This is a genomic window from Comamonas sp. Y33R10-2, from assembly GCF_019355935.1.
Taxonomy (GTDB): Bacteria; Pseudomonadota; Gammaproteobacteria; order Burkholderiales; family Burkholderiaceae_C; genus Comamonas.
The window spans coordinates 3,616,568-3,730,191 of sequence record NZ_CP079925.1 but is presented as its reverse complement, the minus strand read 5'-3'; the positions used below and the strand labels follow the sequence as shown (position 1 = coordinate 3,730,191).

The following is a 113,624-nucleotide window of genomic DNA, read 5'->3' as shown; positions in this document are numbered from 1 at the left end:
GCTGCCAAGAACTCAGACCCAAGCGCTGCGCCAACACCTCCAGTGCAGGCATGGGCTCCTCAGCTTCAAGCAAGCGACAGCATTGCGTGATGCGCTCATCTATTTGAAGACCGATAGCAGGCTGAGAAGGTGTCGGGCTAGGCATGGTTTGAATCAGCGCAGGGCTTTAGATCAATAACAGAGAGAACTTTACGCAAAGCTTTTGCACTCTGCATCCACGTTCTTGCAGCCTTTATGTATCTGGATTCGGTTACGCTGCCGAACATTGATCTATTGATAAAAATGACACCATGACAACCGAATCCTCTGGCTGCCCCATGCATGGCGGCGAATCCATTGTGCGCGACGAGAAAGCCCAGCTCGACTTCAGCCGCGACATGAGCTACGGCGACTATCTGCATCTGGACCAGATTCTCACAGCCCAGCACCCGCTGTCGCCCGCACATGACGAGATGCTGTTCATCATCCAACACCAGACCAGCGAGCTGTGGATGAAGCTGATGCTCCACGAGGTACGCGCTGCCACAGCCGCCATCGCCAACGCTACCAGCGACACCCGGCCCGAGGCCTTCAAGATGCTGGCCCGCGTCTCTCGCATCATGGAGCAGTTGGTCAACGCGTGGAGCGTGCTCTCCACCATGACGCCGCCCGAGTACACGGCCATGCGCCCCTACCTTGCCAACTCCAGCGGGTTTCAAAGCTATCAATACCGCAGCATCGAATTTTCACTGGGCAACAAAAATGCTGCCATGCTCAAGCCCCATGAGCATCGCAGCGATTTGCTTGCACAAGTACAAGCGGCTTACGAGTCGCCCTCTTTGTATGACGTGTCACTGCAACTGCTGGCCCGCGAAGGCATTGAAGTGCCCGCCAACAAGCTGCAGCGCGACTGGACCCAGCCCTACGAGGCCTGCGAAGGCGTGAAACAGGCCTGGATTACCGTGTACCGCGACCCGCACAAATACTGGGATCTGTACCAGCTAGGCGAGAAGCTGACCGATATTGAGGACGCTTTTCGCCTATGGCGCTTTCGCCACCTGACCACGGTGGAGCGCGTCATCGGCTTTAAGCGCGGCACGGGCGGCACGGGCGGCGTAAGTTATCTCAAAAAGATGCTGGATGTGGTGTTGTTCCCCGAAATCTGGAGCTTGCGCACAGAGCTGTAAACCGCTTTGTCTTGACACTTGGCCATCATTCACTTGGCCACAGTTCATTTCGCCATCGCTAATCAGGCTGCCCCTGCTGCTCTTAAGTGACAGCATGGGCAGCCTGAACTCTTTAGGCTGTACACAAAATAGCCGCTTGCAATCGCCGGATTTTTTATGCCTTCCACGCCTTCCGAGCACAGCGCTGCTCTTGCCTCACAAGCCCAGCAGCCTGACCACCCAGCAAGCAGCGCCGCTGTCTGGGCCATGCTGCTGTGCCTGCTCACCGGCTTTGCGCTGAGTCAGGCATTTCGCACTGTCGCATCCATCATTGCCGATGGGCTGCGCAGCGACTTTGGGCTGTCCGCCCAGTCCTTAGGCTCGTTTGCCGGACTGTTTGCACTGTCCTTTGGCGTGGCGCAGTTGATCATGGGCATTGGCATGGACATTTATGGCCTGCGCCGCACGGTGCTGCTGACCTTTCCATTAGCCATCGTCGGGGCGGTGCTGTCGACCATCGCGCCCAACTATTCTTGGCTAATGCTGGGGCAGTTGCTGATTGGCATTGGCTGCTCTCCACTGTTTCTCGCCTGCACCGTGTTTATTGCTCGCCACTTTCCGGCGGAAAAATTCGCTTATATATCCGGCATTGGCCTGGGCTTAGGCGGCTTGGGGCTGCTGTTCACTGGGACCCCCATGGCTTGGCTGGTCCAGCACACGGGCTGGCGCTCTGGCTTTGCGCTGCTGGCCGCGTTAAGCGTGTTGTCGTGGCTGCTGATTTTTTTCAAGGTGCATGAGCCCAAGCTGCTCAGCGACTCACAAACCAAACCCGGTTTTGTGCAAGCGCTACAAGGCTTTGGCAGCCTGCTGCGGCTGCCGCACACCTGGGGCATTGTGCTGCTGGGCATGGTCAGCTACGCATCGTTCTTAACGGTGCGCGGCCTCTGGCTCAGCCCCATGTTGATGGATCGCTACCAGTTCTCGCTCATTACCACTGGCAATGTGGCGCTGGCCGCTTCTCTCATTTCGCTGTTTGTGCCGTCCATTTTCGGTCACTTGGATCCCGGCCCTGCCCTGCGCCGCCAGCGCATTGCACGCTTTTCGCTGCTTATGGCCGCCACCTTTGCCGGCATTGCCTTGGTTCACCATCCCATCTGGAGCGTGGCTCTGCTGATGCTCATGAGCACACTTTCGGGATACGGAACCTTGCTGTATGCCGATGTGCGCTCATCCTATCCACCCGCCACCACGGGGCGTGCACTGTCCCTTTTCACCATGGCTATGTTCTTGGGTGCCGCGCTGATGCAATGGCTATCAGGCATCGTCGCCGGCATTGCCGAGCGACAAGGCGCTGACATTTATCAAGCCGTTATGCTGATGGTGGCCGCAATGCTAGGTATGGGCGTGCTGGCTTACAAAGTGATCAAACCTTCGCCTCTGCTGCAAAGCGTAATACATTAAAAACAGTCTCTAGTCCAATAGATATATAGACCCACAGCTATTATTTAAAGAGCACCCTCATAAAGCCAGGGCACGTCCATAATCCGCCCACCCAAGGCGCGCATCGATAGATCACGGCCCCAGCGCACCAGCCCTGTGGCATGAAAGATGCGGCCGTTGCGCTGTGACCTTGCCTGCACCCGCGCATTACGCTGCCAGCGATTTAAGGCGTAGCGGCGCAAGCGCAAGCTGACATCCAGATCGTGCATAGAAAAAGCGTTTTGCAGCTCAGCTGCATCTTCAATCGCCATGCCTGCACCTTGGGCCAAATAAGGCCGCATAGGGTGGGCCGCATCGCCCAGCAAAGCTACCAAGCCTTGCGCCATCTGATCTGCTGAAGCCACAGGCTGGCGATCAGCAACTGGCCACAGCCGCCATTCGCCGCCCAAGTCCGGCACATGCTGCACCAAGTCTTGTAGATAGCTACAAGTGCCATTGAGGTGCTGCAGCAAGTCTGGCAAATTGACGAAATGATTCCAGTGCTCAAGATCGGCAGGTGGAGGTCCTTGCACAATCACCACCAGATTTTGCAGCTCACCACGGCGTACCGGGTATTGAATCGCATGCAGGTTTGGGCCAAGCCAGGCCGTCACCTCATTCGTGCGCAGCCGCTTGGGCAACTGGGCCTGATGCACCATGGCCCGATACGCCAAATGCCCAGTCACGCGCGGCGGCCCGTCGCTCAGCATCTGAGCGCGCACAGCACTTCGCACACCGTCAGCGCCAATCAGAGCATCGCCTTCAATCAGCTTGTTGGCACTGGTGCGAATGGTGACCACACCATCTTGCTCGGTGTAGCTGCTGACCGTCTGGTTAAGGTTGAGGTGTACCTCAGAAAAATTCTGAGCGGCCTGCAGCAATATTTCGTGCAGGTCAGCACGATGAATCGTGGCGTAGCTTGCGCCATAGCGCTGCACCATATCCAGGCCAAGCGGCAAGCGGCCAAGCTCCTTGCCCGTCACCGCACTGCAGGCGCGCAAGGCATTAGGCGAGGCAACGACCTGCTGCAAAGGCCGCTGCAGCCCCCAAGCCTGAAGCCTGCGCACCACATTGGGGCCAAGCTGAATACCCGCTCCGACTTCGGTAAATTCCGTGGCCCGCTCAAACAGACGAACATCCCAATCTGCCCGCGCAGCGGCAATAGCCGCCGCAAGACCACCGATACCGCCACCTGCAATCAACACCTGCTTATTCATAATTTCTGATTGTGCCGCTTCAAGAGTGCAATTACAGAGAACTTCTTTATTTGCGCTGACATAGAGCACTCACCATTGAAAAAGCCCGCCAAGGCGGGCTTTTTCATCATGCGCAATACGCAGCTTAAATCACGAACTGTTCGCGATCTTGGTCTGCAATCCACTTTGGCGGCTTGCCGCGGCCTGTCCAAGTTTGACCCGTTGCTGGGTCACGATACTTGGGGGCCACCTTAGCACCCGCATTAGCGGAAGCACGCGCACGAGCTGGAGGGAAGACATCTTCAGCAGTCAAACCATATTCAGCAATCAGGCTACGAACCTTGCCCACAGCGTCAGCGAGTTCTCGCGTACGTGCTTCGTTAATTTGCTGCTCTAGGTTTTCTCTCTGCTTAAGGAGTTCCTTGTAAGTGCTCATGATTTGCGCTTCTAGGTTGATTAAAGTGGAATCATTATAAGCGTTTGAATTTTAAATACATCAATTAAATATAAGCAATAACCACAATTAACAATTACTTGATGCATGCATCTTTAGAAATATCCCTCATCAAATATTCAACAATTCAAATGATCTTCAGCACGATTGGCAAAGCATCGCTATTGCCAAAGTTAGAGATACCGCGATCACAACAGCACAAGGATCTGTAGCACATGAAGTACCACCATGGCCTGGGCGAAGGCGATTTCGACGCTCAAAGAGAGAATTCGAGACAGAAATCTCTCTTCCTATCAAGCCCTAAGAAACTTAGAAGGGAGCGCAAACTCTCAAAAATTACTTTTAAATTTCTGAACTTGATGATCCATTTCATCAACAACCTGATGATCTTCACTTTCACGTCAAAGCAATCAAGCGACTGAAGTACACATTCACTTCCAAGTCTGAAAATCAGCGCCCTTGGGTCTGCCCAAATAAAAAATGAAAAAAAGTGCACTAAGAACTCAATCACACTTGTCTCAAGCAGCTTCAGACATCATTGAACACTGAGAAAAAGTACCCTTAAATCCGTTCTTGTTAACTTATAGGAGTTCATCAATAAAAAGCAGCAATCCTCAAAAGAAAACGGCATTGCTTCCGATAAAGATGAAAAGCACAAGTCATACAAACCCGTTTTAATCAACTGAATCGACTTAATCGCTATAAATGCGATAACATTTATTCAAAAAATGGGGAGGGATACGACCCAATCCATCAACAATCAGAAAAATATCAAGATTCAAAAAATGCCCTGAGTAGTCTGCGCACATTTAAATTCGACTAACGACAGGCCGTAAAGGCATGCTTTGCAACGACAACCTTGGTCAATTGAGCCGTCACAAAACACCGTACAGCTGCGCAAGTGATGCGATCTGCGGAAAATCCATGTCTCGCAGATAAGAAAGAAGAACATGGCACTTTACTGTATCGGTGATATTCAGGGCTGTGACGACGCCTTCGAGCAGTTGCTGCACACCGTGGATTTTTCAGCTAGCCGGGACACGCTTTACGTACTGGGTGATTTGGTTAATCGTGGCCCCAAGTCTGCCGAAGTCTTGCGCCGTTGCATGCAAGCCGGCGACTCTATGCGCGTTTTGCTGGGCAACCATGACCTGCACCTGCTTGCCGCAGCTCAAGGCCTGCGCCGCCAAAGCAAGCGAGACACGCTGGCCCAAGTACTCGATGCGCCAGACTGCAACATCCTTTTAGACTGGCTGCGCCAGCAACCTTTGAGCCGGCTGCATACCAATGCCAGCGGAGAAAACCTGCTCATGGTGCATGCAGGTGTTCTGCCTCAGTGGAGCGTGCAAGACTGCATGAGATTGAACACCGAAGTCCAAACAGTGTTGCAAAGTGCTGATTTTTCACGTTTTTTGCAGAATATGTACGGCAACTTGCCAGACCACTGGTCGCCTGAGCTACAAGGTGATGACCGTCTGCGCTGCATCGTCAACGCTTTTACCCGATTGCGTTTTTGCAGCGCCGAAGGCGTGATGGACTTTGAAAGCTCAGAGTCTGCACAGCAGACACCCGAAGGGCTCATGCCTTGGTTTAATGTGCCCGGCCGAGCCACAGCCGACACTCCCATCGCATTTGGACATTGGTCTACGCTGGGACATATCAATCAACCCAAGCTGATGGCAATGGATACTGGCTGTATCTGGGGTGGATGCCTGAGCATGATGCGTATAGGTGAGCAAATGAATGAGCGCGAGCTGATTCAGCTGCAATGCCCTCAAACACAAGTGCCGGGCGCCAAAGGCTAAAACAGCCAGCCTGCGCACCAACAAAAACGCCTGCATGATGCAGGCGTTTTTCAATGCAAACCTTGATTAAGAGGCTGCTACAGGCTCTCGCACTGCAACAGGCACAGGTGCTTTAAACAAAGCGGCAATCTTGCGCTTAGGCTTGATGGCTGCTGCCTTGACGGGCGCATTGCTATCCAAAGCAGCCGCTTCCGCAGCAGCACTTGCCTGATAAGGCTTGTCAAAGAACGGATCAGCCGATGCACGAGGCGCCATGCGTGATGGGCGGTGGGCATGGCTGGTGCGGGGGGCACTGTCAAACTCACGCTCACGGCGGGGACGAAACTCCTCAGAACTACGGCTTTGGCGTGCAGGACGGAAGTCAGCCATAGGTGCAGGCTCAACCACAATTTTTTTCTTGATGAGCTTTTCAATCTCACCCATCTGACGGCTGTCGCTGTCAGCAACCAAGGTCACAGCCAGACCCGATGCGCCAGCACGGCCGGTACGACCAATACGGTGCACATAGTCTTCGGCGTTGAAAGGTACGTCGTAGTTGAAGACGGCAGGCACATCCTTGATGTCCAGACCGCGAGCCGCCACATCGGTACAAACCAACAGATCAACTTCACCGGATTTGAAAGCTTCCAGCGCCTTCAGGCGCTCGTCTTGGCTCTTGTCGCCATGTAAAGCCGTTGCGCGCAAGCCATCGCGCTCCAAAGCGCGAGTCAGGCGTGCACAACCTAGCTTGCTGTTGGAGAAGATGAAAGCTTGGCGAATATCGCGCTCTTTCAACACCGAGCGAATCACATAACGCTTGTCGTCATCTGTCGCCTTGTAAAAGCGCTGCTCCACGGTGGAAGCCGTTTCATTGGGGCGAGCTACTTCAATCGTGATGGGGTCTTGCAAGTAGCTGCCGGCCAAACGCTTGATCTCAGGCGAGAAGGTCGCCGAGAACAGCAGCGTGGTACGCGTCTTGGGCAGGTGCGACAGAATGCGCTGCAGATCGGGCAAAAAGCCGATATCCAGCATGCGGTCGGCCTCGTCCAGCACCACATATTCCACCTGATTGAGCACCACGTTCTTGGCTTCGATGTGATCGAGCAAGCGTCCGGGCGTAGCCACCAGAACTTCGACGCCTTTTTTGAGCTCGATGGTCTGGGGCTTCATGTCCATGCCGCCAAACACCACAGTGCTGCGCAGCTTGGTGTACTTGGCGTACAGCGCAATTTGCTGGGCGACTTGGTCGGCTAGCTCACGTGTGGGCAACAACACCAGCGCACGCACAGGGTGGCGAGCTGGTGAGGCAGAAGCATTTTCATGGCGCATCAAGCGCTGCAGCAAAGGCAGCGAGAACGCTGCCGTCTTGCCTGTACCCGTCTGGGCTGCGCCCATGACGTCCTTTCCGGTCAATACGACCGGAATGGCTTGCGCCTGGATAGGAGTCATGGACTCATAGCCCATGTCGGCAACAGCGCGAGCCAGGGGCTCAGCCAAGTGAAGATTGGAGAAGGAGCTTGTCATTAAGGGCGTTATTGTCGCACTGAGTGGGTTTTTCGCGTTGGCTTTGTGTTTTTTTGACCTGCGATCTGCTTCAAGCGCTGTACTGACAGAGACGCGCAGGCCTTTCAATATCCCGTGCAATCCATCGGGATAACCCGGATTTCTGCAGGGTAACTGCGCAAAAAAGAAAGGCCTGTGACGGATCACAGACCTTTTTATGGAGCACAGAAATTTATAGTGACTGGGCCGCGAAGGTGTCACAGGCTTTAACGCTACCTGTTTTATAGCCCTGTGTGAACCAGCGCACACGCTGGGCGCTAGAGCCGTGGGTAAAACTATCAGGGCGCACCGTGCCCGTCGCCTCGCGCTGCAGTTTGTCGTCGCCAATTTGCTGCGCCGCATTCATGGCCGACTCGATATCACCTTGCTCCAGCCAGCTCTTGGCCTGCTGCGACTTGTTGGCCCAAATGCCAGCCAAGCAATCGGCTTGCAACTCAAGGCGCACTGACATGGAGTTTTGCTCACGCTCGCTCACACGGCCGCGCATGGCATCCACCTTGCCAGAAACACCCAGCAGGTTTTGCACATGGTGGCCCACCTCATGGGCAACCACATAGGCGCGGGCAAACTCACCAGGAGCGCCCAATTGGCGACTCATGGTGTTGAAAAAGTCCATGTCAAGGTAGACCTTATAGTCACCCGGGCAGTAAAACGGGCCCATCGCTGACTGGCCGGTACCGCATGCTGTGCGCGTCACGCCGGTAAACAAAACCAGCTTGGGGCTTTGATACGTGGCGCCGGCTTCACGAAAGACTTGAGTCCAGACATCTTCGGTCGAGGCCAATACTGTAGAGACAAACTTGCCCCCTTGATCATTGGCCGCAGGGTGCTGCGCAGGCGCTTGCTGCTGCACCTGGGGCGAGCCACCGCCAGAGAGCATGCCAATCGTCGTCAACGGGTTGATGCCAAAAACGCCCCAGCCAACCAGCGCCAGCACCACGGTGCCAATGCCAATGCTGCGCCCCCCAATGGGAAAGCCTCCACCGCCACGGCCACCACCGTCGCCCCGGCGATCTTCGACGTTATCTGATTCGCGGTTGCCTTCCCATTTCATGATGCTTACTCCTGTTGTGCTGTACGCGATGTACATGTTGTACCGGGCCTGCGCTTGGGTGGCGATATTAAGTGCTGCCACCGCAATTTGACGACTCCAACTTCGCTTTTCAACCAAGGCCAGCCCTTAGTCACCATTGTTGACCTTTAAAAAGTTCTTCAGCGCCCAACGGGGATTGGAGCCGCTACAGGCTGGTTACGCATCATCTGCTCTTGCACCACATCCACCATGCTCACCAGCAAAAAGGCCACGATCAGCAAGCCGACGATGGCAAGGATGATCGACATCCAGAACTTACCGGATGAAGACTTGCTAGGTGCTGCCGTCTGCTGCCGGGTCGGCACATAGCTCTGCTTGACACCGTCATCCTTCCAAGCTGGCTCAATCGAGCCATAACTCGAAGGCGACTGCGTCCAAGACGGATCTTTGCGTGGTTTTGAACGAGAGGAAGAGCCAAACATGCGTGCAAAAAAATAGATAAATATGACAAGCCATATTGTGCGCTGTGCTCATGCCCCGCCATAAGGCTTACAAATGACGTTAAAGAGGACGTTGCTAATTGCTCACACTTTGGAAGCATTTAGTTCTTTATCCATAAGCACTACAGCCATATTTCAATGAAATACGGACTCTCCCTGATGCATCACCAAGCCGGCTGAGCAGATGACAAATTCTGAAAAACACGTTCTAATAATACTCAGTCTGAGTATAAATATTCAACAACGCAATTCAGGATAGAGACAATGCCAATCAAGACTGTGGAATTCGACCAGCCCACCCTCAGCGGCAGCCACAACAACAGCGCTCAATGCAGCATCGGTCAGGCTTGGGCCAGAGTGCTGCCAGAGCAAGATCTGGAGCAGCAGCGCCAAACTGCACAGCGCATCAAAGCTTTGCTCAAGGAGCGCAACGCCGCCATGGTCGCCCACTACTACGTGGATGGAGCGCTGCAAGACTTAGCCCGTGATAGCGGTGGCTGCGTGGGCGATTCGCTGGAGATGGCACGCTTTGGCGCTGAGCACCCTGCTAAGACTTTGGTAGTTGCAGGCGTACGTTTCATGGGCGAGACGGCCAAAATTTTGAGCCCCGAAAAAACCGTACTCATGCCTGATGGTGATGCCACTTGCTCACTCGATTTGGGCTGCCCGGCAGACGAATTTAGCCAGTTTTGCGACGCCCACCCCGACCGCACCGTGGTCGTCTACGCCAACACCAGCGCCGCCGTCAAAGCACGGGCTGACTGGGTAGTTACCTCATCGGTAGGGCAAGACATCGTGGCCGAGCTTCATGCGCGCGGCGAAAAAATTCTCTGGGCACCTGATCGCCATCTAGGCGGCCATATCCAAAAACAGACCGGCGCTGACATGCTGCTGTGGCAAGGCAGCTGCGTGGTGCACGATGAATTCAAGGCTGACGAGCTGCAAGCACTGGCTGATGCCCACCCCGAAGCCGCAATCTTGGTGCACCCCGAGTCACCGGCCGCCGTCACCGCGCTGGCGAATGTGGTGGGCTCCACCACCCAGCTGATTGCCGCCGTGGGCAAGTTGCCTACCAACACCTTCATCGTCGCCACCGATCAAGGCATTCTTCACGATATGCGCCAGCGCTATCCGAGCAAGATTTTTCTGGCCGCCCCCACAGCAGGCACAGGCGGCAGCTGCAAAAGTTGCGCCTTCTGCCCCTGGATGGCGATGAACAGTTTGCAAGGCGTGGAGCAGGCTTTGTTGCACAGCAGCGGCGCTATTGAATTGGATGCCACTCTAGGGCTTGCCGCCCGCAAGCCCATACAGCGCATGCTGGACTTCGCCGCCGCCCAACGCCAGCGCGTGCAGGCCAGCGGCGATATGCAGCGCGACACCGCCCTATTCAAAAACTTCGGTCCCGCCTGAAGGAGCCGCCATGCCTCACTCCCAAACAGTCACCGACAAAGTCACTGACACTGACAGCGATGTGCTCATCATCGGCTGCGGGCTGGCCGGCATGACGCTGGCGCTCAGCCTTCCGCCCACGCTGCGCATCACACTGCTGAGCAAAGGCGCTGCCCATGAATGTGCCAGCGCCTGGGCTCAAGGCGGCATTGCCGCTGTGCTTGATGCCAGCGACAGCATAGAAGCACATGTGCAAGACACGCTCACCGCCGGTGCAGGCCTATGCGATGAAACCGCCGTGCGCCGCATTCTGGAGCAAGGCCCTGCCGCCATTGAATGGCTGCTGGGCCACGACGTGCCCTTCACCACAGAAGTCAATGGTCAATTGCACAAGTTGCACCTAACCCGCGAAGGCGGCCATAGCGCCCGGCGCATTGCACATGCGGCAGATCGCACCGGCCACGCCGTGCACCAACGTTTGCTGCAGGCCTGCAAGCTGCGCAAGCACATCACACTGCTGGAACACTGCACCGCCACCGACTTGCTACAAGACGCGCAGCAGCGCTGCATAGGCGCCGCCGTGCGCCATGCCGATGGGCGCGTGCAGCAGCTACGCGCGAGCCACACCGCTTTAGCCACAGGCGGTATGGGGCAGATTTACGCGAGCACCACCACGCCCACCTGCGCCACTGGCGACGGTATTGCCATGGCTTGGCGCGCAGGCTGCGCGGTGCGTGATTTAGAGTTCATGCAGTTCCACCCCACGGCGCTGCATATCCACGGCAAAGCGGTGGGCTTGATATCCGAAGCCCTGCGCGGCGAAGGTGCGCTGCTTTACTTGCCCAAAAAAGATGGCAATCCCGGCGAGCGCTTCATGCTGCGCCACGACCCTAGAGCCGAGCTAGCTCCGCGCGATATCGTATCTCGCGCTATTGATGCAGAAATGCGCGAGCGGCATCTGCCCTATGTGCTGCTAGACATCACCCACCAAAGTCGTGAGTGGCTGGCGCACCATTTCCCCGGTGTAATGGCCCTGTGCGCCGCACATGGCATAGACATTGCCACCCAAGCGATTCCTGTGGCGCCCTGCGCCCACTACACCTGCGGCGGCGTACAGGCCTATGTGAATGGGCGCACCAGCATGGCTGGGCTCTGGGCAATTGGCGAGGTGGCCCGCACCGGCTTGCATGGCGCCAACCGACTGGCCAGCAACTCTCTGCTGGAATGCGTGGTCATGGGCCGCGCTGCAGCGCATGCGATGGCAGCGCAGCCCTTGCCCAAGCACTGCATCATTCATAGCAGCAAACGCAATGAGCCTAAAGGCTTGAGCCCTATTACGCCATTGGAGATGCAGCAATCTCTGCAGCAGCTCATGCAACAAAACGTGGGTATTGTGCGCAGCAACCACAGCCTGATTACCGCAGCCAAGCAGCTCGTGCTTTGGAGAGCTCAGTGGCGGGCTGCAGATCACGCCGTGCGCAACCAGCTGACGCTGTGCAGCCTGATGGTGGATGCAGCATTGCAGCGCCACGTCAGCGCAGGCGCGCACTACAACTTAGATTGGCCCGCTCTTGAAGAGGCCACGGCATAAGTTCGACTTGAGTACAAAAAAGCCCGCTGTAAAAATAACGGGCTTTTTTAATGAGGCTAATGAGGCTTCAGGCCATCAGGCGCGGGGCAAGGTCACGCCCTGCTGGCCTTGATACTTGCCATTGCGGTCCTTGTAGCTGGTCTCGCACTGCTCATCACCTTGGAAGAACAGCACCTGAGCGCAGCCCTCGCCCGCATAAATTTTGGCGGGCAGCGGCGTGGTGTTGGAGAACTCCAGCGTCACATAGCCTTCCCACTCTGGCTCAAACGGCGTCACGTTGACGATGATGCCGCAGCGCGCATAAGTGCTCTTGCCCAGGCACACGGTCAGCACATCACGGGGAATGCGGAAGTACTCCACCGTGCGGGCCAGCGCAAAGCTGTTGGGCGGGATGATGCAGTAGTCACCATCCATATCGACAAAGCTTTTTTCGTCGAAGTTCTTGGGGTCGACCACGGTGCTGTGAATATTGGTGAAGACCTTGAATTCACGCGAGCAGCGGATGTCGTAGCCGTAGCTCGATGTGCCGTAGCTGATGACCTTTTTGCCGTCGACCTGGCGCACCTGGCCGGGCTCGTAGGGCTCGATCATGCCGTGCTGCTCCGCCATTTGACGGATCCATTTGTCGCTCTTGATGCTCATTGCTAATCCTGTTTCGCTTGATTTTTTGATAGCGCTATACGGCTATGCAACCAGCGCAAGAGTGCTATTTTGCTTGAGAAACAATGGTTTGCTCAATCAAGCGGTCATCTCCCAAAATGATCATGGCAAACAGCAGCTCATCGAGATTTCCCGCCTGCGCGGTCTTGCGCGCCAGCAAAGGCGTGCAAGCGGGGTTGATGACAACAAAATCGGCCTCGCAGCCCGGCTGCAAATTACCCACCATACCCGGCAAGCCCAGCGCCCGCGCTGCGCCCGCTGTGTGCTGCCACCACAGGTTTTGCGGCGACAAGCTCTGGCCCTGTTTGGCATGGCTTTCACGCCCCACCACATAAGCCGCCTGCATAGTGCGAAACGGCGAAAAGCTCATGCCGCCGCCCACATCGCTGGCCAGCCCATAGAGCATGTTTGACGCGTCGGCCTTGAGGTAATCAAAGTAGCCGCTGGACAGGAACAGATTGCTGGTCGGGCTCACGGCCACCGACGAGCGCGTATCGCGCATCAATTGGCGATCGGTCTCATCGAGCCAGATGCTGTGCGCATACACCGCCCTCTCGCGCATCAAACCAAAGTCGTCGTACACAGCCAAATAGCTGCGCGCTGCCGGGAACAGCTCTTTAACCCAGGCGATTTCGTCCAAATTCTCAGCGACATGGGATTGAATCCAGACATCTGAATACTTAGCCGCCAGCTCACCCGCACCACGTAACTGCTCGGGCGTGCTGGTGGGCGCAAAGCGCGGGGTGATGGCGTAACCCAACCTATCCACGCCATGCCAGCGCTGAATCAGGGTTTCTGTATCTATGAGGCTTTGCTCAGTCTCATCGCGCACGCCATCGGGGCTGTTGCGGTCTTGCATGACCTTGCCGGCAATCATTCGCATGCTGCGCTTTTGGGCCGAGGTCATGATGGCATCGACCGAAGCAGGGTGCGATGTGGCAAAGGCCAGCGCCGTGGTCACGCCATTGCGCAGCAGCTCATCCATGAAGAATTCGGCCACTGCATCGGCATACTCGCGGTCATGAAAACGCGACTCATGCGGAAAGGTGTAGTTCTCCAGCCAAGGCAGCAGACCCGCAGCCGGTGCGCCAATCACATCGGTTTGCGGGTAGTGGATGTGCATATCCACAAAACCCGGCGCCAGCAGCTTGCCGGGCAGCTGGATGAGTTCCGCCCCTTCGCGATGAACATATTGATCAGCCAGCGCCTGCCAGCTGCCTGCCGCCACGACGCGCTGCACGCCTGCTGCATCGGCAGCCACAGCCAGCAAAGCGTCGGAGTCATAAACCGCTTGGCCGTTATCAGCAAAGCGCAGCAAAGCACTACGGTAGATTTTCATAGGCTTGAGCTTAAGCGGCCTCGCCAAAGCGCAGTACATCGCTGTAGTTATATGAGCTATATGAATTGGCAAAAAATCGCCAAGCCAGTTCGTAAAACGGAACCTGCTGGTCCGCTCTTTACGGCCGAAAAATGATCAAAAAACGAATCTAGCCATTAATTTGCAAGGACTAAAAGCTATCATTTTTGAAGCATCTTTAGCTTTTTTGCACATTCTCCATTCTTCAATCTCGGGCGGGCGCTGCCCCAAGAATTACTGCGGCCACTTCATCTCGCCCTTAAACACCTTGGCCGACAGATTCAGCGACTCAGCGCCTGCCAATGCCGGGTATTCGCTTTGCATGGCTTGCACCAAAGCGGCGGCGTTTTCAGCCTTGGCAGACTGTTTTTTAAAGTTCTGGATATAGCTTTTGCTAAAGCGCACCGCCTCCACACCCTCAGGCACATCGCCCAGATAGTGACCGGGTACGACCTTGGTTGGGTGCAGCTGCGTGATGGTATCCAAATTGCGCACCCATGCAGCGCGCGCTGCCGGGGTCTGTGCATCAGCCATCCAAAGATGAATGCCGCTAGACACAGCCACGCCACCCAAAACCACCTTAGTGGATGGCACCCACAAATAACCCGGAGCGCCCTTCGCTGCATAGCCCTTGATGTCCACGCGCTGGCCGTCCACCGTGAAGTGCTCAGCCTTCCACGCCGTGGGGAGCACCAGCTTTTGTGGGGCGTTGTCTTTCAAAATTGGGCCCCAATAGGCCAGCTTGCCCTGCATTTGCTTTTCAATTGCATCGACCGTCTGCTGTGTTGCAACGATGGCGACATGGGGAAAGGCCGCCTGTATCGTGTCCAGCCCAAAGTAATAGTCCGGGTCAGCCCGGGTGATGAACACCATCTTCAAAGCCTTGCCGCTGCGCTTGATCTGCTCAACCAGCGCCTGTGCATCGTTGCGCTGAAACTGGGCATCAACCAGCACCACCTCTTTAGGCCCGCTAATGAGCGAGGCAGACACCGGGAACACCGACTGGCTGCCCGGGTTATAGGTCTGCACCTCAAGGGCAGCGCCCTTGGCTTGCGCCACGCTGGTACCCAGCAAGCTGGTGATGGCCATCAGGCCCGAGACGGCCAAGGTTTGACGACGGTTCATGGTGTGATCTCCTGAAAAAAGATGAATGATTTGCGCGGTAAAACCACAGCTTAGTCATTCAGACTCGATCAATAAACAGCACAATGATCAACAGTTTGTTGCACAGATCGACCAGATAACGCTATGGACCGTATTACTGCCGCCCAGGTTTTTGTCACCATCGCCCAGCGCGGCAGCCTGACGGCTGCGGCAGATGCGCTGGATATGTCACGCAGCATGGCCAGCCGCTACTTGGCTGAAATGGAGCAATGGGTCGGTACGCGCTTGTTTCATCGCAACACCCGCCGCATTGGATTGACGGCAGCAGGAGAGCGCGTGCTGGAGCAAAGCCAAGCGCTGCTAGCTCTCTCGCAGCAACTGGCTCAGCCTGCCAATGGCTCGCCCACGCAGCTCAGCGGCCAGCTTCGCGTCGCCTGCTCACAATCGCTCGCGCAAGCGGTTTTGGTTGAGATGCTGGGGCGCTTTTTAGCCTTGTACCCGCAGGCTCATATCGATCTGCAAACGACAGAGAAAACCGTCGATCTGGTGGAGGAGCGCATTGACCTGTCGATCCGCATCTCCAACGAGCTAGACCCCACACTCTTTGCCCGGCCTCTGGGGCTTTGCCGCTCCGTGGTGTGCGCAGCGCCTGCGTATCTGCAGCGCTATGGTCGGCCACTCATGGTGGCTGATCTCAGCGGGCACAACTGCCTGAGCTTTGCCTACTTTGGCCGCAGCCAGTGGCAGTTCGCACAAGCAGGTGTCAGCACCGATATTCCCGTGCGCGGCAACCTCAGCGCCAATGACAGCACGGCCCTGCTTAAAGCCACGCTGGCGGGCATTGGCATCAGTCTGCAGCCTTGGTATGCAGCGGCGCCCCATGTTGCCAGCGGTGCTCTTGAAGTGCTGCTGCCCGGGGCCTTGCCCCGGGAGCTGGGCATTCACGCGGTCTATACCTCTAAAGAGCACCAATCGCCGCTGATGCGAGCCCTGCTGGACTTTTTGGTTCAAGACTTTTCGCACAGCGACATGCGATTAGCGGAAAACACGCCAGAAAGAGCTCCGCAAAGCGCTCCAGAACAGCAACGCTGATCGCGCTCAACATCTATGGCTACCCTTAGGGCATTTTCCCAATCACACCCTCAGCCAGCCAATTCATGTCCAGAATCTGCGCATCGGTCAATGATGTTCCCGCAGGGATTCGCACAGCGCCAGCGTTGTCGCGCACCGGCTGCTTGCCTGCGGCAAAAGGCAAAAGCTGGCCCTTGGCCATTTGTTTTTCACGCATCAGCACCTCATCGCGCACAGATTGGCTGAGCTTGGGGCCAAAGCCTTCCACGCCCACCATCTCGTCTTTGACGCCACCCCAGAAGTCCTGACTCTTCCAGCTGCCGTCCAGCACCGCCTTGGCGCGCTGATCGTAATACTTGCCCCAGCGGTGGGTCACGGCCAGCAACTGCGCATCGGGCGCCACCTTGCGCATGTCGGTATGAAAGGCAATCGCCATCTTGCCGCGCTCCTGCGCGGCCTGCATCACAGCAGTGGATGCGACCTGAAACGCCACCACATCCACATCTTGGTTGAACAGCGTCATCGCCGCCTCGCGCTCGCGTGGTGGGTCAAACCAGTTGTTGAGCCAAATCACGCGCACCTGCGCCTTGGGGTTGATACTGCGCATGCCCAAAGCAAAGGCATTGATGCCCTGCAGCACTTCAGGAATGGGAAAGCCCGCCACAAAACCCGCCACGCCGGTCTTGCTCGCTCGTGCGGCGGCAATGCCCGAGAGATAGCGCCCCTCGTAATGCCGCGCATTGGCCGTGGCCACATTAGCGGTGCGCTTGTAGCCGGTGAGGTTCTCAAACTTCACATCCGGAAAGTCTTTGGCCACCTTGATCGTGGGCTCCATATAGCCAAAGCTGGTGGTAAAGATCAGTTTGTTGCCGCTGGCGGCCAAGTCGCGCAGCACGCGCTCGGCATCTGCGCCTTCGGCCACGTTATCGACGGCCGTGGTCTGCACCTGCGCCCCCAGCGCGGCCTGCATGGCTTTGCGCCCGTCTTCGTGCTGGCGCGTCCAGCCGGCATCCAGTACGGGGGTGACGTAGACAAAGGCGGCTTTGAGCGGCTGCGCGGCGGCGGCCATACCGATACTGGAAGCTAGCAGCAGCGTGGTGGTAAGCAGGGGAATGCGACGAATGGTTTTGAACATCATGATGTAACTCATAGCGTTCGGAGCTGGGAAATGGCTGCACAAAGCGGCAAGTAGTCGCGCCAAAGCACGCACCAGAGGGAAAACAGCAGGTGCCGCGCCATAAGGGCGAACAAGCGGTAGTGCAAAAGCCATGCACACCTCACGAACAGAAGCGGGGTTTGAACGTGAGGTGGTTATGCGGCGCGGCCAGCAGAGGGTGGCGCAGCGGCAGCTTGAAAGACAAATCGGATGCAGAGATCATCGCCCACGCACAGGTGGTTGATTTGTCTGCGTATTTTAGAAGTGACGCTCTTCATGGGACTACCTCGACGGGATAGCGAATGGGACAGTCTGCGCGGCAGAGCGCGCAGACACGAGCCGCTATTGTCTCGCCAATTCAGACTGTAAGTGGCGAGCTGCAACTATTTCCACAGAGAAAGCCCGTCGCTTTGCCGCAGCGCACTGCGCTTACTCAATGCAAGCCTTAGCTACGGCCAAAAAGGCGCGCACAGCCGGTGAGTTTTCCCGCTCGCGGTAGGCCAGTGCCATGTGCACCTGCTCTTTGAAGTCGCGCAGCGGCCTGAAGACAACGCCGGGCTGATTAATCAGGCGGTTTGACTCTGGCAACACCACAATTCCGTAGCCTGCTGCAGCCAAACTGGTGGCGGTCACAAAGTCATTAACGCGGTAAGCCTCACGAGCTGAGAAGCCTGCTGCGTCTGCCAAGCGGGCCAGCACATCGGCAAAGCCTTCGCTTTCATTGACAAACTGCGGCGCAATAAAGGTTTGGCCGCGCAAATCGGCGGCGCTGATGCTGTCATTGCGCGCCAGCGGGTGGTTCTCAGCCATGGCCACCATAAAAGGTTCGCTGTGCACGATCACGGCTTTTACGCCCTCAGGGTAGCGGCGGCGTGGGCGCAGCAGCCCCGCATCAATCTCGCCCAGCTGTAGCGCCTGCAATTGGCGCGGGGTTTCCATTGCCAGCACCTGCATATGCACTTGCTCATGGCCGGGCCTGAACGCGGTCAGCACCCGCGCTAGCATGCCCGAGGTAACGGCCGATGAGATATAGCCCAGCTTGACGTAACCACTCATGCCCTGCGCCGCCAGCTGACCAATTTGCTGCGCCCGCTCCATGTGGCGCAGCACGATTATGGCCTCTTCATACAGCAGCTCGCCTGCATCGGTCAGCGTGATGGGCTTGCGCTTGTTGCGCTGCAGCAGGCGCACACCGAGTTGCTGCTCTAGCTGCTGCACCTGAACGCTAACGGCGGACTGGGCCACGCCCAACTTGTCTGCAGCGCGAGAAAAATGCAGCTCTTGAGCCACGGTCACAAAGTGCTCTAGTTGCCTATAGCTAAGCATCCAATCCTTTTAATCTGAATTAATGATTAAACAATGCATTTCAACCCGTAGATCGTATCAAACAAGCCGTGTCCAATCACCCTATTCCTGATTGAAGTATCCACCCACTATGAACGCGACTACACCCCAGCAATTGATTCAGTCTGCCGCTTACGAGATCAGCACTCACCCAGAGCACCCACGCCTGCTCAAGCTCAAGCTGAACCCCGAAGCGCTGTCTGCCTATCTGGACGATGTCAAAGACATCGACGTGCAGAATCTGGAATACGTGCCGTTTATGCGCTTTCACCTGGCGCGTCGCCTGAAGGCGCATCTGGGTCAAGACTTTGCGGACACATTGGTGCGCATCCTCAAAGACCGCAAGCACGGCGGCTTTGTGCTGGGTATGGAAGGCCTGACACAAGACAACAACGAATACGTGAAGTTTGGCACTGCCATCGGCCACCTGCTGGGCCCGAGCAACCACGACTCCATGTCCAACAAGTACTACGCGCGCTTCTTGGTCAAGCACACGGACGCTAGCGATTCATACCTGCGTCAAGCCTATCGCCTGTTCACCATGCACACTGACGGCACCTTCGTGACCGAAGCCACCGACTGGTTGCTGATGATGAAGTTCGACGAGCAAAATGCCGTGGGCGGCGAGTCGCGCTTTTTGCATCTGGACGACTGGAGCGAGCTGGACCGCTTTGTGCAAGACCCGCTGGGCGCCAAGCCCCTGCTGTACAAGGCTCCCGGCTCCAAGAATGTGGAAGAGCGTGTAGAGCGCCCCGTGTTCTTCCACGGCGAGTTCGGCCTGTCCATGTCCTTCATCGACCAGTTCGTGCAACCGGCTAACGATGCAGAAGCCGAATATCTGCAAAACCTGTCCGAATCGATGGAAAATTCCCCCGGCACCCGCACTGTGGGCCTGCCCACCGGCGACTTGGTGGTGCTGAACAACTACTTCTACGTGCACGGCCGTGCTCCGTTTGAAGTCAATGAAAAGCTCCAGCGTGAACTGATGCGCCAGCGCGGCACATTTGCTCGATAAGATCTGCTCGATCAGATTTGAGCTTTTGCTGTTGATGCTGCGCCCCCGTACACGCAAAGTGTGCGGGGGCGTAGCCAGTTATTTGTCCGACATTCGCTTTCGAAGTTTTCACCATGGCACCGTCACAAGCCCCTTCTGCAACCCCCGCACCCAAGGCGCAAGCCGCCGCCTATGGCCAGCGCGCAGGGCTGCCCCGTCATCTGCAGAACATCTTGTCGCTGCCCGACTTTGAAACCGCAGCCCGCAAGCACCTGCCGCGCCCTCTTTTCGGTTATGTCTCTGGCGCGGCGGAAGACTGCGTTTCGCTGCAAGCCAACCGCGACAGTTTTCAGCAGTACGGCTTTAGCTCCAAGGTGATGGTCGATGTTTCGCAGCGCAGCCAACAGGTAGAGCTGTTTGGCCAGACTTGGGACTCACCCTTTGGCGTGGCCCCCGTGGGCATCAGCGCCATCAACGCTTACCGTGGCGATCTGGTGCTGGCACAAACGGCGGCTTCCAACCGCATTCCCGCCATCATGAGCGGCACCTCTCTTATTCCCATGGAAGACGTGGCCAAGGCCGCACCTTCCACCTGGTTCCAGGCCTATCTGCCCGGCGACACCACGCGCATTGATGGCCTGATCGACCGCATCGAAGCCGCAGGCTTTGGCACGCTGGTCATCACCGTGGACATTCCCGTCTGGGCCAACCGCGAAAACAATGTGCGCACCGGTTTTTCGATGCCGCTGCGCCCTTCGCTGCGCTTGGCTTATGACGGCATCACCCGCCCGCGCTGGATGGTGGGCACCATGCTGCGCACGCTGATCAACCACGGTATGCCGCACTTTGAAAATTCATTCGCCACACGCGGCGCGCCTTTGCTCTCAGGCACCGCCATTCGCGACACCACGGGCCGTGACCACTTGAACTGGAAGCACATTGAGCGCATTCGTCAGCGCTGGAAGGGCAACCTCGTCATCAAGGGCATCTTGAACGAGGACGACGCCGCAATGGCCGCAGACATTGGCGCGCAAGGCATCGTGGTCTCTAACCACGGCGGCCGTCAGTTGGATGGCGTCGTCGCACCACTGCAAATGCTGCCCTATGTGGTGGACCGCGTAGGCCACCGCACCGCCGTGATGATGGACAGCGGCATTCGCCGCGGCAGCGATGTGCTCAAGGCCGTAGCTTTGGGCGCACGCATGGTCTTCCTGGGCCGACCCTTTATGTACGCCGCTGCAGTGGGCGGCGCGCAAGGCGTAGACCACGCCATCACGCTGCTGCGCGATGAAGTGGACCGCAACATGGCCATGCTGGGTGCGAACTCTATGGCGGAAATCACCAAGAATTGTTTGCGCCCTGCTCAACGCTAATCAGGCGCATCAGCCTCTAAGATAAGACGCTCAAACCTTCAAAAAGGAGAGCGTCATGCCCATGTTTGTAGACCACTCGCCTGCGGGCGAGTGCATCTTCTGCAAGCTCGTCAACGGTGAGATTCCATCCGCCAAAGTCTATGAAGATGAGCTGACCATCGCCTTTATGGACATTGGTCAGGCCACGCGCGGCCATGTGCTGGTGGCCAGCAAGCGCCATGCAGTCAACCTGCTGGAGCTGACGACTGAGGAAGCCGGCGCCGTGATGCAGACGGCCCAGCGCGTGGCTGATGCGGTGAACAAGGCTTTTGATCCAGACGGCATCAACATCTTTCAGGCCAATGGCGCACCTGCGGGGCAGACGGTGTTTCACTTTCACCTGCATGTACTGCCGCGTTTTGAGGGCGATGGATTGTCTGTGGTTTGGCAGCGCCAGGAGCCGGGCTTTGCCGCGCTAGGCGAGCTGGCTGAGAAAATTCGTGCGCAACTGGCCCGCTAAGCGCGTCAATCGCAGCCACAAAAACGGCGTCCTTAGACGCCGTTTTCATTCAATTCAATAGCTGCTTGCCCGTGTCTTTCATGAGTTTCAGCACTTAAAGCATCCAAACCCATTGAAATTCAAGCGCTAGCTGCTATCAAAAGACTAGTTTGCAAACTGAGCAAAGGTCGCGTCCAGTTTGGCAATCCACTCGGCCTTTTGCGCATCGCTGACAAAGCTGGCTTCCAGGCTGTTGCGTGCTAGTTGATAGGCCTCATCCGCGCCCATGCCTGTTGCCGCAAACAGCTGGGTGTAGTTCTCGTTCACATAGCCACCAAAGTAAGCCGGGTCGTCCGAGTTGATCATGACCTTGAGGCCCGCCTTCAAAAGACGCGGCAGGTTGTGATCGGCCAAATCGTCCACCACGCAAAGCTTGAGGTTCGATAGCGGGCAAACCGTCAGCGGGATTTGCTCATTGGCCAAACGCGCCATCAACTGCTCGTCTTTTTCGGACTGCACGCCGTGGTCAATACGCTGCACGCCCAGCGTATCCAGCGCACCCCAGATATAGGCGGGCGGGCCTTCTTCTCCGGCATGGGCCACCAAGTACAGGCCAAGCTCTTTGGCGCGTGCAAACACGCGCTCAAACTTCTCGGGCGGGTTGCCTAGCTCGCTGCTATCGAGGCCCACGCCGATAAAGCGGTCGCGTAGCGGCAGTGCTTCTTGCAGCGTTTGCAGCGCACTTTCTTCGCTCAGGTGGCGCAAGAAATTCAAGATCAGCGTGGCAGAAATGCCTTGCTCAATCTGGGCATCACGGCAGGCACGATACAGGCCGTTGATAACGGTTTCCATGCCCACCCCGCGCTCGGTATGCGTTTGCGGGTCGAAGAAGATTTCCGTGTGCACCACGTTATCGGCCACAGCGCGGTCCAGATAGGCGCGCGCCATGTCGTAGAAGTCTTGCTCGTACAGCAGCACGCTGGCACCGGCGTAGTAGATGTCCAAAAAGCTTTGCAGATCCGTAAAGGCATAAGCAGCTCGCAATGCCTCCACGTTTTCATAGGCCAGCTTTACGTTGTTGCGCTGGGCCAGTGCAAAGATCAGCTCAGGCTCCAGCGAGCCTTCGATATGCATGTGCAGCTCAGCCTTGGGCATGGCGCGCAGCAGCTCTGGCAAGCGTGAAGCATCAATGGAAGGTACGGAATAATTCATCAGCAAACTCCAAAGTTGATTGCCTGCGACTTGAGAAAACGGCGGTAAGCCGAGGACATACGGTCTGCTGCGGAGTGCATTTCCGCACGCGGATCCAGCGGCAAAGCCTTTGGCAATTGCGACTCCAGCACCGGCTGGTCTTGCACAAAAATGGTGTGCTGGAAGGTTTGCAGCTGCTCGTCGCTCGATTCAAAGTCTGCCACAGCCAAGCGGAACCAGACACGGCTGGTTTCCGGGGTCACGGGGCAGATGAACAGGCCGATCTGCTCGCGCCAGCCTTGCTTGGAGCTGCCTTCTTCCGGAATCTTGGTCAACACCGCGTTGTAGGGCGCTGTCACCTCATAGGTGTATTCCACTTCTGCAGCCTGTGTGGAATGCAGATTGGACTGGGGCTGCACCGCCTTACAGCCTGTGGCCAGCACGCCTGTGGGCGTGACTTCAACCTTGTAAGCTGCCATGGCCGTGGCATCGCGGCTGCCCAGCCAGCCTTCGTGCACAAAGCCGAAGTGGGACATGTCCAGAAAGTTCTCAATGATGCGCGGGGCGCTGGCGGCCACGTCGTAGGGGCCGCAATTCACTTTGCGCAGGTGCGCATCAGACTCGGCGGCAAACGCGGGCAACTGGCTCTCGCCGGGCTCCAAACGCACCCACACCAGCCCATAGGCTTCCTGCACTTCAAAGGCCTTCACGCGCTGCGATGCGGGGGGCGTGAAGTCAGGCACCGCTGGCACTTTGACGCACTGACCGCCTGTGGCAAATTGCCAGCCGTGATAAGGGCACTCCAAGTTGCCGTTTTCCACCCGGCCCATAGACAGTCGCGCGCCGCGGTGGGGGCAGCGGTCCACAAACGCTTGGACTTCGCCTTCGGCATTGCGCCACAGCACCACGGGTTGCTCCAGCAGTTGCACGGACAAAGGCGCGCTGACGACTTCGAATGATTGGGCTACAGGGTGCCAGAGGCTACGTTCAGTCATGGGATCACTCTTCATTATTCAAATACAAAGAGCCGCCCTAGGGCGGCCCTGTCACAGCTCAAGCGAGCTTATAGAGGTAGTGCTTACTTAGCCTCACCACCTGGTACTTTACCTTCAACGCCCTTAACGTAGAAGTTCACGCCCTTAAGGAAGCCATCGTCAGCCACTGCATCAGCAGCCACTAGCACCTTGCCATCTTGACCGGTGATTGGGCCCTTCCAGATGGAGAATGTACCGTCCTTCAAGCCAGCCTTCACTTGCTCAACCTTTGTCTTGACTTCGGCAGGGATGTCGTCAGCCAAAGAAACGATGTCGATCGTGCCGTCCTTGACGCCACCCCAAGTTTGGCGGCTGCTCCACTTGCCTTCCAAGGCGTTGCGAGTGGTCTCGATGTAGTAAGGAGCCCAGTTGATGATGGCCGAGCCCAGATGAGCCTTGGGGCCGTAGGCGGTCATGTCCGAATCCCAACCAAAGGCGCGCTTGCCCTTTTCCTCAGCAGTCTTCAACACGGCTGGGGAGTCGGTGTTTTGGAACAGAATGTCAGCGCCGCCGTTGATCAGGCTGGTCGCCGCTTCAGTTTCCTTGGGTGGGCTGAACCATTCGTTGACCCAAACCACCTTGGTCTTGATGTTGGGGTTCACGGACTGAGCGCCCAGCGTGAAGCTGTTGATGTTGCGGATCACTTCAGGGATTGGCACCGAGCCGACCACGCCCAGCGTGTTGGACTTGGTCATGCCGCCCGCAATAATGCCGGCCAGATACGCACCTTCGTAGGTACGGCTGTCATAGGTGCTGACGTTGGCTGCCGTCTTGTAGCCGGTGGCGTGTTCCCACTTCACATCCGCAAATTCGGGGGCCAGCTTTTGGATCACATCCATATAGCCAAAGGTGGTGCCAAACACCAGCTTGTTGCCCTGCGAAGCCAAGTCGCGCAGCACGCGTTCAGCGTCAGCGCCTTCGGGCACGCTTTCGACATAGCTGGTCTTGATCTTGTCACCAAACTCTTTTTCCAAAGCCAGGCGCGCTTGGTCATGGGCAAAAGTCCAACCACCGTCACCCACAGGGCCGACATACGCAAAAGCGACCTTCAAAGGCTCAACTGCAGCAGGTGCAGGAGCTGCAGCAGGCGCAACAGCAGGAGCTGCTGCTTCTTCCTTTTTGCCGCAGCCCATGAGAGCAGCCGAGGCCACGGCCGTCAAAGCGGCAACTTTAATCAATGAACGCTTGTTGAAGTCAGTCATTCATGTTTCCTTGGAGAGGTTGAGGTAGTTATTGAATGCAAACGCGATGTCAAACTAACCTCATCGCGCTTTGGTCAATATATGCAAAAATTGAGCCAATTTGTAGACAGGTAGCTTTGAAACGACAGCGCAAAAGAAAGGCTCCGAGGAGCCTTGAATGGACGTCTGTCAGACGTCCTGCAAAAAATGCTTACTTGGCACCGGGCACATTGCCCTCGACACCATTCACATAGAAATTGATGCTACGCAGCCAAGCGTCATCGGCGACCTTTCCAGCCTCCAGCACTTCCTTGCCTGCGTTGTCCTTGACAGGACCAGTCCAGACGGAGAATGTGCCGTCCTTCATGCCAGCGCGGGCCTTTTCGACCTTGTCCTTGATCTCTTGAGGAACGTCGTCAGCGATCTTCTTCAGATCGATAGCGCCTTCCTTGACGCCCCACCAGAAGTTGCCAGTTTGCCACTTGCCATCCAGCTGGTCTTGCACCACTTTGGTGTAGTAAGGAGCCCAATCGATCACTGCCGATCCCAAATGGGCCTTGGGTGCAAAGCCGCTCATGTCGCCGTCTTTGCCGAAGGCGCGAACACCGCGCTCTTCAGCCGTCTTCAGCACAGCAGGGGAGTTGGTGTTTTGGTACATCACGTCAACACCGCCGTTGACCAGGCTGTTGGCAGCTTCGGATTCCTTAGGAGGTGCAAACCATTCGTTCACCCAAACCACTTTGGCCTTGATGGATGGGTCAATGCTTTGTGCACCCAGCACAAAGGCGTTGATGTTACGCACCACTTCGGGGATTGGCACCGATGCCACCACACCCACGGTCTTGGTCTTGGTCATGGCACCCGCCACGATACCGGCCAAGTAAGCACCTTCAAAGGTCTTGGTGTCGTACACGGCAGCGTTCTCAGCGGTCTTGTAGCCGGTAGCGTGCTCAAACTTCACACCGGGGTTGTCGGTCGCAACGCGCTGCACAAAGTCTTGATAGCCGAAGCTGGTCGCAAACACCAGCTTGTTGCCCTGACCGATCATGTCGCGCATTACGCGCTCAGCGTCAGCGGACTCGGGCACGCTCTCAACCATGGAGGTCTCGATCTTGTCGCCGAACTTTTCTTGAATCGCCTTGCGGCCCAGCTCGTGCTGGAAAGTCCAGCCGCCGTCGCCGATGGGGCTCACATACATGAAGCCAACCTTGAGCTTGTCAGCAGCAGGAGCGGCAGCCGCTGGCGCAGCAGCGGGGGCTACAGGAGCCTCTTCCTTCTTGCCGCAAGCTGTCAGGACAGCCATGGAAACAGCCGACAGGCCAATCATTTTGATCAGAGCGCGCTTACCGAGAGTGTTCATCGAAGTTGTCCTCATGATTTTAAAAAAAGCGAATTGCACCACATCTGGGCACCATATCTGGGCATCACGCCCCGGGATAGAAAGGTTTTCCTAGGGATGCAGGCATATTTGCGCGAATCCAAGTCGGGTTGCGCGAGATCAGCACCAGCACCACGATAGTGGCGATGTAGGGCAGCATGGACAGAATCTGGCTCGGAATCTGCACACCTGTGGCCTGTAGTTGAAACTGCAGCATGGTCACGCCGCCAAACAAATAAGCACCCAGCAAAACACGGGCAGGACGCCAAGTAGCAAAAGTCGTCAGCGCCAGCGCAATCCAGCCGCGGCCAGAGACCATGCCCTCCACCCACAGCGGTGTGTACTCGGTAGAAATGTAAGCACCCGCCAGTCCACACATGGCGCCGCCAAACATCACCGCCATCAGGCGGATACGGCGCACGGGGTAGCCCAGCGCGTGAGCGGACGAAGGCGACTCACCCACGGCGCGCAATATCAAGCCAGCGCGCGAGCGGTACAGAAACCAGACCATGGCCGCAGCCAGCAAAATCGTCAGATAGACCAAGGGGTCATGATCGAACAAAGCCGGGCCGATCAAGGGCAGATCCTTGAGGTAAGGAATGCCATCTGGAGCCAGCTCAGGCATCTTGGCCTGCACAAAATTGAGGCCCGCAAAGGCAGAAAACCCCGCCCCAAACAAACTGAGCGCCAAGCCTGTGGCGTACTGATTGGTGTTGAGCCAAATCACCAGTACACCAAAAATGCCCGCCAGCAAAGCGCCAGCGGCCATGCCAGCCGCATAACCAGCCCACTCATTGCCGGTGTAAACCACCACAATAAAACCGGCCAGCGCGGCGCAAAGCATCATGCCCTCGGCACCGAGGTTGACGATGCCCGCTTTTTCGCTAATCAACAGTCCTAAAGCAGCCAGTGCCAAAACCGTACCGGCGCTCAAAGTGGAACCTAAAAGCAGTGCATAGGATTCCATCTTCAGGCCCCTTTAACGTTGGAAATAGCGACGCTGGCTTTTTGCCCCACCCAGCGAATGCGGTAAGCCACCAAGGTATCGCAGGCCAGCAATGCAAACAGCAGCAAGCCTTGGAACACGCCAGTCAGCGCTTTTGGCAGGCCCAAGCGCGACTGCGCCAGCTCACCGCCGATATAGAACATGCTCATCAAAATGGCCGAGAAAATCATGCCTATGGGGTGCAAGCGCCCCACAAAGGCCACGATGATTGCGGCAAAGCCGTAGCCTGCAGGCACATAAGGCGTGAGCTGACCCAGAGGGCCAGCTACTTCCAGCGCGCCAGCCAAACCAGCTGTAGCGCCAGAGATTAGCAAAGCAACCCACAGCGCTTTGCGCGAGGAAAAACCGGCGTAGCGCGCAGCAGCCGGGGCCAAGCCGCCCACTTGCAGCGCAAAGCCTGCACGGGTACGGAACAAAAAGGCCCACAGCAAGCCTGCGCCCACCAGCGAGATAACAACGCCGATGTTCATGCGCATGCCCTGCACAAGGCGCGGGATCTGCGTTACGCGCTCAAAGCTCTTGCTTTGCGGGAAGTTGTAGCCCATGGGATCTTTCCAGGGCCCATAGACCAGATATCCCAACACCAGCACAGCCACATAGACCAGCATCAGGCTGACCAAAATTTCATTGGCGTTAAAGCGGTCTCGCAGCAGCGCCACAATGCCCGCCCAAGCCATGCCGCCCAAGATACCGGCCAGCATGATGGCCGGCACAATCCATGGCCCTGTGCTTTTGTCTGCCAGCAGCGCCATGCCGCCAGCGGTTACAGCGCCAATAACGAACTGGCCTTCGGCACCAATATTCCAGACATTGGAGCGAAAGCAGACCGCCAAACCCAGCGCAATCAGCAGCAGCGGCGTGGCCTTCATGGCCAGCTCGCCCAGTGCATAGCTCGATTTGATGGGCTCCCAGAAAAAGGCCTGCAACCCCTTGACCGGGTCTTTGCCTAACAGGGCAAACAGGCACACACCCACCAACACCGTGATGAGCAGGGCCAAAATGGGCGAGCCATAAGTCCAGAACTTGGAGACTTGAGGGCGTAGTTCTAGCTTAAGCATGAGTTGCTCCCTCAGCTACAGTGGGCACTTCCCAAAGACCACTCATCCATTCACCAATTTGCTGCACCGTGGCATCTGCTCTTTGCACTGAAGGGCTCAAGCGGCCCTTGGCCACTACGTGCAGGCGGTCACATATCTCAAACAACTCGTCCAACTCCTCGCTGAGCACCAGCACGGCACAGCCTTCGTCACGCAATTTCAAAATCGCACCGCGAATCTGTGCAGCAGCTCCCACATCCACCCCCCAGGTGGGCTGAGAGATGATGAGCAAACGCGGCTTGGCGTCAATTTCACGTCCCACAATGAACTTCTGCAGGTTGCCGCCAGACAGTGACTGCGCAGGCGACGCAGGCCCCCCGGCTTTAACGTTAAAGCGCGCAATGATGTTTTTGGCATGGGTCTGCAGTTGACTCATGCGAATCCAGCCGCCCTTGCCCAAAGAGTCTTTACGGGTGAGCAGCATGTTGTGCGCCAGACTCATGCTGGGCACGGCACCACGGCCCAAGCGCTCTTCAGGCACAAAGTGCAAGCCCATGCCGCGGCGGCGACCGGGGCCCATACGCCCCACGCCCTTGCCTAGCAGTTGCACCATTTCAGGCTCGGCACGCGTGTCTTCCCCCGACAGCGCGTACATCAGCTCTTTTTGGCCATTGCCAGAAACACCTGCAATACCCACGACCTCGCCGGCCTTGACCTGCAGTGCGATGTCTTGCAGATCCACGCCAAAGGCGTCTTGCGTCTTTATCGACAGAGCCTGCACGCGCAGCACGGTATCGCCCGTGTTGGCGCTGCGGCGCTCCAGCTCTGGCGGCTCCGAGCCAATCATCATGCGCGATAGCGAGGCATTTGTTTCTTCGGCCGGGTTGCACTCACCCGTCACCACGCCGCCGCGCAGCACGGTGCAAGCCGTGCACAGCGAGCGAATTTCATGCAGCTTGTGGCTGATGTAGAGAATGGAGCAGCCCTCGGCGGCCAAGCGGCGCAGCACGACAAACAGCTTTTCAACCGCATTAGGAGTGAGCACTGACGTAGGCTCATCCAAAATCAGCACGCGCGGGCGGGTCAGCAAAGCGCGGATGATCTCTACGCGCTGCATCTCGCCGACAGACAAGGTGTGAACCGGGCGATGCGCATCGACTTCCAAGCCGTAGTCACGCGCCGTGGCCTCAACTTGCTCAGTCACCTTGGCCAAAGACATGCTCTTGTCCAGGCCCAGCCACACGTTCTCAGCCACGGTCAGCGTGTCAAACAAGCTGAAATGCTGGAACACCATGGCAACGCCTAGCGCACGCGCCTCTTGCGGGTTGCGAATTTGTACTGGCTTGCCATCCACCAAAATGGCGCCTTCGTCCGGCTTGACAGCGCCATAGATGATCTTCATTAGCGTGGACTTGCCCGCGCCGTTCTCGCCCAAGATGGCGTGGATTTCGCCGGGCTTCACTTTCAACGATACCTTGTTGTTCGCAACAACAGCGGGGTATCGCTTGGTAATACCCTCCAACTGCAAGCGCAATGGGGCACTCGCAGCTGAAGATTGTGTTGGTGGGGGATTCATCGCTGGATTGTCTCTCAATTCAAATAACAAATTGACTCAAACAGGCTCTCTACGCTGACCAGTAAGGGAGTACAAGCTATTGATTTCGAAGCGTTAGCGCCACGCTTTTCACAACATCGCGCAGCCAGCGCGTGGCGGCACCCGCATGCGAACGGGCATGCCAGAGCTGGTAATACACCAGTGGCGGAAACTCCACAGGGCAAGGCAAGATGGCCAAAGGCAGGCGTTGTGTAAAGCGCTCGCAGAATAAACGGCCCGATGTCATCACAAGCAAACTTGATGCCACCATGTCCGGTATCAGGCTGAAATGCCCGCAGCGTGCAACCACTTGGCGGCTCAAGCCCATGCCTGCCAATTGCTCATCAATCACACCCAAAGCACCGGGATACGCAGGGGTGGGGGCAATATGCTCTGCCTGCAGCCACTGCGGCACATCCCAGCCGCGGCGCACTGCCGGGTGCTTGGGGCTGACGAGGCAGACCACCTCGTCCTCAAAAAGCTTGGCCATGTGCAAGCCTTCAGGCGGCTGGGGCCAGTTGCCAATCACCACATCCATCTCACCATTGGCCAATTGGCCTTCGTAGTGCGCTTCTGCCGTCAACGGCAACAAATCCACCGGGCAATTGGGAGCCTGCGCTTTCAGGGTGGCCATCAGCCGAGGCAGAAACTGCGGATCTAAATAGTCACTGGCGGCAATGCGAAACGTGCGAGTTGCAGTGCGGGGATCAAAAGGACGCGCATCGCTAAACAGACCTTCAGCCGCACGCAAAATATCTGCAGAGGGCTGAAGCATGGCCAGCCCCACATCGGTAGGTTGCATCTGCGCGCCCGAGCGCACCAGCAAAGGATCGCCCGCCAACTCACGCAAGCGGCGCAATGATGCAGACACCGCCGGCTGGTGCATGCCCAAACGCAGCGCAGCCCGTGAGACACTGCGCTCAGTCAGCACCGTGTGCAGCACCCGAATCAGGTGCAGGTCTATCTTGTCAAACAAGGTCTGGTCGCGCATGAGTCTCGGGCCTCTAAAACTTAAGCACTTACCTAAGCACTTACTCAAGTCCGGCCGCCCTATTCCTGTGTTTTCAAAAAGCAGTATCAGAGCGTAACTCAGCCAGTCATGCGGTTTCGTCAAATGAGAGACGCCAGGGTTGCGCGCTAGACACACAGTGCTCATACAAAGCACTCACACGGCAGCAGCCATTACCTCGACGCGATTTCGCCCCTTGCGCTTGGCAACATAGCAAGCCATATCGACAGACTTGAAGGCCGACTCTCCCGTGTGATAACTCGCGTCTAGTAGCAGCATGCCAATGCTGGCACTTAAGGTGTAGCGCTGGCCTTGATAGTTTCCGTCCCAATCCTGAATCGCCATGCACAGCAGCTGTGCTTGGCGCATACCTTCTTCGCGACCCACACCGGCCATGAGAATGCCAAACTCATCGCCTCCCACACGGGCGACCCAGCCATGCGGGCGCACAGTGGCTTCAATGAGCCGGGCAATATGGCCCAGTACTTCATCCCCCACCTCTCGCCCGCCTTGGCGGTTGACCTGAGAGAAATGGTCAATATCCACGTAGAGCACGACGCCATGCATCGCCGGATCTGCCGATGTAAGGCTAGCCGCCTTCGCTGCACTCAGCACACTAGAGGCATCAGAGCCGCCATGATCGCCAGTCGAGTGATATTCACCCAGCCACTCTTGCAGGTGCAAGACAAAAGCTTCACGGTTGGGCAGCCGCGTTAACGGGTCGTGCATGGCTTTCCAACGGGACTGCTCTCGCAATTGGCGCTGCGCGCTGGCATCTTCGAGCTCCCAGACGAGGTAGGGCTCATCTGACTCCTGAACTGCCGGCCCTCTATCCGTGTTCATGCTCATACGTCGCATGCTTTGCCCGTGGATTCGAACCCATATCGGGCTCAAGTCCTTACGCATCAAGCAGACTTCGCTATTAAATTTTCCATAAGTCTCTAACTCTCGGTGAACGCGCTGCGTCAAGCTGATGAAATCCGCATCTGTAGCGCACAGGTCGCGTATTGGCAGGTCCAGCATTTCTCTGGGCTGATAGCCCAAAACTCTGGCCGCCTGCAGGCCCACCCGCTGCACCTTCAGGCCATGCGTGACGATCGAGCCCACAGGCGCATAGTCCATTAGCGTTTGCAGTTGCAGCTCCAGCTGACGCTCGCGCTCGCCATGCACCTCATAGCCGCCGCCCAATGCCTGCAATGCGGTGCGCAAAGTCTGCGCTTCGCCCCAATCATGTGCAGACAGGGCCTGCCACCAGTGGGCTCCGCGAACGGATGAATCTACTTCCAGCATCAAGCCGCGATGCCCTGCCCACTCAACCGTGCGGTACAAGGCCGTCAGCGGATAAGCAATCAAGCACAACACCGCGCCGAGCACTAGCGCCGCCACCAGCAATGCCGCAGCAAGCCAGCCCATTTTGGTAAACGAAATACCGGGTGCCCAGTCCTGCACATCGCTGACTTTAAGCAGCGTCCATTGCGCCCAAGGCAAGGGCATGGCACTGATAATTTTGTTATTGCGCTGCTCGCTGACAGCGCCAGCCTGCGCGGTATTGATCCAAGCTGGCTCAAGCTCTTTGCTCAGTGCTGCAACATTTGCAGCCGCAGGTATTTGCCACTCCGCCTTGACGCTGATCGCCAAAGGCTTGAACTCACGATCGACCAGCAGTAGTTGACTGCCGGTATTGCTGGAATCGCTCTCCAGTGAAAAAAGCATAGCCAGCGGCACGGTGTAACTGCCGCCCAGCACCCCCACGAGTTTGCTTTGCGCGTTGCGCAGCGGCACCACGTTATAAAACTCCAGCTTTAAACCCGCATCACTTGGGCGCACCCACGCCTGAGTCATCGGTTTACCCGCAGCCATTGCCCGCTTAAGTACATCACGCTGCGACTCATCGAGCTGGTGCAGTGGCTTGGCTTGCTGCTTGTGCAGATTCAGCAGCAACTGCCCCTTGGCATTGGCCAGTTGAACTTGTTCAAACTGCTGCCCCCAAAACGCCTGCTGCCTGAGCATGACCTCCATCGCTTCCGGAGAATCCTGCATATGCTCTGACAACAGAGCGGCCAGGCTTTGCAAAGGCTTTTGCTGCTGCTCAACCCGAAACACCAAGGAGCGCGCCGAATACTCCAACGCTTTGGTATGCGCAGGCAGCACGCCATCCAGCACCACTTGGCGCATGGAGTAGGCCATCCATGCCGCTGTGCCCGCGCCCACTAACAGCACCGCAATCATGGCAAGCAACACCATGCTGCGCAGCATGGGGCCGGGTTTTTTGCTCAACATGCCCACATGCGCACCCAAAGCGGCCTCCTCAGGCTGCGTCTGAGCCCATGAGGATCCTGCTTGCATGAATGGAACAGTGTCTGACATGGCTTCAATATAGAGAGCCCATGCACTCAGCCTCACGAGAGGAAACCCCGGAGGCTGTCGTCCCGCACTCCTTCAACGACCTCCTATGAGGCGCAAAACCAAGCGCTATATGGCCTACAGCGTGCCCCGGGACTTACCCCAGCGCCAGCATTTTCAGCGCTCCCGGCTGGGGCAACTCAATGACGTTGCCACGTCCAGCGATCAATCCGTGCTCACGCAACTGCCTGAGCACGCGGGAGAAAGTTTCTGGGGCAATCCCTAGCTGCGCCGCAATCAGGCGCTTACGGGCGTTGAGCGTGACGCGCAGACTTGCGCCCTCAGCATGGGGATTGGTATGCGGGGTTGGATCAACTGTTGCATGGCTCAGCAACCACTGGGCGCAGCGGGCTTCAGCCCCCTGAGCTAGCCGGCTCACAGCCATCTCGGTCTGCATGCAATAGGACTTGGCCAAATCCTTGAGCAACTCTTGGGCCGCCTCAGGCAGGTTGGCTACCGATGCCTCAAAGCGAGTCAGAGGAATCACATAAAGGCGCCCTGCCGTCTGAGCCTGCATATCAATACAGGACGCTCGCCCTTGCAGGGCAAAAGCTGCATCCAGCCAAGTCGGGCCATCCACCCGCCAAAGCTGGTGGCGCATGGATAAATCCTGCTCCACGCCCAGCATGACGCTGCCGCTTTCTAAATAAAGCAGCGAATCTATGGGTTGGCGACGCTGCCTGAGCCAGGCACCGGGAGCAAAACTCTCGGGCTGCCCAAAGGTGGTGGCCACTTGCGACATGGATGGCATGGTGAACATATGCCTGAACTTTGCCGATTTTTGCTCTGCTGCGCATTGAGCCAAGTCAACAATCGAAGCAGGTCATCAAGGCAATAGACGTCACCTTTGCGTAGCAGCGGTGAAAAATTTCACTTCCATGAAAAAAGCCGCAGTCGAAACTGCGGCCTTGAGTTCTTTAAAAACAGGCGCTCAGTTCACCGCAGCGCCAGACTCATACCAAGTCTTAATCAGCTTGCGCTCCTCGCCAGACAAGGCATCTGGGTTACCAAAAGGCATTTTTCGCAGCTGAATCACCTGCTGATAAATCTGCTGAGCGTGCGACTTCACTGCTTCGGGCGAATCCATACGAATCCCCTTTTGCTGAATAGCTGCGCCATGGCACAGCACGCAATGCTGCTGAAAGACTGCATTGACCTTGGCAAAGTCATTGCCCCCTACTGGGACGGACGCGACGGGCGCGGCGGCTGTCACAGGCTGATCTGCAGCAGGCGCAGCTATAGAAGTGGTAGCAATAGAAGCCTTGATAGATGAAGCAACAGGAGGCTTTAGCCAAACAAACACAGCCATCAGGGCAATAACACCCACTACGGCGTAAGGCAAGGGGTGGCTGTTGCGACCCAGCTTGTAGCCATGGCGCATCACAAAGAATTGACGAATCGCGGCACCGGCAAACATCATCAAAATCAGCACAGCCCAGTTCATCTTGTGGCTGTACAACCAGCCATAGTGGTTCGACAACATGGCAAACAGCACGGGCAAGGTGAAGTAGGTGTTGTGCACGCTGCGCTGCTTGGCGCGCTGGCCGTGGCGTGGATCGACGGGATCACCCGCCTTTAAAGCGGCAACCACCTTGCGCTGGCCGGGAATGATCCAGAAGAACACATTCGCGCTCATTGAGGTAGCCAGCATGGCCCCCATCAGCAAGAAAGCCGCTTGACCAGGGAAAATGTGGCAAGCCAAGTAAGCGCTAATGCAGACGAGGACGAATACCAGAGCCCCCACCGTAGCATCGCCGTTCTTTTTTTGACCGAAGCAGCGGCAGATCAAGTCATACAGCAGCCAAAAGACCACTAAGAAGGCCAACGCCGAAGCAATCGCGGCAGCCGAACTCATCGCATTGGGATCACCCGGGGTTACGAGGTAGATGTTGGCATTCCACAGGTAAGAAACCGTCAGCAGCGCAAAACCAGACAACCATGTGCTGTAGCTTTCCCAATAAAACCAGTGCAGGTGATCTGGCATCTTGGGGGGCGATACGTTGAACTTGACGGGGTGGTAAAAACCGCCGCCGTGCACCGCCCATAGCTCACCGCTCACGCCTTGCTTCTTTAGATCTTCATCCAAGGGCGGCGTCAAGCTGCTGTCTAAGAACACGAAATAAAAGGAAGAGCCGACCCATGCAATGGCGGTAATGACGTGCAGCCACCTGAGAAGCAGGCCGGCCCAGTCGAGAATGTAGCTTTCCATAGCTCTACCCTTGGCAGCGAAGGGCTGCCGTGCAAGCTGCTCACCACTGCGGGCGCTCTGAGCAGAAGAAAAGGCCGCGCACCAAAAGCAAACGCTTCAAGGCACCGCTGCGACCATTCTGTCAGCACAAAGTGTATACAATTTTTTGCTATCTGACTGGAATCCAAGGCCAGCCAGTTATTTTCTTTACGCCAAAGCCAAGGGCAGACTTAACGACTGGCGTGGAGTAAAGCCACAAGGATTGCGTCGCTTATGGTGCTGCAGCGTCAACCCATGCAAACTACCTGCGCTGCAAAAGCTGAGCGGCCACCGCCACCGCAATTACCTCGGGCTCTTTGCCTGCAATGCCCGGCACGCCAATTGGGCAAGTGATGTGGGCCAACTCCTCATCGCTGAAACCACGGCTGCGCAGACGGCTACTGAAGCTCGCCCATTTAGTCTTGCTTCCAATCAGGCCCACAAAAGGCAGATCACCCCGTTCACGCTGGCGCAGCAAGCATTGCGCCACCACCTCCAGATCTTCTGCATGGCTAAAGCTCATGATCAGTACCTGAGATTGCGCAGGCAGTTGCGCCACTGCGGCCTGCACTGGGTCGGAATGCTCACATTGCACGCCAATTTGCTCTTGCTGCGGAAAGACCGCATCGCGGCTATCGACCCAAATAACCTTGTACGGCAGGCTGCGCAATATGCGAACCAAGGCATGACCTACATGGCCTGCGCCAAACAAGGCCACGCTCTGCGATGGCTCGATCAGCAAAGCGCGCACTCGCTGCATATCAACAGCATCAAACCCTTCGTAATGCAGCTCTAATGCACCACCGCAGCATTGCCCCAGACTGGGCCCCAAGGCATAGCGCTGTACATGCTCACGGGTTACTAAAGGCTCGGCTTTCCATTGCAGCAATAACTGCCGAGCCTGTGCAATGGCCTGCCACTCCAAATGCCCGCCGCCAATCGTGCCCATGACATCGTCGGCAAACACGGCCATCCAAGCACCGTCTTCGCGCGGCACAGAGCCGCGAGCGGCTTGCACCCGCACCCAGCACAGCGGCTGCTGCACTAAACAGGTCAAAATTTTCTGCTGGGTTTCACTCCACATGGCGACAGGCTTTTAGCTTCAAGAGTTAACGATATGCCTGTATTTTGAAGTGAAGTTCGCTTAAGAAAAGTCGTGCCGCTGTATGAGCAGCCTAACCTGACGCTTATGAACGCATCGCTTGCTAAGTAGACCCATATTCACAAGCAGATTGACGACTGGTTGCAGTTTTTTCACTCCGGCCTGCCCGGTATCGCCGCAGCAGCGTTGACCCTGCATCATTTACGGCTACGCTTAGCGACATGCCTGATACCCCTGAACACACCCGCAGCACTCCACCTCAGCGTCCCCTGAAATGGCTGCGCGCGGCACTCATGACCGCCGCAGCAGCCGTGCTGACGGCTTGCCAGATTGCTCCGCAAAGCCCCTCCATTGGGAAAACGCCTGCTGACAAGGCCAGCCCCAGCTACCGCAAGCAAGTGGCGCTGCATCTGTATGAGCGCAACTCCAACCGCATCTACAAAGGCATGCTGCCCCCCATGCTGTATGCGATTGGCGTGCTACAAGTTCAAATCGACGGACAGGGCCGTGTGAAAAACCTCAATTGGATGCGCAAACCCAGCCATGCCCCGGAGGTAGTGGCCGAGATTGAACGCTCCGTGCGAGCCGCAGCCCCCTTCCCCACTTCAGGGCAATCTGTGACCTACACCGATACTTGGCTGTGGGACAAATCAGGTCGCTTTCAGCTCGACACACTGACCGAAGGGCAACGCGGTGAGTGAGCGCCTGAAGTAAGCGCATTGAGTAAGCGCCTTGATCGTGCAAAGTCTTCTCTATCGCGGCCACGAGCATCAACTTTTCAAGAAAAGTCGCTCACTCAAAAATGAGTACTCAAAACTGCGCTAGAATTGAGGCTTACGGAGCGTAGCGCAGCCTGGTAGCGCATCTGCTTTGGGAGCAGAGGGTCGCGAGTTCGAATCCCGCCGCTCCGACCAAACGACAAGGGGCTAGATTGAAAAATCTAGCCCCTTTTGTCCGTCTGAACACTCGATATCTAAGAAGGGATAGCGAATGGACAACATCGACGTTTTGGTTCTCAAAGCCCTGCGCGACTGGCGAAGCGATGGGCAACGCGCCTTGCTGGCAACCGTGGTGCGCACCTGGGGCTCATCACCTCGCCCTGTAGGCTCCATGATGGCTTTGCGTGAAGACGGCCGCGCCATTGGCTCAGTATCTGGTGGCTGCATTGAAGACGACCTAATTGCTCGCCACACGCAGTCGCTCAACAAACACAAAGGCATTCCTGAAGGTCCACCGCAATTGGTGCGCTATGGCGTCAGCGCTGATGAAGCCCACCGCTTTGGCCTGCCTTGCGGCGGCACACTTGAATTGCTACTGGAGTTCAACCCCGACGCAGCCAGCCTGCAAGAGCTAGTCACCCAGCTTGAAGCCGGCTCTCTGGTCAAGCGCATCGTGAACTGCGCAACTGGCGGCGTTCAATTGCAAACGGCAAAGCAGCCCCATGCACTAGAGTTTGACGGCCTCACCCTCACCAACCATCTCGGCCCCGGCTACCGCATGCTGTTGATTGGTGCGGGCGCACTGGCCGAGTATCTGGCCACCATGGCGCTGTTCAATGGCTTCACCGTCACCGTCTGCGACCCACGCGATGAATACATGGGCAGCTGGTCTGTGCCGCAAGTCAGCAAGGTGATGGACATGCCAGATGACGCCGTCACCGCCTTCAAGCCCGATGCGCGCAGCTGCATCGTGGCCCTGACCCACGACCCAAAGTTAGATGATTTAGCCCTGCTCGAAGCCATGCGCAGCGCCGCCTTCTACGTGGGAGCCATCGGCTCACGCCGCAACAACCAAGCGCGGCGCGAGCGGATGATGGAGCACTTTGGCGAGACGCAAGCAACGCTGGCAAGACTGCGCGGCCCTATTGGCCTGTACATCGGCAGCAAGACCCCGGCCGAGATTGCAGTGAGTGTGATGGCCGAAATTTTGGCCGTTAAAAATGCCGTGGCGCTGCCTCAAGCCATGTCGGTAGAAGCGGCCAAGCACGAGCATGAGATCGCCATGAATGCGGCCAGCACACATTGCGCAACGCCTTCAATTTTGCGCACTTAAAGCACCGGCTAGGCACGCTGAAAATCCGTCAAAAAATATTGATTACATTCGGCGCAACATAAAGTGCAGCCTAAGGGCTGCACTATGCTTTTTAGAGCACGCATTCGGCGTACTATTGCCGCCTGAATGACGTCCGCCAAGAAAAAGAAATCGCCAGCGCGCAAGCGCGGCATTGCCTCCAAGATTGCAGCCTTTGGCCTCTTTCGCATCAAGCGCTTTGTGCTGTCTGCTGGGGCTTCGGCACTTGCTAGCTTTCAAATTGTCAGCTGCAGCTTCGACCCTGCCTCATCGGCTGAAAAGCTGCTCAATCAGGCGCTAGCAACGCTGCATATTCCTTCGCTGAATCTTCCCTCTGTGGATATTGCATCGCTGCAAATCCCGGCACTGAGCTCCATCAGCGATACCCTCAGCGCCTTTCGCAAAAATGGCTGGCCTAACTTCGATGGCGATGGCACAGCGAATAGCCCCCCAGGCAAGGTAGCTAGGACGGACGCCAGCACTTCTGGCGGCTCCACGAGCTTTGCCAATTGCTCGCAGTTTTTCCCCGGCGGCAAGGCTCCGACTTTGCAACTACAGCAGCGAGAACGCGAGCTGTGCTTCAGCAGTTTTGCGGTGCTGCACAACGGCGCAACCAAAACGCCGGTGTTCGTCGCACAGCGCTTGAATCGCCGCCTGCTAGAGCAAGCTCAAGGCCTCAAACGCACCGATAAGTTTTATGCCGATGCGCGCCTGCCGTTTGCTGATCGCTCGCAGCTAGACGACTACAAACACTCCGGCTACTCACGCGGACACATGGCTCCAGCGGCAGATATGAGCACACCAGAAGCGATGGCGCAAAGCTTTAGTCTGGCGAATATGGTGCCGCAAAACCAAATTCACAATGCGGGTGCATGGAGCCAAGTGGAGCAAGCCACGCGCAAATATGCGCTGCGCGCCAAGGGCGATGTCTACGTTTTCACGGGCCCCGTATTTACCCAAAATGCAGCCGCTATTGGCCCGGGCAAGGTGGCTGTGCCGGACTACATCTTCAAGCTGGTCTATGACGCCAGCACCCGCAAGAGCTGGGTGCACTGGCAGGCCAACAGCCCAGACGCACGCATGGGCTCGCCCATCAGCTACGAAGAATTTACGCGTCGCACGGGAATGCCGCTGCTATCAGGTGCGTGACTTGGGCAGGCCTTGCTAGTTTTCAAAAACAAGAGCTGCTTGTCTTTATGAATCATTGACTTCAGGCCATTAATAGCCTGAAATCTATTAAAAATATCGGTAATAAGCTCTTTATTGCATAGCAACAGGAACAAAAAACACGCTGGCACTTGCGTATCCAGCGTGTTTCTTATGGGGCAGCAAAGTGCTTATTTCACGACTGCCTCAGCCGCAGGTGCAGCGGATACAGCGGTTTGCGCCGCTGCTGCCTTGATAGCCGAGGGCAGCACCGCATCCAACCAGCTCATACGCCAGGCCAGCAGCACAGCCACCACGACCAGCGCCAGCACACACATGGTGTTGCGCAGGCCATGCGTGTCGGCGTAGGGGTCGACATAGTTGCGCTTGGCATTGCTCGGTACCTTGGCCGTTTGCGACAGGCTGCGACCCAGTCCCAAATTAATGTTCATGCGTCCATTAATCGCCCAGCCGCTGGCGTCCAGAATCGGCCCCAAGCTGCGCTGACGCAGCTTGAGCCAGGCAATCAACATGCTTGGGCCAGAGATGGCCAAAATCAGGCCCAAAAGAGCGACCGGAATCCACGGACCCAGCTCAATGAATTTGCCAAAAATTCCGACCATCACCGCGCTCAACGAGCCCAGCGCTACGCCAATGGCAGCAACAGTGCCCACATCGGTCTTGCGCGGCGCACCTGCGGCAACAGGTGCGGGGGCCAGATCTTTAGGCGCCGTGACCAACTTGCTCGCGTTGTCGCTCAAGCTAGTGTTCACCACATCGTTCTTGGCTGCAGCGTGCTTGGCAACCTGCTCCTCAATCATGCGCAAGAACTTTTTGTACGGCGATGAGAAGGCTTGCGCAATGCTGGTCGGGTTGTCGATGAGCTTGATGATGGTGGCATCCCAATCATTGCCCGCACGGTCGTAAAACACGCCGTTGCGGCCCACGAACAGAAAGTCCACATCGCCCGCGGTGAACGCGGCCACGATGATTTTCTTTTGTCCCTCGCGCTTGCATTCGCAATACGCCAGATAGGTCTTGGCCATGGCAGCCAATGCCGAATGAGCACCCGCATCGGCCACTTCCACCGTCAAATCGCAGCTGCGGCCATCAAGGAACAATGTGCCCGCCTGAAACGCAGCGCCTTCGCGGCGGTAGAAGCTGGAAAAAGAGACAAAGTTGTTGAGCAGTGGCAGTAGATCGCGCTGTAGGCGAATCAGCTTTTCCAGAGCCATGGCTTGCAAGCTATGCTCTTTTTCAGCGTCGTCATGGTCGAGCAACTGCGTCAGCGCATCTTGCAGACCGCTGCTGAGCAAGTCGTGCACTTCGGCTTCGCTGATAGAACCCAACGGCGTGGCGGGGCACTCGGCCAGCCATTGCTGGCAATGGGCCAACATGGTTTTGAGTTGATCCCATTGCTCTTCGGTCAGCGCCGTCAAGGCATCGCCAAAGACGGGCTGCACCGCCTGCTCGCGCAGAGTTTGCAGCGCCGCAACCCATGCGGGGTTGACGCCGTGCACCAAGGGCAAGATACGCTCACCCGTTACCGCGGCCAAAGGCAAGGCAGCCAGCGATTCAGAACTATTGCTCAGCACCTGCGCACCCAAGGCGGCGTAGCCCTCTTGCGTGGGATTCAGCGGCGCTTTGGCATTGGCATCAAATTCCACCAAGCGGGTGCGGGCAAAAAAGTCATCAACTTTCGCTTGCACGGCGTTCACTGCTTCAGCCGCAGCCAGCGCCAGCGCGCGCGGCTGCAGGTGGCAACCCAGCTCAGCGGCCTTGCCAAACCAGTCTTGCAGACTTTGCACATCGGCCCAAAAGGCAGCCGCCTTGGCGCGATCAATGCCAGGCACGCCATCGTGACCATCCACCGCGCCATACAGCTCTTGAATGCGGGCAATCAAAGCTGCCAGCGCTTCGTTACCTTCAGCCGTTGCAGCACTGACCACACCATCGCCATTAAAGCGCAGCGCCTGCAGCGAAGCCAGACGCTCTTGCACCTGCGCCAGCGTAATAACTTGGGCCTGCGGCTGGCCCGCCAACTCCAGCACACGCTGGGCCTCGGCCAGCAGCGTTGCGCCTTCTGCGGTGGCGTCATTGATGCTGCTCAGTTGCAGCGCGTCGCCCCCATCGGCCAACACCTGTGGGTCGCGCACACGCGCTACGGCCCACTCGCAGGCGGCAACCAGTTCGGGCGGGCGAATACGGCCGTCCTTGCTTTCGTCAATCAAATCCAGCGTTGCGCTGTCAAATTCAATTCCGCGTGTAGGGCAAGCCAGCGCCACCCAAAGCTTTTTGTCTAACTCACCGATGTGGGCAATGTCTTGACCGGTGCGTATGACGACCTGATCCACATCACCGGCACGAAAAAACTGCCACTCATAACTCTGCTGCATGAAACCATCAACTCCCGAGCAAGACTTGCCCATGTCAAAGTGCCGTGAGCCTAATGATCACTTGCACCATCCGCTATCAAAACCGTAATTTTAAAAGTCATTTGAACCCTGTAAATGGTGACATTTGTGAACTGTTGATGCATTCAGCGACCGACTAAGAAGTAGCCCATTTTTTGCATTCGCGAAGTTAAAGTATTTATTCAGATACTTTATTTGCTACACTGATTTCGCTAAAAATCTGCCCATGACACCCGCGCCCAACGTCTCTCAGTCCCGCGACAAGCTGCATTTACAGCTAGCCAGGCTGTTTCGCAACAAAATTACGACCGGCGAATGGCCGGTAGGGCAAAGCATTCCCACGGTGCAAGAGCTTGAAGCCCTGCACAACGTCTCACGCACCACCGTGCGCATGGCAGTGCATGCGCTGGTTGATGAGGGCCTGCTTGAAACCCGCAAGCGCGGCGGCACCAAAGTGATGGGCCAGCCCTACAAGCCCCCCTCTTTTTTGCTACCTACCAGTTGGCAAGAGCTGGTGGCTTTTGGCGAGCAGATTCAGCAAACCACGTTGCACAATGCGAACGATTGCGTGCCGCCCATTCCTGCCGGCTTCCCCCTGCCCGGTGAGCTGGCTTCTGCCTATGTGCACTTTTTGCGCGTACACAGCTATGGCGATGCGCGGTTTTGCCTGTCTGAGCTGTATCTGGAGCAAGAGCTTTACCCCAAGCTGCAAGAGCAGCTGGAGCGCGCCACGCTGGCGCAGGCGCTGGGCAATGACTCCGGCCAAATCGCCACGGCCCGCCAATACCTGAGCGTGGCCCCTGCCGATGAATTAATTGCCGAGCACTTGGGCGTGCCGCTGGGCACACCGCTAATGCAGGCACTGCGCTGGGCCTGCAACCCGCAGGGGCTGATCGTTTACTGGGCCAAGGTGCGCTTTATCAGCGAGTACGTGCACATGGAAATGGAATTACTCAAATGAGCGCGCCACCCACCCAACCCCATAGCGGCCGCGTGGCATGGATTACCGGCTCCACCAGCGGCATTGGCTGGGCCATTGCCAAGCAACTGGCCAGCGAAGGCGCAGCCATTGCCTTGCACGGCAGCAAGGCCGCATCTGCCAGCACCGATGCTCAACTGGCTGAACTCCACAGCATAGGTGTGCCTGCGCGCTACTACGCACTTGATCTGGCTGACGGCCAGGCCATTGCCCCGCTAGCCCGCCGCATTGCCGCCGAGCTGGGCGCGATCGACATTCTGGTCAACAACGCCGGCATGCAGCATGTGCAATCGGTGCTGCAATTTCCAGCTGAAAAGTGGAATGCCCTGATGGCCGTGAACCTGTCCGCCCCCTTTCACACCATTCAGGCCTGCGCGCCCGCCATGCTGGCACGCGGCTGGGGGCGCATCATCAATATGGCGTCTGTCAGCGGCCTGGTCGGCGTGGCCCACAAGCCCGCTTATGTGGCCAGCAAGCATGGCCTGCTGGGCCTGACCAAATCGGTGGCGCTGGAGCTAGCCACCACGCCTGTGACTTGCAACGCTATTTGCCCTGGCTGGGTGCTGACGCCTTTGGTTCAAAAGCAAATCGATAGCTTGGCGCAACGCGAAGGGTTGGATGAAGCAGCGGCCCGCGCCCAATTGTTGGGGGCAAAGCAGCCCTCCCAAGCCTTTGTGACGGCAGAGCAAGTGGCCGCACTGTGCAGCTTTCTGGCCAGCGACAACGCGGCCCAAGTGCGCGGCGCGCAGTGGAATATGGACGGGGGCTTTACCGCCGCCTAAGCCCTGTTAACTATCAAATAAATAGCTACTAGTCCTTACAAAATAAGGACTGGAGGCATATTTCATTAAATATTAGAGGAGACAACATGACTTTGAACGAAACCCACGACGCAGGCCTGCAAAGCTGGGTGACCAGCGCCAACACCGGCAAGAGCGACTTTCCCATCCAGAACCTGCCCTTTGCCGTCTTTCGCCGCAAAGCCAGCACCGAAGCCTTTCGTGGTGGCGTCGCTATTGGCGATCAGGTGCTGGACATGGCCGCAGTGCGCGACGCCAAGGCGCTAAGCAGCGATGTGCAACCCCAGATCGAAGCCGCAGCGCAAAGCCAGCTCAACACGCTGATGGGCATGACCCACGCACAGTGGTCTGCTCTGCGTCTGGCTCTGTCACGTGCTTTGCGCTCAGGCTCGGCGCAAGAAGCCGCCCTCAAAGCCTGCCTCGTGCCGCAGGCCGATGTGGAGTACGCCGTGCCCGCGCAAATCGGTGACTACACAGACTTCTACACCTCCATCTATCACGCCACCAATGTGGGCAAGCTGTTTCGCCCCACCAACCCGCTGATGGAAAACTACCAGTGGGTGCCCATTGGTTACCACGGTCGTGCGTCCAGCATCCGCATCTCCGGCGTAGATTTCAAGCGCCCCAATGGCCAGATCAAAGCCCCTGATGCGAATCCGGTGCTCAAGCCCTGCAACCGTCTGGACTATGAGCTGGAAATGGGCATCTACGCCGGCACCGCCAACCCATGGGGCGACGCCATCAGCATGGACAACGCCGAAAACCACATCTTCGGCCTGTGCCTGCTCAACGACTGGTCGGCCCGCGACATGCAGGCTTGGGAATATCAGCCGCTAGGCCCATTCCTTGCCAAGAACTTTGCCACCAGCATCTCGCCGTGGATTGTGACGCTGGAAGCGCTAGCCCCCTACCGCACAGCCTTCACTCGTCCCGAGCAAGACCCGCAGCCCCTACCCTACCTCAGCTCTGAGGCCAACTCGCAGCAAGGCGCATTGGATGTGCAGCTCACCGTCGCCATTCAGACCGAGAAAATGCGCGCCGAAGGCAAGGCTGCTGAGCAAATCACCCAGACCAGCTACCGTCACGCCTACTGGACTATGGCACAGCTGATTGCCCACCACACCGTCAACGGCTGCGACCTGCAGCCCGGCGACCTGATGGGCACAGGCACATTGTCTGGCCCCAGCATGGCTGAAGCTGGCGCGCTGCTGGAAATTACCGAAGGCGGCAAGAACCCCCTGAAACTGAGCAATGGCGAAAACCGCACCTTCTTGCTGGACGGGGACGCCGTGGTCTTTACCGGCTGGTGCGAAAAGCCCGGAGCAGCCCGCATCGGCTTTGGCGAGGTGCGCGCTACGGTGCTGCCTGCGCATAAGGCTTGATGCGCTGCACCCTCAAAATCCAGCAGCTATAAGGGTGCTCGAACTAGAGTGCATCCAAAAACGCTGAACCAATAAAAAAGGCAACGTCAAACGACGTTGCCTTTGGTATTTGTGGCGTCCCGTAGTGGATTCGAACCACTGACCTACGGTGTAGAAGACCGCTGCTCTATCCAGCTGAGCTAACGAGACACGAGTCCAAAAGTATAGCTGATCAGAGGGTCTGAACCTGAGCTCACGCCGCTTTAATGGCGCTCCTCGCATCGCATTAAGCGGTGACAGCGCAATCTAGAAGCGTTCTGTAGAGCCGTAATCACCGCCCAATTGCAGATTACTCACTTGTAACGTCATGACACAATCTCTGTCATGCCCTCCGCTTCGGACACGCCTACGCCTGCAATCACTCTTGCCGCCCAAGCACAATGAAAAGAGCCCGTGTTGAACTCCAGCCCTAGCCGGCTACCTGCGTCCATCGCCGGTGCGTTTGCCGCCGCCGCATACGCTTTGCAAAGCAATCTGCAAAATGACGAGCTGCCCGAGGAACAAGACCCCGGCCTACTGCCCCAGCTCTACGCCAGCCGCATAGGCCCACACTCACAGGTTTTTTACCTCAAGCAATTCAAACGCTTTGACGCACTGGATCGCAGCTTGCCTAGCTGGAATATGGCAGCTGCTTTTTTCACCTTGGCTTGGTGCTGCCTGCGCGGTTTGTGGCTGGAAGCTGCTCAATACGTAGCCGCCGTCGCAGCGCTTGCACTTGTTTGGTGGTTTGGCATTGGGCCCGCCCTAGCGAGCACTTTGCCGCCTGCCATGACTGCGGGGCTAGGCGCTGCGTTTTTGCTTGTCACCATGGCCGTGCCCGGTTTACTGGGCAACGGCTGGTATTGGCGCAAGGTTAGGGCGCAAACCCTGCAAGCGATTGCCGCCGCACCCAATATGGCGCAGGCCCATGCAGCGCTTAAAGCGCAAGCCTGCCCCAGTCAAAACAAAATTGCAGCCTTGCTAATGCTGGCCCTGCCCGCAGCGGCCATCGCCGGTGCGAGCCTTGCTTTGTTGCCACAGCGCACAGGATCTGGGCCGACAAAAGCACCTTTGGTGCAGGCTGAGCCTGCGGCTGCTGCTTCAGCAATAGCACTCAGCACAACCGTCACCCCTGCGCGCCCAGATGAGCCAGTTACAGGCAATAAGCCTGTAGCTGCACCTGTACCGGTACCTGCACCTGTACCCCTTCCTGAGCCCGCACCTGCGATCACTGAACCCGTTAAAGCGCAAGCAGCTTCTGTACAAGTACCAGCAAGCGATTTGATACCCGGAAAATTCTATTTGAATGTGGGCGTGTATTCCGAGCCTGTCAATGCTGAACAGGTGCTGGCCCAGTTGCAAAAATCCAAACTGCCTGCTCTTTCGCAAAAAATGACCAGCAACAAGGGGGAGGTAACCCGCCTGCGCAGCGGCCCGTTTGAAAGCCGCAAACGCGCCGAAAGAGCAGCGCGAAAGCTAAAAGCAGCCAAGATCGACGCCAGCATTTTTCAGTCTTCCGGCAAAGCTGCTGCGCCATGAGCAAGCGTGGCTTGGGATAAAAATCACTAAGAAATTACCTTCTAGTCCTTAATTTAAAAGGACATGCAGCTATTATTTTTGCAAGCTCTGCCGTTGCACCCGCTTGCATATTGAAAGCCTAGCGCCGCTTTACAGCGCCCAATGCCGCGCTATGGTGTGAGCATGAAACGTCATACCTTCACTGCGCCCACCCCCACACACTCTGCCTCTGGCTTGGCCAGCACTGCTGCCGCAAGCGTGATGGCATTGATGATGGCAGGCTGCGCCAGCAATAGCTTAGCACCTTCAGCCAGCAGCAACGGCACATCGGCTCCGCCAGTACGCCAACTGCAGGTCTGCCATGTCGAGCCGGTCAAGATGTTTATCGGGCATAACACCGTGGCATCGACGCTGGAGAATATTCGCCAAAAATCCGGCTCCTATATGGTTCGCGTGCTGCGCGAGAACCAGCCTGCCACGACTGACTTCAATCAAGAGCGACTCAACGTGATCACCAACGCAGAGGGAAAAATCACCGCCCTGCGCTGCGGTTAAGACCCGATCAACACAAGCCTTGATACGTCGCGCGATGGCTGACGTATAGAAGTACTAGCTGCGGCTTGGCGCATCGCACTAACCGTAAACCTCCGGTTAACTCGGTTGCGTTAGCCGCGCTAAGCAACTTGGCAGCTTCACATTTACAAGAACATTTCTTGCAAGTCGTTGAGGAAGTCAAATCCGCGCTCTGTAGGCACCACACGGCCCATATCGCGGCTAATCAGGCCCTTGGCTTGCGCCTCTTCCAAGCCCTTGGCGATGGATGACATGGGCAGGCCGGTGCGTTCCATGAACTCCTGCAGCGCAAAGCCGCCGCGCAGGCGTAGCGCGTTGAGCATGTACTCAAACGGCAGATCAGCGCGCTTGACTTCATTGTCCTGCGCAAGCGGCGTGCCTGCCAGCGCCATGTCCATATAGCGATTCGGATCACGAAAGCGCACCTGGCGCACGATTCGGTGCGCGAAGCTCAGTTTGCTGTGCGCGCCCGCACCAATACCCAAATAGTCGCCAAACTGCCAATAGTTGCTGTTGTGAAAGCACTGGTGGCCGGGCTTGGCATAGGCCGAGACTTCATAGCGACTCATGCCCGCCGTACCGGTGCTGGCCGTAATCAAGTCCAGCATGTCGTAAGCCGTATCGTCTTCAGGAATCACCGGCGGATACTTCGCAAAGTAAGTATTGGGCTCGATCGTCAGGTGATAAATCGACAGGTGCGGCGGCGCAAATGACAGCGCCGTATCCACGTCGCGCTGCAAATCGGCCTTGCTCTGGCCGGGCAGTGCATACATCAAGTCGATATTGAAGGTCTCGAAATTGTCAGCCGCCTCGCGCACAGCAGCCTTGGCCTGCGCCGCATCATGCACGCGCCCCACGGCCTGCAAAAAGCGGTCATCAAAGCTTTGAACACCAATCGACAAACGGTTCACACCCGCCGCGCGAAAGGCCTTGAAGCGGTCTTTCTCGAACGTGCCGGGGTTGGCCTCCATGGTGATTTCGCAGTCTGGCTCCATGCGTAGCCGTGCACGCAAACCTGCAATCAGCTTGTCAATAGACTCTGGCGAAAACAAACTGGGCGTGCCACCGCCCATGAAGACGCTGTGCACCGTGCGCCCCCAGATCAGCGGCAGCGCGCTTTCCAGGTCGGCCATCAGCGCATCGATGTAGCGATCTTCTGGCAGCGCATCGTTCTTGCTCCAGCCATGCGAGTTGAAGTCGCAGTAAGGGCACTTTTTCAGGCACCAGGGCAGGTGTACATACAGCGACAACGGCGGCAAGCTGCTCAGTTGCAGCGTACCGGGGCGCATGTAATGCTGAATATCGCGCTGGACTGCAGCTTCGGCAGTCTCAGATGATTGAGGCTGAATAGGAATCATGGGGAAATATGCTTTTCTAGCGCAAACAAAACTGACGCTGCTAAAACTAGCACGCCCCTAGCAAGAGATGCCAAACAAGGGCCGCCCCGCAGCGAGGGCATCGTCCCCCTCCCATAGCGCGCAGCGCGCCGAAAGAGGGGGAAGGCGCAAAGCGCCTAAGCAGGTGATACGGGTGATGCTGGTTTACAACCAGCATTCCTCAATCATTGCCAGCATCTTCTGCGAAGAGCGGCCACGGTGGCTATTTGCGTGCTTGGCCTCAAGCGTCATCTGGGCAAAAGTCATACCCACCTCGGGGATGAACATTACCGGATCAAAGCCAAAGCCGTTCGAGCCTTGGCGCTCAGTCGTCACCAAACCTTGCACACGGCCCACCGCAATCAAAGGCTCTGGGTCTTTGGGGTTGCGCACACCGACCAGCGTGCTGACCATGGCCGCACGGCGGTTGGCTACGCCCTGCATCTGTTCCAGCAACGCACGCACGTTGTTGTCGTCGCTTTTTTCGTAGCCGAACTGGGTGCAGTAGTACGCCGTATCCACACCGGGCAGGCCGCCAAAATGATCGATGCACATGCCGGCATCATCGGCAATGGCGGGCAGACCCGTTTTTTCAGACGCAAAGCGCGCTTTGGACAAGGCGTTTTCAACAAACGTGCCATAGGGCTCGGGCGCTTCGCCCTCAAACAGATCGCCTTGGGCAATCAGCTCTACACCCAAAGACGCAAACATGGCCTGCAACTCGACGAGCTTGCCGCGGTTGTTGGATGCCAGCACAATTTTCATGATAAAAATCCAAGCAGGTGCATACAGCACCTACACAATAAGCTATTAATTTAGTAGTGAAAACAAAGAACAGAAAAGCCCGACGCTGCGGGCTTTTACCTTCATACCTTGGTCTTTTGACGCTCTGCCGAGCGGCGTATCGCGTCGTTGATTTCAGCAATCGATCGCTCAATCGCTTCGTCATCCAGATCATCTTCGCTCTCATCGAGAGGCCCGGCGGCCTGTATCGTTGATTTGAAGTCCAGATCGTCGATCTCCAGCGTGGAGATTGAAGACGGCTCAAAATTATTAGGCGTTTCCCATACCAGTGCTAGTACGGTGACATTGTCACTACTGTCACCAGCGCGCTTGAGCGCCGAATCGACCAGCATGGGCACAAAGTGCGCCACGACCTTGCCATGCATGAGCTGGAGAATTTCCGCCGTGGACAGGCTTCCCCACAGGCCATCAGAGCACAGCATGATCTGATCGCCCTCTTCCAGTCGCTTCGTCTCACTAACATCAAAAATCGGCTTAGAAGGCGAGCCCAGGCAGGTGAACAGCACGTTGCGATTGGCCGGCGTGAGTACGCCTGAGACCTTGCGCATTTCGCTGTACGAATGGTCTCGCGTGCGCTCCACCAACTGGCCCTCTCGCACCCAGTACAGGCGCGAGTCACCGCAGTGAATCCATGTCACGCGCCCTTCTTGCAGCACCGCCGCGACCAGCGTAGTGCGCGGCGTATCCATCATTCCTTTGGCAGCGGCATATCGCAAAATCTGGCGATGAGCCAGCAGCAAAGCCTCTTCTAAAAACAGCCTCGGGTCTGCCAGCAAAGGCTTGGCCTTTTGCTGGAAATGCAGCGACACCGCCTGCAAAGCGATTTGCGCCGCAATCTCGCCATCCGGGTGTCCGCCCATGCCGTCAGCCAGCACAAACAAAGCCGCTTCTCGCGTGTAGCAGTAACCCATGCGATCTTCATTGAGCGCACGGCCTCCGCGGCGACTGAGCTGAAATACGGAAAATTTCATGGTTTGCGATTGGTGTTGTCAGCCTCCGCTGCACGCTCGGAGCCGCCTATCTTTTGCAAATTCTTCTTAGCGTCGTGGACCATATTGTCAAACTGCATACGCATGCGCTCTTGCACGCTGAGCTTGGTGTAACGGCGTTCGCCCTCACGGCTGAGCTCTTTTTGCAGGGCAAACACCGACTGCGGGCGCGAGAGCGGATCCATGGCCATGCACCACTCCACCACCTCGATCAAATTGTCCGAGTACACGCCGCGCAGCTTGTTCAAGGCCAGAGCGAGACGATCTTTATCTTGGCGCTGAGGCGCTTCATTGGGCGGAGTGCCCTGCATGCACGCATAAATGCAAGCGCCAATCGCGTAGATGTCCGTCCAGGGGCCTAGCTGCGAGTCACGCCTATACATCTCAGGTGCAGCAAAACCGGGCGTATACATGGGGCGAATGAAATTGCCTTCTTTAGACAGCACTTCACGCGCCGCGCCAAAGTCCAGCATAACTGCCCTGTCGTCAGAGGTAATAAAAATATTGGCGGGCTTGATGTCCAAGTGCAGCATCTTGTGCTGATGCACGATGCGCAGGCCGCGCAGCACCTCATCAAACAAAGAGCGAATCGTCGACTCTCTGAACACTTTATCGGCCTTCAGATCACGCGCCGTGACGATGAACTCCTGCAGGGTCGCCCCTTCAAGATAATTCATCACCATGTAAACGGTTTCGTTTTCACGGAAGAAATTAAGCACACTCACCACGGAGGCGTGCGAAATTTGGGCTAACGAGCGCCCTTCCTCAAAAAAGCTCTTGAGCCCAAGGCGATAAAGAGACAACTTCTCTGGCGCAACTACGGGCTGAAGCTCATTGGCTTCGCGGGTGGCAAGCGATGCAGGCAGGTATTCCTTGATTGCTACTTGCTGGCCCTCTGAATCCAGAGCCAAGTAAACAATGCCGAACCCCCCAGAGGAAATCCTGCGCACCACCCTATAACCGCCTATTGTGCTGCCCGGCGGTAAAGAGGCTGGCTTGGTTTTTGTAGACATTTTTTACCGGTAAACCTCAAGGATGATTCGAAACCCGGATAATCGGATAATTGCAAGCATCCATAAAAAGCCCAATGCCAGTTTACAGCATGACCGGATACGCCAGCGCACAGCACAGCGCATCCGTTGAGGGTGGTCAAGAGACCCAGTCCAACAGTCGTCTGGGCCTTGAGATCCGAGCGGTCAACAGTCGCTTTCTGGATTTATCCTTCCGCCTTCCCGACGAGCTACGCGCCCTTGAACCGGCCCTGCGTACCTTGCTCACCGCGCGTCTCAAGCGCGGCAAGGTTGAAGTGCGCGCCGCCATCGACGTATCCAGCAACCAATCCCTATCTATCCCAGCCGCAGCCCAGTTGCAGCGCTTGGTGACTTTGCAGGATTCCATACAAGCATGGCTACCCAAGGCGCGTGATTTATCCGTTGCCGATGTAGTGCGCCTTTGCAGCGGCACCAGCACAGCCTCCACAGATTGGAGTGAAGTCGCCCCCACTCTGGCAGAAAAAGCCCTCACCGATCTGCTGGCCGCCCGTGCCCGTGAAGGTGAGCGCTTGGCCACCATGCTGCTTGGCCATATCAAGCAGTTAGGTGAACTGGCTAAGTCAGCTGTTCCCCTCGTGCCTTTGCTCGTTGAGCAGCAGCGCCAGAAATTTCTGGAGCGCTGGAAAGACGCCATGGCTCTGGGTGAAGGTGCTCTCGCGCCTGAAGCCGCTCAGGATCGCGCCCTGTCTGAAGCAACGGCTTTCGCCATCCGCATCGACGTGGCCGAGGAAGTGACGCGCTTGAGCTCGCACTTAGACGAGATCGAACGTCTGCTGAAAAAAGGTGGCGAAATTGGCAAGCGCTTGGACTTCCTGATTCAGGAGCTGCACCGCGAAGCCAATACGCTGGGCTCCAAATCTGCCACGCTAGAGCTGACCCGCATCAGCGTGGACATGAAAGTACTGATCGAGCAAATGCGCGAACAAGTGCAGAACATCGAATAAGCCAGTCCAAAGCGTAACGAGCCCATACGCCGAAATTCACGACCCAAGTCACGCCCCAGCCATGCAACATCCTGGTAATCTATTTGTCGTGTCGGCCCCTAGTGGCGCCGGCAAGTCCTCTTTAGTGCGCGCGCTGCGAGAATTCGATGCGCGCGTCTATCCATCCGTCTCTCACACCACGCGTGCTCCACGCGGCCAAGAAAAGCATGGCCGCGAATACTATTTCGTTTCTGACGCTGAATTCGACGCCATGACCGCTAATAACGGCTTTGTCGAATGGGCGAATGTGCACAACCGTCGCTACGGCACGGCCAAGAAGTCACTGGAAGAACGTATTCAAGCCGGCACCGATGTGCTGCTCGAAATCGACTACCAAGGCGCACTGCAGGTCAAAAAAGCATTTCCCAATGCCATTCTGATTTTCGTTCTGCCCCCTAGCTGGGACGAGCTGCGCGCACGCTTGGAAAACCGTGGTGAAGACGCCCCCGAAGTGATTGAACTTCGTTTGACAAATGCCGAAGAGGAAATGGCGCAAGTCGCTGAATTCGACTTCGTTATAATCAACGAACTGTTTGAGAGTGCGCTCTTTGATCTGAAAGCGATCATTCATGCGCAACGCCTCAAATATGCGGCCCAGCGGCGCAATCGCGCCGAGACCTTCGAGTCGCTCAATATCCCTGAATCTAACTGACCGTTCCCGGAGTACCTGATGGCACGCATTACTGTTGAAGATAGCCTGGAGCAAATCCCTAACCGCTTCCAACTCGTTCTGGCCGCGACTTACCGCGCCCGTATGCTCAACCAAGGCCACACGCCTAAGGTTGAAACTAAGAACAAGGCTGGCGTTACCGCTCTGCGCGAAATCGCAGAAGGCAAAGTTGGCGTGGAAATGCTGAAGAAGGTTCCAGGCTAATTTATTGCATCGCAGCAATAAAAATAGACAATCAAGCACCGCTAGTCGGTGCTTTTTTGTAACTATAAAATTGCACGCTGCACTTACGGCTACATTTAAGCAATATGACAGCGGCTCAGAACTCGACGATAGCTCCGCCCACTACGGCAGCGGCCAAGCCTTTGCGCATGCCTGCTGAGCAAGCTGCGCGCGTGTCTCAAGCCGCTTTTGCTGGTTTGATGGAGCACCTCAGCTACTTAGATGCTGATAGCGCTGAGCGCGTACATCAGGCTTATCTGTACGCAGACCAAGCACATGCCGACCAATGGCGCAGCAGCGGCGATCCCTACATCACCCACCCGATTGCCGTTACAAGCATCTGCGCCAACTGGAAATTGGATGCACCGGCCTTAATGGCCGCCTTGCTCCATGACTCCATGGAAGACTGCGGCATCACCAAGCTAGATCTGAAAGATCGCTTTGGCGAAGATGTGGCCGAACTGGTGGATGGCTTGACCAAACTGGACAAACTGCAGTTCAACACCCGCGAAGAAAATCAAGCTGAGTCCTTTCGCAAGATGCTGCTGGCTATGGCCCGCGATGTGCGAGTCATCCTTATCAAGCTGGCCGACCGCACCCACAATATGCGCACGATGAGCGATATGCCGCGCAGCAAGTGGGGCCGCATTTCGTCAGAGACCATAGAGATTTACGCACCCATCGCGCATCGCTTAGGCCTGAATCAAACCTATCGCGAGCTGCAAGACCTTTCTTTCAAGCACCTGCATCCTTGGCGCTATGCCACGCTGGAAAAAGCCATTGCCCGCTCACGCACTCGCCGTCGTGATTTGGTGCAGCGCGTGCAAGATGAAGTCAACATAGCTTTTGGCGCGCAAGGCCTGCCGGTTCGATTGCTAGGTCGTGAGAGCACCTTGTACTCGCTCTACCTGCGCATGCTCAAAAACCAATTGAGCTTCGCCAAGGTCACTGACATTTACGGCTTTCGCGTCATCGTTCCCAAAATTTTGGACTGCTACACCGCCTTGGGCGTGCTGCACCAAAACTACAAACCCCTTCCGGGCCGCTTTAAAGACTACATTGCCATCGCTAAGAGCAATGGCTACCAGTCACTGCACACAACGCTGATCGGCCCTTCCAGCGTCAACATCGAGTTTCAGATCCGCACAGAAGAAATGAACATCGTGGCTGAAGCAGGTGTTGCAGCTCACTGGCTATACAAAGCACAGCAAGGAAAAGACGCTGAGCAGCTGTCAACTCAATGGCTGCAGTCGCTACTTGATATTCAGAACGAAACCCGCGACGCCAACGAGTTTTGGGATCACGTCAAAGTGGACCTCTTTCCGGATGCCGTCTACGTCTTCACGCCCAAAAGCGAGATCATGGCCATGCCGCGCGGCGCCACGGTGGTGGACTTTGCTTATGCGATTCACAGCAAGATTGGCAATCGCACCACGGCCGCTAAGATCAACGACGAAGAAGTGCCGCTGCGCACCGAGCTCAAGAGCGGCGATGTGGTGCAAATCATCACCTCTGAATCGTCAACGCCCAATCCGGCTTGGCTGAGCTTTGTGAAAACAGGCCGAGCCCGCTCCAAGATTCGCTCTTACCTTAAGAATGCAGCCCAATCCGAGGCCGGCCAGTTGGGTGAGACCTTGCTGGCTCAGGCCCTGCGCGCCGAAGGCATCAACAGCGTGCCACCGCAAGATGAGAGCAATCAAGGCGTATGGGACGAAATCTTGCGCATTACCGGCAACCGCACGCCAGCCGAGCTGATGGTCGAAATTGGCATGGGACGACGCATTGCCTCGCTGATCGCTGCGCGCATGACCGCCTTCATGACCAAGCAGGGTGTGCGCCCCGATGCCCTGCTGATTACGCAAGAGCGCTTCAACACAGATAACCGCCCTTTCCACGGCGCCCTCACCCTCAATGGTGACGAGAGCAGCTCAGTTCACTACTCACACTGCTGCCGCCCTGTGCCAGGAGATCCGATTCAGGGCTACCTCAGCGGGCAAGGCTTGTTGGTACACCACGCACACTGCAACAACGTCATCAAGCTGCGCGAAAAAGATGTGGCCCGCTTCATCTCAGTGGACTGGGCTGAAGACATCACCCGCGCCTTTGAAGCCGGCATTGTCGTCACCGTGCAAAACAACAAGGGCGTTTTGGCTCGCGTTGCCTCAGAGCTGGCAAATGCCGAAGCCGATATTGTTCGCGTTGAAATGACCGATGAAGCGGCTATGGGCACCACGGATCTGCGCTTTGTCATCTCGATACAAAACAATGTGCAGCTCGAAAATGCGCTGCGCAACTTGCGCCGCCTACACTCAGTGATTCGCGCCAGCCGCATCATTGCTTAAAATTGATAGCAAACTCTCCATATTAAAAGGCCACTGATGGCCTTTTTTTATGGGCTGAAAATTTTGTTGCATTTTGCAGCCTTGATAGCGCTCGCCAAGCCGAGCTAAAGCCCTGCTGCAGGAGACAATCTCATTCATGCATCATTTCGCTTACTCGCTCCTCAAAGCCCGCCCGCACCTATTGGCGGTCACAGTCGCTGCCACTGTATTGACAGGCTGCGCCAGTAAGCCGGAGCCTCAAGCGGCGCCTAAGCCCCCAGCGATGCAAAGCAGCGAGAGTGCAAACACCACCACAAGCGCGAACACGAACGCGAACGAAAGCGACGCACAGGCAGAAGCCTCCATTCAAGCCAGCAGCTTCGCGCACTGGAAACAAGAATTTGCCCCGCGTGCAAGCGCTGCCGGCATTTCAGATCGCACCCTGCAAAAGGCATTGGCCAGCGCCAAGCTGCAGCCCAGCATCATCAGGCTTGATCGCTCTCAGCCTGAATTCACCCGCACACCTTGGCAATACTTGGACAGCGCCGTGTCCGCACAACGCATCAAAACCGGCAAACTTAAGATGCAGGAGTACGCAACAGCTTTGCAAGCAGCAAGCCAGCGCTATGGCGTGCCAGCGCAGGTGATTGCAGCGATCTGGGGCATGGAGAGCAATTACGGCAGCAATTTTGGAAGTTTTTCTGCCATCGATGCACTGGCCACCCTTGCCTTCGATGGCCGCCGCGCAGAATGGGCGCAAAAGGAACTGATCGCAGCCCTGCGCATCATCGACAACGGCGATATTGATGCCGCCCACATGATTGGCTCATGGGCTGGCGCAATGGGCAACACGCAGTTTTTGCCATCGGTCTTTCTGCAATATGCCGTAGATGCCGATGGCGATGGCCGCCGCGATATCTGGGGCTCGATGGCAGATGTTGCCGCCTCCACTGCCAACTACCTGGCCAGCTCAGGCTGGACGGCTAGCGAGCCTTGGAGCGCAGAAGTACGCTTACCCAGCAGCTTTGATTACGCTCGCACCGAAATTTCGATTCGCCAAAACAGCAGTTCATGGGCCGCTGAAGGCGTGCAGAGCATTAACGGCCAAGCACTACCAGACATGACAGGCGCCAGCATCATTGCCCCAGCAGGCGCTCGCGGCCCAGCCTTCATGGTGGGTAAAAACTTCCGCGCCATCCTGCGCTACAACAACTCCACTAACTATGCGCTAGGCGTTAGCGTTCTGTCGTCACAACTCGCGGGCAATGGCGGCGTAGTTGCCGATTGGCCACGAGATTTGAATGCGCTGACACGCGAGCAAACCAAGTCCATGCAAACCGCCCTCACCCAGCTCGGCTTTGCCACTGGTTCTGCCGACGGCGTCATGGGCCCTGCCACCAGAGCAGGTCTGCGCCAGTACCAGCAAAGTCAAGGCCTAGTGGCTGATGGCTACCCCACACTGGAACTTCTGCAGCGCCTGCAGGCAGCCAACTGAGCTAAAAACTGATAGCAGCTACTCTTCTATATTTCTAGGCTTTATCTACAAAAGCAGCTGAAATCTATAAATAACGAGGACAAGCAGCTCACAAAATAAAAGCGCGGTTTTCATGAAGAAGCCGCGCTTTTTGCTGTTTCACTCGTTCAAGATTGATCGATGGGCTTTGGGTAGCTCACTTCCAGCACCTCTAGCATGCGCACACCGGCTGGCGTAGGCAAAGCCACCTCATCACCGACACGCGACTTAAGCAAAGCACGTGAGACAGGTGCAATCCAGCTGACCTGATTCTTGGCGCTCTCCGCCTCATCAATGCCCATGATGGTGATAGTGCGCTCCACACCCTCGTCATCCACATAAGTCACCGTTGCGCCAAAAAAGACCTGATCACTGCCCACATGCACAGCGGGATCAACCACCTCCGCGATTTCCAGCCGTTTGGTCAAAAAACGAATACGCCTATCAATCTCACGCAAACGTTTTTTGCCGTAAAGATAATCGCCATTTTCAGAACGGTCCCCATTGCTGGCCGCCCAGTGCACGATCTCCACAACTTTTGGACGCTTGTTATCAATCAGATCAAGCAGCTCTGTCTTGATCCGCAAATAGCCTTGAGGGGTGATGTAATTTTTGCCGCCAGAGGGCAACGGCGGTAAGCCACCAACGTCGTCATCCTCGTCGGCATCTGATTCTTTAGTGAAAGCCTTGCTCATAGGCTGCAATCTTCACACAGATCAGGTAACGCTCAGCGCAATGCACCAAGCAAGAGTACAAACGAAAAAGCCTCAGAACTTTTCAGTTCTGAGGCTTGTCGTTTGGTGCGGCTGGCAGGAATTGAACCCACGACCCCTTGGTTCGTAGCCAAGTACTCTATCCAACTGAGCTACAGCCGCTAAGCCATCTATTCTATTCGGATTTTTAAGCCAACCTAGTAAAAACCCGAAGTTTTCTTAAAAATACATCGATGTGGCCGGAAAAGCTAAAACTACCGAAAGCAGTATCCCAACGAAAAAGCCTCAGAACTAGAAAATTCTGAGGCTTGTCGTTTGGTGCGGCTGGCAGGAATTGAACCCACGACCCCTTGGTTCGTAGCCAAGTACTCTATCCAACTGAGCTACAGCCGCTAAGCTATCTATTCTAATATATTTTTAGAAACCGTTTTTCAAAAACATCGATCTCCACCTTCAGGAGGTCAATTAAGCGACGATTTTTTGATTACATGCCTTGCTCATATGCAAAGTGTGGGTTGCAGCACATGCTCCATACAAAAAAGCCAAGTAAAAACTGAACAGAAAAACGAAAAAATCCCAGAGCATTTCTACTCTGGGATTTAACGTTTGGTGCGGCTGGCAGGAATTGAACCCACGACCCCTTGGTTCGTAGCCAAGTACTCTATCCAACTGAGCTACAGCCGCATTTGGCGGAGAGGGTGGGACAGATGTCATACCCAACAAGAAGGCTTGTTAAAACAAGGACTTGCCGCTGTTGAAGACGCTATTGTATGCCAAAAATTGGTAGAACTTTTGGTAGAACACCAAAAATCTTAGGAATTTTGCCTACATTTATTTGAATAATTCTTATTCTCCATAAAATCATATATCTTATATAAGACATAAGATACAAGAGTAAACAAAGGTCGTTTGTTTTTTTGTTCATCAAAAAAATGAGCGAGCAGGCAAACGAAGTGCGCAAGTGTCTTGCTGCTCTTGTTTGCTAGTTACCCTACGTCGCTGACAGGAACCACACTCAAAAACGGCGATTTATTCGCCTCCCAATTGCTTACGACACAAAAATGTGTAAGCCTGTGCAAGTTATCCAGCTATAGAGGATGATTGTAGGATTATCGGTTTTTTTTATTAGGAGGCATTTTGAGATACCAGAGAGCAAGGCTTCAATATCAATTCAGCAAACTCCGTTTTATTAGAGAAGGAGTATCTTTAGAATATGGTGGAAACGTCGAGTTTGAATTATTTTCATTCTTTGAAATTTGCTACCACCTAAAAGACTGGGTCAAAAACTCTCCAGAATGCTCTTCATTCAGCGATGTAGAAAATTTTATTAAAGACACCCCAGCATTAAGGATATGTGCTGATATATGTAATCGTCTAAAGCATAAAACTCTTACAAGAAGAAGAAGTAATTCAGAAATAGGAATTTTTCAAATTACTAGCACCATCTCAGTCTCTATGCCGGAAGATAAAAGCCACAGTATGGCTCGCCTTGATAAAGCAACAATTGAAACTGAGCGAGGAGAGGAGTGTTGTTTTGCATTGGCTCAAGAATGTATGAATGAATGGAACCAATATTTCCAAAGAAATGGGGTGTAGAGCAATCACCCCACATTAGAGTTTTTTACTCTTTAGGTGGTGGTTCATGGTTCAAAAGTGAACTATTCAATGTTTCCAATACTTTTATTGGACAAGTGGTTCGCTTATGAATTTTCGTGAATTTTTGCGAACCACTCAAAAAATTCACATCTATATTTTTCTTTCTAATCTATTTAATTCATCTTTAATTAGTATTAACTTGGAAGTTGAAACCAAGTTTATTCAATATTTACAAGACTTTCAAAGAACTTAAAACTTGGTTTTAATTTTTAAAAAATTTCAACCAACTTTGAAAAACAACCAGCATTAGCAAGAGTTAAAGACAAAAAACCATCGCGATTTACGTCAGTAAATTGCAAGTGTGTATAAGAATTAGGATGTTTTTTTGATGCTTCAATGAGATTGTCAAAACAATTTAGATTGAGATTTACTTTGATATTTCATTGAGATAGTCAAAGCAATTTACTTTGAAATTTACTTTGATGTTTCATTAAAATAGTCAAAGCAATTTACCTTGAAATTTACTTTGATGTTTCATTGCAATAGTCAAAGCAATTTACTTTGATGTTTCTTTTGACATAGCCTTGATTAGTTTATAAGTTATTTCAAAAAATTTTCTATTAGAAAATTTTCTGTATCAACTCTGCGAGTTGAAGACCTCCTAAGCGGAGGTCTGGGGGGTTACTTCCACTTCCAAAGTCGTGAAAGTAACTCCCCCCCTAAACAGCCGAAAACCTTCTTTATTTCTTTTTTGTTGTGTTTTCTTCCAACGTAAAAGTAACACTTTTAATATGGTTATTTTTTTCGCTCCGCTATGGGTGCTTACGCACTGTTCGGCTATCTAAGGATAACGCCTTGTCGTTCTAAAAGATGAACAAGAACAATTTAAAGACATTTAAGCGCTTATTTATACCCAAGTTGATAATTTACCCACCTAGACAATAATTTTTCAAATTTATGGCGTTATTTGGCTTAATTTGACTACTTGCTGTTTTATTCTTATATCTGTGTATTGTGCTTGTGTATGTGCCTGCGTATTCACACATACACACGTATACGCGCGGTTTTCTCCCCTCCGCCCCTCCGGGGGACTGCTTGGTCAGCAGGACAACAGAGAGATATAAAATCTATTCGTTCATTCTTCACTCATAGTTTTATACTGCTCTGTTCAATTTTTTATTTCTTATTATTTTGTTGTTAACTAATACATTGCTTACGCTAATATTTATCTATCTTTGTATTCTGTATTATTGCCTTCAATCTCCGCACTTACGCTTGGAGATTAAAGGCAAAGTCTCCCTTACCGCAGTTAAAAAACTTTGGTGGGACTTTACCTTTTTCTGTCTTCTATGTTTGTAATTTCTTACGCCCGTATGACTGAAAGGCATTGATAACTTAATGAAGCGTATCAACTCGACAAATTCTTGGACTTCATTCCAAACTAGCGGGGTTTTGCTTTAGTCTTCCCTTATTGCTTTGCCAGTATCTCATTCTTGCAACTTAATTTAACTTATACCGAACCGTGATTTCAGACGCTTAAATATAAGATTGGCATTTATTTTTACCTAGAACAATGCTTAAAAACTTTTTGGACAATAAAAAACACGTCATCAAATTTGATAACGTGCTCTATATATTCTTGACTTTTAAAAACTGTTCTGCTAATCTTTATTTAACAGTTAGTTTTGATAGTTGCGTTATCAAACTTGCTTTATAAAGACAGTTTTCGGCTGTCTTTATTTCTTTATAGTAGCAATATTTAATTTCTTGTCAAGTTTTCAAAAATCAATAGTTATATGTTTCTTGCTGAGTTCATAGATACTTTTAAAAGTCTCTTGTGTTGCTTCTTCTAAATATTCAATTGTAAATTCATTAGAATAAATATTAGAATTTACGTTATCAAACTCGTGTCCTAAAAGTTGGCAACGCGCTTCAACATCAACGCTAAATCTTTTCATTTCATTGTTTACGAACTTGCGCAGACTATGAAAAACTAATTTTTGACGTGTAACACCTGCTGCTTTTAAATGCCTCGGAAACTTCTTTCCTACTGCATTTCCTGAGCCTTTACCATCTTTTGCTTCATACTTAAAAATCTTGTCTTCCTTGCTATCAATAAAAGGCTTAATGAAGTAATAGAACTTTTTAAAAATTGGAACTTCTCGCTGTCCTGCAAGTGTTTTACTATCACGAATGTGAATGTAATGCGTTCCGTTTTCTGATGTTTTAAATTGGTTCTTTTCTAGGCTTGTAACTTCACCGATCCGCATACCTGTGAACAATGTGATGAACAATGTATAAAAGTAATCTTTATCTTTTTCTTTTGCAACTTTCATAAAGTCGCTATTAAAGATTGCTTCTATTTCTTCACGTTCAAAGATGCCATAGCCTTCTTTAAGCCTTTGCTTCTTTGTCATCAATGCTTTGTTAGCAGCAGGGTTCTCACCTTCGTAATGCTTTTGCTGGATAGCAAACTTAAACAATGCGTGCAGATTGATAAGTTTATTATCTATGGTTCTTGTTGCATTGCCTTTTTCAGCAAGCCAATTTTGATAGCGCAATACATCGCTTTCCGTAATGTCTGCAACGTGTTGCTTACGTATGTATTGAGCAAACTCTTTTGCCACGTTGCCATAGGCAATGGCGGTTGCTGGTTTGAGTTGCTTCTTTAATTTGAAGTATTGCTCTACCAGTTCCGCAACCTTGATACCCCTAGAAGCCGTTTTAAGGGGTGTTTCTGGCGCTTGTGTGGCTGGTTGGGGTGCTTGTAGCCCCTGTAACCCTTTGAGAGTATTTAGGGCCTCTATGGCTCTTTGGTGGTCTTCGGGTGTGCCATCCGTTTTGAGGTAGCCATTTTTGAGGTCTATCTCATAGGTTCGGATGTTGGACAAATCGAAGTCTTGGCGTGGCTTGTTCATTGCTAGATTTTCTAGCAATTGATTACAAGTATTCGTGAGGTTGTAGGCGATTTGATGGGCTTTGAGCCTCACCTCGTGCCCTGCTCCGGTGCCCAAAGGAAAGAACAGGTATTTTTTGCCTAGGTGTTCCTGAAGCGCAGTAGGAACAAAGAATCTAACGTAGTGACGTTGGCGCTTAGAAAATAGAAAAGGCTTCAAGACTAATACACCTTTTGGTATACCTTCTTGAAGCCGTTTCTGCTATAAATCCTTTAAAAACAAGGACTTAGAGCGATTGGCGGAGAGGGTGGGATTCGAACCCACGGTACGTTTGCACGTACGCCTGATTTCGAGTCAGGTACATTCGACCACTCTGCCACCTCTCCTGTGTCGAAGCATCTATTCTAACCTAAAAATTTAGGCCTTCAGCAAAGTTTTACCGCCCATGTACGAAACAAGAGCTTCGGGCACGGTGATGGAGCCATCGGGGTTCTGGTTATTCTCCAGCACAGCGACTAGTGTGCGGCCCACGGCCAGGCCGGAGCCGTTCAGGGTGTGAACCAGTTCGTTCTTGCCTTGCGCGTTCTTGAAGCGGGCCTGCATGCGGCGGGACTGAAAGGCTTCGCAGTTGCTGACCGAGCTGATTTCACGGTAGGTACCTTGCGCAGGTACCCATACTTCCAAGTCATAAGTCTTGGCAGCGCCAAAGCCCATATCGCCGGTGCACAGGCTCATCACGCGGTAAGGCAAGCCCAGTTTTTGCAGCACGGCTTCGGCGTGGCCCGTCATTTCTTCCAGCGCTTCGTAGCTTTTTTCTGGGTGAACGATCTGCACCATCTCGACCTTGTCGAACTGGTGCTGACGGATCAGACCGCGCGTGTCGCGCCCGCCAGAGCCGGCTTCGGAGCGGAAGCATGGGCTGTGCGCTGTGAGCTTGATAGGCAGGCGGTCTTCAGCCAGCACTTCATCGCGCACTAGGTTTGTGAGCGGCACTTCAGCTGTCGGGATGAGGTACAGAGCAGAGGTGTCTGGCACAGGCTCAGCGTCTTGACCACCCTTGTTGGCCGCGAACAGATCGCCTTCAAACTTGGGCAGCTGGCCCGTGCCTTTGAGCGAGTCGCTGTTGACGATATAGGGCACATAGCATTCGGTATACCCGTGCTCTTCAGTCTGCAGGTCCAGCATGAACTGGGCCAGCGCGCGGTGTAGGCGGGCGATTTGGCCTTGCATGACGGTAAAGCGCGAGCCGGTGAGCTTGATGCCGGCTTCAAAGTCCAGACCCAAGGGCGCGCCCAAGTCCACGTGATCCTTGACTTCAAAGTCAAAGGTCTTGGGCGTGCCAAAGCGGCGTACTTCCACATTACCTTCTTCGTCTGCACCTACGGGCACGGACTCGTGCGGCAGGTTGGGCACGGCCACCAGCATGGCTTGCAGCTCGGTCTGGATTTGATCGAGGCGTGCAGCAGACTGCTCCAGCTCGCTCTTCATGGCGGCGACTTCAGCCTTGGCGGCTTCGGCGGCGTCTTTTTCGCCCTTGCCCATCAGCATGCCGATTTGCTTGGACAGCTGGTTGCGCTTGGACTGCAGCTCCTCCGTGCGCGTCTGGATGGACTTGCGTTCAGATTCCAGTGCCGTGAAGGCTTCCACGTTCAGGAAGGCTTGGGGGTTCTTGCGGGTCTGCAGTCGGGCGACGACCGAGTCCAGATCTTTGCGGAGAAGTTGAATGTCGAGCATAGGTTGAGATTTTAGAGCGACTGGCCACGCCCGGCTTGCGCTCAGGGGCTTGCGAGGGTTTGCTATCAAAAGCAAAGCGCCCTGTGCCAGCTATTCATAGAGTTCTGGATGAAAATCACCTCAAACCTGCAGATAGCCAGCGCAAGGCGCTATGAAATACAAAGCAATCGTGTAACGACGGCTTAGTGTCCGGTCTCGGGCGCCTTACGCACTTCGATCTCAAGGCCCGTAGCCTCGTCGATCTTCAGGCCCTTGGGCAGCGGGAATTTGATGGTCTCTTCAATACCGTCCATCTTGCGCACAGCCACAGCGCCCAGCAGTTTGATACGGGCGATGACGTCATTGACCAGCACTTCAGGAGCCGAGGCACCCGCAGTCAGGCCCACGCGGGAGGTATCAGCAAACCACTCTTCTTTAAGCTCACTGGCGTTGTCCACCATATAGGCAGGCGTACCCAGTCGGGCCGCCAATTCACGCAAGCGGTTGCTGTTAGAGCTGGTGGGGCTGCCCACAACGATCACCAAATCCACCTGTGGCGCGAGAATCTTCACGGCATCTTGGCGGTTTTGTGTGGCGTAGCAAATGTCTTGCTGCTTGGGCTCACGCACATTCGGAAAACGCGCACGAATAGCCGCCACGATGCCTGCAGCATCATCGACCGACAAAGTAGTCTGCGTCACCACGGCCAGTTTTTCAGTCTGGCGCGGAGCCACTGTGGCTACGTCCGCTTCATCTTCAACCAGATGAATGCCTTCGGACAATTGGCCCATGGTGCCTTCGACTTCTGGGTGACCTTTGTGGCCCACCATCAGAAATTCGTAGCCTTCCTTGGCCAGCTTGGCGACTTCGACGTGTACCTTGGTGACCAGCGGGCAAGTCGCATCAAAGATGGAAAAGCCGCGGCGCACCGCCTCTTGCTGCACGGCTTTGGAGACGCCATGCGCCGAGAAAATCAGCGTCGCGCCTTCAGGCACATCGTCCAGTTCTTCAATAAAGATAGCGCCTTTGGCCTTGAGGTCGTTGACCACAAAGGTGTTGTGCACGATCTCGTGGCGCACATAAATGGGCGCACCGAACTTGGTGAGCGCACGCTCAACGATTTCGATGGCGCGGTCCACACCGGCGCAAAAGCCGCGTGGTTCAGCCAGCAGAACTTCTTTGCCGCCCAGCACGTCAGAGCACTCCGATCAACTTCACTTCAAACGTCACGGGCTGGCCTGCCAGCGGGTGGTTGAAGTCAAAAAGCACGGCGCCATCTTCACGCACCTGCACCACGGCACCAGCGTAGCTGCCCAAGCCGTCAGGCGTGGGGAACTGCACCACATCGCCAGCGCTGTACTTCTCGTAAGGGTCACCCAGCTCGTTCATCAGCTTGCGGGCTACCCACTGCATCATGTCCGGGTTGCCTTCGCCAAAAGCCTCGCCAGCAGCCAGCTCAAAGGTGGTGTGCGTGCCTTCAGTCAGGCCGATCAGCTTGTCTTCCATGGCAGGAGACAGCTCACCCGCACCCAGCGACAGCGTCGCAGGCTTTTCGTTGAAGGTGTTGATCACATCGCCCGCAGGACCGGCCAGGCGGTAATGCAGCGTGAGAAAAGAGCCTGCCTGCACAACGGGCAGGTCCGAGGCAGCGACGGTGGGGGTTGCGCTTGTGGTCATGAAAGTCCCGATAAACTGGGCTTCATTGTAAGAGCGCACCGATAACCTCTTCGCTGCTGCGTTGAGATTGCGCTCTCCCCTCTAAGATTTCGCCTCTAAGACCTCACGCCCCAGCTTCCCAAGCCAGCCCAAGCCCGCGCTAAACACATGCCCATCAAAGACCTGCCACCGGATGCACAGCCGCGCGAAAAGCTCGCGCAGCGGGGCCCTGCTGCGCTGGCTGATGCGGAGTTGCTTGCCATCATCTTGCGCACTGGCATGGCCGGCAAGACCGTGCTGAAAATGGCGCAAGAGCTGCTGGAGCTGCCCGGCGCTGGCGGCTTAGCAGGCCTGCTGGCTGCCGATTACAAGGCGCTGGGCAGCGTCAAAGGCCTTGGCCCCGCCAAGCGCGCCGAGCTGATGGCCGTGCTGGAGCTAGCCCGCCGCGCCACGGCTCAGCAGCTGCGCGAGCGAGAAGTTTTTTCATCACCCGAAGCCGTCAAACACTATCTGCAGCTGCACATTGCAGCCAAAGGCCATGAAGTGTTTGCCGTGCTGTTTTTAGACAGTCAGAACCGCTTGCTGGCTTTAGAAGAAATGTTTCGCGGAACTTTGACGCAAACCTCGGTTTATCCCAGAGAAGTCGTGCTGCGCGCCCTGCACCATCAGGCCGGCGCCGTCATCTTGGCCCACAACCACCCCAGCGGCAGCGTGCTACCCAGCCCTGCTGATCTGTCTCTGACTGCCACGCTCAAGGCTGCACTGGCACTGGTGGATGTGCGCGTGCTCGATCACATCATCGTGGCGCCTGGCGCTGCCCACTCCATGGCCGAAGAGGGGCAGGTATGAACCACGCCCACCGCTCTTTGCAAGACTTGGCCGGCGTCTCGCGCCACCTCAAGCTGGCCCGTGAGCAAGCCCAAGCGCTAGCTCAAGCCAAGGCCGAGGCCAAAGCAGCGCGCGAGCGTGAGCGCAATCTGTTTGCCATCACCGTCGGGAAAATTACGCCGCTGCGCGAGCGCAACGAAGTCAGTTTTCAAGAGCCTCCGCCTTCCCCCTTGCCGCTGCAACTGGTGCTTGACGAGCAAAGCGTGCTGCGCGAAGCCATGAGCGACGAGTTTGACGTGAGCACCTTGCTCGACGTGGATGATCAGCTGAGTTTTCGCCGCAGGGGTATTGGGCTTGATGTCACCCGCAAACTGCGCGGCGGCCACTGGAGTATTCAGCGCCAGCTAGACCTGCACGGCCTTAGGTCTGATGAGGCCCGCGAGGCGCTGGGCCAGTTCATTCGCCTGTCGCACCGCACCGGCGTGCGCTGCGTGCGCGTGGTGCATGGCAAAGGGCTTGGATCGCCGGGGCGCACGCCCGTGCTCAAGGGCAAGGTGCATAGCTGGCTGGTGCAAAAAAAAGAAGTTTTGGCCTTTGTGCAAGCCCGCCCGGCGGACGGAGGTGCAGGCGCTTTGGTTGTGCTGCTGCAGCCGGGTAAGCGCAAGCTGTTTTAACGCCTAAACATATCTTTTTTGATAGCGCCACGTCCTTTCATTGATTGGACTTCAGGCATTAAATACCATTAACGCCCCTGCGGGACGGTATTGAAAGGCAAAGGCAGGGGCCGCATGTCCCGGCCATAGATGCGGCGTATGCGCTCTGGCACCGTGGGGTGTGATTCGAGCCAGTCTTCAAGCCGGCTGGCATGTGGGGTTTCGGTCAGCAGCATGTGCTGCACGGTGCGGTGATCCAGCCCCACATGGCTGCGCACATCGGCCTGCCAGCTGCCGTATTGCTGCTGCGCTATTGCACGCTGGGTTAGCACCTTGCGCAGAACGCCGCCCAAACCGTCTTTGCTGCGCGTCCATTGCACGGCGCGGGCATCGGCCAGATATTCACGCTGGCGCGAAACAGCGGCCTTGAGCAACTGACCACACAGCCAGCCCACAAAGCCTGCGGCCTGAATAAAAGCCCCAAACCACTGCGTAAAAATGCTGTCGCGCTCGCGCAGGCTTTGGCCAAAATTGTGAATCAGCTCCAGCCCATAAACCATGCTGGCCAGCTGCATGTTCAGCCGCGTATCGCCTTCGCGCAGATGAGACAGCTCATGCGCCACCAGCCCCTGCATTTCTTCGCGATTGAGCTGCTCTAACGCGCCTTGCGTTACGGCGATGATGGCGTCTTGCGCATCCCAGCCTGCCGCAAAAGCGTTAATGGCTTCAGTGCGCGCCAGCACCGTGACCTGCGGCGCAGGCCAGTTCGCAGCAATGCACATTTCATCGACGATATTGCAAAGCTGCTGCTCGGCCAGCGACCCGCCGGGGCGCACTTCACGCGCGCCCACGCGCACCGCCAGTTGACGCCCGCCGTGACGCAGCTGATCGAGTTCAATCCAGCTGCCGCCCAGCACCAGCAGCAAGGTCACGCCGACATTCACAGCGGTAAAGCCTGTGGGGTAATCCCAGCCGCCAAAAATCATAGCTCCCAGCCACCAAGCCAGCGCCAACCCTAGGTGAACGGATGCCACCACGGCCAGCACACACAGCCCAAACACCAGCAGCAGCCAGCGCGTGCTGCGCCGGGCCTCGCGCTGCTTCTCCCAAAAACGCATGATTAAGACTTCACTTTAGAGCTTCACTTAGAACTTCACTTGCGGCACTGCGCGCTCTTGCTCGTTCTGGGTGGATTGCAGCATTTCCATGTGCGCAAAACCGGCCAAGCGCGCCACAACCAAGTCGGGGAACTGGCCCGCTTCGTTGTTGTAATCCAGCACCTGATCGTTATAGGCCTGCCGCGCAAAGCCAATGCGGTTTTCGGTGCTGGTGATTTCTTCGCTCAGCTGCTGCATGCGGGCATCGGCCTTGAGCGTGGGGTAGGCCTCAGCCAGCGCCATCAGTCGACCCATCTGGCCGCCCAGCGCTTGTTCGGCCACCATCAACGCACCCATGGCCTGCGCTTGACCTGGGGACTGACGAGCCTTGTCTGCCGCGCTGACTGCGGTGCTGCGGGCGCGAATCACGGCTTCTAGCGTGGTCGCCTCATGCTGCATATAGCCGCGTGCCACTTCCACCAGATTCGGGATCAGATCATGGCGGCGCTTGAGCTGCACGTCGATCTGAGCAAAGGCGTTTTCCACCTGATTTTTGTGCGTGCGTAGACGGTTATAGATGGCGACCGCCCAAAACACGATCACAACCGCCAACCCCAATGCAATGTATGCAGCCATTTCCCGCTCCTGAAAAATTCATTGCATCATATAAAAAAGTCGCTGCGACCACGCGTGTCACAGCGACTTCAGCTTGGCTCAAGGGCACAAAAATGGATTTCTGAGCGGCCGCATTAACGCATCAAACGCCGCGGTTGCGCATCCAGTCTGCCGTGTTCATAAAGCTGGCTTTAAGACGGGTGCGCAGGGCTTCAGGCACCCCGGTCTCGCCCATAGCTTGATCCATGCAAGCCACCCACTGGTCGCGCTCTTGAATGCCGATGGAAAACGGCATATGGCGCATACGCAAACGCGGGTGACCAAAGCGCTCTTGGTAGTAATCAGGGCCGCCCAGCCAGCCGCTGAGAAACCAAAACAGCTTCTGGCGTGCGTCATCCAGCGTGCTGCCATGCGCGGCGCGCAGCTCTTTGTAGCCGGGCTCCAAGTCCATCAGGTCATAAAAGCGGCTGGCCAGTTGCTGGACTTTTTCTTCTCCGCCAATCCATTCATAGGGGGTATCGAACGGCGGTTTTTCTTCTATCTGCATGGTGTGAGTGGGTTGCGAGCTTAATGGCGCAATTGTCCTAGCCACCGCTTCCCCTGCGCTGAGGCAAGGCAATTGAGCATAAAAATAGCTGCTAGTCCTTTGAGTCAAAGCACTAGCAGCTATCAATTTTGAGAACACCTACTCTTGGGCCTGCCTCAGCGTCTGCATCACCGGGCGCTTGACCACCTCGCGCAGCGCCCACCAGCCGGCCAGCCAAGCCAGCAGCGCGCCCGCCAAAGCGCCCGCTATGGGCGCCCACCAAATTAGCGCCCATTCAAAGTCAAACACCCAGCGCGCCAGTGCCCAGCCCACCGCCAGCGCCACGCAGCTGGCCAGAAAACCGGCCATCAAACCCACGCCTGCCAACTCTGCACTTTGCACCTGCTGCAGCAAGCCAGACCTGGCACCCACGGCGCGCATGATGGCGTATTCACGCGCACGCTCCTCGCGCGTGCCCGTGACGGAGGCGAACAACACCACCAGCCCGGCCACCAGCGTGAAGCCAAACAAAAACTCCACCGCACGAATGACCTGATCCATCACCTGCTGCACCTGCACCAGCGTGCTGCTCAAGTCCACATTGGTGATGTTGGGAAATTGGTTGACCAGCGCGTTATCAAAGCCCTGCTGCGCAGGCGCTCGGTAGGCCGCCAAGTAGGTGACAGCCACGTTTTCAAGCTGCTGGACCGGGTAGATGACAAAGAAGTTGGCCCGCATAGAACTCCAGTCCACCTTGCGCAAGCTGGTAATGCGCGCCTCGTTTTCTTCACCGCCCACATCAAAGCGCAAGGTATCGCCCAGCTTCAGGCCCAGCGTCTTGGCAATGCCTTCTTCTAAGCTGATGGCGCCCTTTTCTCCCGCAGTCCAGTTGCCACCTGTAATTTGGTTGTGCTCTGGCATGGTTTCAGCGGTGGAGATGTTGAACTCTCTGTCCACCATCCGCTTGGCGCGGTCTTCGGCATAGTCATCGGGGCGCACTTCCTTGCCATTGACCGCGATCAGGCGGCCGCGAATCATGGGGTACCAGTCGTAGCTTTGCACGCCCGCTTTTTTGAGCGTGGCCTGAAAATCCTGCGCCTGATCGGGCTGCACATTGATGACAAAACGATCGGGGGCATTAGCCGGCGTAGCCTTGCGCCAGCTGGCGATCAAATCCGTGCGCAGTAAGACCAGCAGCACCAGCGCCAGCAAGCCCACCGCCAGCGAGCTGACCTGCACCACGGCATACACCGGCTTGGCAGAAATCTGGCGCGTCGCCATCACCAGCCAGCGCGGTGCGGTGGCTTCATTAACTACGCGGCGCAGCAGCTTCACAGCCAGCCAAGCCAGCCCCGCAAACAGCAGGGTGGCAGCGGCAAAGCCCCCCACAGCAATCAGCCCCAACTTGATGTCTCGGCTCGCTGCCAGCAGTAACGCAGCAAAGCCCGCCACACCCACTGCCAGCACCAGCCATGAAGCGGGTTTAACCGCACCCAAATCACGCCGCATTACGCGCAGCGGCGGCACTTGTGCCAATTGCAAAACCGGCGGCAGACCAAAAGCCAGCAGCAAGGTCAATCCCATGCCCATGCCCAGCAAGGCGGGTGCCATGCCAGCGGCAGGCAAGCTGGCATCGACCAGCCCCGCCAGCAGCAAGACAAAGACATGGTGCACGCCCCAGCCCAGCAGCACACCCGCAAGGCTGGCGGCCAAGCCCACACAGACAAACTCCACCACATAGGTCATGGCAATGCGGCGCTGGCTTTGACCCAGCACACGCAACATGGCCGATGCATCCAAGTGACTGTTGGCAAACGCACGCGCAGCCAACGCCACAGCAACGGCAGAGAGCAAGGCAGACAGCAGCGCCACCAGGCTCAAAAATTTCTCGGCCCTGTCCAAGGTCTGGCGCATTTCAGGGCGGCCACTTTCTAGCGACTCAATGCGCAGGCCATGCTCAGTCTTAGCCTGCTCTTGGGCCCAATTCAAATAGTTCTGCGCCGCTTGTTCGCCCTCACGCCCCATCTCTGCAACAGATGCAACGGCTAAGCGATACGTGATGCGGCTGGCAGGTTGCACCAGCTTGGTTGCGAGCAAATCGTCACTATTGACCATCACGCGCGGTGCAAAGCTCATAAAGCCTGAGCCACGGTCTGGCTCGATGGCGATGATGTGAGAGATGTGAAAGCTGGCATCCCCCAAAAGCAATCTATCGCCCAGCTTCAAGCCCAGCGCTTCCAGCAGTGGTGCATCCACCCAGACATGGCCGCTTTCAGGAATGGCTCTCACCTCTAACGCAGGCTGACCTGCGCCTTGGTTAAGCTCAATCACGCCGCGCAGCGGATAGCCGGCCTCCACACTTTTGAGCGCCACCAAGCGACTGGCTCCGCCCTTGGACTCATCGGCTCGCGCCATGGTGGGAAAGCTGGCGGTGGCCGCCGTCTGCAGCTTCATCGCATGCGCCTTCTGCACAAAGACAGGCGGTGTGGGGTTGTCACTCACCACCACCACATCACCGCCCAGCAACTGGCGGGCATCGCGCTGCAAACCGGCTTGCAAGCGATCGGCAAAAAAACCCACTGATGTGAGCGCAGCCACCGCCAGCAACACGGCGACCATAATCAGGCGCAGCTCTCCCGCGCGTAAATCGCGCCAGAGGTTGCGCAGCCCCAGAACCCAAATAGATGATGCTTGCATGGGCTCAACCATAGCGCAGCCACCCATCCCCTTGCGAAAACTGCGTATGCGATGCCCATGAGCTGGCACCGATAATTCCTGCCACTCAAAGTGGAGACAACAAAGTGGAAGTATTGCTGGTCGTGGTCTTAGGGGCTGCAGTGGCGGGGTTTGTGCAGGGGCTGTCGGGTTTTGCCTTTGGCATGGTCGCCATGTCGTTTTGGGCGTGGGTGCTTGAGCCGCAAGTGGCCGCCGTACTCTCGGTGTTTGGCTCACTCACCGGGCAAATCATTGCAGCCTTCACCGTGCGCCGCGAATTTCACTGGAAGTCTTTGCTGCCCTTTATCGCAGGCGGGCTGCTCGGCATCCCCATCGGCGTGGGCATCATGCCGCACATGAATATGGACTGGTTCAAGTTCTGTCTGGGTCTGCTGCTGATCTTGTGGTGCCCGGCCATGCTGCTCAGCGCCCACCTGCCCAAACTCACTTTAGGTGGCGGCCTGCTGGCGCGTTTTACGGATGCGGTGGCTGGCATGATTGGCGGCGCAATGGCTGGGCTGGGCGGCTTTAGCGGTACAGTGCCTACGCTGTGGTGCACGTTGCGCGGCTTTGAGCGCCATGTGCAGCGCACTGTCATCCAAAACTTCAACCTCTCTGTGCTGGCCTTCACCATGGCCAGTTATCTGGCCACAGGCATCGTCAAGCCCGCCATGTGGCACTGGTTTGTCGTTGTGCTGCCGGCAGTGCTCGTACCCGTGATTTTTGGCACCCGCGTTTACAAAGGCGTGAGCGATGCGCTCTTTCGCCAAATTGTGCTGGGCCTGCTGATCTGCTCGGGCATCGCCATGCTCAGCGCCTCAGTGCCGCGCCTGTTCTTTGCACATTGAGCGGCCTTGCCGTTGACCGCATGGGGCTGAAAAGAAGCGTCTAACATCGGCGCGATTCAGGCCTTGCCGCTCACCACTGCGTGAAGCGACGAAACTTAGTAAAAATCAAGCAAAAAGTGGCTAAAGTCAATATTAATATTGGACTTATAGCTATCAAATTTAAACAGCGCCAGCGCAACGCTTGCGCCACATTTTTTCAGCCTTTTTATGTCATCCGCCACACCTACTAGCCTTGAAGAAATTCAGGCGTCCATTGCCAAGCTCAAAGTCACCGAGCAGCAACTCGAAGCTACCGCCGAAAAGTATGCAAAGAAAATGCAGACTTCAAGAAAGTGGAACTACTTTGCCATCGCCATGGCCGTGGTGGTTTGCGTAGTGTCGTGGGTCAACCATGCATCAGGCTGGCTGCGTTGGGGCGTGTTGCCTAGCGTCATTTTCATGGCGCTATTTTTTGAAGCCATGCGCCGCCTGCTAGGCGTGACCATGCAAAGCAGCATGCGCCAGCTCAAAATTCAGATCGGTACGCTAGAAACCAAGCTGGCAGAGCATCTGGCTGCATCTGAAGCTGCCTCCTCAACCGCATCCTTATCCGCACTTGAAGCTGAGACAGAAAAAGCATCACGCTAAATCTGCTGAAGGGACGGCATCAACCCTGCTGGCGCCGTCCCCAGTTCATCACCGCCGTGCCGGCAATCGCCAAAGCACCGCCCAGCAGCATGGAGCCATCTACGGCCTCACCAAGCAAAAGGGCTGACAGGATCACGCCAATCACGGGCACCAGCGTGATGTAGCCCGATGCGGCGCCTGCGCCCAAGGCTTTGACACCCGAAAAATACCAAGCGTAGGCGATGGCAGTGGAGCCGTAGCCCATAAAAATCATGGCCACCCACGCCTGATGATCGGCGTGAAAAGCCGAGGCCAAGCCCTGCGGGCCTTCAACCACCCAGCTCGCAATCAGCAGCAAGATGGCACCAAAAATAGCAGTGACCGTGGTCGCTGCCAGCGCATCTACGCCCGCTAGCATGGCGCGCCCGATGAGGGTATAGCAAACCCAGCAGGCAACGCAGCCCAAGATCAGCATCTCGCCCATGCCCACGGTGCCATTGAGCAGCTCAAGCGGCTTACCGTGCGAGATGACAACCACAGCACCACAAGCCGCCACAGCCATGCCCAAGGCGATCACTTTGTTAATACGCTCTTTAAACAGCCACACAGCCAACAGCAAAGTCACCACGGGGTTGAGCGTAATCACCAACGCCGCCTTGCTTGCTGGCAGGTGCTGCAAACCGCTCAAGAAAAAAGCGGCATAGCCAAAGACGCCCGTGGCCCCTGCAGCCAACATGCCTAGCCAAGTTTTGAGCGACCACTTCTTGATGGCAGGCAAACCGCCAGACCAATACAGCCAAGGCAGCAGCAAGCTCACAGCCAACACAAAGCGCAAACCAGATGCTGCCAACGGCGACATATTGAGTGCGAGGATGCGCCCGGCAGGCCATGAAGCGCCCCACAGCAAGGCCATGCCCAGCAAGCGTAGATGCGAGCCCATGGGGGTGATGGCAGTTGTTTTAGAAGTCATACGTGAGAACACAGAACCCGCAAAAAACCGCAATACCGAACAAGGCCGGTCATCGGTTTTGAAAAAAGGATGCGGCCAATATAACCGCGACAAGTGAGCGATTTTTTAACGCGCATGCACCTTGGCGTGCCTTATTTAAGCCTGCTGTGCTTGACGGAAGAAAATTTTAAAAATAAAGCGCAAACACTTATTTACTAAGTTATGTTTATATGTAAAAACAATGCATTTTTAAATAATTAAAGATATATCACTCTATTCAATAGAGACCCCACATCTTTTTCGCGCCACCATGAGTCAAGAAGCCAACCACGCATCCCCACAAGAAAACTATCAAGTTTCCGCACAAATCGGGCATTTGCTGCGACGCGCTTATCAGCGGCATTCATCGTTTTTTCAACAGTCAATTCCTAACGCACAGCTCACCACGGCGCAGTTCGTGGTGCTGTGCACCGTTCGCGAGCACAGCGGCAGCTCTTTGGCCGAAATCGTCAAAGCGGCGGTCATCGATCAAGCCACCATTCGCGGGGTCGTTGATCGTCTCAAACAACGCGATCTTCTGAATGTGGATCTTGACGCCAACGACAAGCGCAAAGTGGTTCTCACGCTGACGCCTAAGGGGCTGGAGCTGATCAAAGTAGTCGAGCCCATTGCCATGCAAATCACAGAGAGTACTTATGGAAAACTCAACCCTGCCGAGCGATTTGCGCTGGATTTTTTGCTCAAAAAAATGCTCGATGACCCTCAGGATTAAATCTTGGAGCGAACTCTTAAAGTGGATACAAAAAATGCCTGCTGGCACAAGGCCAGCAGGCATTTATTAGAAGCTTTTAAAAGCCGCTCACTCGGCTTACTCAATTAATCCAGAACGCGGTCGCGAGACTCCACATCCACCGCAGCAATCGCGATGGCGCCGCCCACCAGCATGGCTGCCAGCATCGCCAAAGCCAGCGTGAAGTGCGTGCTCATCACAGGTGCAATGATGGCCGGCGCAAACAGACCACCAAAGCGAGCCACAGCACCCGACATGCCCATGCCGCTGGCACGCAGCTCCGTAGGATAGACCTCAGGCGTGAAGGCATACAAAGCGCCCCAAGTACCCAGCAAAGCAAAGCTCATCAGAAGCGTAGAGCCCACCACCAATGCGGGCGATGTACCCAAGCTATACAACATGCAACCCACAGCGCTCAGCAGCAAGAAGCCAATCAGCGTTGGCTTGCGGCCCCAGCGCTCCACACCGTAGGCGGACAGAGCAAAACCGGGCAGCTGCACCAGCGCCAAAATCACCAAGAACACCTGACCACGCATAAACGCAAAGCCTTCGGTGCCCAGCTTCACAGGCAGGTAAACAAACACGCCGTAGTAGGCAATCGAGATCAAGCCCCAAGCGGCAAACAAGGCGATGCTGCGGCGGCGCAGTTCAGCATTGAACAGGGCAAAAACGGATTTGCGCTCTTGCTTTTCAGGCTGCAATTCAGGGATCTGCACCTTGGCACCGTTCACATCCGCCACGCGCTGAAGCACTGCGCGAGCCTCTTTGGACTTGCCGTTGCGGTTGAGGAACATCGGCGACTCAGGAATGTAGAAACGCAGAGCCACACCAATCAAAGCAGGAACGCCGGTCACGAAGAAAATCAGGCGCCAAGCATCTTCACCCCAGCTCACGGCGATCAGTGCCAGCACAGCCAAGAAAATGGTACCAATGGCCCAGAACGACTCCAGCCACACCAACCAGCGACCACGGCGCTTGCTAGGCAAGAACTCGGCCATCATGGTGTAGTCCACAGGCAGTGTTCCGCCCACACCGATACCGGTCAAAAAGCGCAGTACCAGCAGCCACGTCAAATCAGGTGCAAACGCTGATGCAACACCCGCACAAGCATCAATCACCACCGCCACCAGCAGCACTGGACGGCGACCAATACGGTCAGCCAGACGACCGAAGGCAAAGGCCCCCAGCAGCATACCGATAAAGAAGAACGTACCGGTTTGCAAAGCTTCAGGCACAGTGATGCCAAAGCTCTTGGCAATTGATGGCGCGCTAAAGCCGATGGACAGCACCTGCATCGCATCTGCGAGCCATACCAAGCCAAAAATTACAAAAAGCCGGTACTGAAATTTCCCTACGCCTGCAGTTTGCAGACCTTGTTCTACTGAGATAAGTCCAGATGACATGAAGTCCATCCCTTTGAGTCGTTGAAAATCCAGTGAGCGGGCCCACGCCCATTCTCGCCACTCGCTCCGGTAGCTATCTCTAGCTACCTCCCTCTTCACTTTTGAAACCAGTCTCTTTTTCAGCCCTCAAGCTGAGATAAGTGCCTGCGTTCAAAGATCTATTTCTGTCGAGTAGCTATCTGGTTAAAAGTAGAGTTTCAGCACGCAATTCTCATACCAGCTTGCCACCCATTCAGATGGAATTTCAGGCTCTGTTCACAAAGCCTTTTTTAGCAGCAACAACAAGGTTGCCGCAACTGCGCTGCACGTTTAATGCAAAGGCGTGCGCAGTTGTTCAATCAGTGGTTTGCTGTCTGGCCAAGCCTTCTCCTCTGGGGCAAATCGCCCACGCAAATACCCCAGCAGATCATCGATTTGCTGATTGTCAAAACTGTCTTTGAAACCCGGCATATGACCGAGTGCGTCATTGGCGGGCTCTTGAATTCCGTGCAGCACCACCTGAATCAGGTTTTGCGGCGTGCTGGCATACAAGCTAGTGTTTTTGCTCAGGTCAGGCTTGACACCAAACAGCGTGGGACCGGCACCTGCTTCATGACACACCGCACACGCGTTTTGGTACATGCGCTCGCCATTGCGCAGGCTTTGGTCTTTCACAGGTGCTGCTGCGGCAGGCGCTGCATTGACCGTTAAAGCGGCATCCACCTGCTTTGGCTGACCGGGCAAGTCCAGCAAATACGTGGCAATGCTCTGCACATCACTTTGAGGCAACTGCGCCAAGCCATGAATGACAGGCGCCATAGGGCCTGCGGCAACGCCGTGATTGGCCGAATAACCTGTGCGCATATAGCGAACCAGATCGTCTTTGCTCCACGGGCTCGGGCCGCTGCCTAGTTTGTTGATCGCAGGTGCAGTCCAGCCTTCCGCCTCACCACCTGCCAAGTAGTTTTGAATACCGCTTTTTTCTGCACCCAAGGCATTGCGCGGGGTATGGCATGCCGAGCAGTGGCCAGCACCATTGACCAAATACGAGCCGCGATTCCATTCAACGCTTTTGCTGCGATCAGCCTCAAAGGGCTTGGCATCGTGAAACAACAAATTCCAACCTGCCAGTGAGCTGCGAACACTGTAGGGAAAGACCAGCTCGGTCTTTGGCGCTTCTGCCTTCACTGCCGGCTGAGACATGAGGTAGCCATACAAAGCCTGCATATCACCCTCGTTCATCTTGGCAAACGCAGTGTAGGGAAACGCAGGGTAGAGCTGACGCCCATCTTGATGCACACCATGGCGCATAGCGCGCTCAAACGCGGCGTATGACCAGCGGCCAATGCCAGTCTCGTTATCCGGCGTGATGTTGGTGGTGAAGATGGTGCCGAACGGCGTGGGCAAGCCCAGACCGCCCACATTTTCTTTACCGCCGGGGGCGGTGTGGCAGACAATGCAGTCACCCGCAGCAGCCACCAGTCGCCCGCGCTCCAGAGCCTGTGCAGAGTACAAACTGACATCGGCTCCATCGGTCAAAGGCAAAGCAGGTTTGAACGGCCAAGCCATAGCCGCCATGCCCACCACGGCAGCGGCTCCTGCACCCAGCCAGCCTAAACGCTTGGCTGCCAACGCTTTGCTCGGCTTAGGCTCCAAGCTCAAAGCCAAACGCAGCGCTTGTGGATCTAGCGGCACTGTGCGCAGTCGCACACCCGTGGCTTGCTGCACCGCATTGGCAATGGCAGCAGCAGCAGGCAGCGTGGTGACGCCTTCATCTGCCAAACGGCCATGCGCCACCACATCGCCCGGCGAGGCTTTGAGCACATCAGTGCCCACCTTTTGCCCCACTATGCTGGCCAACGCATTGGACTGAGAATTGTCTGCGCGCCAGTCCTCTGCAGCAAAGCCATCCAGCAATAGCTTTTGCGCGCCTTCGAGCATCTGCGGCGCATTCTGGCTGCTGATGACTTGCATGCTTGCCTGCTGGGCAACTTGCAGGCTTTGCACATCATGGCCTGCCACCACTCGAGTGACCGAAATATCACCGGTGCTGACATTCACTGCCACGTCAGCCACCCAAGCGCTCCAAACCGTTTGGGGTTCGCCCTTGGCATCCAGGCACTCCACTTGAGAGCTCGCAAAACCTCGACCCGATAGATAACCGGGTATCTGCACCGCGTCATCATTGGGATCTTTGAGCAAGCCACCCGACTGCTCCAACACAGCCAATGCAAGGTCGCGGCCTCGCCCCTTTGGCATCTGCTCTAGTCGCGCCTCGATAGGGTGCTGCCCTTGCTGCACTGCTATTTGCGCCAGTTCACTTTCATGGGCAAACACCTGCGCGGCATTGAGATCATGAACACTGGCTACCGACAGGCTGCTGTTGATAAGCGCACGCCCCACACTGCCAGCTTCTTGAACGCTAGCGCCAGCAACGGCTTCAATCAGACTCTTTTGAGTCAGCAAGCGCGCCCGGCTAGGCCGCTGCGACCAAGGCGCATCTGATGCCCACACAATGGGGGAAGCAATACCTGCTCCAGCAGCACCAGCATCGGCCACCTTCAGAGTCAAGACTTGATCATCACCGGCATGTTCAGTGCACTGCACTGACACCGGGCGCTGCACATGTTTGGATAGCAGTGCCGCATCCGCAGCGGCATCGAGCAAATCCATCTCGCGCGCTACGGGTGCGCTTGATGCATCCTCAAAAATATCCAACGACTGCAGCGGCATGGCCAATAGGCTTGCCAGCTCCGCTTGCAGCGCTTGCTTGAAATCCGGCGTAACTGGCGCAATCCACACGCTGGCTCGATCATTGAGAACCCAGACGATGGCCTTGTCATTGGCATTGGCCTTCGCTGAAGCGATGCGCCATGTATACGCATTCGTCTCAAGCGGTGGACTCGGCGCTCGCTTTGCGGCCAAAGAATCTGGGCGTGACCATTGCAAAGCCAAGCGTTCGCTGGCTTGACTGGCGTGCACTGGCGTCATCGCCACCACGCCAACAAAATGATCTTGCTGAACGAGCGCCACCACGCCGGGCATGCGGCGGACTTCCTCGCCATTCACCGCGCAAAGCTCACGGCCTTCATAGCGCAGGCCGCTCCAACTCATCTGAGACGGGTGCAGGACTTTGCCATGCAACATATCCGAAGGCAGATCACGGCCGGTCGCAACATCAAGGCGGGGCATGCGCGCAGCAATATCACTCATCACAACCCCTTTGCTTGTTGAGCGCGCTGGCGCAGTTGCACAGCCATTAATGCCGCCTGCATGATTTCGACATGGGTTCCGCAGCGGCAAAGGTTGTAGTGCAGTTCGCTGCGAATTTCTTCTTCTGACGGATTGGGGTTGCGGCGCAGCAAGGCCTCTACCGTCATGATCATTCCGTTCAGGCAGTAGCCGCATTGCGCTGCCTGACACTGGATAAAAGCTTGCTGGGTCGGGCCCGGCTGCTCAAAACTACCAAGGCCTTCAAGCGTAGTTACTTCACGGCCCACTGCGACACGCAGAGGTACCACGCAAGAGCGAGCCGCCACGCTATCGACCAAAACCGTGCAGGCACCGCACTCACCCAAACCGCAGCCATATTTGGGGCCGTTGAGTTCAAGATCGTTGCGCAGCACATGCAGCAAGGCCGTGCGCGGCGATGCCTGAACCTCACACCTTTTCCCGTTCACATATAACGGGATGCAAGGCGCTTGCTGCTCGCTATCCGATCGTATTTGCGCTGCGTCAGTCAACTGATACCCACTCTCACACATTCAATTCACTCCCTGCTAATCACAGGGCTAAGTGTGGCAAAGGCTTGAGGACCTTTGCCACAGCTATGGCCAATAAATTGGCCTAAAGCGGCTTATTTAAGCGGCTTTCTTGTCCTGAATATTCTTCAGCGGGTCTGTAAAGACGTCATAGCCAAAGCACCACGAAGGATCTTCATTCGTGCGCAGCCATGTGTTGTCGTGCGAGATTTTTTGCACCTTGCCAGCACGCTCTGCACGATTGGCTTCATACAGCGAGAACGCCAGCTCATGGTTGCTCGCGCCCACTTCTTTCAGGCAGCGAACCAGCATGGCGCCATCTTCAATCGCCATTGCCGCGCCTTGGGCCATATGGGGCTTCATGGGGTGGCAAGCATCGCCCAGCAGCACCAGGCGGCCACGGCTCCACAGCGGCAGAGGATCACGCTCGAGCAGCGACCACTTAGTCACTTCAACGGTGGCATCAATCAGTGCCTGAACCGTGGGGTGCCAGCCGCTGAAGGTCTCTTGCATCTCTTGCTTGCTGCTCTCCAGCCAGCGGTCCTTCAGGTCCCAATGCTCAACAGGAACGCCGGTCACGTAGTACAGCTCATCGGCCTTGCCGGTGACGAAGTAAGTCATCATGTGACGGTCTTCGCTCCACCACTTCACGCAAGCGTCAAAGGGCAGCATGCCGGCTTTGACTTCAGGAGTCGGGAACACGGCGCGGTGTGCCAGATAGCCTGCGTACTTGGGCAGCTCTGGCCCAAGCAGTTCTTCGCGAATGCGAGAGTTCACGCCGTCAGCGCCGATCACGATGTCCGCTTCTTCGGTGGTGCCGTCAGAGAAATGCAGTACCACCACGTTGCCGCGGTCTTCCACACGCTCCATGTGCTTGCCAAAAGACACCACGCCATCAGGCAAAGCATCCATCAGCAAAGCATGGAAGTCACCACGGTGCACAGTCAAATAGGCTGCGCCGTAGTTCTTGACCGCATAGTCGCCCAGAGGAATCTGGGCCATCACATCACCGGTCTGCCAGTGGCGGCTGTACCAGTATTCAGGGTGCGAGCCCTGTGCACTCAGCGCATCTTCAATGCCAATACGGCGCAAGACTTTCATCACGTTGGGCCCAACGTGAATACCAGCCCCCTGCCTAGAAAATCTGGGCGCCTGCTCAAATACACGGACGTTGAAACCCTCTTTCAACAGCAGCGCAGCAGTCGATGCGCCACCCAGGCCTGCGCCAATCACAGCAATTCGGGGGGATTTGGACAAAACGATTCTCCTAACAGCGAATAGACATGGTGGGCAAAGCCTCACCGCTTAATCACTATCAGCATGAAGCGTGCCAACTTTCCACAAACTTAAAGCGTATACGCTCTATTTGTTTTTTATCAAAAATCACCAAATCAGTGAATAGACTATAAATAATCGCACCATACTGGTGCCCTTATGCACTAATAATGAACTTTTTATATAAAATTAGAGCGCATAACATGGCACTTTAATTGCTTAATAGAAGCGTACACACTTCATTAAGCGATTGAGAAATGACTAAGACATACCGTATCGGCCAGATCGTTCCCAGCTCCAACACCACGATGGAGACTGAAGTTCCGGCCATGCTGAACGCCCACTCCACACTGCGCCCCAACGACCGCTTCACCTTTCACTCCAGCCGCATGCGCATGAAGAAGGTCGTCAAGGAAGAGCTGGCCGCCATGGATGCTGAAAGCGACCGCTGCGCGCTAGAACTGAGCGATGCGCGCGTAGATGTTCTGGGCTATGCCTGCTTGGTCGCCATCATGGCCATGGGTCACGGCTATCACCGTGAATCGCAAAAGCGCCTGACCGAGCGCACTGTGGACAACGGCGCAACTGCTCCCGTCATTACCAGTGCTGGCGCTTTGGTAGAGGCACTCAAAGTGATGAAGGCCAAAAAAATCGCCTTGGTTGCGCCTTACATGATTCCTTTGACCAAACTGGTCATGGACTACATCGCCGCTGAAGGCTTCGAGATCGTTGACTGGCGCGCTCTAGAAATCCCAGACAACCTGGACGTGGGCCGTCACGACCCCGCCAAGCTGCCCGGCATCGTGGCCAGCATGAACTATGCAGATGCAGACGTCATCGTTTTGTCTGCCTGCGTGCAAATGCCATCTCTTCCTGCCGTCTCTGAGGTCGAGGCAATGACTGGCAAGCCCGTGCTGACGGCCGCCATCGCCACCACCTACTCCATCCTCACAGAGCTAGGTCTTGATCCTGTGGTGCCCGGCGCCGGCGCATTGCTGTCTGGTGCATACGCACCCGAAAAGCTGTAAGCACAAGAGGAGCATTCAATGACACAAGCTTCTCAGTCTTGCTTTCAATATGGCGCTCAAATTCACGCCAATGGCATCCGTCAGCACTATCTGCGCTATGGCGGCAGCGATGGCACGCGCGCGCAGCGCTCCGCCGTCATCCTGATCCCCGGCATCACCAGCCCAGCGGTGACATGGGGCTTTGTGGCCGAACACCTTGGCCAGCAGTTCGACACCTACGTGCTTGATGTGCGCGGGCGCGGACTTTCCTCCTCAGGCCCCGGACTGGACTACGGCCTGAACGCACAAGCGGCCGATGTCGTGGAGTTTGCCCAAGCCCTAGGACTGCAAAACTACGCACTGGTCGGCCACTCCATGGGCGGTCGCATTGCCATTCGCGCAGCCAGCAGCCAGCCTGCAGGTCTGAGCAAGCTGGTGATTGTGGACCCTCCCGTTTCCGGCCCCGAGCGCCGCGCTTACCCTGCGGCTTTGCCTTGGTATGTGGACTCGATTCGCCAAGCCAATGAAGGCATGGATGCACAAGACATGCTCAAGTTCTGCCCCAGCTGGACGCTGGAGCAACGCCAGCTGCGCGCGCAATGGCTGCACACCTGCTATGAGAGCGCCATTGTGCAAAGCTTTGAAGACTTTGGAGCCGACGACATCCACGCCAACCTGCCAAGCATCAAGCTGCCCATGCTGCTCATTACGGCTGAGCGCGGTGATGTGGTTCGCGACAGTGATGTCGCTGAATGGCAGCAACTGGCCCCACAAACTCTGCACACCAGAGTTGCCAATGCAGGTCACATGATCCCTTGGGATAACGAAGCCGGCTTTTACGCCGCGTTTGGTGATTTCCTGGGCGCCCCAGTGCGCTAACCACTCCACCGAGAACGACAGGAAAGCAGCATGTCCGTCAGTGATATCGACCTTGTGAACGCCTGGAAACAGGTACTGAGCCTCTCCAAAATGCAGCCCGGACAGACGGTAACGATTCTGACCGGTGCAGACACGCACCCACAAACACTGCGCTGCGCCATCACCGCCGCCAGCGATATGGGTGCGCGCCTCAATCGATTGGATCTTCCGCCCGTCAATGCCGAGAAATCGCTGAGCCGGGACTCTCTGGCCTACCTTGGCGTCACGCCGCTGACCGGCAATAACGCCGCCATCGCCGCCCTCAAGGAAAGCGATCTGGTGCTGGACTTGATGACCTTGTTGTTCTCCCCCGAGCAGCACGACATCTTGAAGACCGGCACCAAAATTTTGCTGGCCATTGAGCCCCCGGAAGTGCTGTGTCGCCTCGTGCCCACCGAAGCCGATCGCCTGCGGGTACAAGCCGCGGCAAAGCGCATTTCAGCCGCCAAGCAAATGCGCATTACCTCGGCTGCTGGCACCGATTTGCTATGCCAGCTCGGCGAGTTCCCCGCCATCAGCGAATACGGTTTTGTCGATGAGCCCGGCCGCTGGGACCACTGGCCCAGCGGCTTTGTGCTGACCTGGCCTAACGAAGGTCAAAGCCAAGGTCGCATCATTTTGGACAGAGGCGACATTCTCTTGCCCATGAAAGACTATGTGAGCGAGCCCATTGAGTTGCTGGTCAAAGACGGCTTTGTCACCAGCATTCAAGGCGGCCTGCAGGCCGATTTGCTCAAGGAGTACATGGCATCGTATGAAGACCCGCAAGCCTATGCCGTCTCGCATATCGGCTGGGGTCTGCAGCCACGGGCGCACTGGTCCATGCTGGCTCACTACAACAAGGAAACCCATATTGGCATGGATGCGCGCGCCTTTGAGGGCAACTTCCTGTGGTCCATGGGCCCCAACAACGAAGCGGGAGGCAGCCGCACCACGGCGTGTCACATCGACATCCCCATGCGCAACTGCTCCGTCGCCATTGACGCGGAATACACCGTGATTGACGGCGTGGTGCAAGACGATTTCGGCCTTGCACAAGCGAGTCGCCGCAAGAAATTCTTGTGAGCTCCGATTTTTGAGCCCCTATTTTTGAGCACCCCCATGCAAACCATTCCCAGTGAGAATATTTCGGGCGACATCTCCGCCTATGCACGTCAGGGCTTTGGCACACCACTGCCCCTGAAAGCCCCGTTTGGCCTGCTCATCATCGACTTCGTGAACGGCTTTGCAGACCCTGCCGTGTTCGGCGGTGGCAATATCCCCCAAGCCATTGAGCAAACCCAGTACCTGCTGGCGCACGCCCGCGCCCAAGGCTGGCCGGTGGCGCACAGCCGCATTGTGTTTTCAGACGACGATGCAGACAGCAACATCTTCTGCCTCAAAGTGCCCGGCATGCTCACCCTCAAAGAGGACAGCCCCGCCAGCGCCATCGTCGATGAACTCGCTCCTGCTGCTGGCGAATATGTGGTGCGCAAGAGCACGCCTTCGGCCTTCTTTGGCACCATGCTCGCCCCATGGCTGGCTCAGCGCGGCGTGCAGACTTTGCTGGTAGCTGGCTGCGTGACCAGCGGCTGCGTGCGCTCTAGCGTGGTCGATGCCATGCAGTCCGGCTTCAGACCTCTGGTCGTTTCTGACTGCTGCGGCGACCGCGCTATTGGCCCGCATGAAGCCAACCTGTTCGACATGGCGCAAAAATACGCTGCCGTCATGCCCATGGTGCAGGCCATTGCGCAGACCAGCGCACTTAGCCAGTAAGAGTTGAGGGCACGGCAAGCCTTGATAAGAGGCTTGCTCGTGCTGCCTAGCTCTGCACATCTGTACCTCTGCCTCAAATCAGCTTCAGCCCCTGCTGAAGACTCGCCCCGTTTTGCACCCGCCCGTATTCATGAATCTCCCTGACCCGCAAGCTCTGCACCAGCAGTTGCACTCACGTCCTGCAACCTTGCTCGTGGTTCGCCAGCCTGTGGCCCCACCTAAGCCCGCAGCAGGTCAACCCGGCAGTGCAACAGACTATGTGCAGTCGAATGCAGAGATTTTTGTGGCGATCTTGGCAGGCACGGGCAACGCCCCGAAAGCCAGCGCAGATGACTGGCAGATTCTGGCCTTCAACGGCCACGTGGACTTAGGCACCGGCATACGCACAGCGCTTACGCAAATCGTGGCTGAAGAGCTCAGCGTGGAGATACCGCAGGTGCACATGGTGCTCGGCCACACCAGTGCCGCGCCCAATCAAGGGCCTACGATTGCCAGCGCCAGCATTCAAATCTCCGCCATTCCACTGCGCCGCGCCGCCGCTCAGGCACGCGAGCATTTGCTGGCTCTAGCTGCCATACATTTTGACTGCCAAGTCCAATATCTAAGCACACGCCAAGGCAATATCTACCTCAAACGCCCTAACGATGAGCGGCAGATCAGCTTTGGGCAATTGCTGGCCCAGCAGCCCAACACACCACTCACGCTGGCAGCGCCAGACCAGGAAGTTAAGCTCAAGCCCAGTGAGGAATATCAAATCGTCGGTCGCAGCACCGCCCGCGTTGACATCCCCGCCAAGGCCACAGGGCAACTGAGCTTTGTGCACGATGTGCGCCTGCCCGGCATGCGCCACGGCCGTGTCATTCGCCCCCCTCACCCCGGGCGCGATGGTGGTGACTTCATCGGCCAATGCCTGCTGAATGTGGATCACTCATCGGTAGAGCACCTGGCCGGGCGCGTCCAAGTCGTGGTTCAGGGTGACTTCGTGGGCGTGGTCGCAGACCGCGAAGAGCAAGCCATTGAAGCCATGCGCACTCTTAAAGTGCAGTGGAAAAGTATTCCACCAGCGCCTGACCTTGGCGACCTTAGCAAAGCCATTCGCGCCAACCCCAGCAGCTTGCGCCCTTTGGTGGATCAGCCGGTCGCAAGCAGCGCCGGTGAGAGCATCGCCCTCAAGCGCAGCTATGTCTGGCCTTACCAGATGCACGCCTCCATTGGCCCATCTTGCGCAGTCGCCAGCTTTCAAAAAGGCCAACTCACCATCTGGGCCGGAACCCAAAACCCGCACATGCTGCGCACCGACCTCAACCGTTTGGTGCAGCTCGGCGAGGGAAACATTGAAATTGTGCGCATGGAAGCTGCAGGCTGCTACGGCCGCAATTGCGCTGACGATGTCTGCGCCGATGCAGCTCTTTTATCGATGGCCGTTGGCACCCCGGTGCGTGTGCAACTCACGCGAGAACAAGAAAATCAATGGGACCCCAAGGGCACAGCCCAGCTCATGGATGTGCAGGCCTGCATCGATGCACAAGGCAAGCTGCTGAACTACGATTTTGCAGTGAGCTACCCCTCCAACGACGCGCCCCTGATGGCCCTGCTGCTGACGGGCAAAGTCTCAGGTGTGCCGCGAACTCTGGAGATGGGCGACCGCACTGCCGTGCCGCCCTACCGCTACCCCAGCCAGCAAGTGCGCTGCCACGATATGGCGCCGCTGGTGCGCTCCTCGTGGATTCGCGGGGTATCTGCCATGCCCAACTCCTTTGCGCATGACTGCATGATTGATGAGCTAGCCCACGCCGCCCATGCAGACCCTGTGGCTTACCGCATTCAGAACTTAGACGACCAGCGCGCCATTGAGCTCATTCAAGCCACTGCCGATAAAGCCAGCTGGCTTGCGGGCGCAGCCGGCAGCCGAGGCACCCCCGCAGAAGACGGTCTGCTGCATGGCCGAGGCGTAGCCTACGCTCGCTATATTCACAGCCGCTTTCCCGGTTTTGGTGCAGCTTGGGCGGCATGGGTGATTGACATCAGCGTTCACCCAGAAACGGGCGTCATCACCGTCAAACGCATCGTTTTAGGGCAAGACACGGGAATGATGGTCAACCCCGCTGGCGTGCAGCACCAAATTCACGGCAACGTCATCCAGACCCTAAGCCGCAGCCTGATGGAGCAAGTCCAGTTCAACGCACAAGGCGCAGCCAGCCGTGAGTGGGGCAGCTACCCCATCATCGGCTTTCAGCAAATTCCGCCGATTGAGGTTTTGCTCATGGACAGGCAAAGCGAGCCGCCCTTGGGCGCCGGAGAATCGGCCTCCGTGCCCGGCCCTGCCGCACTGGCCAATGCCTTGTTTGACGCCACAGGCCAGCGCTTTTACGAAGTGCCCTTCACCCCAGACAAGGTGCTGCAGGCGCTTCATTCATCAAAGCTAAAAACACTAGTTTGATGCTAACTTTGCGCGGCCAGCCAGTGCTGCACCACGGCACGCCCGGCATCCGTCAGCCCAGCTCGCCAGTGCCCATCCACATGGTGGATATGTACCCAGCCCGGGCCGCGCACACCGCCCAGCTGTGCATCACCCAAAGCGCTTAGCTCGCGCATCAGCACGCTGGCGCTTTGCCCCAGATGCTTGCCCAGACGCGGCAATGAAACCGCCTCTGAGCTAGCGCCCTGCAACTGGGCCAGCGTCATCAGCAAGCGCGCAGCGAATGGCACATCGTCAAGCATGCTAGGCATCCGAATCTGGAGCCGTCGCCCGCTCCAAAATCACCGGAATCGATTTAGAAGTGGGCGTGCCCGCCCGCACCGCCACCGCTGTCAACGGCACCAAGGGGTTGGTCTCCGGGTAGTAAGCGGCCAAGTTGCCGCGGGGTGTGTCATAGGCAACGAGCTTGAAGCCATCCGCGCGGCGTTCTTGGCCGTCATCCCACACGGTTTGGATGTTGACCCAATCGCCATCCTGCATACCCAGTGCGCGAATATCTTCAGCATTCATGAACAACACGCGGCGCTGGCCGTAAACGCCGCGATAGCGGTCGTCCATGCCATAGATGGTGGTGTTGTACTGGTCATGCGAGCGCGTGGTTTGCAGGGTAAAAACCTGCTGCTCTGGCATCCGCTTTTGTGCGCGCTGCTGCGCTGTTTCTTTGGGCAGTGCATGGGCAAAGAATGCGGCCTTGCCTGTTGCCGTTAGCCAGTTTCTTTCACTGGCGGTATTGCGCAGGCGAAAGCCTCCTGGCACGGCAACGCGCTGGTTGAAATTGGCAAAGTCAGGAAAGACTTTTTCAATCTCATCGCGAATCAGCGCGTAGTCCTGCGCCAAGCTCAGCCAATCAATGTGGCTGCTTGCGCCCAAGGTGGCATGCGCCAGCCGCGCCACGATGGCGGGCTCAGACAGCAAATGCGGCGACGCTGGTGGGTTAATGCCCATGGAGAGATGCACCATGCTCATCGAATCTTCCACCGTCACGCCCTGCGGCTGGCCGCCTTGCATATCAATCTCGGTGCGGCCCAGACAAGGCAAGATCAGCGCCTGCTTGCCATGCACAACATGGCTGCGGTTGAGCTTGGTAGTGACATGCACGGTCAAATCACAGCGCTGCAGCGCCTTCCACGTTTCATAGGTATCTGGCGTCGCCGCTGCAAAGTTGCCGCCCAAGGCAAAAAACACCTTGCCTTGGCCTGCGCGCATTTGCTTAATCGCCTCGACCGCATCCACCCCATAGTCGCGCGGCGGCTCAAAGCCATACACATCCCGAATGCGATCGAGCAAGGCCGCTGGCGGCTTTTCCCAAATGCCCATGGTGCGGTCACCCTGCACATTGCTGTGCCCGCGCACCGGGCAAGGCCCAGCCCCCGGGCGGCCAATATGGCCGCGCAGCAGCAGCAAGTTGTTAATCATCTGAATGGTGGCCACCGAATGCTCGTGCTGGGTAATGCCCATGCCCCAGCAGGCAATCACGCTGTTCGCGCCCAAGTAAATATCGGCCGCTGCCCGCATCTGCGCCTGCGTCAGGCCAGAGGCTTCTTGCAGCGCCTGCCAACTCTCAGACTGCACGCTGGCTTGCAGCTCGCTCAGGCCAACGCAGTGCTCGGCAATAAACGCGTGGTCCAGCACATTGCCGCGCTCAGCTTCTTGCTCCAGCACATGTTTAACCATGCCACTGAGCGCAGCCAAATCGCCGCCTATGCGCAGCTGAAAGTAATGCGTGCTGATGGGCGAGGAGCCCAACGTTGCCATCTCCAGCTTGTCCTGCGGGTCCGCAAAGCGCTCCAGACCACGCTCGCGCAGCGGGTTAAAGCTGACAATACGAGCACCGCGTTTGTGCGCCGCACGCAGCTCCGCCAGCATGCGCGGATGGTTGGTGCCGGGGTTTTGGCCAAAGATGAAGATGGCATCCGCCTTTTCAAAATCGACCAGTTCCACCGTCCCCTTGCCCACACCCAGCTGCTCTCGCATGGCGGTGCCGCTAGGCTCATGGCACATGTTGGAGCAATCGGGGAAATTGTTGGTGCCGTACGCACGCACAAACAATTGGTACAAAAACGCGGCCTCGTTACTGGCGCGGCCTGATGTGTAGAAAATCGCCTGATTCGGATCCGGCAGCGCCTTCAGGTGCTTGGCGATGATGGCAAACGCATCGTCCCAGCCAATCGGACGGTAACGGTCACTGGCCGCGTCATACACCATAGGCTCGATCAGGCGGCCTTGGTCTTCCAGCCAATAGTCACTTTGCGCCGCCAGCTCGCTGACTGTGTATTGGGCAAACAGCTCAGGGCCTGCGCGGCGAGCGGTGGCTTCAGCCGCTACCGCTTTGACGCCATTTTCACAAAACTCAAATGTGGATGCATGGTTGCGGTCAGGCCATGCGCAGCCCGGGCAGTCAAAACCATCGGGCTGATTGGCCGAGAGCAGCGTTTTCGCGCCCTTGAGCGGAATATCCTGGTGCAGCAACGTGTTCTTGACACTGTTAAGCGCACCCCAGCCACCCGCGGGGCCTTTGTAGAAGGCAATTTTTTGTTCGTTCATCGCAAGCTCTCCGCCATCTGCGCGATGGCCTTAGTCTTGCATTTCAATCGCAGCCAGGGTCTGCGTCAAATCACTTAAGGCAATGCCATCATTCAATATAAAAATGAGAGCAATCAGTCCTTATATTGATTGCACATAAAGCCTTTTAATAGCTATTAATGCACCAGCGCACCGGCATGCAACTGGCATTGCGCACGCCAAGCAGCATCCCCCATCAGTGCCAGCGCAGCTTGCAGGACGGGCATCGCGGCCTGTTCTTGCTGATAGATAAAGGCCACTTCACTGCTCACCACAGGCTCAACCAAGGCCATTGCCTGCAAGCCCGGCGTGGCTTGAGCCGTTGCTAGCACCGCGCCGGGCACAATGCTGCTCATGCCGGCATCAACCACCGCCTGCAGCAAGGCTTGCACAGAATTGGTCTCCATTGCTACGCGCAGCGGCAGGCCTAGGGATTGAAAAGTGCGCTCCACCAATTGGCGGTTGTGCATCTCAGGGGTCAGCAAGCAAAGATTGCTCTGCTCCACCTTGGCCCATGGCAAAGCATCGCCCCACTGCAAAGCAGCCTCGGCCGCAGGCGCATTGGCCACGCGACTCAACCAGTAATACTGCTCTTGGTATTGCGCTTGGCACTGGGTGCGCGCATTGCGAATACGGTCGCTGTAACCCAGCGCCACATCCAAACTTAAATCCTCAAGCCCACGCTCTAACTCGGGGGAACTCATAGCTTGCAGCACCGGCACCACGCCCGGGTGCTGGCTGCGCAGCAGCGCGGCAAATCGCACCAGCATGGGCATGGCGGTGGGCACAGCCGCCATGCGCAAGCGCCCTTGCAAGCAGCCTGCTTGGGCGGACAAGGTTTGCCGCAGATGCGCCTCTTTTTGCAGCATCTCTTGCCCGGTTTGCAGCACTTGCAAGCCTTCAGCGGTCAGGCCGGCATAAACCCGGCCGCGCTGCACAATCATCACGCCAAACTCAGCCTCTAGCGCACGCAGCGCGTTAGAGAGCGCTGGCTGCGTGATGTGGCAAGCCTGAGCGGCACGGCCAAAGTGGCGGTGCTCGTCCAGCGACACCAAGTAACGCATGGCAGCGAGCAAGTTCATGGCGGGTGGTGCAACGAGCCGTACCGATCACAGCAGGCTCATCAAGATCAGGGCTTAGGTCAGGTCTTGCTGCTGACAGTGATGGTTGGGAACTTGCTGGAGAAGTCCTTGGCCTTCAAAGCCACTTTTACTGCCAGATCGCGGGCGACCTTTTTGTACAGCAGTGCGGCTTCGCTCTCAGGTTCAGCCACCACCGTGGGCGTTCCGCTATCGGCTTGCAGACGAATTTGCAGCGACAAGGGCAATGCGCCCAGATAGTCGATGTTCTGCTCGCCAGCCATCTTCTTGCCGCCATCTGCGCCAAAAATATGCTCAATGTGGCCGCAGTTGGTGCAGACGTGAGCGGCCATGTTTTCGACCAAGCCGAGAATGGGCACACCCACCTTCTCAAACATCTGAATGCCCTTTTTGGCATCGATCAGCGCGATGTCTTGCGGCGTGGTCACAACCACGGCACCGGTCATAGGCACCTTTTGCGCCAGCGTCAGCTGGATGTCGCCCGTGCCGGGTGGCATGTCGATCAGCAAATAGTCCAGATTGTCCCAATTGGTTTGGCGCAGCATTTGCTCCAGCGCTTGCGTGGCCATAGGGCCGCGCCAGATCATGGCTTGGTCGTTGTTGACCAGCAAACCAATCGACATGACTTGCACGCCGTGGTTTTGCAGCGGGTCCATGGTCTTGCCGTCTTGGCTTGGCGGCTTGCCGGACACGCCCATCATCATGGGCTGGCTGGGGCCGTAAATATCGGCATCCAAAATGCCTACGCGGGCACCTTCGGCAGCCAGCGCCAGCGCCAGATTGGCTGTGGTCGTGCTCTTGCCCACGCCGCCCTTGCCGGACGAGATAGCAATAATATTCTTCACACCGGGTAGCAGTTGCACACCGCGCTGAACGGCGTGCGATGCCACCTTGGTGGTGATGTTGACCGAGACATTGCCCACGCCATCAACCGCCTTGGCTGCAGCGATGAATGCACTGCGCAAGCCGGCATGCAGACTCTTGGCTGGGTAGCCCATTTCCACATCAAACGAGACGTCGTCACCAGTGATCTGCAGATTGCGCAGAGCACGGGCGCTCACAAAGTCCTTGCCTGTGTGCGGATCGAGCACGCCGGCGAATGCGCTCAGCAGCGCTTGTTCGGTAACAGCCATGGGATTCAGTCTTCTAGAAGTTTCTTTAATGGCGACTAGTCTAGCGAAGCAGGCCAACCTTAGTGCATGCCAGCCATCTCTAGGATTACTGGGCTGAGATTTCCCACATGCACTTGCACACAAGAGACAATGCAGGCCTTGCCAAGAATTTAAGAGACCGCCCGTGAAATTGAAGATGGCCGAAAACTCCCTGTTTGCAGTCCTGATGCGCTCGCGCTGGTGGATTAGCTTTGCGATCTGCGCCGCAGTCGTTGCCGCATCGCTGGCCATATTCCCCAAGGACATCTCGCCCTTTGCTGCTTTAGGTGCCTTTCCGTTTTTCGTCGTGGGCTGTATTGCTTTTTACAGGCAAATGCGCGCCCCCAACCCCGCTCAGCTTGACGAAATCCAGCAAGTCATGGCTGCGCAAAGCTGGCCCGACTTCAGCGCCCAGCTGCAAACAAGCTGGCAAGCTGAAGGCTATGAAGTCCAGCGCCTAAACCAGCCCGGCGCCGACCTGCTGCTGAGCCGCAACGGCCAAACCAGCGTTGTGAGCGCCCGCCGCTGGAAGGCTGCAACCCACGGCGTGGAGCCGCTGCGCGAGCTGCAAGCCGCCCAAGCCAAGCATGAAGCTGACTTGGCCATTTATGTGGCGCTGCAGCCGCTGGGCGATAAAGCCGCCAGCTGCGCCAAAGAGCATCAAACCGTGGTGCTAGACGGCAAAGCCATCGCCACCTTGATCGCCAAGAGCCTTAAAAAGAGCTAATGCTGGCTTAAATTCACCCTCCCAAACTCTGCCTCTCACGCCAACTTAGCAGATACCCAGCTACCGCCTGCGTCCCGCCGCGGGCACACTGCAGGCATGGCGGCAGAGCAGTTTTCACCCACCTTCCCCCCCAGTCTTGCCGATGTAGATCGGCAAAACGCTATGGGCCCAGCTTCCAGCATCGGGCCGATTGGCCTATTGCTAAGTGGCGGCGGGGCCCGCGCTGCCTATCAGGTAGGCGTGCTCCAAGCCATTGCCAGCCTGCGGCGCGAGCAAGGCCAGCAGCATGGGCCAAACCCCTTTCCCATCCTTGCGGGCACCTCGGCTGGCGCTATCAATGTTGCAGCATTAGCCTGCAACGCTGACTCTTTTGATACGGCCGTGCGGCGCATGACCCATGTTTGGGGTCATATGCACACCGAGCAGATCTACAAAGCCGACTCCCTGAGCATGCTGCGCAGCGGCGCGCACTGGCTGACTTTGCTGTCTCTTGGCTGGGCACTGGCCCGCTGGAAGCACATGCGCCCCCACTCCCTGCTGGACAACAGCCCCCTGCAAGCGCTGATGAACAGCGATCTCATGCGCTTTGAGCGCATTCCCCAGCTAATCCAAAGCGGCCACCTGCACGCTCTGGCCATCACCGCATCGAGCTACAGCAGCGGCCAGCACATCACCTTTTTTCAGACGCGCGAGGCCATCAGCCCTTGGGTTCGTGACCAGCGCATGGCTGAGCAAACAGAACTCACTGCTGATCACCTTTTGGCGTCATCGGCTCTGCCCTTCATCTTCCCGGCCATGGCGCTGACCATTGATGAGCACCTTGAATACTTTGGCGATGGCTCCATGCGCCAAACCGCGCCTTTGTCCCCCGTCATTCATTTAGGTGCCAGCAAGATACTAGTGGTGGGCGCTGGCCGGCGGCATGAGCCCCCGAGCAGCGGGCCGCAAGGCGATACCAACTACCCCACGCTGGCACAGGTGGCAGGCCACGCGCTGTCGAGCATCTTTTTAGATACGCTGGCCGTAGATATTGAACGCGCCGAGCGCATCAACCACACGCTCAGCCTGATCTCGCCTGCCGAGCGCATTCACAGCCGGCTGCGCCCTGTTGAAGTGCTGGCCATCACCCCCAGCGAGCGCATTGACGAGATTGCCAGCCGCCACATCGACAAGCTGCCCCGACCTGTACGAACACTGTTGGCCACCTTGGGCGTGCGTGCCGCAGCCGCCAACGCCACCCACGCAGCCGAGGGCAGTGAACGCGATGGCGCATTAGCCAGCTACTTGCTGTTTGAACAAGGCTATACCCGTGAATTAATGGCTCTGGGTCGCAAAGATGCGCTGGCTCGCAGTGCAGACTTGACCCGCTTCTTTGGCTGGCAATGACGCCTAGGCCAATCCAAATGAAACATGGAGTCGACGAATGATGTGTGAGACACTTTGTTTCAATTTAATCACTCGTCCCCTTTGCTAACCAGTGACTAAACCCACTTCATCTATTCGCGGCTCCACATCGCTCAAGCTCTCACTCATCTTGCCTTTTGTGGCGCTTATTGCGCTGCTGACATCGGCGCTGGGTATGCTTTGGTATTGGACAGGTAGCAACACAGTCTCCGCCCTGTCCGAGCAGGTGATGGAAGAAAAGGTCGAGCGCATCGCCCTCATCGTGGACCGGCATTTGTACAGTTCAAGCGCCGTGCTTGAGGCCGCTTTTCCCAGCGGTCAGCCAGTTGATGACGACATCAGCTCACATACTCAGTCTCTGATCTCGCGCCTATGGGTGGCCACTTCGCTACACACCCAGCCCAATGACTATGTGTATTACGGCAACGTAGCCGGTCAAAGCATTGCCCTCAAGCGCCTGCAGCCACAGCTAGGGCAGCTAAGACTTAAAACGCAGGCCGGCGATCACCGCAGCTATTACAAGCTCACAGGTATTAACGCCGAACCTGTCATCGAATACACCGAGAACACACTTTTTGATCCACGCCAGCGCCCTTGGTTCAAGCTGGCCGCACAGACCGAAGGCTCCATCTGGACGCCGGTTTACATCGACTTCAGCGCGCAAGATCTGGTGCTGACCCGCGCCCAGCGCATTCTCTCGCCCCAAGGCCAACTTCAAGGCGTGGTGGCAACCGACATCTCACTCAAAGCCCTCAACAGCTTTATCGCCAAACTCCACCTCAGCGAACATGGCCGCGCCTTCATCATCGAAGCGGATGGCTCCCTGATTGCCGCGACCGGCATGGCAAACATCCTTTTGCAGCCCGACGGCAAGATGGAAAGAATGAGCGCGGCGAACAGCCAAGACCCGTTGATTCAGGCTGTTTACGAAAAAATTCAGGGTGTCTTTCACGCAAGCATCCCCGACGACAGCCCTCACACAGGGGTGCTTGAAGACGCCGTTCACAACAAAATACGCATCGCCTACCGCCGCCTGAGCAATGGTGCCGGTCAAGACTGGCTCGCCGTGATTGCTGTGCCGCATAAAGACATGTTGGCCGGCGTCTACCGCCACATGATGCTGGTGGGCGGGCTGGGGCTACTGGCGCTGATAGTGGCGGTCTTCATCGGCACGCGCATTTTTGGCGCCGTCGCCAACGATATGCGCTCGCTCACCCGCGCTGTGCGCCGCGTCGGTCAAGGTGAAATCGATACTCCGATTGAAGTGCAGCGCCGCGACGAGATTGGCGAGCTGGCCCAAAACTTTCATCGCATGCGCCACAGCCTGTTCACCGACCCGCTGACAGGTGCCAGCAACCGCAGCGCGCTGCAGCATATTTTGAGCACGCTCACCCGCCCTCTACCCGGTCAAGCAACTGCCGCTCCGTTCACTTTGCTGTTTGTGGACTTGAACCGTTTCAAGCCGCTCAACGACCGCTGGGGCCACGACAACGGGGACTTGGCCTTGGCCGAAGTTACGCTGCGCATGCGCAACCTGCTGCGCCCTGACGATGTGGTGGCCCGCCTCGGCGGCGATGAATTCATCATCATCTTGCGCGGCGTTTTTGATGAAGAGCAAATTCAGGCCGTGCGCCTGAAGATTGACCTTGCGCTGCAGCAGCCCCTGATCACGCTGCAAGGCCTGCCCGAAGGCGAGCTAGTCACCGTAGGCGCATCCGTGGGTCAAGCCGTTTACCCGCGCGATGCACAAGACTCGCAAACCTTGCTCAAAATGGCGGATCAAGACATGTACCGCAACAAAGGGCCATCGGTACGCTGATGCACTGATACGCTTGTTGAAAGCTCGCGCTATCTAAATCAAAGCTACTAGCCCTTGATATTCATAGAGTTCAGATGGATTTCATACTGAAGTCTAATGAAATCAAGGACAAGCAACTATCAAAATCTAACTCTTCTTGATGCCAGCCCTTGGCATCAAGATCATCCGCAAACCCCATTTCCACAGCGTTGAGCCAAGCCCTTTTAGAATGGCAGGCTCTCTGTGAAAGCCGCTCCCTCATGACCGCACGCAAACTCTTCGTTACCACCGCCCTGCCGTACGCCAACGGCAATTTCCACATCGGCCACATCATGGAATACATCCAGGCCGACACCTGGGTGCGTGCACAGCGAATGCAGGGCAACGCGGTCAACTTCGTGGGCGCCGATGACGCCCACGGCGCGCCCATCATGATTGCCGCCGAAAAAGCCGGCAAGACGCCCCAGCAGTTCGTGGCCGACATTGCCGCCGGTCGCAAGCAGTACCTCGACGGCTTTCACGTCGCTTTCGACAACTGGAGCAACACCGACAGCCCGGAAAACCACGAGCTGTCCAAGCAAATCTATCTGGACCTGAAGGCCGCTGGCTTCATCGAAACCCGCACCATCGAGCAGTTTTTCGACCCCGAGAAGAACATGTTCCTGCCCGACCGTTTCATCAAGGGCGAATGCCCCCGCTGCCACGCCAAGGACCAGTACGGCGACAACTGCGAGTCTTGCGGTGCCGTGTATGCGCCCACCGACCTGATCAACCCGTTCTCGGCCCTGTCGGGTGCCAAGCCGGTGATGAAGACGTCTGAGCACTTCTTCTTCAAGCTGTCCGACCCACGTGCGGTCGAGTTCCTGACCGAGTGGACACAAAACGGCAAGCATGTGCAGCCTGAAGTGGCCGCCAAGATCAAGGAATGGTTTGGCGTGCGCACCAACCCCGATGGATCGACCAGCGAAGGTCTGGACGACTGGGACATCAGCCGCGACGCGCCTTATTTCGGTATCGAGATTCCCGATGCGCCGGGCAAGTACTTCTACGTCTGGCTGGATGCGCCTGTGGGCTATCTGGCTTCGCTCAAGGGCCTGCTGGTCCAGCGCGGCGAAGACTACGAAGCCTATATGGCCGACCCCGATTTGGAGCAGTACCACTTCATCGGCAAAGACATCATCACTTTCCACACACTGTTCTGGCCTGCGATGCTGAAGTTCAGCGGCCGCAAGACGCCCACCAAAATCTGCGTGCATGGCTTTTTGACCGTCAACAACGGCGAAAAGATGAGCAAGAGCCGCGGCACGGGTTTGGACCCACTGAAGTACTTGGCCCTCAAGATGAATCCCGAGTGGCTGCGTTATTACCTCGGCGCCAAGCTCAATGGCAAGAACGAAGACATCGACTTCACACCTGAAGACTTCATGCTGCGCGTGAACTCCGATCTGATCGGAAAATACGTCAACATCGCTAGCCGCGCCGCTGGCTTCATCAGCAAGCGCTTTGAAGGCAAGCTGGGCCAAGTCTCCGAAGACGGGCAGACATTGCTGGCCGCGCTGCGCGAGCAGCAAGCCTCCATCGTCGCCTCTTACGAAGCCCGCGACACCGCCCGTGCTGCGCGCGACATCATGACGCTGTGCGACAAGGTCAACAGCTATGTGGACGCCAACAAGCCCTGGGAGCTGGCCAAAAAAGAAGGTATGGACGCACGCCTGCACGATGTGTGCACGACCTGCATCGAAGCCTTCCGCATTCTGACCATCTACCTGTCGCCCATCCTGCCAAGCGTGGCTGCCGAAGTGGCGAACTTCCTCATCGTGCCGCCAGAAAGCTTTGCCGATGTGGTCAAGCCGCTGGGCAAAGGCCATCAAATTGGCGTGTACCAGCACCTGATGCAGCGCGTCGACCCCAAGCAGCTCGAGTCACTGTTTGAAGCCCCTGCAGGTCAAGCTGCTCCCGCAGCCGAGCCCGTCAAGGCTGAAAAGAAGGCGGCAAAAAAGGCCGAACCCGTGATCGACCCCAATGCCCCCGGTGGCGAACCACTGGCCGAAACCATTGGCATTGACGACTTCATGAAGATCGACCTGCGCATTGCCAAGATTTTGGAATGCAAGGCCGTTGAAGGCTCGACCAAGCTGCTGCAGCTGACACTGGATGTGGGCGAAAAGGACGAAGCCGGCCAGCCCAAGACCCGCAATGTGTTCAGCGGCATCAGCAGCATGTACCAGCCAGAGCAACTAGTGGGCAAGCTGACTGTGACCGTAGCCAATCTGGCCCCGCGCAAGATGAAGTTCGGCATTTCCGAAGGCATGGTGCTGGCAGCCAGCCACGCGGATGAGAAGGCCAACCCCGGCATTTACGTGCTGGAGCCCTTCCCCGGCGCCACTCCTGGCATGCGGATTCATTGATGCCACGCGCGTTCACCATGCAACGCGCGAACAAGCCCCTGAGACTGCTGGCCACAGGGGCTTTTTTGTGCATCACTCTCTCGGGCTGCGCTGTAGTGGCTGTCACCAGTACCGCCATCAGCGTGACGGCGGGCGCTGTGGGTTTGGCTGCGGATGCCGCCATTGGCACCGCAAAAATAGTGGGCAAGGGCGTTGGCAAAGCGGCCGATGCCTTGATGGATGACGACAAGCCGGACAACAGCGGCATCCATATTCAGTACCGCGATGCAGCTAACCCTACGGCAGCGGCGGCTGATGCGCCATTACCAACAACGGTAACAACCGAACCAATCGCGCCACCATCAGCAATTCAGCCCACGTATTAAAACAGGCTGTAGCCCAACAAAATCAACCGCATTCTGCTATCTATTCAATAGCAGAATGCGGTTTTTTTATGACTTCACAAGCCTCACATTCACAGATGCAAGCACAAGCGCTTGGCATAACTAAATAACCAATAACTTCCTGTTACAGCTGCGGGCTATTGCACGATGCATCGCTACATGCTTTCTAGAATCCAGAGCTACTCGCCGTTCTTGCGAGGTTTTGGCTCCAGTGAATGTACGCATTCAACACAGCTACGCCACCAAGCACAGAGTCCAAAAACAGCCAGCGCACCCAGCGCGGCAAACAGGGAAGCCCCATGCGATCGAAATCTTTGCTCACCTCTGCACGCCCCGTGCTCTGGCTGGCGCTCGCCATGAGTGCACCACTCTCAGCACTGGCAAGCGCTGCTGCGCCAATCACCGCCCCTGCATCCGCCTTACGTGCGCAAGATGTGGCCGTGCTGGCAGCGAGCTGCGCCAACTGCCACGGGCCTGATGGCCGATCGACGGGCGGCATGCCCCAGCTGCGCGGCCTGCCTGAAGCGCATCTGCTGCAACGCCTGCAAGCCTTCAAGGCCAGTACCGCCAAGGATGCCACCGTCATGACCCGTCTGGCCAAGGGCTATGACGACGAACAACTCAAAGCGCTGGCCCAGTGGTTCAGCAAGAAGGCCCCATAAATGCAGATCAATCGTCGTCAAATCATCGGTGGCGCAGCGGCTGGCGCAGTCAGCTTGGCTCTCCCCTCCATCGTGCAAGCCAAGGCAGCTGATGCCCACGTAGTCATCGTCGGGGGCGGCTTTGGCGGTGCCACGGCCGCACGCTACCTGCGCAAGTTTGCCCCTCACATTCAAATTACGCTGGTCGAGCCTGCCGAGCGTTTCTACACCTGCCCCTTCTCCAACCTGTATTTGGCAGGCCTACGCACTTGGGACAGCATCGGCCACAGCTACGACGGCCTGCGCAAAGTGGGCGTGAACGTGGTGCATGCCCGTGCCGACAATGTGCTGACCGATTCCAAACGACTGCTGCTCTCCAACGGTCAAGCGCTGAGCTATGACAAGCTGGTGCTGTCGCCCGGTATCGACATGCGCTGGAACGCACTGGAAGGCTATGACGAAGCGGCCTCGCAACTGGCACCCCACGCGTGGAAAGCCGGTGCGCAAACCCAGCTGCTAAAGAAACAGTTGGAAGCCATGCCCGATGGCGGCAAGTTTGTGATGGTGATCCCCGCCAACCCCTTCCGCTGCCCGCCCGGCCCCTACGAGCGCGCCGCCATGGTGGCCCACTACCTCAAAGCCCATAAGCCCAAGAGCAAGATTTTGCTGCTGGACGACAAGGACGCTTTCTCCAAGCAAGGCCTGTTCTTGCAAGGCTACAAAGCCCTGTACGGCGACATGATTGAGTGGGTCAAGCAGTCGGACGACGGCAAGGTCACTCGCGTGGATGCGAAGAATCTGGAAGTGGAAACCGCTTTCGGCACCAAGCACAAGGCCGATGTGCTCAACGTCATTCCACCGCAGAAGGCCGGCTTCATCGCCGACCGCGCAGGTGTTACTGACGCCAGTGGCTGGGTGCCCATCAAGCCTGAGAGCTTTGAGTCCAGCCGCGTCAAAGACGTGTACGTGCTGGGCGACGCCACCATTGCAGCGCCCATGCCCAAGTCGGGCTTTGCTGCCAACACCCAAGGCAAGGTGGCAGCAGCCGCCATTGCTGCGGAGTTGACAGGCCAGCCCCTGCCCAACGCAGCTTTTGCCAACACCTGCTACAGCTTGATTGGCAATGACTACGGCATCTCCGTGGCCGGCGTCTACAAGTCACAAGCTGGCAAACTGATTGAAGTTGCCAACTCGGGCGGCGTCAGCCCCATGGATGGCAATGCCGCCTTCCGCAAGGCCGAGGCCGATTACGGCGCGGCTTGGTACAAGGCCATCAGCGCGGACATCTGGGGAGCTTGATTCCATACACCCCCTGAGGCGCTGACGCGCCTTCCCCCTCTCTCTTCGTGCTTTGCACTGCGGGAGGGGGACGCCACCATCGCTGCGGGGCGGCCCTTGCTGGGTGGCCCCTTCAGTAACGCGTCCATTGCAAGCATCTGTGAATGCATTAAGCAACTCAATTCCTGCGCATATGTTGTTTTGGTCTATTTTTTTTCTGGGCGTAGCGTTTGGTGTGGCTGCGCGACTAGGGCGTTTTTGTTTGCTGCGCGGGCTGCGCCAGCGACTAGGGCAAGACGCGGAAGTTGCCAATGGCTCAGCACCTGCCTTGCAAGCCTTTGCACTGGCTTTAGCCGTGGCTTTGCTGGCCTCGCAAGGCATGCAAGCCTTGAGCTGGATTGACTTCAGCCAAGCGGCCATCGCTCGCACTAGTTTTTCCGTATTCGGCGTTGTGCTTGGCGGCGCGGTGTTTGGCGTGGGCATGGTGCTGGCACGGGCCTGCGGAGCACGCTCGCTGGTGTTGCTAGCCGGGGGCAATCTGCGCTCATTGGTCACGGTGGTGTTTCTGGCGCTGGGCACGCAGATGGCGATGACAGGAGTGTTGACGCCTGTGCGCCTATGGATTCAGTCGCTGACACCCATCACTTTGGCGCAATCAACGCTTAGCGCTTATTTGCAGCCCGTCAACGCACTGCTGCTGGCCGCTGCAATTGCCCTGCTACTTGCCTTCTATGCATTTAAACATCCTGCGCTGCGCCGCAGCCCTGTGCAGTTCATCTGTGCCATCGTGATTGGCTTATTGGTTGCTGCAGGCTGGTGGATTACGGCGCATATCGGCGTAGATGAGTTCGAACCCACCAAGCTGACAAGCTTGAGTTTTATCGGCCCGATTGCCGAGAGCATGCTGTACCTACAACTTTCTGTGGGCCGCGAGCTGAGCATTGGCATGACGCTCACAGCGGGTGTACTCGCCGGTGCTTTTGCCTGCGCCATCGCAAGCCGTACGGCACGCTGGGAAGGCTTTGACTCGCCTGCGCGGCTAGCTGCTAGCGCAGGCGGTGGTCTGCTCATGGGCTTTGGCGGTGCGCTGGCTGCCGGCTGCTCGATTGGCCAAGGTTTGTCGGGCGTGTCCACACTGTCGCTGGCAAGTTTTCCGGCCGTGTTCGGTATTGGGCTGGGCGCAATGCTTGCGCTGACTGCGCGTCGCAATCGCGCTTGAAGACGAGGCCCAACGCCAAACCATAGGGATCTTGGCGCACCGGGCTTGTCCCAACTCAGCACTGTGCAAGCTTGAAGCAGCATTCAGGCTTGCTGCCTCACTACAATCGATTAAACAGCCGCTGTTGCTGATGCCGCGTGTCGGCTCAGAAAGACTCTTCTTTTCTTGCTCCTTATTGGTTGCCGCAAGCTCTGCGCCAGCCGCCTGCAGGCCTGCGTTTGTTTCCAATACCTCATCGCAATCCAAGCGAGGCAGCGCCGTGCCACCAGCGCCAGCGCCTCGCATGCAGGTGATCACCCATAAGGAGTCTTAAAAGATGCAACGTCGCCACTTTCTGATAACCCCTCCCGCCCTGACACTGGGCACAGCCGCAGCCACTTTGGGCGCAATGGCCAGCCCCGCAATGGCTGCGCCCAGCATCATCTCCAGCCAGTCCCCCATCCTGCCGCGCAAGGGCAAGGGCCCACGCATCGTCATCTGCGGTGGCGGCTGGGGCGGTATGACGGCTGCGCGCTATCTGCGCGAGCTGATCCCAAACTCGGACGTGGTGCTGCTCGAGCGCAATGCCACCTTCTGGTCCGGCCCCATGAGCAACAAATGGCTGGTCGATATCGTGAACACCGATTTCGTCAACCGCGACATGCTGCACCCGGCCAACAAGTACGGCTACACCTTGCTGCAAACCGAAGTAAACGGTTTTGAGCGCGACAAGAAGCAGGTACGCACCGCCCACGGCCTGATCGAATATGACTTTTTGATTCTGTCGGGCGGTATTCGCAACGATTACGAAGCTTGGTTTGGCAACGACCAGCGCGCCATTGAGTACACGCGCACACATTTCCCCAACGCCTACATCCCTAACCAAGAGATGCTCTCGCTCAAGAGCAAGGTGCAAAACTTCAAGGGCGGCACGCTGGTGATGACGCTGCCGCCTCCTCCCCACCGCTGCCCTCCTTCGCCATACGAGCGCGCTTGTTTGATTGCTTGGCACATCAAGAAAAACAAGATCCCCGGCAAGATCGTCATCCTCGACCCCAAGCCCAAGATCGCCCCCATTGGCGTGGGCTACAAGCAAGCGTTTGATGAGCTGTACGCAGACATCATCACCCACGTACCCAACGCCGGCATCAAGGAAGTCGACCCGTTCAACAAGCAAATCAAGACAGCTGCTGGTGACTTCAAGTTTGATGACGCCATCCTCATGCCCCCGCACCAAGCCGCGGACATGGTGTGGCAGGCTGACCTGATCGGCAAAGATGCAACCACCGGCAAGCCCACAGGCTGGGCAGACATGCACAACCGCCTGTTCCACGCCAAGACCGATGACCGCGTGTACTTTGTGGGCGATCTGATGGGAGCGATTTCGCCCCAGTTCGGCCACTACCCCAAGAGTGGCCACGTTGCCAACTATGTGGGCAAGATCGTCGCCCAAAACATTGCCGAGCGCGTCTCTGGCAAGGAAGTCGTCGCCCGCCTGCCCGACAACCTCTGCTACATGATGGTCAACGGCGAGCCGCAAGAAGAAATCTCGGTCAAGTTTGAATACGAGGTGGACACCAATGGTCAGGTCAATCAGACCCAGATTGATATGGATGTGCGCACACCTGATCTGGTCAAAGAAGACTTTGCTTGGATTAATAGCAAGTTCAGCGACTTCTTGGGCACGTAACCCTCTGAGGGGCTAAGGGAGACGACGCCCTCGCCGCAAGGCGGCTCTTGCTCGGCGTCTCTCACTGGGACCCTGCCCGTTTTAACCGCTGTTTGCTTGCAAGCGGCATTCGATACAAGAAGAGACATGTTCAAGCACACCACCCGTAGAAGTCTGGTTCTGGGCGCGGCGGCCACAGGGGCTACTCTGGCGCTGCCTGCAGCTGCACTGGCGCAGGCCAAGACGCCGCTGGTCGGGGCTTTGGCCCCCAACCCTGCTGAGTTTCGAAGGCAAGTCACCTTGTTTACCGGCAAGTCCACGCCACAAACCGAAGGCCTGCTGCTGGATGTCCCCGTGCTGGCAGACAACCCCAGCGCCGTGCCCGTCAAAGTCAAGGTGACGCTGCCCATTACCGAGCAAGACTGGTGCGAAGAGATCATCGTGCTGGCCGATCTGAACCCCCTGCCCCTGTCTTGCCGTATGCAATTCACGGCAGCGGCCGGCACGGCGGAGGCAGCGGTTCGCATTCGCCTGTCGCAGTCACAAACCGTACACGCCATGGCGCGCATGAAAAGCGGCAAGGTGCTAATCGCCAAACAGGCAGTGACTGTGGCCGCCAGCGGCTGCGGCATGTAAATCTAGACACCCCCCCTGAGTCGCTTCGCGCCTTCCCCCTCTCTCGCTACGCGGGAGCGGGACACCGCCAGCGCGGCAGGGCGGCCTTGGCGCGGCGGCTGCTGGCTTAAGGCCCATAACGAATTCAGACATCCATACCGAATGGATGCTTGAACTGAAAGGAATCTTGATGAGCAAACCACCCCGCATCTGGGTCAGCAACGCCACTCCTAAAAAGGGCGAAGTGCTGCGCGTACGCGCCCAGATGGAGCATGTGATGGAAACCGGCCTGCGCATTGACCCTGCGACCGGCAAAGCGCGCCCGCGCAATATCGTTAATCGCTTTGAAGCCAAGCTGGGCAACACCTTGCTGTTCAGCTGGGAGCCGGGTGCTTCGATTTCTCAGAACCCTTATATCGAGTTCACCTTTCTCGCCCGCGAAAGCGGCGAGCTGAACATGTTCTGGAAAGACGAGCAGGGCCAAACACTGAGCGCGCAAAAGACGATTACCGTCGCCTGATAGCAGCGTCTAATTTCCAGTTAGAGCCGCAACACAACCCTTGATACGTCGTTGCTTCGCCTTGTCGTACGCTTGTACTGGCTGCGGCTTCGCGCCTCGTCTCAATCGCAAATCTTCGATTTGCTGCGTTGTGTTAGCCGCTCTTAGTCACAAAAAAGCCCCGCCCGGTTTTCACCGAGGCGGGGCTTTTTAATGGGGCTCGCTTAGTTACCCTGATAGCGTCCGGGGCGGTGACTAATCCACAAAAACAAACTCATGATCACGGCTGCCAGTACCGAGTACGCCACGCGATCAAACGGCACCATGGCCAACGCCAGCAGCACCACGGTGCAGTCAATCATCATCTGCACCTTGCCCGCGCGAATGCCGTAGCGCTCCTGCAGGTACAGCGACACGATGGTCGCGCCTCCCAAGCTGGAGCGGTGACGGGCCAAAAACAAGCAGCCCGAGCCCATCAGCAAACCACCGACTACGGCGGCATACAGCGGGTTCAGATAATCGATATGAATAAAGCGCGGGCCCACGTCCGCCATCAGCGCCAGCATGGCCACTGAGATAAAGGTCTTGATCGTGAACTCTGGGCCCATGCGCTTCCAGGCAAACCAGTAAAACGGGATGTTGATGACGAAGAAGGTGGCGCCAAAAGGCAAGCCCGTTCCATAGTGCAGCAAGAAGGCAATGCCGGCTGTGCTGCCAGTCAGCAGGCCCGCTTGGGCAAACAGCATCATGGCAATGGAGACAAAAAGTGAGCCGGTAAAGAGTGCCTGCGCATCCTCAAAGCGGCCATGGCGCAAAGCCGCAGTCATCGCTGGGAGGGGGGCAGCGGGGCTGGCATTCGAAGCCGCAGCATCGACGCTGCTGACTAGGCCAGAGTTGGCGGGGGTTGATAGCGGTGTGGACATGTCGGATAAGACAGCAATGGGATTGCCCAGAGTCTCGATAAAGACCTAGGCCAACCGGCGCGGGTAGCTCCGGGAAACCCCTTGATTTTACGAATGAAGCCATGTCTTAGGCGCATCATTTGCTGCAATGCAACAAATATTGAGGTGTATTTCAGCCTGTGTTTTTTGAATTTTTCAAAGCCTTTTACGCTTTAAGTCCATATAAATAAAGGACCAGTAGCTATTAAAATTGAAGCAACCAGCTCGCATGCGGATCGCTTCAGCCATGAAAAAAGCCATGTCTGCAATCACGCAGACATGGCTTGGCTAGCCTTCGGCTTAAAGCTGTTTAGCGGCGCGGCTCGTCAGGCAGGCGCTCGCGGTTCAGCGTGCGCAGCACCCGGCCATCAGGCCCGAAGGTGACGGTGAACTCCATCTCGCGTGTCGGAGGGTCAATGTAGTTCCAATCCCAATCCGTTTCTTGCTTGCGCGCGAAGGTCATCGTTTTGGCCGGCTTGCCAAGCATGCGGCGCACCTCGCCTTCTTCCATGCCCGCCACCACTTTGGCAAAGTTATGCGGCGCCAGCACTTGGCGCAAAGCGCTCATTTTGCCGTCTGAGCCAATGGTGATCATGTAATTTCTGGCACCCGCTGGCTGGCGGTTGTATTCCAGAGTGCGCGAGCCGTCTTGCTCACTCCACACGCGCTCGGGCTCGCCAAACTGGGCGCGCACATCGGCTTCAGTGGAAAGGCCTTCCTCCAGCTCTTTAATCTTTTGCTCATCGCAGCCGAGCAAAGCCAAAGCGCTAATCGCAGCAGCAGCCAAGGCAGCAGTTACACGGGAAAATAATTTCATAGTGATAAATCATCCATGATTACAAGGACAGAAAGCTGATTTTTACAGCATGCAGGTGGGTGCAGCGCAGCGCTTCGTCAACGCTTGTCAAAACACGTTCGCCGCGCCAAAAGTGCCACTTACTCCCCAGCAGCACTTGAGCGGCTAAAATCCTGCCATCTGAGAGGTTTCACACATATGTCTTTCTTCCGTCGCCCCGATTACCGTTCCGACACCACCAACTTCATCAATGATTTGAAGAAGCAAAAGCCCGAGCTGGAACAACAACAACTGGCTGGCCGCGCTCTGCTGTGGGACAAAAACATCAGCGCCGAAGTATGGGATGACCTGCGCGCTGGCCGCGTGGAGCAAGGCCCTTACGTGTACCAAGCCAATCCATCCTGATTAGTTTCAGATGAAATCAGCCTCTAGCGCTTATTCATCAAGCGCTTACAGCTCTATATTCCATAGCAAGAATAGCAAGCAATGAGCGAGGCTGAAAACCAAGCCGTCTTACCGAGTCCGAACCCGGACACACCTGACTCGACGCCTTCCGTGATCGATCAGGTGGCTTTGGCGCGCCTGTACGGCGAGCCACTGTTTGCGCTGCCGCAGGATTTGTATATCCCGCCAGAAGCGCTGGAAGTCTTTCTCGAAGCCTTTGAAGGCCCGCTGGACTTGCTGCTCTATCTGATTCGCAAGCAGAACTTCAACATCCTCGACATTCCTATGCTGGACGTCACGCGCCAGTACATGACCTATGTGGATGAAGTGCGCGGGCGCAACCTGGAGTTGGCAGCCGAATACTTGCTGATGGCAGCCATGCTCATCGAGATCAAATCTCGCATGCTGCTGCCGCCTAAAAAGCAAGAAGGCGGCGAAGAGGCCGAAGACCCCCGCGCCGAGCTGGTGCGCCGCCTGCTGGAGTACGAGCAGATCAAGCTCGCAGCGATGCAACTGGGTCAGGTGCCAACGTACGGGCGCGACTTCCTCAAAGCCACGGTTCATATTGAGCAAAGCCTGCAGCCGCGCTTTCCCGATGTAGAGATCAGCGAGCTGCAAGCCGCTTGGCGCGACATTTTGAAGCGTGCCAAGCTGGTGCAAACCCACAAGATCACGCGTGAAGAGCTTTCGGTACGCGAGTACATGAGCCAGATCCTCAAGCAGCTGCAAGGTCAGCGCTTTGTAGAGTTTGAGCGCATCTTCAATCCCGAAAAGGGCTCAACCGTGCTGGTGGTGACCTTTATCGCCATGCTGGAGCTGGCCAAGGAAACGCTGATCGAGATCACCCAGGCCGAGGCCTATGCGCCTATTTACGTGCGTCTGGCCTATACCCCTGTGTAATTGACTCCCCCTAAGCGGCTACGCCGCTTCCCCTTAAACAGGACACAAGGGACAACAGCCTCGCTGCGCGGCGGCGCTTGCATGCTGCCTCTGACCTAGGGTGTACGAGTTTTTGATCCAACGATGACATAAAGCATCAAAGAGATTTTCTACGCCTTGCAAGGCGAAGGCGGCCGGGCCGGCCAGCCTTCAATGGCTGCGTGACCCGCTTGAGCATCACTTTTCCGATGAAGTTCTGCTTTGGGCAAGCCCACGCTGGGCTGCCTCTGCCACTGCATCGCCACCACCCTGTCTGACCGGCAACCTGCCGCCAGCCAAATCTGCGTCTGGCGCGACCGCATTGGTGATGGTTGCGTGCTGGATCTGCCCTAAACGAGCAGATATAAAAAAGCCCCGCAGGTGCGGGGCAAGCTTGCGAAGAGTCGGATGGCTTCCCCACCCGGAGGCCAAACCTTGCAAGTTTTAAGCCTGAGAGTGCCCGGCAACTGCCGCAACACTCTCATGGCCGCTTGCTTAGAAGTTGTGGCGCAGGCCAATCTCGTAGCCTGTCATGCTCTTGCCCACCACGGGCGTGGGGCTCAGTGAAGAACCTAGTTTGCGACTGGCCTTGTCGTCATTGCTCATGCGTGCTACGGCAGCGTAGATTTCAGTGCGCTTGGACAGCTTGTAGCCATAGCCCAGTGCCAGACGCTGAGAGCCCGCATCGCTTTGCTTTTTGTCCTTGTACCAGCTGTAAGCGGCACGCAACTCGCCAGCGCCCAAAGGCATCTTCACGCCCACGCTGTACAGGTCCACACGCTTGTTGTTGCCGCGCTCGGAAGCCAGCAGCAGCATGGGCGTGACTACGCCAAATTCGTAGGAAGCGCCGATATTGAACGTCTTGTAGTCCACGCCAGTTGCGGCGCTACCACCTCGGGCAATTTTGTAGGCTGCGGCCATATTCACGGGGCCGTTGGCATAACCCAGACGCAGGCCGGTATTGCTGGCCAGACTGCTGTTGCTGGACTGCTCGCCGAAGCTGTGCGTCACCTGACCGTAAACGCCGCCCAGCTTGGGCAGCAGATAGCTGATGCCGTTGGAGACACGCTTGGGGTTGGAGCCTTCAGCCGTACCGGCTGCAGAGCTGCTGATCAGGTTGTGACCGTTGATGCCACCCATGCCGGTGTCGCCAAAAGCGTGAAAGGTCTCCAGGTTCTGGTAGGCCGGCGTTTTGTCGCGACCCAGACGCACTTCACCAAAGTTACCCATCAGGCTGACCGTGGAGCGGCGGTCGAACTTGAAGCCGGCAGCCGTGCCGTCATCAACGCTCAAGCTGCCCTCAAGCCAGAAGCCCGCCTTCAGGCCGCCACCCAGATCTTCCACACCGCGAAAGCCCAAACGGCTGCTGGAGTTGCCGCCATTGGCCAGACCGGACACGCTCTTGCTCGATGTGGAGATATGAGCCACCGAAACATCGGCCACGCCGAAGACGATGACGCTGGATTGGGCCATTGCGCCGGCAGAGGCAGTCAAAGCGGCAAGGGCGAGGAAGGATCGTTTCATGCTGTTCACTATGTTTATGAAAATGAGAAAGTCCCGGCAGAGCGGGAAAGGACAGGCTTAGAAGCACGACCTCGCCGGGGACTGAAGTCATTAAACAAAGTGAAAATGAAACATGGGTTACAACCCTGATGTTTGCAACAAAACAACAGTTTTATGAGCAGTTGTTACGTCGGTCTTCGCAGACCGTGGCCACGGCTATCGACAACGGGAATGCAGTTAGGCGACATTTCTCTTTCAATGACCTCAGAGGACTACATGGGTTTCCCCGATCGCATTTAGACTTGCGTGGTTTTTTGCAAGCACAGGCCTGCACCATTCAAAACACACAAAGCGACCCAGAGAGACAAAATCCATGTTCCGCACCCTGCTCAAATCCAAAATCCACCGCGTCAAAACCACGCAATGCGAGCTGCACTACGAAGGCTCCTGCGCGATTGATGAAGACTTGCTGGACGCCGCCAATATTGTCGAAAACGAACAAGTCCATATCTGGAATATCGACAACGGCGAGCGCTTTGTGACCTATGCCATCAAGGGCGAGCGCGGCACGGGCATGATCTCCGTCAACGGCTCCGCAGCACGCCGCGCCTGCGTGGGTGACTTGCTCATCATTGCCTCCTTCGCCCAAGTGCATGAAAAGGACGTGGCCGAGCACAAGCCCCAGCTGGTATTTGTGGACGACAGCAACAAACAAGTCGAGCTGCGCCACAAAGTGCCCACCCAGATGCTGTAAAACAGGGTTTGTTACCCCCGCTAGAGAACACCATGCCTCATCTGCACATTGAATACACCAACAACCTGACCGGCCTAAACGAGCGCGAGCTGATGCGTGAGATCAACGCTGTGGTCTGCGCACACCCCACCGTCCCCGACGAAGCTGATGTGAAGTCGCGCATTGCCCGTCTGGACATGGACAAGGTCTACATCGGCAACCAGCCTGAGGGCCGCGGCTTTGTACATGTTGAGCTGAAGTTGATGGCCGGCCGCAGTACAGAAGCTAAAAAGCAAATGTCGGATGGCATGGCCGAAGTGCTGCGCCGTCTCGTGCCCCAGCCTGCTGGCGTAGTGGTGCAGCTGAGCGTGGATGTGGTGGATATGGACAAAGGCACTTACTTCAAGGGCCGCTTGTAAAAGCCATCCGCTTTGATCAATAACGCCCGCAGCCCATGCTTGCGGGCGTTGTTGTTTCAGAGATATGGGATTCAAGTAAAAACAGCTTTTTGCCCATACAACTAAAGAACTTACAGCTCTCAAATCATGAGCAAAACTGAACAACGCCCTCGCTGCCCCCACTGCCACCGCGCGCAGCGCACCTGCATTTGCGCACTGGCTCAGTCTGTGGAGCATCAGGTCGAAGTGCTCATCCTCATGCACCCCATGGAAGTGCACGAGGCCAAGGGCACAGGCCATTTGCTGCACCTTTGCCTGCCGCGCAGCCGGATCATGGTGCGCGAGCAGTTTGATGGCGCAGAACTTCAGCAAGCGCTGCAAGGCAGCTGGGACGGGCAAGTCCCGCGCCAAAGCCTGCTGCTCTACCCCGACACTGCTGAGCAAGATGCGACGCTGGGCCTTGCACAGGCCAGCGCCCTGCCCCAGCCTTGGCCGCTGCCGCCTGAGCAGTTGCGACTGGTCATCATCGACGGCACTTGGCGCAAAAGCCGCAAGATGCTCTACCTCAACCCCGCCCTGCAAAGCTTACCCCGCGTGGCTTTGCGGGAGGTGGGGGACTCTGGTTACGCTATTCGCAAAGCTCACCTGCCCGGCCAGCTCTCCAGCTTTGAGGCAGCTGTGCTGGGCCTTGCGCAGTTGCAAAACTGGCCACTGGATGCGCAAGCCCCTGCAACGCTTAACCAAGTCTTTGAGCAGTTTGTGGACCGTCAAATACTGCAGCAAAACGCAAATCAGGCGCCAACCAAGGGCGCCTGTTGAGGAGGGAGAAGCTGAGGGTAAAGTGCGACGGGTGAAGCAGTTCAGCGATTGTTAACCGCTACATCCTGAGCATCTGCGGGCTTAGCTGGGTCTGTAGCCACCAGCGTGGGGCCGTTACGTTCACCCTTGCTGCGTTTGAAGACTGTTGCGCCATCATCCGCACCAAAGTTATCGCGGGTGTTCTTCTGCACCGCAATGGCACCAAACAAGGCCAGCGCAAAAGCCATGCCGTAGAAACCTTTTTCGCTCAGCTGCAACGTGGCATTGAACAAGCCCGTTCCCAGCAGCGCCACCGCAATCAGCAGCGCCACCCAGCTGATGCCGTAGTAAATACCGGTCACGGCCACACCTTCCAGCCGGTCACGCACCACTTTTTGCAAAGAGATGGCCGAATACAAGCCCAGCACCAGCACCGCGAAATAAAAGCCTTTTTCATTGAGCTGCATATTGGCATTCCACAACCCGGCCATGAAGGCGATGATGCCCAGCAGCAGCGCGGCCCAGGAAGCGCCGATAAAGGCTGAAGAAGGCTTGTGGCTTGAAACGGCTTGGGAGTTCATGGTCATACCTCAAAAGTTGTGGTAGATAAATAGTAGAACAATCAATCTAAATTTCGTTAATCTTTCAAAAAGGTATCAAATAAAGATACCTAAAGCAGCTTTCAATCTTCATCATCCGACTCTTCCCCATCCATAGCTGCATTGAGCTCGTCCTGTACATGAGGGGGCATGCCGTCTTCCCAGCCCTGCTCGTCGACATAGGCGTAGATATCGGGTTGCGTGCCGGGCACAGCTTCCAGCATGACGGCAGGAATCGGCCATTGCGCTTCGCTGCCCTTGACGGCCTCGCTGGTCCAGTCGTAGCCGGGGTGCTTTTCGTTGCCGGTGGGTGATGCCAAATCATTAGCCGGGTCCCAGCCAATGGTTGCGGGGGCCAGATTGCCATCTGCAAACCGCTGGCTCAGCGCCTGTACCCGCGCCCAGCCTTTGCGGTTGATGCTGGGCACTTTGTCCTGCGATGCATAGTGCTGAAAGTAGCCCGGCTGCTGATACCAGTACAACGCCTTGGCCACGGCGGGCTCCAGATTGGGGTACTTGCTGATCCAGTCCGGCAGCGCGCTGCCGTTGTCGTAGTTCATGGTGGTGACTACGGCCAGCCACTGCACAGGGGTGGCGGTGGACAAGAACTCTTTCATCA

Annotated in this window: 101 protein-coding genes and 6 tRNA genes (2 of these 107 running past the window's edge); 51 read left to right on the top strand and 56 right to left on the bottom strand. The window is 56.6% G+C overall.

Annotated features, from left to right (window positions below; all coding sequences use genetic code 11):
• Positions 1–145 carry the start of a bifunctional DNA-binding transcriptional regulator/O6-methylguanine-DNA methyltransferase Ada gene (ada, locus tag KUF54_RS16860; RefSeq protein ID WP_219343970.1) on the bottom strand. The gene continues 734 nt to the left of window position 1, outside the view, so only the first 145 of its 879 coding nucleotides appear in the window; its start codon is at positions 143–145; the stop codon falls past the left edge of the window.
• Positions 146–290: 145 nt separating this feature from the next.
• On the opposite strand from ada, the gene kynA reads away from it, so the two are divergent.
• On the top strand, positions 291–1,166 hold the full coding sequence (gene kynA / locus KUF54_RS16855) for a tryptophan 2,3-dioxygenase (protein ID WP_219343968.1): 876 nt from the start codon (positions 291–293) through the stop codon (positions 1,164–1,166).
• A gap of 156 nt (positions 1,167–1,322) precedes the next feature.
• Positions 1,323–2,606 carry a nitrate/nitrite transporter gene (locus KUF54_RS16850; protein ID WP_219343966.1) on the top strand — a complete coding sequence of 428 codons (1,284 nt, stop codon included), beginning with the start codon at positions 1,323–1,325 and terminating at the stop codon, positions 2,604–2,606.
• A gap of 44 nt (positions 2,607–2,650) precedes the next feature.
• On the opposite strand, the gene KUF54_RS16845 is transcribed toward KUF54_RS16850, so the two are convergent.
• Both KUF54_RS16845 and KUF54_RS16840 read right to left on the bottom strand, forming a co-directional pair.
• A complete protein-coding gene (locus KUF54_RS16845) occupies positions 2,651–3,841 on the bottom strand; it encodes an FAD-dependent monooxygenase (protein ID WP_219343964.1) in 1,191 nt (396 codons plus the stop codon).
• A 124-nt stretch (positions 3,842–3,965) separates the two neighbouring features.
• Complete coding sequence (locus KUF54_RS16840) at positions 3,966–4,256, bottom strand: H-NS family nucleoid-associated regulatory protein (RefSeq protein ID WP_219343962.1); 291 nt, start codon at positions 4,254–4,256, stop codon at positions 3,966–3,968.
• Between the two features lie 968 nt (positions 4,257–5,224).
• On the opposite strand from KUF54_RS16840, the gene KUF54_RS16835 reads away from it, so the two are divergent.
• Positions 5,225–6,079 carry a symmetrical bis(5'-nucleosyl)-tetraphosphatase gene (locus tag KUF54_RS16835; RefSeq protein WP_219343960.1) on the top strand — a complete coding sequence of 285 codons (855 nt, stop codon included), beginning with the start codon at positions 5,225–5,227 and terminating at the stop codon, positions 6,077–6,079.
• A gap of 66 nt (positions 6,080–6,145) precedes the next feature.
• Here the strand turns inward: KUF54_RS16835 and KUF54_RS16830 are convergent, their stop codons facing one another.
• From KUF54_RS16830 to KUF54_RS16820, 3 genes are all read right to left on the bottom strand, one after another.
• Positions 6,146–7,582: a DEAD/DEAH box helicase gene (locus KUF54_RS16830; RefSeq protein ID WP_219343958.1), complete on the bottom strand. Its 1,437-nt coding sequence runs from the start codon at positions 7,580–7,582 to the stop codon at positions 6,146–6,148.
• Between the two features lie 211 nt (positions 7,583–7,793).
• Positions 7,794–8,675 carry a neutral zinc metallopeptidase gene (locus tag KUF54_RS16825; protein ID WP_219343956.1) on the bottom strand — a complete coding sequence of 294 codons (882 nt, stop codon included), beginning with the start codon at positions 8,673–8,675 and terminating at the stop codon, positions 7,794–7,796.
• Between the two features lie 158 nt (positions 8,676–8,833).
• Entirely contained in the window at positions 8,834–9,136 is a 303-nt protein-coding gene (locus KUF54_RS16820) for a metal homeostatis BSD2 family protein (protein ID WP_219343954.1), read from the bottom strand.
• Between the two features lie 282 nt (positions 9,137–9,418).
• Between KUF54_RS16820 and nadA the strand changes: the two genes are divergently transcribed.
• Together nadA and nadB are read left to right on the top strand one after the other, a co-directional pair.
• A complete protein-coding gene (gene nadA, locus KUF54_RS16815; RefSeq protein ID WP_219343952.1) occupies positions 9,419–10,564 on the top strand; it encodes a quinolinate synthase NadA in 1,146 nt (381 codons plus the stop codon).
• 10 nt (positions 10,565–10,574) lie between these two features.
• Entirely contained in the window at positions 10,575–12,134 is a 1,560-nt protein-coding gene (nadB, locus tag KUF54_RS16810; RefSeq protein WP_219343950.1) for an L-aspartate oxidase, read from the top strand.
• Between the two features lie 75 nt (positions 12,135–12,209).
• On the opposite strand, the gene dcd is transcribed toward nadB, so the two are convergent.
• From dcd to KUF54_RS16795, 3 genes are all read right to left on the bottom strand, one after another.
• On the bottom strand, positions 12,210–12,776 hold the full coding sequence (gene dcd, locus KUF54_RS16805; RefSeq protein ID WP_219343948.1) for a dCTP deaminase: 567 nt from the start codon (positions 12,774–12,776) through the stop codon (positions 12,210–12,212).
• Between the two features lie 64 nt (positions 12,777–12,840).
• Positions 12,841–14,133 carry a guanine deaminase gene (gene guaD, locus KUF54_RS16800; RefSeq protein ID WP_219343946.1) on the bottom strand — a complete coding sequence of 431 codons (1,293 nt, stop codon included), beginning with the start codon at positions 14,131–14,133 and terminating at the stop codon, positions 12,841–12,843.
• 252 nt (positions 14,134–14,385) lie between these two features.
• Positions 14,386–15,276: an MBL fold metallo-hydrolase gene (locus tag KUF54_RS16795; protein WP_219343944.1), complete on the bottom strand. Its 891-nt coding sequence runs from the start codon at positions 15,274–15,276 to the stop codon at positions 14,386–14,388.
• A 123-nt stretch (positions 15,277–15,399) separates the two neighbouring features.
• Here KUF54_RS16795 and KUF54_RS16790 point away from each other — a divergent pair, with 123 nt between their 5' ends.
• Entirely contained in the window at positions 15,400–16,347 is a 948-nt protein-coding gene (locus tag KUF54_RS16790) for a LysR family transcriptional regulator (RefSeq protein ID WP_219343941.1), read from the top strand.
• 25 nt (positions 16,348–16,372) lie between these two features.
• Here the strand turns inward: KUF54_RS16790 and KUF54_RS16785 are convergent, their stop codons facing one another.
• Positions 16,373–17,596, bottom strand: coding sequence for a BMP family ABC transporter substrate-binding protein (locus tag KUF54_RS16785; RefSeq protein ID WP_255576184.1), 1,224 nt, complete (start codon positions 17,594–17,596; stop codon positions 16,373–16,375).
• 315 nt (positions 17,597–17,911) lie between these two features.
• The gene (locus KUF54_RS16780) at positions 17,912–18,808 is read right to left on the bottom strand and encodes a LysR family transcriptional regulator (protein WP_219343939.1); all 897 of its coding nucleotides are present in this window, start codon (positions 18,806–18,808) and stop codon (positions 17,912–17,914) included.
• A 109-nt stretch (positions 18,809–18,917) separates the two neighbouring features.
• Between KUF54_RS16780 and glaH the strand changes: the two genes are divergently transcribed.
• The 3 genes from glaH (at position 18,918) to KUF54_RS16765 (ending at position 21,692) form a co-directional block, all read left to right on the top strand.
• Positions 18,918–19,841, top strand: a complete 924-nt coding sequence (glaH, locus tag KUF54_RS16775) for a glutarate dioxygenase GlaH (protein ID WP_219343937.1) — start codon at positions 18,918–18,920, stop codon at positions 19,839–19,841.
• 113 nt (positions 19,842–19,954) lie between these two features.
• Positions 19,955–21,193, top strand: coding sequence for an alpha-hydroxy acid oxidase (locus KUF54_RS16770; protein ID WP_219343935.1), 1,239 nt, complete (start codon positions 19,955–19,957; stop codon positions 21,191–21,193).
• A gap of 55 nt (positions 21,194–21,248) precedes the next feature.
• Positions 21,249–21,692 (top strand): HIT family protein, encoded by a 444-nt coding sequence (locus tag KUF54_RS16765; protein WP_219343933.1) that lies wholly within the window; start codon positions 21,249–21,251, stop codon positions 21,690–21,692.
• Positions 21,693–21,836: 144 nt separating this feature from the next.
• On the opposite strand, the gene KUF54_RS16760 is transcribed toward KUF54_RS16765, so the two are convergent.
• From KUF54_RS16760 to xdhC, 12 genes are all read right to left on the bottom strand, one after another.
• On the bottom strand, positions 21,837–22,883 hold the full coding sequence (locus KUF54_RS16760; RefSeq protein ID WP_219343931.1) for an adenosine deaminase: 1,047 nt from the start codon (positions 22,881–22,883) through the stop codon (positions 21,837–21,839).
• Entirely contained in the window at positions 22,883–23,857 is a 975-nt protein-coding gene (locus KUF54_RS16755; protein ID WP_219343929.1) for an aromatic ring-hydroxylating dioxygenase subunit alpha, read from the bottom strand. Before KUF54_RS16755 ends, KUF54_RS16760 begins: the two co-directional genes overlap by 1 nt.
• Before the next feature lie 83 nt (positions 23,858–23,940).
• Positions 23,941–25,098 carry a BMP family ABC transporter substrate-binding protein gene (locus tag KUF54_RS16750; protein ID WP_219343927.1) on the bottom strand — a complete coding sequence of 386 codons (1,158 nt, stop codon included), beginning with the start codon at positions 25,096–25,098 and terminating at the stop codon, positions 23,941–23,943.
• Positions 25,099–25,288: 190 nt separating this feature from the next.
• Complete coding sequence (locus KUF54_RS16745; RefSeq protein WP_219343925.1) at positions 25,289–26,437, bottom strand: BMP family ABC transporter substrate-binding protein; 1,149 nt, start codon at positions 26,435–26,437, stop codon at positions 25,289–25,291.
• A gap of 64 nt (positions 26,438–26,501) precedes the next feature.
• Positions 26,502–27,422, bottom strand: coding sequence for an ABC transporter permease (locus KUF54_RS16740; RefSeq protein ID WP_219343923.1), 921 nt, complete (start codon positions 27,420–27,422; stop codon positions 26,502–26,504).
• Between the two features lie 2 nt (positions 27,423–27,424).
• Positions 27,425–28,519, bottom strand: coding sequence for an ABC transporter permease (locus KUF54_RS16735; protein ID WP_219343921.1), 1,095 nt, complete (start codon positions 28,517–28,519; stop codon positions 27,425–27,427).
• A complete protein-coding gene (locus KUF54_RS16730) occupies positions 28,512–30,074 on the bottom strand; it encodes an ABC transporter ATP-binding protein (protein ID WP_219343919.1) in 1,563 nt (520 codons plus the stop codon). The genes KUF54_RS16735 and KUF54_RS16730 overlap by 8 nt, the downstream gene beginning before the upstream one ends.
• Before the next feature lie 76 nt (positions 30,075–30,150).
• Positions 30,151–31,083, bottom strand: coding sequence for a LysR family transcriptional regulator (locus tag KUF54_RS16725; RefSeq protein ID WP_219343917.1), 933 nt, complete (start codon positions 31,081–31,083; stop codon positions 30,151–30,153).
• A 174-nt stretch (positions 31,084–31,257) separates the two neighbouring features.
• Positions 31,258–33,468, bottom strand: coding sequence for a diguanylate cyclase domain-containing protein (locus KUF54_RS16720; RefSeq protein WP_255576183.1), 2,211 nt, complete (start codon positions 33,466–33,468; stop codon positions 31,258–31,260).
• Positions 33,469–33,601: 133 nt separating this feature from the next.
• Positions 33,602–34,264 carry a Crp/Fnr family transcriptional regulator gene (locus KUF54_RS16715; RefSeq protein WP_219343915.1) on the bottom strand — a complete coding sequence of 221 codons (663 nt, stop codon included), beginning with the start codon at positions 34,262–34,264 and terminating at the stop codon, positions 33,602–33,604.
• Positions 34,265–34,435: 171 nt separating this feature from the next.
• Positions 34,436–35,713: a urate hydroxylase PuuD gene (locus tag KUF54_RS16710; protein WP_219343913.1), complete on the bottom strand. Its 1,278-nt coding sequence runs from the start codon at positions 35,711–35,713 to the stop codon at positions 34,436–34,438.
• A gap of 280 nt (positions 35,714–35,993) precedes the next feature.
• Entirely contained in the window at positions 35,994–36,815 is an 822-nt protein-coding gene (gene xdhC, locus KUF54_RS16705) for a xanthine dehydrogenase accessory protein XdhC (RefSeq protein WP_219343911.1), read from the bottom strand.
• A gap of 239 nt (positions 36,816–37,054) precedes the next feature.
• Here xdhC and KUF54_RS16700 point away from each other — a divergent pair, with 239 nt between their 5' ends.
• The 4 genes from KUF54_RS16700 (at position 37,055) to KUF54_RS16685 (ending at position 40,052) form a co-directional block, all read left to right on the top strand.
• The gene (locus tag KUF54_RS16700; protein ID WP_219343909.1) at positions 37,055–37,534 is read left to right on the top strand and encodes a hypothetical protein; all 480 of its coding nucleotides are present in this window, start codon (positions 37,055–37,057) and stop codon (positions 37,532–37,534) included.
• 136 nt (positions 37,535–37,670) lie between these two features.
• Positions 37,671–37,747, top strand: a tRNA-Pro gene (locus tag KUF54_RS16695).
• Positions 37,748–37,823: 76 nt separating this feature from the next.
• Positions 37,824–38,885, top strand: a complete 1,062-nt coding sequence (locus KUF54_RS16690) for an XdhC family protein (protein ID WP_219343907.1) — start codon at positions 37,824–37,826, stop codon at positions 38,883–38,885.
• 126 nt (positions 38,886–39,011) lie between these two features.
• Positions 39,012–40,052, top strand: coding sequence for a DNA/RNA non-specific endonuclease (locus KUF54_RS16685; protein ID WP_219343905.1), 1,041 nt, complete (start codon positions 39,012–39,014; stop codon positions 40,050–40,052).
• Between the two features lie 188 nt (positions 40,053–40,240).
• Here KUF54_RS16685 and KUF54_RS16680 read toward each other — a convergent pair whose 3' ends face one another.
• The gene (locus tag KUF54_RS16680; protein WP_219343904.1) at positions 40,241–42,445 is read right to left on the bottom strand and encodes a hypothetical protein; all 2,205 of its coding nucleotides are present in this window, start codon (positions 42,443–42,445) and stop codon (positions 40,241–40,243) included.
• A gap of 244 nt (positions 42,446–42,689) precedes the next feature.
• Between KUF54_RS16680 and KUF54_RS16675 the strand changes: the two genes are divergently transcribed.
• The 3 genes from KUF54_RS16675 (at position 42,690) to fahA (ending at position 45,624) form a co-directional block, all read left to right on the top strand.
• Positions 42,690–43,424 (top strand): GntR family transcriptional regulator, encoded by a 735-nt coding sequence (locus KUF54_RS16675; RefSeq protein WP_219343903.1) that lies wholly within the window; start codon positions 42,690–42,692, stop codon positions 43,422–43,424.
• Positions 43,421–44,224, top strand: coding sequence for a 3-hydroxybutyrate dehydrogenase (locus KUF54_RS16670; protein ID WP_219343901.1), 804 nt, complete (start codon positions 43,421–43,423; stop codon positions 44,222–44,224). Before KUF54_RS16675 ends, KUF54_RS16670 begins: the two co-directional genes overlap by 4 nt.
• Positions 44,225–44,310: 86 nt before the next feature.
• A complete protein-coding gene (fahA, locus tag KUF54_RS16665; RefSeq protein ID WP_219343899.1) occupies positions 44,311–45,624 on the top strand; it encodes a fumarylacetoacetase in 1,314 nt (437 codons plus the stop codon).
• A gap of 112 nt (positions 45,625–45,736) precedes the next feature.
• On the opposite strand, the gene KUF54_RS16660 is transcribed toward fahA, so the two are convergent.
• Positions 45,737–45,813: transfer RNA gene (locus KUF54_RS16660), tRNA-Arg, on the bottom strand.
• 246 nt (positions 45,814–46,059) lie between these two features.
• Between KUF54_RS16660 and KUF54_RS16655 the strand changes: the two genes are divergently transcribed.
• Together KUF54_RS16655 and KUF54_RS16650 are read left to right on the top strand one after the other, a co-directional pair.
• Positions 46,060–47,181, top strand: coding sequence for an SPOR domain-containing protein (locus tag KUF54_RS16655; protein WP_255576182.1), 1,122 nt, complete (start codon positions 46,060–46,062; stop codon positions 47,179–47,181).
• A gap of 162 nt (positions 47,182–47,343) precedes the next feature.
• Positions 47,344–47,715, top strand: a complete 372-nt coding sequence (locus KUF54_RS16650) for an I78 family peptidase inhibitor (RefSeq protein ID WP_219343898.1) — start codon at positions 47,344–47,346, stop codon at positions 47,713–47,715.
• A gap of 143 nt (positions 47,716–47,858) precedes the next feature.
• Here KUF54_RS16650 and hemW read toward each other — a convergent pair whose 3' ends face one another.
• From hemW to KUF54_RS16630, 4 genes are all read right to left on the bottom strand, one after another.
• A complete protein-coding gene (hemW, locus tag KUF54_RS16645) occupies positions 47,859–49,091 on the bottom strand; it encodes a radical SAM family heme chaperone HemW (protein WP_219343897.1) in 1,233 nt (410 codons plus the stop codon).
• Between the two features lie 183 nt (positions 49,092–49,274).
• The gene (rdgB, locus tag KUF54_RS16640) at positions 49,275–49,874 is read right to left on the bottom strand and encodes an RdgB/HAM1 family non-canonical purine NTP pyrophosphatase (RefSeq protein WP_219343895.1); all 600 of its coding nucleotides are present in this window, start codon (positions 49,872–49,874) and stop codon (positions 49,275–49,277) included.
• A gap of 101 nt (positions 49,875–49,975) precedes the next feature.
• Entirely contained in the window at positions 49,976–50,884 is a 909-nt protein-coding gene (locus KUF54_RS16635; RefSeq protein WP_219343893.1) for a PP2C family serine/threonine-protein phosphatase, read from the bottom strand.
• Complete coding sequence (locus tag KUF54_RS16630) at positions 50,881–51,915, bottom strand: serine/threonine-protein kinase (RefSeq protein WP_219343891.1); 1,035 nt, start codon at positions 51,913–51,915, stop codon at positions 50,881–50,883. Before KUF54_RS16630 ends, KUF54_RS16635 begins: the two co-directional genes overlap by 4 nt.
• A gap of 89 nt (positions 51,916–52,004) precedes the next feature.
• Between KUF54_RS16630 and KUF54_RS16625 the strand changes: the two genes are divergently transcribed.
• From KUF54_RS16625 to KUF54_RS16605, 5 genes are all read left to right on the top strand, one after another.
• A complete protein-coding gene (locus KUF54_RS16625) occupies positions 52,005–52,898 on the top strand; it encodes a YicC/YloC family endoribonuclease (RefSeq protein ID WP_304518287.1) in 894 nt (297 codons plus the stop codon).
• 61 nt (positions 52,899–52,959) lie between these two features.
• Positions 52,960–53,589, top strand: a complete 630-nt coding sequence (gene gmk / locus KUF54_RS16620; protein ID WP_219343888.1) for a guanylate kinase — start codon at positions 52,960–52,962, stop codon at positions 53,587–53,589.
• An 18-nt stretch (positions 53,590–53,607) separates the two neighbouring features.
• Entirely contained in the window at positions 53,608–53,811 is a 204-nt protein-coding gene (gene rpoZ, locus KUF54_RS16615) for a DNA-directed RNA polymerase subunit omega (RefSeq protein WP_219343886.1), read from the top strand.
• A 104-nt stretch (positions 53,812–53,915) separates the two neighbouring features.
• Positions 53,916–56,171 carry a bifunctional (p)ppGpp synthetase/guanosine-3',5'-bis(diphosphate) 3'-pyrophosphohydrolase gene (locus KUF54_RS16610; RefSeq protein WP_219343884.1) on the top strand — a complete coding sequence of 752 codons (2,256 nt, stop codon included), beginning with the start codon at positions 53,916–53,918 and terminating at the stop codon, positions 56,169–56,171.
• A 136-nt stretch (positions 56,172–56,307) separates the two neighbouring features.
• Entirely contained in the window at positions 56,308–57,645 is a 1,338-nt protein-coding gene (locus tag KUF54_RS16605; RefSeq protein WP_370627562.1) for a lytic murein transglycosylase, read from the top strand.
• Positions 57,646–57,791: 146 nt separating this feature from the next.
• Here the strand turns inward: KUF54_RS16605 and greB are convergent, their stop codons facing one another.
• The 4 genes from greB to KUF54_RS16585 form a co-directional block, all read right to left on the bottom strand.
• Complete coding sequence (gene greB / locus KUF54_RS16600; RefSeq protein ID WP_219343882.1) at positions 57,792–58,358, bottom strand: transcription elongation factor GreB; 567 nt, start codon at positions 58,356–58,358, stop codon at positions 57,792–57,794.
• Between the two features lie 103 nt (positions 58,359–58,461).
• Positions 58,462–58,538: transfer RNA gene (locus KUF54_RS16595), tRNA-Arg, on the bottom strand.
• Positions 58,539–58,692: 154 nt separating this feature from the next.
• A tRNA-Arg gene (locus KUF54_RS16590) sits at positions 58,693–58,769 on the bottom strand.
• A gap of 214 nt (positions 58,770–58,983) precedes the next feature.
• A tRNA-Arg gene (locus KUF54_RS16585) sits at positions 58,984–59,060 on the bottom strand.
• Between the two features lie 453 nt (positions 59,061–59,513).
• On the opposite strand from KUF54_RS16585, the gene KUF54_RS16580 reads away from it, so the two are divergent.
• Positions 59,514–59,972: a hypothetical protein gene (locus tag KUF54_RS16580; protein WP_219343880.1), complete on the top strand. Its 459-nt coding sequence runs from the start codon at positions 59,514–59,516 to the stop codon at positions 59,970–59,972.
• Positions 59,973–61,750: 1,778 nt separating this feature from the next.
• Here KUF54_RS16580 and KUF54_RS16575 read toward each other — a convergent pair.
• From KUF54_RS16575 to KUF54_RS16555, 5 genes are all read right to left on the bottom strand, one after another.
• Positions 61,751–63,088, bottom strand: coding sequence for a tyrosine-type recombinase/integrase (locus KUF54_RS16575; RefSeq protein WP_219343878.1), 1,338 nt, complete (start codon positions 63,086–63,088; stop codon positions 61,751–61,753).
• A 77-nt stretch (positions 63,089–63,165) separates the two neighbouring features.
• Positions 63,166–63,255 (bottom strand) — tRNA-Ser (locus tag KUF54_RS16570).
• Between the two features lie 31 nt (positions 63,256–63,286).
• On the bottom strand, positions 63,287–64,603 hold the full coding sequence (gene serS / locus KUF54_RS16565; protein WP_219343876.1) for a serine--tRNA ligase: 1,317 nt from the start codon (positions 64,601–64,603) through the stop codon (positions 63,287–63,289).
• Positions 64,604–64,785: 182 nt separating this feature from the next.
• A complete protein-coding gene (gene ispH, locus KUF54_RS16560; protein WP_219343874.1) occupies positions 64,786–65,775 on the bottom strand; it encodes a 4-hydroxy-3-methylbut-2-enyl diphosphate reductase in 990 nt (329 codons plus the stop codon).
• 1 nt (position 65,776) lies between these two features.
• Positions 65,777–66,259: a peptidylprolyl isomerase gene (locus tag KUF54_RS16555; protein ID WP_219343872.1), complete on the bottom strand. Its 483-nt coding sequence runs from the start codon at positions 66,257–66,259 to the stop codon at positions 65,777–65,779.
• 147 nt (positions 66,260–66,406) lie between these two features.
• Between KUF54_RS16555 and radC the strand changes: the two genes are divergently transcribed.
• A complete protein-coding gene (gene radC / locus KUF54_RS16550) occupies positions 66,407–67,087 on the top strand; it encodes a DNA repair protein RadC (protein WP_219343870.1) in 681 nt (226 codons plus the stop codon).
• Entirely contained in the window at positions 67,084–67,740 is a 657-nt protein-coding gene (locus KUF54_RS16545) for a Smr/MutS family protein (protein ID WP_219343868.1), read from the top strand. The genes radC and KUF54_RS16545 overlap by 4 nt, the downstream gene beginning before the upstream one ends.
• A gap of 68 nt (positions 67,741–67,808) precedes the next feature.
• Here the strand turns inward: KUF54_RS16545 and KUF54_RS16540 are convergent, their stop codons facing one another.
• From KUF54_RS16540 to KUF54_RS16525, 4 genes are all read right to left on the bottom strand, one after another.
• Positions 67,809–68,837 carry a M48 family metalloprotease gene (locus KUF54_RS16540; RefSeq protein ID WP_219343866.1) on the bottom strand — a complete coding sequence of 343 codons (1,029 nt, stop codon included), beginning with the start codon at positions 68,835–68,837 and terminating at the stop codon, positions 67,809–67,811.
• Between the two features lie 27 nt (positions 68,838–68,864).
• Positions 68,865–69,452 (bottom strand): LemA family protein, encoded by a 588-nt coding sequence (locus KUF54_RS16535; RefSeq protein WP_219343864.1) that lies wholly within the window; start codon positions 69,450–69,452, stop codon positions 68,865–68,867.
• A 121-nt stretch (positions 69,453–69,573) separates the two neighbouring features.
• Entirely contained in the window at positions 69,574–69,978 is a 405-nt protein-coding gene (locus KUF54_RS16530; RefSeq protein WP_219343862.1) for a group II truncated hemoglobin, read from the bottom strand.
• Positions 69,979–70,116: 138 nt separating this feature from the next.
• Complete coding sequence (locus KUF54_RS16525) at positions 70,117–72,654, bottom strand: ABC transporter permease (protein WP_219343860.1); 2,538 nt, start codon at positions 72,652–72,654, stop codon at positions 70,117–70,119.
• 104 nt (positions 72,655–72,758) lie between these two features.
• On the opposite strand from KUF54_RS16525, the gene KUF54_RS16520 reads away from it, so the two are divergent.
• Together KUF54_RS16520 and KUF54_RS16515 are read left to right on the top strand one after the other, a co-directional pair.
• A complete protein-coding gene (locus KUF54_RS16520) occupies positions 72,759–73,520 on the top strand; it encodes a sulfite exporter TauE/SafE family protein (RefSeq protein ID WP_219343859.1) in 762 nt (253 codons plus the stop codon).
• Positions 73,521–73,727: 207 nt separating this feature from the next.
• Complete coding sequence (locus tag KUF54_RS16515; protein WP_255576180.1) at positions 73,728–74,147, top strand: hypothetical protein; 420 nt, start codon at positions 73,728–73,730, stop codon at positions 74,145–74,147.
• 19 nt (positions 74,148–74,166) lie between these two features.
• Here KUF54_RS16515 and KUF54_RS16510 read toward each other — a convergent pair whose 3' ends face one another.
• Positions 74,167–75,096 carry a DMT family transporter gene (locus KUF54_RS16510; RefSeq protein WP_219343856.1) on the bottom strand — a complete coding sequence of 310 codons (930 nt, stop codon included), beginning with the start codon at positions 75,094–75,096 and terminating at the stop codon, positions 74,167–74,169.
• A gap of 289 nt (positions 75,097–75,385) precedes the next feature.
• Here KUF54_RS16510 and KUF54_RS16505 point away from each other — a divergent pair, with 289 nt between their 5' ends.
• Complete coding sequence (locus tag KUF54_RS16505; protein WP_219343854.1) at positions 75,386–75,847, top strand: MarR family winged helix-turn-helix transcriptional regulator; 462 nt, start codon at positions 75,386–75,388, stop codon at positions 75,845–75,847.
• A 104-nt stretch (positions 75,848–75,951) separates the two neighbouring features.
• On the opposite strand, the gene KUF54_RS16500 is transcribed toward KUF54_RS16505, so the two are convergent.
• From KUF54_RS16500 to KUF54_RS16485, 4 genes are all read right to left on the bottom strand, one after another.
• Entirely contained in the window at positions 75,952–77,268 is a 1,317-nt protein-coding gene (locus KUF54_RS16500) for an MFS transporter (protein WP_219343852.1), read from the bottom strand.
• Between the two features lie 309 nt (positions 77,269–77,577).
• Positions 77,578–80,460, bottom strand: coding sequence for a cytochrome c (locus KUF54_RS16495; protein WP_255576179.1), 2,883 nt, complete (start codon positions 80,458–80,460; stop codon positions 77,578–77,580).
• Entirely contained in the window at positions 80,460–81,011 is a 552-nt protein-coding gene (locus tag KUF54_RS16490; protein ID WP_219343850.1) for a (2Fe-2S)-binding protein, read from the bottom strand. Before KUF54_RS16490 ends, KUF54_RS16495 begins: the two co-directional genes overlap by 1 nt.
• Positions 81,012–81,107: 96 nt before the next feature.
• Positions 81,108–82,265: an FAD-dependent monooxygenase gene (locus tag KUF54_RS16485; protein ID WP_219343848.1), complete on the bottom strand. Its 1,158-nt coding sequence runs from the start codon at positions 82,263–82,265 to the stop codon at positions 81,108–81,110.
• 275 nt (positions 82,266–82,540) lie between these two features.
• Between KUF54_RS16485 and KUF54_RS16480 the strand changes: the two genes are divergently transcribed.
• From KUF54_RS16480 to KUF54_RS16460, 5 genes are all read left to right on the top strand, one after another.
• Positions 82,541–83,311 (top strand): Asp/Glu racemase, encoded by a 771-nt coding sequence (locus KUF54_RS16480; protein WP_304518281.1) that lies wholly within the window; start codon positions 82,541–82,543, stop codon positions 83,309–83,311.
• Between the two features lie 18 nt (positions 83,312–83,329).
• The gene (locus KUF54_RS16475) at positions 83,330–84,169 is read left to right on the top strand and encodes an alpha/beta fold hydrolase (RefSeq protein WP_219343846.1); all 840 of its coding nucleotides are present in this window, start codon (positions 83,330–83,332) and stop codon (positions 84,167–84,169) included.
• 30 nt (positions 84,170–84,199) lie between these two features.
• Entirely contained in the window at positions 84,200–85,273 is a 1,074-nt protein-coding gene (locus KUF54_RS16470; RefSeq protein WP_219343843.1) for a 2,5-dihydroxypyridine 5,6-dioxygenase, read from the top strand.
• Positions 85,274–85,309: 36 nt separating this feature from the next.
• Complete coding sequence (locus KUF54_RS16465) at positions 85,310–85,963, top strand: N-carbamoylsarcosine amidohydrolase (protein WP_219343842.1); 654 nt, start codon at positions 85,310–85,312, stop codon at positions 85,961–85,963.
• Between the two features lie 130 nt (positions 85,964–86,093).
• Positions 86,094–88,403, top strand: coding sequence for a molybdopterin cofactor-binding domain-containing protein (locus tag KUF54_RS16460; RefSeq protein ID WP_219343840.1), 2,310 nt, complete (start codon positions 86,094–86,096; stop codon positions 88,401–88,403).
• Between the two features lie 2 nt (positions 88,404–88,405).
• On the opposite strand, the gene KUF54_RS16455 is transcribed toward KUF54_RS16460, so the two are convergent.
• The 4 genes from KUF54_RS16455 to apbC form a co-directional block, all read right to left on the bottom strand.
• Positions 88,406–88,684 (bottom strand): hypothetical protein, encoded by a 279-nt coding sequence (locus KUF54_RS16455; RefSeq protein ID WP_255576177.1) that lies wholly within the window; start codon positions 88,682–88,684, stop codon positions 88,406–88,408.
• 1 nt (position 88,685) lies between these two features.
• A complete protein-coding gene (locus KUF54_RS16450) occupies positions 88,686–90,986 on the bottom strand; it encodes an FdhF/YdeP family oxidoreductase (protein ID WP_219343838.1) in 2,301 nt (766 codons plus the stop codon).
• A 155-nt stretch (positions 90,987–91,141) separates the two neighbouring features.
• Entirely contained in the window at positions 91,142–92,086 is a 945-nt protein-coding gene (locus KUF54_RS16445; protein WP_219343836.1) for a LysR substrate-binding domain-containing protein, read from the bottom strand.
• A 59-nt stretch (positions 92,087–92,145) separates the two neighbouring features.
• On the bottom strand, positions 92,146–93,237 hold the full coding sequence (apbC, locus tag KUF54_RS16440) for an iron-sulfur cluster carrier protein ApbC (protein ID WP_219343834.1): 1,092 nt from the start codon (positions 93,235–93,237) through the stop codon (positions 92,146–92,148).
• Between the two features lie 175 nt (positions 93,238–93,412).
• On the opposite strand from apbC, the gene KUF54_RS16435 reads away from it, so the two are divergent.
• From KUF54_RS16435 to soxZ, 11 genes are all read left to right on the top strand, one after another.
• The gene (locus KUF54_RS16435) at positions 93,413–93,982 is read left to right on the top strand and encodes a restriction endonuclease (protein WP_219346444.1); all 570 of its coding nucleotides are present in this window, start codon (positions 93,413–93,415) and stop codon (positions 93,980–93,982) included.
• 96 nt (positions 93,983–94,078) lie between these two features.
• Entirely contained in the window at positions 94,079–95,368 is a 1,290-nt protein-coding gene (locus KUF54_RS16430; RefSeq protein WP_219343830.1) for a patatin-like phospholipase family protein, read from the top strand.
• Positions 95,369–95,459: 91 nt separating this feature from the next.
• A complete protein-coding gene (locus KUF54_RS16425) occupies positions 95,460–97,205 on the top strand; it encodes a sensor domain-containing diguanylate cyclase (protein WP_219343828.1) in 1,746 nt (581 codons plus the stop codon).
• 239 nt (positions 97,206–97,444) lie between these two features.
• Entirely contained in the window at positions 97,445–99,592 is a 2,148-nt protein-coding gene (metG, locus tag KUF54_RS16420; protein WP_219343826.1) for a methionine--tRNA ligase, read from the top strand.
• Positions 99,592–99,957, top strand: coding sequence for a hypothetical protein (locus KUF54_RS16415; RefSeq protein WP_255576175.1), 366 nt, complete (start codon positions 99,592–99,594; stop codon positions 99,955–99,957). Before metG ends, KUF54_RS16415 begins: the two co-directional genes overlap by 1 nt.
• Before the next feature lie 317 nt (positions 99,958–100,274).
• Positions 100,275–100,637, top strand: coding sequence for a c-type cytochrome (locus KUF54_RS16410; RefSeq protein WP_255576174.1), 363 nt, complete (start codon positions 100,275–100,277; stop codon positions 100,635–100,637).
• Complete coding sequence (locus tag KUF54_RS16405) at positions 100,638–101,915, top strand: NAD(P)/FAD-dependent oxidoreductase (RefSeq protein WP_219343823.1); 1,278 nt, start codon at positions 100,638–100,640, stop codon at positions 101,913–101,915.
• Between the two features lie 172 nt (positions 101,916–102,087).
• Positions 102,088–103,113 (top strand): YeeE/YedE family protein, encoded by a 1,026-nt coding sequence (locus KUF54_RS16400; protein ID WP_219343821.1) that lies wholly within the window; start codon positions 102,088–102,090, stop codon positions 103,111–103,113.
• A gap of 316 nt (positions 103,114–103,429) precedes the next feature.
• Complete coding sequence (locus tag KUF54_RS16395) at positions 103,430–104,782, top strand: FAD-dependent oxidoreductase (protein WP_219343819.1); 1,353 nt, start codon at positions 103,430–103,432, stop codon at positions 104,780–104,782.
• A 126-nt stretch (positions 104,783–104,908) separates the two neighbouring features.
• Positions 104,909–105,397 (top strand): thiosulfate oxidation carrier protein SoxY, encoded by a 489-nt coding sequence (locus KUF54_RS16390; RefSeq protein WP_219343817.1) that lies wholly within the window; start codon positions 104,909–104,911, stop codon positions 105,395–105,397.
• 169 nt (positions 105,398–105,566) lie between these two features.
• Positions 105,567–105,896, top strand: a complete 330-nt coding sequence (soxZ, locus tag KUF54_RS16385; protein ID WP_219343816.1) for a thiosulfate oxidation carrier complex protein SoxZ — start codon at positions 105,567–105,569, stop codon at positions 105,894–105,896.
• A 203-nt stretch (positions 105,897–106,099) separates the two neighbouring features.
• Here soxZ and KUF54_RS16380 read toward each other — a convergent pair whose 3' ends face one another.
• Both KUF54_RS16380 and KUF54_RS16375 read right to left on the bottom strand, forming a co-directional pair.
• The gene (locus KUF54_RS16380; RefSeq protein WP_255576462.1) at positions 106,100–106,828 is read right to left on the bottom strand and encodes a YitT family protein; all 729 of its coding nucleotides are present in this window, start codon (positions 106,826–106,828) and stop codon (positions 106,100–106,102) included.
• Between the two features lie 298 nt (positions 106,829–107,126).
• Complete coding sequence (locus KUF54_RS16375; RefSeq protein ID WP_219343814.1) at positions 107,127–107,633, bottom strand: outer membrane protein assembly factor BamE; 507 nt, start codon at positions 107,631–107,633, stop codon at positions 107,127–107,129.
• A gap of 177 nt (positions 107,634–107,810) precedes the next feature.
• On the opposite strand from KUF54_RS16375, the gene KUF54_RS16370 reads away from it, so the two are divergent.
• The 3 genes from KUF54_RS16370 (at position 107,811) to KUF54_RS17490 (ending at position 109,328) form a co-directional block, all read left to right on the top strand.
• Complete coding sequence (locus KUF54_RS16370) at positions 107,811–108,017, top strand: DUF3460 family protein (RefSeq protein WP_219343813.1); 207 nt, start codon at positions 107,811–107,813, stop codon at positions 108,015–108,017.
• An 81-nt stretch (positions 108,018–108,098) separates the two neighbouring features.
• A complete protein-coding gene (locus tag KUF54_RS16365; protein WP_219343812.1) occupies positions 108,099–108,956 on the top strand; it encodes a ScpA family protein in 858 nt (285 codons plus the stop codon).
• Positions 108,957–109,196: 240 nt separating this feature from the next.
• Positions 109,197–109,328 (top strand): hypothetical protein, encoded by a 132-nt coding sequence (locus KUF54_RS17490; RefSeq protein ID WP_255576173.1) that lies wholly within the window; start codon positions 109,197–109,199, stop codon positions 109,326–109,328.
• Positions 109,329–109,469: 141 nt separating this feature from the next.
• On the opposite strand, the gene KUF54_RS16360 is transcribed toward KUF54_RS17490, so the two are convergent.
• On the bottom strand, positions 109,470–110,498 hold the full coding sequence (locus KUF54_RS16360; RefSeq protein WP_219343811.1) for a porin: 1,029 nt from the start codon (positions 110,496–110,498) through the stop codon (positions 109,470–109,472).
• A 352-nt stretch (positions 110,499–110,850) separates the two neighbouring features.
• Here KUF54_RS16360 and panD point away from each other — a divergent pair, with 352 nt between their 5' ends.
• The 3 genes from panD to KUF54_RS16345 all read left to right on the top strand — a co-directional run bounded on the left by panD (position 110,851) and on the right by KUF54_RS16345 (position 112,427).
• Positions 110,851–111,231, top strand: coding sequence for an aspartate 1-decarboxylase (gene panD / locus KUF54_RS16355; RefSeq protein WP_219343810.1), 381 nt, complete (start codon positions 110,851–110,853; stop codon positions 111,229–111,231).
• 32 nt (positions 111,232–111,263) lie between these two features.
• Complete coding sequence (locus KUF54_RS16350) at positions 111,264–111,629, top strand: 5-carboxymethyl-2-hydroxymuconate Delta-isomerase (RefSeq protein WP_219343809.1); 366 nt, start codon at positions 111,264–111,266, stop codon at positions 111,627–111,629.
• A gap of 126 nt (positions 111,630–111,755) precedes the next feature.
• Complete coding sequence (locus KUF54_RS16345) at positions 111,756–112,427, top strand: tRNA-uridine aminocarboxypropyltransferase (RefSeq protein WP_219343808.1); 672 nt, start codon at positions 111,756–111,758, stop codon at positions 112,425–112,427.
• Between the two features lie 41 nt (positions 112,428–112,468).
• Here KUF54_RS16345 and yiaA read toward each other — a convergent pair whose 3' ends face one another.
• A complete protein-coding gene (yiaA, locus tag KUF54_RS16340; protein WP_219343807.1) occupies positions 112,469–112,987 on the bottom strand; it encodes an inner membrane protein YiaA in 519 nt (172 codons plus the stop codon).
• A gap of 101 nt (positions 112,988–113,088) precedes the next feature.
• Positions 113,089–113,624, bottom strand: the 3' portion of a protein-coding gene (locus tag KUF54_RS16335; RefSeq protein WP_219343806.1) for a DUF4274 domain-containing protein. Its footprint extends 37 nt past the window's final position; 536 of the gene's 573 nt are visible here — the last part of the coding sequence; the start codon falls outside the window, past its right edge — the gene reads right to left on this strand; the stop codon is at positions 113,089–113,091.

What these genes read in the sequence shown, in the direction of transcription:
- KUF54_RS16430 (WP_219343830.1), top strand. Translation starts at nt 94,079, where the DNA reads ATGGCGGCAGAGCAGTTTTCACCCACCTTCCCCCCCAGTCTTGCCGAT.
- KUF54_RS16480 (WP_304518281.1), top strand. Translation starts at nt 82,541, where the DNA reads ATGACTAAGACATACCGTATCGGCCAGATCGTTCCCAGCTCCAACACC.
- metG (WP_219343826.1), top strand. Translation starts at nt 97,445, where the DNA reads ATGACCGCACGCAAACTCTTCGTTACCACCGCCCTGCCGTACGCCAAC.
- KUF54_RS16515 (WP_255576180.1), top strand. Translation starts at nt 73,728, where the DNA reads ATGTCATCCGCCACACCTACTAGCCTTGAAGAAATTCAGGCGTCCATT.
- KUF54_RS16365 (WP_219343812.1), top strand. Translation starts at nt 108,099, where the DNA reads ATGAGCGAGGCTGAAAACCAAGCCGTCTTACCGAGTCCGAACCCGGAC.
- KUF54_RS16395 (WP_219343819.1), top strand. Translation starts at nt 103,430, where the DNA reads ATGCAACGTCGCCACTTTCTGATAACCCCTCCCGCCCTGACACTGGGC.
- KUF54_RS16360 (WP_219343811.1), bottom strand. Translation starts at nt 110,498, where the DNA reads ATGAAACGATCCTTCCTCGCCCTTGCCGCTTTGACTGCCTCTGCCGGC.
- KUF54_RS16540 (WP_219343866.1), bottom strand. Translation starts at nt 68,837, where the DNA reads ATGCGTTTTTGGGAGAAGCAGCGCGAGGCCCGGCGCAGCACGCGCTGG.
- KUF54_RS16530 (WP_219343862.1), bottom strand. Translation starts at nt 69,978, where the DNA reads ATGCAGATAGAAGAAAAACCGCCGTTCGATACCCCCTATGAATGGATT.
- KUF54_RS16490 (WP_219343850.1), bottom strand. Translation starts at nt 81,011, where the DNA reads ATGTGTGAGAGTGGGTATCAGTTGACTGACGCAGCGCAAATACGATCG.
- dcd (WP_219343948.1), bottom strand. Translation starts at nt 12,776, where the DNA reads ATGAGCATCAAGAGCGACAAATGGATCCGTCAAATGGCGGAGCAGCAC.
- nadB (WP_219343950.1), top strand. Translation starts at nt 10,575, where the DNA reads ATGCCTCACTCCCAAACAGTCACCGACAAAGTCACTGACACTGACAGC.
- KUF54_RS16825 (WP_219343956.1), bottom strand. Translation starts at nt 8,675, where the DNA reads ATGAAATGGGAAGGCAACCGCGAATCAGATAACGTCGAAGATCGCCGG.
- KUF54_RS16495 (WP_255576179.1), bottom strand. Translation starts at nt 80,460, where the DNA reads ATGAGTGATATTGCTGCGCGCATGCCCCGCCTTGATGTTGCGACCGGC.
- serS (WP_219343876.1), bottom strand. Translation starts at nt 64,603, where the DNA reads ATGCTCGACATTCAACTTCTCCGCAAAGATCTGGACTCGGTCGTCGCC.
- KUF54_RS16435 (WP_219346444.1), top strand. Translation starts at nt 93,413, where the DNA reads ATGGCCGAAAACTCCCTGTTTGCAGTCCTGATGCGCTCGCGCTGGTGG.
- KUF54_RS16770 (WP_219343935.1), top strand. Translation starts at nt 19,955, where the DNA reads ATGGCACCGTCACAAGCCCCTTCTGCAACCCCCGCACCCAAGGCGCAA.
- KUF54_RS16670 (WP_219343901.1), top strand. Translation starts at nt 43,421, where the DNA reads ATGAGCGCGCCACCCACCCAACCCCATAGCGGCCGCGTGGCATGGATT.
- KUF54_RS16370 (WP_219343813.1), top strand. Translation starts at nt 107,811, where the DNA reads ATGTCTTTCTTCCGTCGCCCCGATTACCGTTCCGACACCACCAACTTC.
- KUF54_RS16350 (WP_219343809.1), top strand. Translation starts at nt 111,264, where the DNA reads ATGCCTCATCTGCACATTGAATACACCAACAACCTGACCGGCCTAAAC.
- KUF54_RS16405 (WP_219343823.1), top strand. Translation starts at nt 100,638, where the DNA reads ATGCAGATCAATCGTCGTCAAATCATCGGTGGCGCAGCGGCTGGCGCA.
- KUF54_RS16785 (WP_255576184.1), bottom strand. Translation starts at nt 17,596, where the DNA reads ATGGCTTTTGCACTACCGCTTGTTCGCCCTTATGGCGCGGCACCTGCT.
- KUF54_RS16755 (WP_219343929.1), bottom strand. Translation starts at nt 23,857, where the DNA reads ATGACTGAACGTAGCCTCTGGCACCCTGTAGCCCAATCATTCGAAGTC.
- KUF54_RS16675 (WP_219343903.1), top strand. Translation starts at nt 42,690, where the DNA reads ATGACACCCGCGCCCAACGTCTCTCAGTCCCGCGACAAGCTGCATTTA.
- KUF54_RS16410 (WP_255576174.1), top strand. Translation starts at nt 100,275, where the DNA reads ATGCGATCGAAATCTTTGCTCACCTCTGCACGCCCCGTGCTCTGGCTG.
- KUF54_RS16685 (WP_219343905.1), top strand. Translation starts at nt 39,012, where the DNA reads ATGACGTCCGCCAAGAAAAAGAAATCGCCAGCGCGCAAGCGCGGCATT.
- KUF54_RS16525 (WP_219343860.1), bottom strand. Translation starts at nt 72,654, where the DNA reads ATGCAAGCATCATCTATTTGGGTTCTGGGGCTGCGCAACCTCTGGCGC.
- KUF54_RS16345 (WP_219343808.1), top strand. Translation starts at nt 111,756, where the DNA reads ATGAGCAAAACTGAACAACGCCCTCGCTGCCCCCACTGCCACCGCGCG.
- KUF54_RS16500 (WP_219343852.1), bottom strand. Translation starts at nt 77,268, where the DNA reads ATGTCATCTGGACTTATCTCAGTAGAACAAGGTCTGCAAACTGCAGGC.
- rpoZ (WP_219343886.1), top strand. Translation starts at nt 53,608, where the DNA reads ATGGCACGCATTACTGTTGAAGATAGCCTGGAGCAAATCCCTAACCGC.
- KUF54_RS16795 (WP_219343944.1), bottom strand. Translation starts at nt 15,276, where the DNA reads ATGAACCGTCGTCAAACCTTGGCCGTCTCGGGCCTGATGGCCATCACC.
- KUF54_RS16610 (WP_219343884.1), top strand. Translation starts at nt 53,916, where the DNA reads ATGACAGCGGCTCAGAACTCGACGATAGCTCCGCCCACTACGGCAGCG.
- fahA (WP_219343899.1), top strand. Translation starts at nt 44,311, where the DNA reads ATGACTTTGAACGAAACCCACGACGCAGGCCTGCAAAGCTGGGTGACC.
- KUF54_RS16400 (WP_219343821.1), top strand. Translation starts at nt 102,088, where the DNA reads ATGTTGTTTTGGTCTATTTTTTTTCTGGGCGTAGCGTTTGGTGTGGCT.
- KUF54_RS16535 (WP_219343864.1), bottom strand. Translation starts at nt 69,452, where the DNA reads ATGGCTGCATACATTGCATTGGGGTTGGCGGTTGTGATCGTGTTTTGG.
- KUF54_RS16390 (WP_219343817.1), top strand. Translation starts at nt 104,909, where the DNA reads ATGTTCAAGCACACCACCCGTAGAAGTCTGGTTCTGGGCGCGGCGGCC.
- KUF54_RS16830 (WP_219343958.1), bottom strand. Translation starts at nt 7,582, where the DNA reads ATGACAAGCTCCTTCTCCAATCTTCACTTGGCTGAGCCCCTGGCTCGC.
- KUF54_RS16730 (WP_219343919.1), bottom strand. Translation starts at nt 30,074, where the DNA reads ATGAATCCCCCACCAACACAATCTTCAGCTGCGAGTGCCCCATTGCGC.
- rdgB (WP_219343895.1), bottom strand. Translation starts at nt 49,874, where the DNA reads ATGAAAATTGTGCTGGCATCCAACAACCGCGGCAAGCTCGTCGAGTTG.
- xdhC (WP_219343911.1), bottom strand. Translation starts at nt 36,815, where the DNA reads ATGTGGAGTGAAACCCAGCAGAAAATTTTGACCTGTTTAGTGCAGCAG.
- KUF54_RS16680 (WP_219343904.1), bottom strand. Translation starts at nt 42,445, where the DNA reads ATGCAGCAGAGTTATGAGTGGCAGTTTTTTCGTGCCGGTGATGTGGAT.
- KUF54_RS16835 (WP_219343960.1), top strand. Translation starts at nt 5,225, where the DNA reads ATGGCACTTTACTGTATCGGTGATATTCAGGGCTGTGACGACGCCTTC.
- KUF54_RS16510 (WP_219343856.1), bottom strand. Translation starts at nt 75,096, where the DNA reads ATGACTTCTAAAACAACTGCCATCACCCCCATGGGCTCGCATCTACGC.
- KUF54_RS16840 (WP_219343962.1), bottom strand. Translation starts at nt 4,256, where the DNA reads ATGAGCACTTACAAGGAACTCCTTAAGCAGAGAGAAAACCTAGAGCAG.
- greB (WP_219343882.1), bottom strand. Translation starts at nt 58,358, where the DNA reads ATGAGCAAGGCTTTCACTAAAGAATCAGATGCCGACGAGGATGACGAC.
- KUF54_RS16790 (WP_219343941.1), top strand. Translation starts at nt 15,400, where the DNA reads ATGGACCGTATTACTGCCGCCCAGGTTTTTGTCACCATCGCCCAGCGC.
- KUF54_RS16465 (WP_219343842.1), top strand. Translation starts at nt 85,310, where the DNA reads ATGCAAACCATTCCCAGTGAGAATATTTCGGGCGACATCTCCGCCTAT.
- KUF54_RS16505 (WP_219343854.1), top strand. Translation starts at nt 75,386, where the DNA reads ATGAGTCAAGAAGCCAACCACGCATCCCCACAAGAAAACTATCAAGTT.
- KUF54_RS16765 (WP_219343933.1), top strand. Translation starts at nt 21,249, where the DNA reads ATGCCCATGTTTGTAGACCACTCGCCTGCGGGCGAGTGCATCTTCTGC.
- radC (WP_219343870.1), top strand. Translation starts at nt 66,407, where the DNA reads ATGCCCATCAAAGACCTGCCACCGGATGCACAGCCGCGCGAAAAGCTC.
- KUF54_RS16820 (WP_219343954.1), bottom strand. Translation starts at nt 9,136, where the DNA reads ATGTTTGGCTCTTCCTCTCGTTCAAAACCACGCAAAGATCCGTCTTGG.
- KUF54_RS16555 (WP_219343872.1), bottom strand. Translation starts at nt 66,259, where the DNA reads ATGACCACAAGCGCAACCCCCACCGTCGCTGCCTCGGACCTGCCCGTT.
- KUF54_RS16415 (WP_255576175.1), top strand. Translation starts at nt 99,592, where the DNA reads ATGCCACGCGCGTTCACCATGCAACGCGCGAACAAGCCCCTGAGACTG.
- KUF54_RS16545 (WP_219343868.1), top strand. Translation starts at nt 67,084, where the DNA reads ATGAACCACGCCCACCGCTCTTTGCAAGACTTGGCCGGCGTCTCGCGC.
- KUF54_RS16715 (WP_219343915.1), bottom strand. Translation starts at nt 34,264, where the DNA reads ATGTTCACCATGCCATCCATGTCGCAAGTGGCCACCACCTTTGGGCAG.
- KUF54_RS16375 (WP_219343814.1), bottom strand. Translation starts at nt 107,633, where the DNA reads ATGAAATTATTTTCCCGTGTAACTGCTGCCTTGGCTGCTGCTGCGATT.
- KUF54_RS16720 (WP_255576183.1), bottom strand. Translation starts at nt 33,468, where the DNA reads ATGTCAGACACTGTTCCATTCATGCAAGCAGGATCCTCATGGGCTCAG.
- KUF54_RS16445 (WP_219343836.1), bottom strand. Translation starts at nt 92,086, where the DNA reads ATGAACTTGCTCGCTGCCATGCGTTACTTGGTGTCGCTGGACGAGCAC.
- KUF54_RS16470 (WP_219343843.1), top strand. Translation starts at nt 84,200, where the DNA reads ATGTCCGTCAGTGATATCGACCTTGTGAACGCCTGGAAACAGGTACTG.
- yiaA (WP_219343807.1), bottom strand. Translation starts at nt 112,987, where the DNA reads ATGAACTCCCAAGCCGTTTCAAGCCACAAGCCTTCTTCAGCCTTTATC.
- KUF54_RS16455 (WP_255576177.1), bottom strand. Translation starts at nt 88,684, where the DNA reads ATGCTTGACGATGTGCCATTCGCTGCGCGCTTGCTGATGACGCTGGCC.
- KUF54_RS16780 (WP_219343939.1), bottom strand. Translation starts at nt 18,808, where the DNA reads ATGCTTAGCTATAGGCAACTAGAGCACTTTGTGACCGTGGCTCAAGAG.
- kynA (WP_219343968.1), top strand. Translation starts at nt 291, where the DNA reads ATGACAACCGAATCCTCTGGCTGCCCCATGCATGGCGGCGAATCCATT.
- KUF54_RS16740 (WP_219343923.1), bottom strand. Translation starts at nt 27,422, where the DNA reads ATGGAATCCTATGCACTGCTTTTAGGTTCCACTTTGAGCGCCGGTACG.
- KUF54_RS16460 (WP_219343840.1), top strand. Translation starts at nt 86,094, where the DNA reads ATGAATCTCCCTGACCCGCAAGCTCTGCACCAGCAGTTGCACTCACGT.
- gmk (WP_219343888.1), top strand. Translation starts at nt 52,960, where the DNA reads ATGCAACATCCTGGTAATCTATTTGTCGTGTCGGCCCCTAGTGGCGCC.
- KUF54_RS16475 (WP_219343846.1), top strand. Translation starts at nt 83,330, where the DNA reads ATGACACAAGCTTCTCAGTCTTGCTTTCAATATGGCGCTCAAATTCAC.
- KUF54_RS16630 (WP_219343891.1), bottom strand. Translation starts at nt 51,915, where the DNA reads ATGTCTACAAAAACCAAGCCAGCCTCTTTACCGCCGGGCAGCACAATA.
- glaH (WP_219343937.1), top strand. Translation starts at nt 18,918, where the DNA reads ATGAACGCGACTACACCCCAGCAATTGATTCAGTCTGCCGCTTACGAG.
- KUF54_RS16605 (WP_370627562.1), top strand. Translation starts at nt 56,308, where the DNA reads ATGCATCATTTCGCTTACTCGCTCCTCAAAGCCCGCCCGCACCTATTG.
- KUF54_RS16845 (WP_219343964.1), bottom strand. Translation starts at nt 3,841, where the DNA reads ATGAATAAGCAGGTGTTGATTGCAGGTGGCGGTATCGGTGGTCTTGCG.
- KUF54_RS16745 (WP_219343925.1), bottom strand. Translation starts at nt 26,437, where the DNA reads ATGAACACTCTCGGTAAGCGCGCTCTGATCAAAATGATTGGCCTGTCG.
- guaD (WP_219343946.1), bottom strand. Translation starts at nt 14,133, where the DNA reads ATGAAAATCTACCGTAGTGCTTTGCTGCGCTTTGCTGATAACGGCCAA.
- soxZ (WP_219343816.1), top strand. Translation starts at nt 105,567, where the DNA reads ATGAGCAAACCACCCCGCATCTGGGTCAGCAACGCCACTCCTAAAAAG.
- KUF54_RS16725 (WP_219343917.1), bottom strand. Translation starts at nt 31,083, where the DNA reads ATGCGCGACCAGACCTTGTTTGACAAGATAGACCTGCACCTGATTCGG.
- KUF54_RS16635 (WP_219343893.1), bottom strand. Translation starts at nt 50,884, where the DNA reads ATGAAATTTTCCGTATTTCAGCTCAGTCGCCGCGGAGGCCGTGCGCTC.
- KUF54_RS16750 (WP_219343927.1), bottom strand. Translation starts at nt 25,098, where the DNA reads ATGACTGACTTCAACAAGCGTTCATTGATTAAAGTTGCCGCTTTGACG.
- KUF54_RS16450 (WP_219343838.1), bottom strand. Translation starts at nt 90,986, where the DNA reads ATGAACGAACAAAAAATTGCCTTCTACAAAGGCCCCGCGGGTGGCTGG.
- KUF54_RS16710 (WP_219343913.1), bottom strand. Translation starts at nt 35,713, where the DNA reads ATGGAAAGCTACATTCTCGACTGGGCCGGCCTGCTTCTCAGGTGGCTG.
- KUF54_RS16735 (WP_219343921.1), bottom strand. Translation starts at nt 28,519, where the DNA reads ATGCTTAAGCTAGAACTACGCCCTCAAGTCTCCAAGTTCTGGACTTAT.
- KUF54_RS16760 (WP_219343931.1), bottom strand. Translation starts at nt 22,883, where the DNA reads ATGAATTATTCCGTACCTTCCATTGATGCTTCACGCTTGCCAGAGCTG.
- apbC (WP_219343834.1), bottom strand. Translation starts at nt 93,237, where the DNA reads ATGGCTGTTACCGAACAAGCGCTGCTGAGCGCATTCGCCGGCGTGCTC.
- nadA (WP_219343952.1), top strand. Translation starts at nt 9,419, where the DNA reads ATGCCAATCAAGACTGTGGAATTCGACCAGCCCACCCTCAGCGGCAGC.
- KUF54_RS16700 (WP_219343909.1), top strand. Translation starts at nt 37,055, where the DNA reads ATGCCTGATACCCCTGAACACACCCGCAGCACTCCACCTCAGCGTCCC.
- KUF54_RS16690 (WP_219343907.1), top strand. Translation starts at nt 37,824, where the DNA reads ATGGACAACATCGACGTTTTGGTTCTCAAAGCCCTGCGCGACTGGCGA.
- KUF54_RS16625 (WP_304518287.1), top strand. Translation starts at nt 52,005, where the DNA reads ATGACCGGATACGCCAGCGCACAGCACAGCGCATCCGTTGAGGGTGGT.
- panD (WP_219343810.1), top strand. Translation starts at nt 110,851, where the DNA reads ATGTTCCGCACCCTGCTCAAATCCAAAATCCACCGCGTCAAAACCACG.
- KUF54_RS16650 (WP_219343898.1), top strand. Translation starts at nt 47,344, where the DNA reads ATGAAACGTCATACCTTCACTGCGCCCACCCCCACACACTCTGCCTCT.
- hemW (WP_219343897.1), bottom strand. Translation starts at nt 49,091, where the DNA reads ATGATTCCTATTCAGCCTCAATCATCTGAGACTGCCGAAGCTGCAGTC.
- KUF54_RS16850 (WP_219343966.1), top strand. Translation starts at nt 1,323, where the DNA reads ATGCCTTCCACGCCTTCCGAGCACAGCGCTGCTCTTGCCTCACAAGCC.